Source organism: Pantoea sp. Cy-639 (genome assembly GCF_011752525.1).
Lineage (GTDB): Bacteria > Pseudomonadota > Gammaproteobacteria > Pseudomonadales > Pseudomonadaceae > Aquipseudomonas.
The window spans coordinates 1-115,343 of record NZ_VWXI01000007.1 but is presented as its reverse complement, the minus strand read 5'-3'; the positions used below and the strand labels follow the sequence as shown (position 1 = coordinate 115,343).

Sequence of the window (115,343 nt, the reverse complement as noted above, 5' to 3'; positions counted from 1 at the left end):
GCCCCGCCAGGAAAAGTCCAGCAGGCCACCGCCCAGCGTCCCAGGCATGCCGACCCGGCCTTGCACCACCGAGGCCGCGGGTCTGCTGCCCATGATGCTCGGCGCCTGAACTATCTGGGTGCCCGCCTCGGGCGAAGCATCTCGCCCCTTGGGCAAACGCGAGTGCAGCAGCGACATGCCGACATTGAGCACGATATCGACCACTGCCTGGGAACGCTCGAACTCACTCCCTTCGCGCAGGGCCTGGACATCATCCTTCATCGCCATGACCGCCTGCGCCAGCCATGCCACCAGGGCCACTGGCCCCCGGAGCAGTGGCGTGGCCGTCTGGAACAACAGCCAGGCCGCCTGTCCGAGCATCGTCCAGCGACTTTCGGCATTGGAGATGCTGTCCCGCTGGGCAATCTCTACCAGCCAGTCGCGATTGGCCGTATAGAGTTTCTCATCCACATCGATACGCCACAGACGGACAGCCAGCTGGGCAGGTTCAGGCAGCAGCCCGGGATCGATACCGACACTGACCAGACGTGTATCGGCACTCAGGTCACGATGGTAGAAGTCACGCGCCTGCGGACTCATCCATTGCAGGATGGCGTCACGCAATTCAGGGGAACCGTCAATATGAACCTTGAGTGCCTGCAGGCTCTCGAACTCCTTCAATGCCTCAAGCCCATACAAGGGCCGGTATAGCAAAACGGCCGAAGGCTCCGCGCAAAACAGCACGTACATGCCGTGCACCACATCGTATCGACTAGCGCGACCGGCAGTGGTGAACGCCAGAGGAATCAGCGCAGCAGCTGGCACCTGCGTGTTGTGCCCTCGGCAGTAGTCCGTCACCACAGTCAGCCCCTTCTCGCTCAGCCGACCATCGAGCCTGGCAGACAACGCGCGGAACAACAGGTCCTGTCGCCACTCACGGGCAAAACGCTCGACCCGACGCGGACGCTGCGCAGGATCATCCATCGAGCGCGCCACATAGTCCGGGTAATGGCGGCCGATATCGACGCGCCGAACCACGCCCTTCAGGTAGTCCGCCGTCATCCACGGCATGATCAATTGCCCGCTGCGGTGCCTGATAGACGCAATCTCTGCCCCGCTCAAGGCACTGAGATTGCCAATGGCGAACGCCGTGAGCGTTCGTTCACCGGCACTCACCCAAGGCTCGCCACCACCGGCACCGGCCGCCGCACCGCCCGGGATGCCACGGGCAAGCTTGAGCTCGAGTATCAGGTCGTCCGGCTGGTAATTGGCCTCGACCGGATAGTCTTGCAGTAGCGTCTCCCGCAACTTCGAACGCGTATAGGCATGCAGGTCGAGAATACCGTCCTGGGCGGTTTCGCCCTTGGCCTGCGCCTGCGCCAGAGCCAACTCGAAGAATGCCTGCTGGTAGGCGAAGCTGTCGCTCGCCGACGCCTTGCGCACACCGAGGGGTATGCCCTGCCCTCCTTCGGATTCGATCGAGTACCCCTCGATGAACCATTGCCCGGGCTCCCCCAATGCAACGAACAGTTGCTCCAGCTCGACGGTATCTGCCAACTGGGTGTAGCGGACCCGCTGCGCACGACTGAGCATGTCGTTCAGCAACAGCGCCGCTTGCTGGGCGAATACATCCCCTTCCAACTGCTGCCGGTGCCAGGTCAGCGCTGCGAAGTCATGATGCATCGCCAGGTCTTCGCGCAGGGCCATGGCGAAATCGTCAATGTCATCGAATGCCCTGACCACGCTGGAGGGCAGGCACCACAGGAACACCTGGCGCTCATCCCACTCACCGACGACCAGCAGCCCTGGCAACATCAGTTGCAGGTCGTCCAGCTGGACCTCCACGGCGAATACCGGCGTCTGCTGGCTGCCACCGGCGAGCAGCGCCTGGATACAGGCCCTCTGCGGATCATCCAGATGCTGCAAAGGCAGGTTCGCCAACAGGGCCATTTTCAGCAGCAGTTGCAGCCAGGCATCGCGACTGACACCCGCCTCGCCATTGCCCCTCCAGAAGTCGGCCTGGGCTTCGCACCAGAAGGCCGGCAACGCCTCGAGCAACTCCCCCAGCCCTGTAGCCTGCTCAGTCAGTGTCATGTACTCGAACGCATCTTCGGCGCCGGGAAAGCGATACGGCTCAGCCAGGGTGATGGCGAAAGAGCGACCGTTCACCGGCGCCATCTCCGGGCGCTCCCCTTCCAACAGGGCTTGCAACAGGAAGTCGAGCAATGGCTTCCTGTGCCAGAACGTGCCGCCCGGGTCAGGCACCAGCAGCACCAGCGCTTGTGCCGATGCCAACGGCGGCGAGACCTGCGCCAGCAACGGGTACTGCGTGACCAACAACGCGAGGACCTGTTCGCCCAGCACCTCGCGAAGCGTGGGGCGTGCGGCGAACTGGCGTTTGACGGCAGACTTGAAATCGAAGCCTGAATCGGAAGCGATGGACATGATGGTGCCTTTTCATGCAAGTGGCCCTGCACGATCGCCTGCCTGGCATGCCCAACGGTGCTACATAGTTAGTCCTGCCCGAGTCAGGCGATAGCCCCTCCCGACCAGCAGATGCTCCTGCCATACCCCTGTACCGCTTCTGCCCTGCTCATTGCGTGAAGACTGCGACCTCTCAACACAAGGAGGTTCACATGTCACTCATCCCGATCATCGGACTGGCCGGCATCCTCGCCTGGCAGTCCGCCAGCGCCAGCGAAGTACCCGCTCCCCAGGCGCAACCTGTCAGCCTCGAGCAAGGCCGACGCGAACACTGGACCGGCATCGGTCGCCTGACCATCGGGCGCGGCCAGTGCATCGCCTCGCTGATCGACAGCCGTACACCGGGCTCGGCATCGGATGGCCCCGCCTATGTCCTGACCGCGGGCCACTGCGTGGACCTGCGTAATGGCGTGATCAGCCATGACCAGCCACAAACCGGGCAGGTCACTTTCAATTACTTCCACGACCAGCACGAGCAACGTGTCGCCGTTGAGGTCAAGCGTCGAATCTGGAGCAGCATGCAAGGTGTCGACCTGGCATTGCTGGAACTCGACACTCGCCTGGAAACCCTGGTTGCCCTGGGTATCGAACCGCTGCGCCTGGCTGCCAGCCCACCCTCCGGGAGCGAAGTCCGCTATGTGGGTGAGCCGAGCGTGCCGGACCAGGGCCTGCGCACGGCTATCTGCAGGCAGCTCGACGCTTCGTTCGCCGTGGAACACCCGTGGGTCTGGCGCCATGTTCGCAGCAACGACTGTCCTGGCGTAGCGGCCGGCGCTTCTGGCAGCCCAGTGCTCGACCCGCGCACCAACCAGTTGCACGCCGTCATGAACAGCGTCTCGCCGGCTAGCTCCATGACGCGCTGCACACTGAACAACCCTTGCGAGATAAGGGAAAACCAGGTCGTCAAGACTGGCGCGATCAACTACGCCATTCCCGTTGAACGGCTGATGGGCTGCTTCAACGATGGCAAGGTCGAACTGGACAAGGAGGACTGCCATCTGCTGCCAGGTTTCCAACTGCAGGTGCAAGGCCCTCAGCCATTGCTGCGCAAGATCACCAGCGATGCCGACGGCAAGGAACAGTTGCCCTCCTGGAACCTCAGCTTCAGCCTCGACAAGCCGCGCTACCGCTTCAAAACCACCCAGGACCCGCTCGCCTGCGAAAACCCAGTAGGCTATAGCGGCACCATCTTGAAGGACGAGCAACCTCTCGACGTGGCAATTGGCCCGCAGCCGGGTTGGCATTTCCTGTGCTTGCTCGGTGTCGAGTCCGCCGATGACGGCCCATCCCGCGGCCAGATGGGCAACAGCCTGAGCCTGGCCACCCGGTTGTTTCCTGCCGCTCCTGTGCAGACGCCACAGCTGATCGTGGAAACGCAGACCAACGGGGATGTGAAAGTCACCTGGCCAACACTGGCGCCGGACCAGGCCAGGATGCGCGTCAAGCGAGGGCCACTGTCGGGTACCGACTGCAACGATCCCAAGGGCTTTCGCCTGCTGCGCCATCACAGCTTCGTATTCCCCGCAGCGAAGCTGCCCTTGCGTCTGTGCACCTACATCGAAGATATCGCCGGCCAGCGCTCCGCAGTGAGCAACAGTGACCTGCATGCGCCTGATGCGCCATGAAACAAAAAGGCCCTGCTCTCACGAGCAGGGCCTTGGCGTCACGATCCAGGTCGATCAGCTGTACACGCGCCCCAGCAACTGGCGGTGGCTTTCGAACTGATCCAGCACATCGCGCACGATCTGATCACGGGTGAAGCCCATCAGGTCGTACTCCTGGCTGCCATCGTGCAGATACACCTCGGCACGGTAGAAACGCTGGCGCACTTCCGGTTCGCCTTCGACCGGCGCTTCGCTCGGCGCGGCCAGGTAACCGTCCAGGCTCACTTCGTAGACGAAGGGGTTGCCCTCTTCCATCATCACCCGCAGGCCCATCATGTTGCGCGACTGGCCGACCCGGGTCTCGACTTCGAAGCCGAGGGTGCGCAGCTGCTCGGCGGCTTCCTTGAGCGCTGGGCTGACCTGCTTGTCCATGAAGCGCTGGACCACCGACTGAGTCGGTTGCAGCTCCAGCTGGCTGAGGCGCTCGCTGAAACCGCGGCGGCCACGGGCAGCCAGTTCGGCGCGCTCGTTCTCGACCGCGACGTCCTGCTTCATCGACTTGTACAAGCCGAACATGAACAGCACCAGTACCACCGAGAACGGCAGGCCGGCCAGCACCACCATGGTCTGCATGGCCTCGAAGTTACCGGCGAACAGCAGGCCGATGGTCACCAGGGTGATGATCGCCGACCAGAACACCACCATCCAGTGCGGGGCGTCTTCGTCGACATGACCGCCCTTGCACGACAGGTTGGCCATCATCACCGCGCCGGAGTCGGCCGGGGTGAGGAACAGCACGAAGCCGACGAACACTGCCACGCCGATGACGATCTTGGCGGCCGGGAAGAATTCCAATAGCTGGTAGATCGACATTGACGGTTGCTCCAACGCCGTCTTGCCAAGCTCCACGGCACCCTGGTTGATCACCAGGTCCAGCGCGGTGTTGCCGAAGATCGACAGCCAGGCCAGGGTGAAGCCCAGCGGGATCAGCAGCACGCCGCTGACCAGTTGGCGCACGGTACGGCCCTTGGAGATACGGGCGATGAACATGCCGACGAACGGACCCCAGGAGATCCACCAGGCCCAGTAGAACACGGTCCACAGGCCCAGCCAGCGCTCGGACTTGCCAGGCTCGCCTTCATACACGTAGAGATCGAAGGTCTTCAGCACGATGCCGTTGAGGTAGTCGCCGACGTTCTGCACGAAGCCGTTGAACAGGTGCAGGGTATTGCCGGCCAGCAGCACGAAGAGCAGCAGGCCGCTGAACAGGATGATGTTCAGGTTGGACAGCCGGCGAATGCCGTTTTCCACACCCGAGACCGCAGCCACGGTGGCCACGCCGGCCATGACCAGGATCACCACCAGCAGGTTGGTCTTGCTGTGGTCCATGCCGAACAGGTATTCCAGGCCCGAGGCCACCTGCATCGAGCCGATGCCGAGGTTGGTCACCAGGCCCAGCAGGGTAACGAACATGCCGAAGATGTCCACGGCATGGCCGGCGCCGCCCTTGACCCAGCGCTCGCCGACCAGCGGGTACAGCGCCGAGCGCAGCGCCAGCGGCTGGTTGTGGCGGTAGGCGAAGTAGCCCACGGCCAGGCCGACCAGGGCATAGATCGCCCAGCCGTGCAGGCCCCAGTGCAGGAAGGTCAGCTGCAGGCCCTGGCGCGCGGCCTCGAGGCTGGCAGGGGTGCCTTCCGGCGGGTTGAAGTAGTGGTCCAGCGGCTCAGAGGCGCCGAAGTACAGCAGCGAGATGCCGATACCGGAGGAGAACAGCATGCCGGCCCAGGCGCCGTAGCTGAAATCGGGCTGGTCGTCCTTGCCGCCAAGCTTGAGCTTGCCGTAGTCGGAGAAGGCCAGGTAGACGACGAACAGCAGGTAACCACAGATCACCAGCATGTAGTACCAGCCGAAGGTGCGGGTCAGCCATTTCTGGGCGACCCCGAGCACCTGGCCGGCGGTCTCAGGTACAGCGATCAGCAAGGCAGTCAGAACGAGGATCATCATCGCGGCGGTGAAGAACACCACGCGGTTGATCCGTACCCGCTCGGCGGGAGGCTTTGTCAGGGAAGCAGAACTCATTGCTCGAATGCTCCGGGCAGTGCGGCAGTGGAGGCTAAAACAGTTATTTCCCGTGCAATTGGTGCAATAGCCCTACTGCGACAGGTGTTATAAAAGCACCCTGGAAACCGTGATCCCGAATCGGAACGTTGCAAAAAAACCAGACCGGTCGCCTGTGGAATAACCACGCTCTCCGTAGGGAGGTGCGCGCATTCGCCACAGACACCTGGCCCGCTCCAAGGGCCGGCCGCGCAGCCTGTGACCGCTCGGCAGAATCTGTATTTCGCATCGTCCATGCCCGTCAACGCCTTGTATTCCGGGGGTTGCACGATTTCCTGGGGTGTCGATTCGTACCCGCTTGACCGCCTGAAAAACTGTCAATGGCACAAATTGTCGCAGAGCTTATTCTTTATTGATTGAACGTTCAATCAAAACAAAATAGACTGGCCTTCGCCGAGGCAGCCGCTCGTCGTCTGCCCGCAGGCCTGAGGAGATAGCAAGATGCCCAAGGTCGGTATGCAACCCATCCGCCGCCAGCAGTTGATCGAAGCCACGTTACAGGCCGTCGATCAGGTCGGCCTGGGAGATGCCAGCATTGCGCTGATTGCCCGTTTGGCCGGTGTGTCGAACGGCATCATCAGTCACTACTTTCAGGACAAGAACGGCCTGATCGCAGCGACGATGCGCTACATCATGAACATGCTCAACGAGGGCGTGATCGCGCGTCGCCAAGCCCTCACGGACGACAGCCCGCGTGCCCACCTGAAAGTGATCATCGAAGGCAACTTCGATGCGAGCCAGGTGAATGGCCCGGCAATGAAAACCTGGCTGGCCTTCTGGGCCTCCAGCATGCACCAGCCGTCTTTGCACAGGTTGCAGCGGATCAACGATCACCGCCTGTACTCCAACCTGTGCTGCCAGTTCCGCCGCGTCCTGCCGCTCTACCATGCGCGCAAGGCTGCTCGCGGGCTGGCAGCCCTGATCGACGGACTGTGGCTGCGTGGCGCCCTGTCGGGAGATGCATTCGACACCGACCAGGCAATACGCATCGCTTACGAATACATGGATCTACAACTGGCTAAACAGCAGTCCCTGGGCACAACCGACCAGGTCTCTGAACAGCCGCGCGCAGCAGCCAGCCAACCGGCAGGGGCGTGACGCGGCAGCCAACCACACACTGCACTTGCGAGGACACTATGGCCCGTTTCGGAACGCAAAAACTCTACATCGATGGCGCTTACGTCGACGCTGGCAGCGATGCCACCTTCGAAGCCATCAACCCGGCTACCGGCGAAGTCCTCGCCCACGTGCAGCGTGCGACCCAGGCTGACGTCGAGAAGGCCGTCGAAAGCGCCGAGCGTGGCCAGAAGGTCTGGGCCGCGATGACCGCCATGCAGCGTTCGCGCATCCTGCGCCGCGCCGTCGACATCCTGCGCGAGCGCAACGACGAGCTGGCCATGCTGGAAACCCTGGACACCGGCAAGTCGTACTCCGAAACCCGCTACGTCGACATCGTCACCGGCGCCGACGTGCTGGAATACTACGCAGGCCTGGTACCGGCCATCGAAGGCGAGCAGATCCCGCTGCGCGAATCGTCCTTCGTCTACACCCGCCGCGAGCCGCTGGGCGTGACCGTTGGTATCGGCGCCTGGAACTACCCGATCCAGATCGCCCTGTGGAAATCCGCCCCGGCCCTGGCCGCTGGCAACGCGATGATCTTCAAGCCGTCGGAAGTCACCTCGCTGACCACCCTGAAGCTGGCCGAGATCTTCACCGAAGCTGGCCTGCCGAACGGCGTGTTCAACGTCCTGACCGGCAGCGGCCGTGAAGTCGGCACCTGGCTGACCGAGCACCCGCGCATCGAGAAAGTCTCCTTCACCGGCGGCACCACCACCGGCAAGAAAGTCATGGCCAGCGCCTCGAGCTCCTCGCTCAAGGAAGTCACCATGGAACTGGGCGGCAAGTCGCCGCTGATCATCTGCGACGACGCCGACCTGGACAAGGCCGCCGACATCGCCATGATGGCCAACTTCTACAGCTCCGGTCAGGTCTGCACCAACGGCACCCGCGTGTTCATCCCGGCCTCGATGAAAGAAGCCTTCGAAGCCAAGATCGCCGAGCGCGTCGCCCGCATCCGTGTCGGCAACCCGGAAGACGAGAACACCAACTTCGGTCCGCTGGTCAGCTTCCCGCACATGGAAAGCGTGCTGTCCTACATTGCCAAGGGCAAGGAAGAAGGTGCCCGCGTCCTGTGCGGCGGTGAGCGCCTGCTGGACGGCGTCTTCGCCAAGGGCGCGTTCGTCGCGCCGACCGTGTTCACCGACTGCCGCGACGACATGACCATCGTCAAGGAAGAGATCTTCGGCCCAGTGATGAGCATCCTCACCTACGAGACCGAGGAAGAAGTCATCCGTCGTGCCAACGACACCGAATACGGCCTGGCCGCTGGCGTCTGCACCAACGACATCAGCCGCGCCCACCGCATCATCCACAAGCTCGAAGCCGGTATCTGCTGGATCAATGCCTGGGGTGAATCGCCGGCCGAAATGCCGGTCGGTGGCTACAAGCAGTCGGGCGTCGGCCGTGAGAACGGTGTCAGCTCGCTGGCCCAATACACCCGCATCAAGTCGGTCCAGGTCGAGCTGGGCGGCTACAACTCGGTTTTCTAAACCCGGTTCAGCCACGCCCGTGCCTTTGAGCACGGGCGTTTTCGCTCCCTGACAACTGCCAACGAGGGTACTTTCATGTCCCAAGAATTCGATTACATCATCGTCGGTGCCGGCTCGGCCGGTAACACCCTGGCCACCCGCCTGACCGAAGACGCCAGCGTCACCGTCCTGCTGCTGGAAGCCGGCGGCCCCGACTACCGCTTCGACTTCCGCACCCAGATGCCGGCCGCCCTGGCCTTCCCGCTGCAGGGTCGCCGCTACAACTGGGCCTACGAGACCGATCCGGAGCCGTTCATGGACGGCCGCCGCATGGAATGTGGCCGCGGCAAGGGCCTGGGTGGCTCCTCGCTGATCAACGGCATGTGCTACATCCGCGGCAACGCCATGGACTTCGACGGCTGGGCTGAACTGCCAGGCCTCGACGACTGGACCTACCTGGACTGCCTGCCGTACTTCCGCAAGGCCGAAACCCGCGACATCGGCCCGAACGACTACCACGGCGGCGAAGGCCCGGTCAGCGTGGCCACGCCAAAAGCCGGCAACAACCCGCTGTTCCACGCCATGGTCGAAGCCGGCGTGCAGGCAGGCTACCCGCGCACCGAAGACCTCAACGGCTACCAGCAGGAAGGCTTCGGCCCGATGGACCGCTCGGTCACCAAGAAAGGCCGCCGCTCGAGCACCGCTCGCGGCTACCTGGACCAGGCCAAGAAGCGTCCTAACCTGACCATCGTCACCCACGCCCTGAGCGATCGCGTACTGTTCGACGGCAAGCGCGCAGTCGGCGTGACCTACCTGGTCGGCGACAGCGAAGAGCGCGTCGAAGCACGTGCCCGCAAGGAAGTCATCGTCAGCTCCGGCGCCATCGCTTCGCCGCAGTTGCTGCAGCGCTCCGGCGTCGGCCCGCGCGCCCTGCTGGAAAGCCTCGACATCCCGGTGGTCCACGACCTGCCAGGCGTCGGCGAGAACCTGCAGGACCACCTCGAGCTGTACCTGCAATACGCCTGCACCCAGCCGGTGTCGCTGTACCCATCGCTGCTGTGGTGGAACCAGCCGGCCATCGGTGCCGAATGGCTGTTCAACGGTACCGGCATCGGCGCCAGCAACCAGTTCGAGGCCGGTGGTTTCATCCGTACCCGTCCTGAGTTCAAGTGGCCGAACATCCAGTACCACTTCCTGCCGGTAGCGATCAACTACAACGGTTCGAACGGTGTCAAAGAGCACGGTTTCCAGGCGCACATGGGCTCCATGCGCTCGCCGGCCCGTGGTCGCATCCAGGCCAAGTCGAAAGACCCGCGCCAGCACCCAAGCATCCTGTTCAACTACATGTCCACCGAGCAGGACTGGCAGGAATTCCGCGACGGCATCCGCCTGACCCGCGAAATCATGGCCCAGCCGGCGCTGGACCCGTACCGCGGTCGCGAGATCAGCCCGGGCGCCCACGTGCAGACCGACGAAGAGCTGGACAAGTTCATCCGCGAGCACGCCGAAACCGCCTTCCACCCGTCCTGCTCGTGCAAAATGGGCACCGACGACATGGCGGTGGTCGATGGCGAAGGCCGCGTGCACGGCATGCAGGGCCTGCGCGTGGTCGACGCCTCGATCATGCCGCTGATCATCACCGGCAACCTCAACGCCACCACGATCATGATCGCCGAGAAAATCTCGGACAAGATCCGTGGCCGCAAGCCGCTGCCACGCAGCACCGCCAAGTACTACGTGGCGGGCGATGCACCGGTGAAGGGCAAGCCGCTGCGTGAAGTGAAGCAGGCCTGAGCAACACCTGCAGGAGCGGGGCCTACCCCGCGATAGCGTAGGATCCGGCGACGCCGCTGTCCTGACGGGCGCCCTCGCGAAGCAGCCCCGCTCCTGCAGTTACGCAACACCGAAAAGGCACCTTCCCAGGTGCCTTTTCCACATCTGCAGAAACGCTTTACAGCCTGCCAATTCATCAGGTTAGAATCGATTGGCATGCGACCTGCCAGTTCCGTTGCAGGTCCCTTTTCCGCGATGTCCCGGAGTACCGCCTTTGGATGCGAGCACCATCAACAGTCTGTTCCTGATCGGCGCGCTGCTGGTCGGGGCCAGTATCCTGGTCAGCTCGCTGTCGTCGCGTCTCGGCATCCCCATTCTGGTCATCATCCTCGCGGTCGGCATGGTCGCCGGGGTCGATGGTGGCGGCATCATCTTCAACAACTACCCAACCGCCTACCTGGTGGGCAACCTGGCCCTGGCCGTGATCCTGCTCGACGGCGGCCTGCGCACGCGCGTGGCGAGCTTCCGCGTGGCCCTTTGGCCGGCCCTGTCGCTGGCTACCGTGGGCGTACTGATCACCACCGGGCTGACCGGCATGGTCGCCGCCTGGCTGTTCGACCTGAGCCTGATCCAGGGCCTGCTGATCGGCGCCATCGTCGGCTCCACCGACGCCGCCGCAGTATTCTCGCTGCTCGGCGGCAAGGGCCTGAACGAACGGGTCACGGCAACCCTGGAGATCGAGTCGGGCAGCAACGACCCGATGGCGGTATTCCTCACCGTCACCCTGATCGACATGATCGCCAGCGGTCAGACCGGCCTGCACTGGAGCCTGCTGACCCACCTGCTGCGCGAGTTCGGCATCGGCAGCCTGCTCGGCCTGGGTGGCGGCTGGCTGATGCTGCAACTGGTCAACCGCATCAACCTGGCTGGCGGCCTCTATCCGATCCTGGTGATCGCCGGTGGCCTGGTGGTGTTCTCGCTGACCAACGCCCTGCACGGCAGCGGCTTCCTCGCCGTCTACCTGTGCGGCCTGGTACTGGGCAACAGGCCGATCCGCAGCCGCCACGGCATCCTGCACATGCTCGACGGCATGGCCTGGCTGGCGCAGATCGGCATGTTCCTGGTACTGGGCCTGCTGGTCACGCCTCACGACCTGCTGCCCATCGCCCTTCCCGCGCTGGGCCTGGCGCTGTGGATGATCCTGTTCGCCCGGCCCTTGTCGGTCGCCGCCGCGCTGCTGCCGTTCAAGGCTTTCCATGGCCGCGAAAAAGGCTTTATCAGCTGGGTCGGCCTGCGCGGCGCGGTACCGATCATTCTCGCCGTGTTCCCGCTGATGGCCGGCCTGCCGGATGCCCAGCTGTTCTTCAACCTGGCGTTCTTCATCGTACTGGTATCGCTGCTGGTGCAAGGCACCAGCCTGCCGTGGATGGCCAAGCTGCTGAAGGTCACCGTACCACCGGACCCAGCACCGATTTCCCGCTCCGCGCTGGAGGTGCACATCACCAGCGAGTGGGAGCTGTTCGTCTACCGCCTAGGCGCCGAAAAATGGTGCATCGGCGCCGCCCTGCGCGAGCTGAAGATGCCCGAAGGCACGCGGATCGCCGCGCTGTTCCGTAGCGAGCAGTTGCTGCACCCGTCAGGCAGCACCGTGCTGGAAGTCGGCGACATGCTTTGCGTGATCGGCCACGAGCACAACCTGCCGGCCCTGGGCAAATTGTTCAGCCAGGCCCCGCAGCGCGGACTGGACCTGCGTTTCTTCGGCGATTTCGTCCTCGAGGGCGATGCCGAACTGGGTGCGGTGGCCGCCCTGTATGGCCTGAAGCTCGACGGCCTGGACGCGAACATGCCGCTGGCGCAGTTCATCCGACAGAAGGTCGGAGGCGCGCCAGTGGTAGGTGACCAGATCGAATGGCATGGCACTATCTGGACTGTCGCGGTCATGGACGGGAACAAGATCCAGAAAGTCGGCGTCAGATTCCCCGAAGGTACTCGACCCGGCCCCGGGTTGTTCCTCTAAACTGCGTGTTGCCTCGTCGCTCAAGAATGCTGCCTATGTCCCTGCGTGTGTATTGCCGCACAGCCCTGCTCGGGCTGTGCATGACCCTCTCGTTCGCCGCCGCCGCCGTGGAAGTGCCCAGCACCCCGGGTATCCAGGGCAGCCTGAACAAGATCACCGAGCGCAAGCCGGCCGAGCCCGAGCAGAAGGCCGGCCAACAGGTGCAGGAGCAGACCCTGGCCCTGCTCGCCGCCCGCGACGACAGCGAGAAGAAGCTCGCCACGCTCAAGCAGCAGTTGGCCAGCGCGCCCCAGGAGATCCGTGACAACCAGCGTGAACTGATCAAGCTCAAGGCCACCAGCAGCGTGCCGGTGGCCCAGCGCTTCGCCAACCTCGGCGTGCCGCAGCTCGAGCAGATGCTCGGCGAGCGCAGCACCCAGCAGGGCGAGCTGCAGAAGGCGCTGTCCGAGGCCAACAGCCTGATCATCAACTCGCAGACCCGCCCCGAGCGCGCCCAGGCCGAGATCAGCAACAACCAGACCCGCGCCCAGCAGATCAACAACAGCCTCAAGACCAGCAAGGACAACGGCAAGCCGCTCAACGCCGACCAGCGCAACCAGCTCAATGCCGAACTCGCCTCGCTCAACGCTCTGACCTTGCTGCGCCGCCAGGAGCTGGCCGGCAACAGCCTGCTGCAGGACCTGGGCAACGCCCGCCACGATCTGCTGATCGAGCGCGCCGCGCGCCTGGAGCAGGAGATCCAGGACCTGCAGACACTGATCAACGAAAAGCGCCTGGCACAGTCGCAGCAGACCGTCACCCAGCAATCGATCGAGGCGCAGAAGGCTGGCGGCAGCAACCTGCTGGCCACCGAGAGCGCCGACAACCTGCAGCTCTCCGACTACCTGCTGCGCAGCACCGACCGCCTCAACGTGGTCACCCAACAGAACCTGCGCACCAAGCAGCAGCTCGACAGTCTCACCCAGGCCGACCAGGCCCTCGACGAACAGATCAGCGTACTCAAGGGCAGCCTGCTGCTGTCGAAGATCCTCTACAAGCAGAAGCAGGCGCTGCCGCACCTGAAGGTCGACCGTGACCTGGCCGACCAGATCGCCGACATCCGCCTGTACCAGTTCGAGGTCAACCAGGAACGCGAGCAGATGAGCAGCCCGTCCAGCTATGTGGACAAGCTGCTGGCCAACCAGCCCCAGGAAGACGTCACCCCGCAGCTGCGCAAGGCCCTGCTGGAAGTGGCGATCTCCCGTGCCGACCTGCTCGAACGGCTCAACCGCGAGCTGTCGACGCTGCTCAACGAAAGCATCACCCTGCAGCTCAACCAGAAGCAGTTGCTCGGCACTGCCCAGAACCTGCGCACCACCCTGGAAGAGCAGATGTTCTGGATCCCCAGCAACAAGCCGCTGGACTGGCAATGGCTGCGCGAGGTCCCCGAGCGCCTCACCCTCCAGGTCGCCAGCCTGCCCTGGGGCGCAGGCATCAAGGAGCTGGGCGATGGCCTGGTGCAGCAACCGCTGCTGTTCCTGCCGCTGCTCCTGGTGATCGGCGCCCTGCTGTGGCGGCGCAAGGCGCTGTACCGGCGCCTGCGCAAGGTCCACCAGGACATCGGCCACTTCAAGCGCGACAGCCAGTGGCACACGCCCCAGGCCATCCTGATCAACATCCTGCTGGCGCTGCCGGTGGCCCTGGCGCTCACCCTCGGCAGCTACGCCCTGCAACTCGACGCCCGCGGACAGAACGCCAACCTCGGCGCGGCCTTGTGGCAGATCGCCCAGGCCTGGCTGGTGTTCTACACCGCCTATCGCATCCTCGCCCCTGGCGGCGTGGCCGAGATCCACTTCCGCTGGCACAAGCCCCAGGTCGAGTTCCTGCGCGGCTGGATCCGACGCCTCGGCACCGTGGTGCTGGCCCTGGTCGGCGTGGTGGCGATGGCCGAGCATCAACCCTCGGCGCTGGCCGACGACGTGCTGGGCATCGGCGTGGTGCTCACCTGCTACGCGCTGATGGCCCTGCTGCTCAGTCGCCTGCTGCTGAGCAGCCCGGCGCACCGCAACACCTCGCTGTTCCGCAAGGCCGTGGGAGTGGCGTTCACCGCCCTGCCCATCGCCCTGTTCGTGGCCGTGTGCTTCGGCTACTACTACACCGCCCTCAAGCTCACCGACCGCCTGATCTATACCCTCTACCTGCTGCTGTTCTGGCTGGTGATCGAGGCTGCCTTCGTCCGCGGCCTGTCGGTGGCGGCCCGGCGCCTGGCCTACCAGCGCGCCCTGAGCAAACGCCAGGCCGCCAAAGAGGGGTTGGACGGCGAGGTCGTGGTCGAGGAGCCGACCCTGGACATCGAGCAGGTCAACCAGCAGTCCCTGCGCCTGATCCGCCTGGCCCTGCTCGGCGGCTTCATCGGTGGCCTGTACTGGGTCTGGGCCGACCTGATCACGGTGTTCTCCTACCTCAACAATGTCACCCTCTACGAGTACGCCAGCGGCACTGGCGCCGCCGCCAGCATGGTGCCGATCAGCCTCGGCGACCTGCTCGGCGCGCTGGTGATCGCCGGCATCACCGTGGCCCTGGCCAGCAACCTGCCCGGCCTGCTCGAAGTGCTGGTGCTGTCGCGCCTGAACCTGGCGCAAGGCAGCGCGTACGCCATCACCACGCTGCTGTCGTACGTGATCGCCGGGGTCGGCATCGTCAGCACCCTGGCCACCCTCGGGGTCAGCTGGGACAAGCTGCAATGGCTGGTCGCGGCCCTGTCGCTGGGCCTGGGCTTCGGCATGCAGGAGATCTTCGCCAACTTCATCTCCGGCATCATGATCCTGTTCGAACGCCCGGTACGGATCGGCGACACCATCACCATCGGCAACCTGTCCGGCACGGTCAGCCGTATCCGCATCCGCGCCACCACCATCACCGACTTCGATCGCAAGGACATCATCGTCCCCAACAAGACCTTCATCACCGGCCAGTTGATCAACTGGTCGCTGACCGACACGGTCACCCGGGTGACACTGAAGCTGGGTATCGACTATGGCTCCGACCTGGACCTGGTGCGCGAGCTGCTGCTCAAGGGTGCCCACGACAACCCGCGGGTCCTCAAGGACCCGGAGCCGCTCGTGTACTTCCTCAACTTCGGTGAAAGCTCGCTGGACCACGAGCTGCGCATGCACGTGCGCGACCTGGGCGACCGCAACCCGACCCTCGACGAGATGAACCGCTACATCAACCGCGAGTTCAAGGCGCACAACATCAAGATCTCGGTGCGCCAGGTGGAGGTGTTCCTGATGGACCCGAAGAACGGCAAGCAGCAGCAGATCCCGATGGACCTCAAGCCCGACAGCACGCCGCCCAGTTGAGTGGACGCCCGAGACCGCGTCCACGACAATGTCCTACCGCATCGCGGGGCGAGCCCGCTCCCATGCCACACGCACGGGAGCGGGCTCGCCCCGCGATCATTCCTACCGCGGAGCCGGCCTGTGAAAAGCCTCGACCAGCTGACTTTCGACAACCGCTTCGCCCGCCTAGGCGACGCCTTCTCCACTCAGGTCCTGCCCGATCCGATCGCCGACCCACGCCTGGTCGTCGCCAGCGATTCGGCAATGACCCTGCTCGACCTCGACCCGGCCCAGGCCGAACTACCGTTGTTCGCCGAGCTGTTCAGCGGCCACAAGCTATGGGAAGAGGCCGATCCACGGGCAATGGTCTACTCCGGCCACCAGTTCGGCTCCTACAACCCGCGCCTGGGCGATGGGCGTGGCCTGCTGCTCGGTGAAGTGCGCAACGACGCCGGCCAGCACTGGGACCTGCACCTCAAGGGCGCCGGCCAGACCCCTTACTCGCGCATGGGCGACGGCCGCGCCGTGCTGCGCTCGTCGATCCGCGAATTCCTCGCCTCCGAGGCCCTGCATGCCCTGGGCATCCCCAGCAGCCGGGCACTGTGCGTGATTGGCTCGAGCACCCCGGTATGGCGCGAAACCCGCGAAAGCGCCGCCATGCTGCTGCGCCTGGCGCAGAGCCATGTGCGCTTCGGTCATTTCGAGTACTTCTATTACACCAAGCAGCCGGAACAGCAGCGCGTCCTGATCGACCATGTGCTGGAGCAGCACTACCCTGAATGCCGCGATGCCGAGCAGCCCTACCTGGCGATGTTCCGCACCATCGTCGAGCGCAACGCCGAACTGATCGCCCGCTGGCAGGCCTATGGCTTCTGCCACGGGGTGATGAACACCGACAACATGTCGATCCTGGGCATCACCTTCGACTTCGGCCCCTACGCCTTCCTCGACGACTTCGACGCCAACTTCATCTGCAACCATTCCGACGACCGTGGCCGCTACAGCTACGCCAACCAAGTGCCCATCGCCCACTGGAACCTCAGCGCGCTGGCCCAGGCACTGACCACGGTGATCGAGGTCGAGCAGCTGAAGGAAGCGCTGGGGCTGTTCCTGCCGCTGTACCAGGCCCACTACCTGGACCTGATGCGCCGCCGCCTGGGCCTGACCCGCGCCGAGGACAACGACATGGCGCTGGTCGAGCGGCTGCTGCAACGCATGCAGAGCGGCGGGGTGGACTACACCCTGTTCTTCCGCCGGCTCGGCGAACGACCAGTCGGCGAAGCCTTGCAGGTAGTGCGCAACGATTTCGTCGATCTGGCCGGCTTCGATGCCTGGGGCGCCGAGTACCTGGCGCGCTGCGAGCGTGAGACGGGCAATGCCGAGGGCCGCCGTGAGCGGATGCATGCGGTGAACCCGCTGTACGTGCTGCGCAACTACCTGGCGCAGAAGGCCATCGAAGCTGCCGAAGCAGGGGACTACAGTGAGGTGCGGCGGCTGCATCAAGTGCTGAGCCGGCCATTCGAAGAGCAGGCTGGCATGCAGGCCTATGCCGAACGCCCACCGGAATGGGGCAAGCACCTGGAGATCAGTTGCTCGTCATGAAACCCGGGGCCTGGTGTCGCGAAAGGGCGGCGCAGCAGCCCCCAAGAATCCCAAGGAGATGATATGTCCAATCCTGTGGTAATCCCCTGCCCCCACTGCAACGGCCTCAACCGCCTGCCCGCCGAGCGCCTGGGCGATGCCCCCAAATGCGGCCGCTGCAAGCAGGACGTGGTGTTGAGCACACCGTTCGAACTCACCGAAGCCAACTACGCCGCCCAGATCAAAGGCGACCTGCCGCTGCTGCTGGATGTCTGGGCCGACTGGTGCGGCCCATGCAAGTCCTTTGCCCCCACCTTCGAACAGGCTGCACAGCAGTTGGCGGGCCGCTGCCGCCTGGCCAAGCTCGACAGTGAGGCCAACCGCAACCTGGCCGGCCAACTGGGAATCCGCTCGATCCCCAGCCTGATCCTGTTCAGGAACGGCCGCGAAGTGGCGCGCCAGGCCGGCGCGTTCCCTCTCCAGTCGCTGCTGGAGTGGCTACGCGGCCAGGGGATCTAGGCGCTGCGCTCGAGCAGGTCGTGCAACTCGACGAACTGCTGGGTCAGCTTGTGCCGTGGTTCCAGGTGAATCAGCGGCAGGCTGGCATGGTGGGACTCACGCATCTTCACCGAGCTGCCGAGGTACACCGGCAGCACCGGCAGGCCTTCGGCCAGCAACTCGTCGAGCATCTGCTGCGGCAGGCTGGCCCGTGACTGGAACTGATTGACCACGATGCCTTCGACTTGCAGGTCTTCGTTGTGGTCGTCCTTGAGTTCGTCGATCTCAGCCAGCAGGCCGTACAGCGCCTGGCGCGAGAAGCTGTCGCAATCGAAGGGGATCAGCACGCGGTCGGCGGCGATCAATGCGGAGACTGCATAGAAGTTCAACGCCGGCGGGGTGTCGATGTAGATCCGGTCGTAGTCTTCGTCGAGCTCGTCGAGCAGTTTGCGCAGCTTGTTGATCTTGTGCTTGGCCTCGAGCTTGGGCTGCAGGTCGGCCAGCTCCGCTGTGGCGGTCACCACATGCAGGTTATCGAACGGGGTTTCGTAGATATCGACCTTGTTCTTCTTGGCGAAGGGGCCGCTGGACAGCGACTGCTTGAAGAAGTCGGCGATACCCATCGGGATGTCGTCGCCGGTCAGGCCGGTCAGATACTGGGTCGAGTTGGCCTGGGCATCCAGGTCGATCAGCAGGGTCCGATAGCCCTCGTTGGCGCTGACCGCCGCCAGGTTGCAAGCGATGCTCGACTTGCCCACGCCACCTTTCTGATTGAACACCACGCGCCGCATGTCAGACCTCCGTGTATCAACGAATGCCCGAGTATGTGGCCAGCGTGGCGGTTTAGCCAGCACCTTCGGGCTGCTCCAGCCCGGCCAGCAGGGCAACGAAGGCATTGGCCATCGCCGAGCCTGCCGCCGCACGGCGCACCAGCCAGACGGCGGTCATCGCCTCTTCGTCCAGCAGCGTGCGGTAGACCACCCCCTCGATACGCATGCGCTGGAACGACGCCGGCAGCACCGACACCCCCAGCCCCGCCGAGACCAGGCCGATGATGGTCATCGCCTCCCCTGCCTCCTGGGCGAAATGCGGGCTGAAGCCGGCGCTGCGTGCCAGGCTCAGCAACTGGGCATGCAAGCCACTGCCATAGCTGCGAGGGAAGAACACGAAAGGTTCATGGGCCAGGGCCTGCATGTACAGCCCCTGCTCGCTGCCAACAGCCAACGGATGGGAGGCATTGAGCACCACCACCAGCGGCTCGCGAAACAGCTCGGTGCAAACGATGCCCTCCGGCAGCGGTAGCGGACGCATCAGGCCAACCTCGATGGACTCGTCGAACACCGCCTCCACCACTTCGCGACTGCTCATTTCCTTCAGGTTCAGGTGGACCGAGGGGAAACGCTGGCGGAAGGCATGAATGGCCTGGGGAATCTGCGAAGTGAAGGGTGCCGAGGAGGTGAAGCCGATCTTCATCTCGCCCAACTCACCCAATTGCGCGCGACGCGCCACATCGGCGGCCTTTTCTACCTGCGCCAGCACCTGCCGGGCCTCCTCGAGGAACAGTCGACCGGCCTCGCTGAGCTCGACCCGACGATTGGTGCGCTCGAACAAGCGCGCCCCGAGCTCCTGCTCCAGGGCCTGGATCTGCTGGCTCAACGGAGGTTGCGAGATACCCAGTTGCTGGGCTGCACGCCCGAAGTGCAGCTCCTCGGCCACGGCAATGAAGTAACGCAGGTGGCGCAATTCCATGGACGACTCCAAACAGGTCGTGAAACGTCTCAAACAGGTCGAACAATATATTGGATATGAACATTAGCCAGCTATATGCTTTTTCCATCGCAGCACCTGGCCCCGCGCCCGAGGTACCCTTCCGTGAGATCCGCCGTCGCCCCCCTGCCCGTCGACCCCGAGCCCGTGCTCAACGATATCTGGATAGAAAAAGGCACCCCCGCCTTCATGAAGACCGTGCTGGCCCTGTTCAGCGGCGGCTTTGCGACCTTCGCACTGCTCTACTGCGTGCAACCGATGATGCCCCTGCTGTCGCAGGAGTTTTCCATCAATGCGGCACAGAGCAGCCTGGTGTTGTCGGTGTCCACCGCCATGCTGGCGTTCGGACTGCTGATCACCGGCCCGATCTCCGACCGCATCGGGCGCAAGCCTGTCATGGTCTTCGCCCTGCTCTGTGCGGCCCTGGCCACCCTGGCCAGCGCAGTGATGCCGAGCTGGCAGTGGGTACTGGCCAGCCGTGCACTGGTAGGCCTGTCACTGAGTGGCCTGGCAGCAGTGGCCATGACCTATCTGAGCGAAGAAATCCATCCACAGCACATCGGCCTGGCCATGGGCCTGTACATTGGCGGCAATGCCATCGGTGGGATGAGCGGGCGGTTGATCACCGGTGTGCTGATCGACTTCGTCAGCTGGCATACGGCGATGCTGGTGATCGGCGGCCTGGCCCTGCTGGCTGCACTGGTGTTCTGGAAAGTGCTGCCCGAGTCGCGCAACTTCCGCCCGCAATCGCTGAAACCACGCAGCTTGCTGGACGGCTTCGTCATGCATTTCAAGGATGCCGGCCTGCCCTGGCTGTTCCTTGAAGCGTTCCTGCTGATGGGTGCCTTCGTCACCCTGTTCAACTACATCGGCTACCGCCTGCTGGCCGGCCCCTATCATATGAACCAGGCCTTGGTCGGCCTGCTGTCGGTGGTGTACCTGTCGGGGATCTACAGCTCGGCACAAGTTGGCGCGCTGGCAGACAAGCTGGGCCGGCGCAAGGTGTTCTGGGCCAGTATCGTGGTCATGGCCGGTGGCCTGCTGATGACCTTGGCCAACCCGCTGGCGATGATCATCCTCGGCATGCTGGTGTTCACCTTCGGCTTCTTCGGCGCGCACTCGGTGGCCAGCAGCTGGATCGGCCGCCGGGCGCTCAAGGCCAAGGGGCAGGCCTCGTCGCTGTACCTGTTCAGCTATTACGCGGGGTCGAGCGTCGCCGGGACGGCAGGCGGGGTGTTCTGGCACCAGTGGGGCTGGAACGGTATCGGGCTGTTCATTGGCAGTTTGCTGGCGGTGGCCTTGCTGGTGGCGTTGCACCTGAGCAAGTTAGCGCCTAAATCAGGCTGAGCCCGGGACCACTCCTACAAGGAATCACGTCTCCCTACAGGAGCGGCCTCGTATCGCGAAAGGGCTGCAAAGCAGCCCTGAAGCCCAGGATCAGTTGATGATCTCGACGATATCCACGTCCACCTCACGGCTCATCAGGTGCTTCTCCACCTCGCCGGTCAGCTTGACCTTGGTCTTGTCGTCGAACGGTGTCGGCGGCAAGTCTTCGTCGTCGATCTCGACGGTGATGGTGCCGGTGGCGTCCTTGAATTCGTACTTGTCGTCGTTGTTGATCTTCTTGGTCACATAGCCCTGCAGCACCACCGGTGTGTCATCGGCAGCCTCCTTGGCAGCAGCGACCGTGGTCACGGCCTGGGCGCCGGGGCCGGTATAGCCAGCCGCCAGGGCTGCGGTGCTGAACAGTGGAGCGAGAATCAAGGCAAGGTAGCGAGATTTCATGGGGATCGTGTCCTGTTTGCGTTTAGATGCCCCCAGATTAACGACGATCGCTGAATTCAACCTTAACCTGAAAAACACGCGGGGCAAGCCCGCTCCCACAAGTCAGGCACAGGCCTTGTGGGAGCGGGCTTGCCCCGCATGAGAATGGCGCTTACTGGTGGTATTGCGCCGACAACTCGTGCACGGCGTTGATGAACACACCCGCATGCTCCGGATCGACTTCCGGGGTGATGCCATGCCCCAGGTTGAACACATGGCCAGTCCCCTTGCCGTAACTGGCCAGGATCCGCGCCACTTCCTTGCGGATGGCTTCGGGCTTGGCGTACAGCACGGTCGGGTCCATGTTGCCCTGCAGGGCAACCTTGTCACCCACGCGACGACGGGCATCGCCGATTTCGCAGGTCCAGTCCAGGCCCAGTGCGTCGGCACCGGCCTCGGCGATGCTCTCCAGCCACAGGCCGCCGTTCTTGGTGAACAGGATCACCGGCACCTTGCGCCCTTCGTGCTCGCGGATCAGGCCGCTGACGATCTTGCGCATGTAGGACAGGGAGAATTCCTGGTAGGCCGCCGCCGACAGGTTGCCGCCCCAGGTATCGAAGATCTGTACCGCCTGCGCACCGGCGAGAATCTGGCCGTTGAGGTAGCTGGTGACCGACTGGGCCAGCTTGTCCAGCAGCAGGTGCAGGGCCTCTGGGTTGTCGTAGGCCATGGCCTTGATCTTGCGAAAGTCCTTGGACGATCCGCCTTCGACCATGTAGGTGGCCAGGGTCCATGGGCTGCCGGAGAATCCGATCAGCGGCACGCGACCGTTGAGCTCGCGACGGATGGTGCTGACCGCGTCCATCACGTAGCCGAGATCCTTCTGTGGATCGGGGATCGGCAGCGCCTCGATGTCGGCCAGGGTGCTGATGACCTTCTTGAAACGCGGACCCTCGCCGGTCTCGAAGTACAGGCCCTGGCCCATGGCGTCGGGGATGGTGAGGATGTCCGAGAAGAGGATCGCCGCGTCCAGCGGATAGCGGTCCAGCGGCTGCAGGGTGACCTCGCAGGCGAACTGCGGGTTCATGCACAGGCTCATGAAGTCGCCGGCCTTGGCGCGGCTGGCGCGGTACTCCGGCAGGTAGCGGCCGGCCTGGCGCATCATCCACACCGGGGTGACGTCTACGGGTTGCTTGAGCAGTGCACGCAGGAAACGATCGTTCTTCAGGGCAGTCATGTCGGCATCCGGAAAAAAAGTGCGGGCATTTTCTCAGACACCGACACAAAAGGCACGGCCATGGCCATTCGTTTTGTCTATCGGCTGCCATGGATCAAGGCTTTTTGTATACAAAAAATGAAACCCGGGGCTGCTGCGCAGCCCCGGCAATGGATCAGACTTCGAGATAGTCCAGAATCCCCTCGGCAGCGGTACGCCCCTCGAAGATCGCCGTCACCACCAGGTCCGAGCCCCGCACCATGTCGCCACCGGCGAACACTTTCGGGTTGCTGGTCTGGTGCTTGAAGCGCCCCTTCTCCGGCGCCACCACGCGCCCCTGGCTGTCGAGCTGGATGTCATGCTGCTCGAACCACGGCGCCGGGCTCGGGCGGAAGCCAAAGGCGATCACCACGGCATCGGCCGGCAGGATCTCCTCGGAACCCGGAATCGGCTCAGGGCTGCGACGGCCACGGGCATCCGGCTCACCAAGACGGGTCTCGACCACCTTCACGCCTTCGACCTTGTCCTCGCCGACAATGGCGATGGGCTGGCGGTTGTAGAGGAATTTCACGCCCTCTTCCTTGGCGTTTTTCACCTCTTTGCGCGAACCCGGCATGTTGGCTTCGTCACGGCGATAGGCGCAGGTCACCGACTTGGCGCCCTGGCGGATCGAGGTCCGGTTGCAGTCCATCGCCGTATCACCACCGCCCAGCACCACGACCTTCTTGCCCTGCATGTCGACGAAGTCTTCCGGCGATTTTTCAAAGCCCAGGTTGCGGTTGACGTTGGCGATCAGGAAGTCCAGCGCATCGTGCACGCCCGGCAGGTCCTCACCCGGGAAGCCGCCCTTCATGTAGGTATAGGTACCCATGCCCATGAACACCGCATCGTACTCGGCCAGCAACTGCTCCATGCTGATGTCCTTGCCCACCTCGGTGTTCAGGCGGAACTCGATGCCCATGCCGGTGAAGACCTCGCGCCGGTTGCTCAGCACGGTCTTTTCCAGCTTGAACTCAGGGATGCCGAAGGTCAGCAGGCCGCCGATCTCGGGGTTCTTGTCGAACACCACCGGGGTCACGCCCGCACGCACCAGCACGTCGGCGCAACCAAGACCGGCCGGGCCGGCACCGATGATCGCGACGCGCTTGCCGGTCGGCTTGACCTTGGACATGTCCGGTCGCCAGCCCATGGCGAAGGCGGTGTCGGTGATGTATTTCTCCACCGAGCCGATGGTCACCGCGCCGAAGCCGTCGTTCAGGGTACAGGCGCCCTCGCACAGGCGATCTTGCGGGCACACGCGGCCACACACTTCCGGCAGGGTGTTGGTCTGGTGCGACAGCTCCGCCGCCGCCAGGATGTTGCCCTCGGAAACCAGCTTCAACCAGTTGGGGATGAAGTTGTGTACCGGACACTTCCATTCGCAGTACGGGTTGCCGCAACCCAGGCAGCGGTGCGCCTGCTCCACGGATTGCTGCGGCTTGAAGGGCTCGTAGATTTCGACGAACTCCTTCTTGCGCTGGCGCAGCAGCTTTTTCTTCGGGTCCTTGCGGCCCACTTCGATGAACTGGAAGTCGTTGCTCAGACGTTCAGCCATTTTTCAAAACCTCTTTACCGCAGTTGCCGGCATGCGCCGCAAGCTGCAAGACGATCACTTGAGCCGGGCAGACCCCGCGCGCGGGGCCCGCCACTTGCAGCTGTTGTTACTGCGGGTTGGCACGGGTGCTGGACAGCAATTGCTTGAGGTTGGCCGCCTTCGGCTTGACCAGCCAGAAGCGCCGCACGTAATCGTCCAGGTTCTCCGAGAGCTCACGCCCCCACTCGCTGCCGGTCTCGTCCACATACTCGCCCAGGACCCGCGCCAAGTGGCTGCGGTAGGCCTCCATCGCCTCACCACTGATGCGCTGGATTTCCACCAGCTCGTGGTTGAGTTTGTCGACGAAGCTGTTGTCCATGTCGAGCACGTAGGCGAAGCCGCCCGTCATGCCGGAACCGAAGTTGTAACCGGTCTTGCCCAGTACGCAGACAAAGCCACCGGTCATGTACTCACAGCAGTGATCGCCAGTGCCCTCGACAACAGCGTGGGCGCCGGAGTTGCGCACAGCGAAGCGCTCGCCCGCGGTACCGGCGGCGAACAGCCTGCCGCCGGTGGCACCGTACAGGCAGGTGTTGCCGACGATGGCGCTGTGCTGGGTTTCGAACGGGCTGCCGGCCGGTGGCACGATGGTCACCTTGCCACCGGTCATGCCCTTGCCGACGTAGTCGTTGGCGTCGCCTTCCAGGTGCAGGTTCAAGCCACCGGCGTTCCACACGCCGAAACTCTGACCCGCAGTGCCCTTGAAGCGGAAGGTGATCGGCTTGTCGGCCATGCCCTGGTTGCCGTGCAGCCTGGCGATTTCGCCAGAGATACGAGCGCCGATGGAGCGGTCGCAGTTGCAGATGTCGAGCTCGAACTCGCCACCGGCCTGATCGCGAATCGCCGGCAGCGCCAAGGCGACCATCTTCTCGGCCAGCTCGCCCTTGTCGAACGGCGGGTTCTTGTCGACTTCGCAGAACTGCGGCTTGTCGGCCGGAATGTGCGAACTGCCCAGCAACGGCGACAGGTCGAGGTGCTGCTGGCGCTCGGTGTCGCCTGGCAGCACCTCGAGCAGGTCGGTACGGCCGATCAGCTCGCCAAGGCTGCGCACGCCCAGCTTGGCCAGCCACTCGCGGGTCTCTTCGGCGACGAAGGTGAAGAAGTTGATCACCATGTCGACGGTGCCGATGTAGTGGTCCTTGCGCAGCTTGTCGTTCTGCGTGGCCACGCCCGTGGCGCAGTTGTTCAGGTGACAGATGCGCAGGTACTTGCAGCCCAGGGCGATCATCGGCGCGGTGCCGAAGCCGAAGCTCTCGGCGCCGAGGATGGCCGCCTTGATCACATCCAGGCCAGTCTTCAGGCCACCGTCGGTCTGCACCCGCACCTTGCCGCGCAGGTCGTTGCCGCGCAGGGTCTGGTGGGTTTCGGCCAGGCCCAGCTCCCAGGGCGCGCCGGCATACTTGATCGAGGTCAGCGGCGAGGCGCCGGTGCCGCCGTCATAGCCGGAGATGGTGATCAGGTCGGCATAGGCCTTGGCCACACCAGCAGCGATGGTGCCGACACCGGCCTCGGCAACCAGCTTGACCGACACCAGCGCCTGCGGGTTGACCTGCTTGAGGTCGTAGATCAGCTGGGCCAGGTCTTCGATCGAGTAGATGTCGTGGTGCGGCGGCGGCGAGATCAGGGTCACGCCCGGCACCGCGTAGCGCAGACGGGCGATCAGGCCATTGACCTTGCCGCCCGGCAACTGGCCGCCCTCGCCGGGCTTGGCGCCCTGGGCCACCTTGATCTGCAGCACTTCGGCGTTGACCAGGTATTCCGGGGTCACGCCAAAGCGACCCGTGGCCACCTGCTTGATCTTCGAGCTCTTGATCGTGCCGTAGCGGGCCGGGTCTTCGCCGCCTTCACCGGAGTTCGAGCGCGCACCCAGGCGGTTCATCGCCTCGGCCAGGGCCTCGTGAGCCTCCGGCGACAGCGCACCGAGGGAAATACCCGCGGAGTCGAAGCGCTTGAGGATGTCTTCCAGAGGCTCGACCTGCTCCAGCGCCAGCGGCTGTTCGGCCACCTTGACCTTCAGCAGGTCACGGATCATCGACACCGGGCGCTGGTCGACCAGCGCGGTGTATTCCTTGAACCTGGCGTAGTCGCCCTGCTGCACGGCGGCTTGCAAGGTGTTGACCACGTCTGGGTTGTAGGCGTGGTACTCGCCACCGTGGACGAACTTGAGCAGGCCACCTTGCTGGATCGGCTTGCGCGCGCTCCAGGCCTCGGCTGCCAGCAGCTTCTGGTCGCCTTCGAGGTCGACGAAGCGCGCGCCTTTGATGCGGCTGGATACGCCCTTGAAGCTCAGGCCGACCACTTCCTCGGCCAGGCCCACGGCCTCGAACAGCTGGGCGCCACGGTACGAGGCGATGGTGGAGATGCCCATCTTCGACAGGATCTTCAGCAGGCCCTTGGAGATGCCTTTGCGGTAGTACTTGAAGACTTCGTCCAGGTCACCCAGCACTTCGCCGGTACGGATCAGGTCGGCGAGCACTTCGTAGGCCAGGTAGGGGTAGACGGCCGAGGCACCGAAGCCCAGCAGCACGGCGAAGTGATGCGGGTCACGGGCGGTGGCGGTCTCGACCAGGATGTTGCTGTCGCAGCGCAGGCCCTGTTCGGTCAAGCGGTGGTGCACCGCGCCAACGGCCAGCGAGGCGTGCACCGGCAGCTTGCCTGGGGCAATGTAGCGGTCGCTCAGCACCAGTTGGGTCTTGCCGCTGCGCACGGCCTCTTCGGCCTGGTCGGCAATGTTGCGGATGGCCGCCTCCAGGCCGATGCCCTCTTCATAGTTGAGGTCGATTAGCTGGCGGTCGAAGCCCTCACGCTCGAGGTTCATCAGCGAGCGCCACTTGGCCGACGAGATGACCGGCGAGCTGAGGATCACCCGCGAGGCATGCTCGGGGGACTCCTGGAAGATGTTGCGCTCGGCACCCAGGCAGATTTCCAGGGACATGACGATCGCTTCGCGCAGCGGGTCGATCGGCGGGTTGGTCACCTGGGCGAACTGCTGGCGGAAGAAGTCATAGGGCGAACGCACGCGCTGCGACAGCACGGCCATCGGCGTGTCGTCACCCATCGAGCCGACCGCTTCCTGACCTTGCTCACCGAGAGGACGCAATACCTGGTCACGCTCCTCGAAGGTGACCTGGAACATCTTCATGTATTGCTTGAGCTGATCGGCGTCGTAGCTGGCCACGCCCTGGTCGTCGCTCAGGGTCGCCTGAATGCGGGTGGCATGCTGACGCAGCCAGCGCTTGTACGGGTGGCGCGACTTCAGACGGTTGTCGATGGCATCGGTGTCGAGGATCTGACCGGTCTCGGTGTCCACCGCCAGGATCTGACCCGGGCCGACACGGCCCTTGGCCAGGACATCTTCAGGCTGGTAGCCCCACACGCCGATCTCCGAGGCGATGGTGATATAGCCATTGGTGGTGGTCACCCAGCGCGCCGGGCGCAGGCCGTTGCGATCGAGCAGGCACACCGCGTGGCGGCCTTCGGTCATGACGATGCCGGCCGGGCCGTCCCACGGCTCCATGTGCATGGAGTTGTATTCATAGAAGGCGCGCAGGTCGGCGTCCATGGTCTCGACGTTCTGCCAGGCCGGCGGCACCAGCATGCGCACGCCACGGAACAGGTCGATGCCGCCGGTGACCATCAGCTCGAGCATGTTGTCCATGCTCGAGGAGTCGGAACCGACGCGGTTGACCAGCGGGCCGAGTTCTTCGAGGTCGGGGATCAGGTCGTTGGCGAACTTGGTGCGACGGGCCATGGCCCAGTTGCGGTTGCCGGTGATGGTGTTGATCTCGCCGTTGTGGGCAAGGAAGCGGAACGGCTGCGCCAGCGGCCATTTCGGCAGGGTATTGGTGGAGAAGCGCTGGTGGAACACGCAAATAGCGGTCTGCAGGCGCTCATCGCCAAGGTCCGGATAGAACGCCGCGAGATCGCGCGGCATCATCAGGCCTTTGTAGATGATGGTCTTGTGCGAAAAGCTGCAGATGTAGTGATCGGCATCGTGGGCATTGGCCACGGACGAGCGGCGACGAGCGCTGAACAGCTTGATGGCGAATTCCTGATCGCTCAGTCCTTCACCACCGATGAACACCTGCTCGATCTGCGGCAAGCGCTCCAGGGCCAGGCGGCCGAGGACGCTGGTGTCGATCGGCACCTTGCGCCAACCGACCAAGGTTAGCCCTGCGTTGACGATCTCGCGGTCCATGTTGGCGCGAGCGGCCTGAGCTTTGACCGGGTCCTGATTGAAGAACACCATGCCGACCGCGTACTGCTTCGGCAGTTCGGCGGCGAAATGCTCCCGGGCCACGGCCCGCAGGAATTGATCGGGCTTCTGCATGAGCAGGCCGCACCCGTCACCGGTCTTGCCGTCGGCGTTGATACCGCCGCGGTGAGTCATGCAGGTCAGTGCCTGCATGGCAGTTTGCAGAAGGTGGTGGCTGGGTTCGCCCGTCATATGGGCGATCAGGCCGAAACCACAGTTGTCCTTGAATTCTTCGGGATGGTACAGACCTGTTTTCATAGACACTTTCTCACCAGGTTCACCTCTCAACCGGAGGCAAATCTCTTTTTTAACAACCACTTACCATCCACGCCGATCAAACGCCAGCTTTTTGCGGTGGTCATGGAAAACCATTGTTGCACAGCGACAGTAGCGCTCACAAACTCTCATGTCTCACCATTGAAAATTTATGTCGCAATTTTGAATGTTTTTAGCTGGCAGTCGTGGTAGCGACTTAGCTTGAGTCTGAAGCGTTTCAGCCAGGACTGCAAGGGGGGCTTTTGGCCGGCAGTCTGGGACAGAAAAGCCTGCCGCGCTTGGGACGCAGCAGGCTAGTCGTGAATCAGGATTCGCTCAGCAACTGGGCGGCGGGGTGTTGCCGCCCGGAAGGTATCAGCGGGCCGTGGCCAGCTCTTGTTGGACGCTGCCGACGGTACGTGGCCAAGGTTTACCAGCCTGGACCTTGGCTGGCAAGTTCTTGATTGCCGCGGCGGCGGCGTCACGATTGGCGAAGTTGCCGTAGGTAACGACATACAGCGGTTTGCCCTGCAGGGTCTTCTTGAAGTAGCGATAGTCGCCACCCTGCGCCTTGACGAACGACTGAGCCGACGCCTCGGAACTGGTGCCGAAGATCTGCACCACGTAATTACCGGGTTTCTGGCCCGCATACCAGCTGCTATTGCCCGCGCCACCAACGGTGGGTTTCTCGACAGGCTTGGCTACTGGCTTGGCACTGGCGACCTGAGTCGGAGTCGGAGCCGGCTTGGCAGGTGCAACCACCTTGGCAGGATGGGTTACGACAGGTTTCGCCACAGGAGCAACCGCTTGTGCCGGAGCGGTTGTCACCGGCTGGGCAGGTGCCGGAGCGGGACTGGCGATGGCGCCTTGCGGCGGGGCAATCGTGGTGACCGTCGGCGGCACGGCGGCCGAAGGCGCGGAAGGTTGCAAGGCAGTATTGCCCGCCGGACCACCGTCCTCGCCGTCGCCCATGCCAGCGGCCTGAGCCAGCGGCTCACGCATCACCGGTTGCGACTGGCCGACCAATGGCAACGGCATCGGCTGCGAAGAACCGGAGAACTCGATGGCCGGCGCGCCATTGCCAGACTGACCCAACGGCAGTTGCGCCTGGGCGACCGGCGCGTCGCTCGGCGCCCTGTCGCCCTTCTTGGACATCAGGACCGCCGCGCCAACGGCGACCACGACCACAGCGGACAGCGCGAGCACGTGTTTCTTAGGCATTTTGAACCCCATGGATGGTCGCTTGGCCGTGGTGCGGCTGGCGATCATGGCTTCGATCAAGGTATCGCGGGCAACCTGGTTGATGTTCCCAGGCCAGCCGTCGGAGTTTTCGTGGATGTCGACGATCTGTTCGCGGGTGAACACCTCGATGCCCCGACCGGCGCCGTCCAGGCGCTGCTCCAGGTACTCGCGGGTTTCTTCCTCGCTATAAGGCGCCAGCTCGATGACATGGAAACGCTCGCCATCGGCATTGAGCTCTTCCAGCGCAGCAATCAGGGACGGCTCTGCGAACAGGAACACATGCGGGCGCCCTTCGGCGACCCCGGCAGCCAACTCCAGCAACGCTTGGAGTGCCGACTCGTCGAGTTGTTCCGCATCGTCCACCAGCAGATAGACTTCCTGGCCGGTCAGTGCCAACTGCACCACCTGCGAGAGGATAGCCTGCACTTCTGGCTGCGCCACGCCCAGCGATTGAGCGACCTGGGCAAGCACGCTGGCGGCATCGGAGGCGCCGCGTGCGGATACCACCACACTCTGCACCGACTGCTTGTTGGTGCTCGCCACCAGCGCCTGGCGCAGCAAGGTCTTGCCACTGCCCAGCGGGCCGGTGACCGCCAGCATCAGTTGGCTATAGCGCGCCAGGTGATGCAGTTGGCCAAGCACTGGTTTGCGCTGGGCAGGGAAGAACTTGAAGCCGGGCACCCGAGGGGCGAACGGATCATGGCTCAACTGGTAATGTTCGAGGAACGCCTCATCGGCATGCAGTGTGCTCATTGCGTTGTCACAACCTCAAAGCTGGGCCACGATCGCGCGGTAATCCGCCGCAAGCGTGGCCTGAAGAATCTCTTTCGGATAGTCGTCGGTGACGACGGCTTCGCCCAGCTGGCGCAACAGCACCAGGCGCAGACGCCCGTCGAGCACTTTCTTGTCGACCGCCATGTGCTCCATGAAATGCGCCGGGGTCATTTCCTGTGGTGGCACCACCGGCAATCCTGCGTCCTGCAGCAGGCGGACTGCACGATCTCGCGCCAGCTGGTCGATCCAGCCCAGGCGCATGGACATTTCCAGCGCCATCACCGTGCCCGCCGCCACGGCTTCGCCGTGCAACCAGACGCCATAGCCCATGTGGGTTTCGATGGCATGGCCAAAGGTGTGGCCCAGGTTGAGCGTGGCACGCACGCCTGACTCGCGCTCGTCGGCACCGACCACAGCCGCCTTGGCCGCGCAGGAGCGACGGATGGCTTCGGTCAGGACGGCAGGCTCCAGCGCACGCAGGGCCTGTATGTTGTCTTCGAGCCAGCCGAGGAACGGCGCGTCGCAGATCAAGCCGTACTTGATGACTTCAGCAAGTCCGGCGGACAGTTCACGCGCAGGCAGCGTCTTCAGGCTGGTGGTATCGATCAGCACGGCGTTGGGCTGGTAGAAAGCGCCGACCATGTTCTTGCCCAACGGGTGGTTGATGCCGGTCTTGCCGCCGACCGACGAGTCGACCTGCGACAGCAGCGTGGTCGGCACCTGGATGAAGTCGACACCGCGCTGGTAACAGGCCGCGGCGAAACCGGCCATGTCGCCGATCACGCCGCCACCAAGGGCGACCACGGTGGTGCGGCGGTCATGGCGGGCAGTCAGCAAGGCATCGAAGATGAGTTGCAGGGTTTCCCAGTTCTTGTGGGCCTCGCCATCAGGCAACACCACCGGCAGCACGGCATAGGCGCCCAGGGTCTTGCTGAGGCGCTCGAGATACAGAGGGGCGACGGTCTCGTTGGAAACGATGGCGACCTGCCGGCCGGCAATGTGCGGTGCCAGCAGTTCAGGCTGGTCCAGCAGGCCCTCGCCAATGTAGATCGGGTAGCTACGTTCGCCCAGGTCGACCTTTAGTGTCTGCATGTATCCCCACAATATACTTGGGCGCGGCGGCGTCGGAGCAGCCCCGCGCAGTGACGTTCAACCCCGTCTCGGCGTTGGTCGCCGAGAATAGACCCCGCTTACCGGGGCGGCAACTTCTGCAAGCGTTCGAGAATGTCCAGTACCACCATGCGTGGCGGCCGTTCGTCGGTTTCCACCACCAGGTCGGCGATCTCGCGATAAAGCGGGTCGCGGGTCTCCAGCAGAGTGCGTAGGGTCGCCTCCGGATTGGCGGTGCGCAGCAATGGACGATTGCGGTCGCGCGAAGTTCGCCCGACCTGCTGCTCCACCGAGGCGTGCAGGTAGATCACCCGTCCGCCGGCACGCAGCGCGGCACGGTTGGCATCGCGCATGACCGCGCCGCCGCCGGTCGCCAGGACCACGCCATCGAGGGCGCTGAGCTCGGCGATCATCGCCTGCTCGCGATCACGGAAACCCGGCTCGCCTTCCTTGTCGAAGATCCACGGGATGTTGGCGCCGGTTCGCAGTTCGATTTCCTTGTCGGAATCCTTGAACAGCAGGCGCAGCTCTTTGGCCAACAGGCGCCCGATGGTGCTCTTACCAGCGCCCATGGGCCCCACAAGTATCAAATTTCGCACAGAATCAACGACTCACAGCAATCGCCTGGTCACTCATGATACGCGGAGTCAGGAAGACCAGCAGCTCGGATTTTTTCTCTTGTAGTGCATCGCGTCGAAACAGCCGCCCAACATACGGCAGATCGCCAAAAAATGGCACCTTATCCACCACATTGTTGTGCGATGTCGAATACACACCACCGATCACGATCGTCTCGCCATCCGCCACCCGGACCTTGGCATTGACCTCGTTCTTGCGGATCGGCGGAACATTGTTCAGGGCATTGACGAAGTCTGGTTCGTCCTTGGTCACCCGTACGTCCATGACCACCTTGCCGTCCGGAGTGATCTGCGGCGTCACCTCCAGTGACAGCGAGGCCTCCCGGAAAGCGATCGAGGTGGCGCCGCTCTTGGTCGTTTCCTGATAGGGGATCTCGGTCCCCTTGATGATCCGCGCCGTCTCCTTGTCTGCGGTGACGACCCGGGGCTGGGAGATGATCTCGCCATTGCCGCTCTTTTCCATCGCACTGAGCTCCAGGTCGAGCAGCACGTCGCTGCGTAGCAGCCCGACACCCACTCCCGAGGTGGCCCGCTCGACCCCGAGATCAACGAACAACTCGCTGCCCAGGCGATTGTCCTGGCCATACAGCGGCCCACCCCAGCGCACGCCCAGGGCCTTTTCATAGTCGACGCCTGCCTCGACGATACGAGCCTCTATCATGACCTGACGCACTGGCACATCCAGCTGCGTCACCAGCTTGCGCAACTCAGCCAGCCTGGCAGCGGGCTGGGCGAGCACCAAGGTATTGGTCCGCTCATCCACGCCCAGGCTACCGCGCCGGGACGGGCCATCCTCATCGACGAGGCTTGCCAGCAGCAACTCCGCCAACTCGGAGGCCTTGGCATGATGGATCGCAATCAGCTCACGCTGAAGCGGCTCCGGCCTGGCATCCTGCACCTGCGGCAGGCGCTCTGCGAGCGACGACTCACCGAGCTCGGCCAACGGTGCCACGCGCAATACGTTACCTTCCTGGCGCCGTCCCAGCCCCCGACCGAGCAACACCAGATCCAATGCCTGGTCCCATGGCACGTCCTCGAGGCGCAAGGTGACGCGACCTTGCACGCTATCGCTGGCCACGAGATTGATGCCAGCGTAGTCGGCCATCACCTGCAACACCGCTCGTACTTCCACATCCTGGAAATTGAGCGAAATCGGCTCCCTGACCGGCTCAATTGCCTGAGCCGCCGGAATGCCGAACAGCATGCCCAGCCCCATCACCAGTGTTTTCATCCATGATTTCCTCACCCGCATGACCACCAAGGACCAGATATCGGGTCCGCTCCTGCCACTCGCCGGCGCTATGCAACCGCTCGCGCACCACCAAACGGCGCTCGTCGACACTCACCACCACACCGTCGTTGCGGCCCAGCCGTGCGCCGACCTCGACCCGGTACACATGTCCGGCCGAACGCAGCAAAGCCACGAACCGCTGCGCACGCGCCAAGGTGCCGACCATCTCGAGCTGCTCCAGCGCAATATCCTCGAGCCTTGGCAGGATCGGTAGCCCGACCCAGGACCGGAAAGGGTCGAACGCCACCAACCGACGGGGCTCCCGCGCCGGCTCATACGCCAGGATTCCGGGGGTCGGCAGCGCATCCGATGCCTGGTAGGCGTGCACCTGCAATTGGGCCCTGACCCAACCAGGCCGCTCGTCCACCAATGCCAGGCCCAGTTCCGCGACGCGCAGCAGACGCAACTGGTCCATCCATTGCTCCAGCCACAGCCGCAGTGCCGGATACCGCCCCATCACCCGCACATCCATGGGTATCTGGCGATAGCCTGCCCCTTGCTGCTCGCTCATCACATCAAGGCGCTCGAACAACAGGCCAAGCGCGTGCCCCGATAGCGCCATCTGGTCAAGCAGATCACTCATGCCCTCCCCGGCGGCCAGGCGCCAGCGCTGTTCGCGCATATCCTGCTCAAGGGTCTCCAGCGCCAAGCGCTCTTGCTCGAGCACGGCAGCATCCCGGGCACCGGCCTCAAGCGCCTGGCGCACCTCGCGGTGCTGGTGGCTGGCCTCATGCTGCGCCTCGACGGCATCCCGCAACCGCGCCAGATAGCCCATGACGCCCACCGTGGCCACGAGCACCAGCACCAGCATTGCCCTGAATGCAATGGAGCGGCTAGCCAACTCCTGCCAGTCAGGCATGCCCACGCCGATCACGACCAGCCCGCCGGGAGTCGGCCTGCCAGCTGGAATTCATCCATGCCCGACTGACGCCGCAGGTGGACCAACTCGAGGTCCATCACCACACCAGCCTGCTGCAAGGCACGCATCAACTGCGCCACGACCGAGGCTGAAGCCGCCAGGCCAGTCAGCGTCAATCGCCGGTCCTGCTCCAGGCTCAAGCCAATCAGTTGCACGCCTTCGGGCATTGCCTGCTGCAAGCCTGAAAACAGAGCTGGCAAGGCGGCCTGACCGGCACGCAACGCCTGCAGCGCCTGACGCTGGTTGTCCAGCACACGCCGCGCTTCGCGCAAGCCCTCCAGTTTCGCCGATGTGAGCTCGGCCTCTGCCAGCATCCGCTGCTGCTGAGCGATATCGGTCAACTGCCTGGCCAGGCGCGACCTGGCCAGTTGGTCGAGCAGCAGCACACCTGCCAGCGCCAGACCGCAAGCCAATGCCATCGACGCACCGAAATGGCCAGGAACCTCAGGACCTCCCGGGCAATCCGCCAGCGCCTCGGGACACCCCAACCGAGCATTCACCCCCACGCGCGCAGCCAACCGGCAGACCAGTTCGGCATCAGCCCCCGCGCCAGCCACAACCACCTCATCGAGCGAGGCCGACAACCTGCCGTTCACCCAGAACCGCTCGACAGCGTTCAGCCAATGCTCCCCGGGCACGTGCGGCACAGGCTGGCATCGAGGCAGCGGGCCGTCCTGCCAGGTATGCATCACCACCTCCTTGGCCTCCAACTTGAGCACGGCCGTCCGGGCTGATGCCTCCGGCGCCAGGGCTCGACGCAGGGCAAGACTATCGATCTCCACCGCCACCAACTGCAAACCTGCCGTGGCGAGCAACTGCTCGAAGGGCTCGAGCAGACTTTGCCGGCAGGCGGCAACCAGCATATCCACAGCCCCAGGCTCGGACGCCGAGGCACCGGCCACCTGAAAATCCAGGGCAAGATCATCCAGTGCAAAGGGAAACAACTGGTCGGCCTGGGCGAGCAACATCGTCTCGAGCGTCCTTTCACACAACCCATCGGGCATCCGGCAGACCTTGCAGAGCACCTGCGAGGCTGGAAGTGCCAGGGCAACCTGGCGCTGCCGCGTGGCACATCGGCCGTGCACCTGGCGCAGCGCTTGCGCCAATCGCGCATCGTTTTCGGCAGGCGGGCCCTGCAGCCTCGCCCACCCCCACCCAGCAGCCCGCCAGCCCCCGCGCTGACGGCGCAATTGCAGCATCCGTATGGAATCGGAGGTGATTTCCACCCCCAACAGTGAACCTGCGTCCCTGCCAAAGCGTCCAAGCATGGCTGTTCCTTCATGTTCGCCAGGCCCCCGCGCCATTGCGGCGCGAACGGTCGTCCTGGCGCCCTGGCCGGTCACCCGGCAGGGCGAAAAATGCTTATAATGCCCAGCGTTTTTTTCCTGTCCGCCGGCCCCTCGCGCCCTCCACTCCTCAACCAGGACACCCCAAAGCCTTGATACGCCTGCTGAAGTTTCTCTGGTGGTCTTTCGTCGCAGTCATCTGCGCGCTCGTACTCGGTGTGAGCGGTGCGTTTCTGTATCTTAGTCCCAGCCTGCCCTCGGTCGATTCGCTCAGAAGCGTCCAGTTGCAAATCCCCCTGAGGGTGTACAGCAGCGACGGCAAGCTGATCGCCGAGTTTGGCGAGATGCGCCGGTCTCCGATCAAGTTCCAGGAAATTCCCCCACAGTTCATCCAGGCGCTTCTGTCTGCCGAGGACGACAATTTCCTCAACCACTATGGGGTGGATCCCAGCAGCCTGATGCGCGCGGCCACGCAACTGCTCAAGTCCGGGCATATCCAGACGGGCGGCAGCACCATCACCATGCAGGTGGCGAAGAACTTCTTCCTGTCCAGCGAACGCAGCTTCTCGCGCAAGACCAACGAGATCCTCCTGGCCCTGCAGATCGAGCGCGAACTGACCAAGGACGAGATTCTCGAGCTCTACGTCAACAAGATCTACCTGGGCAACCGTGCCTACGGTATCGACGCTGCGGCGCAGGTTTACTACGGCAAGTCGATCCGCGACGTCAGCCTGGCGCAGATGGCCATGATCGCCGGCCTGCCCAAGGCACCGTCGCGCTTCAACCCGCTGGCCAACCCGGTACGCGCCAAAGAGCGCCGCGACTGGATCCTCGGGCGCATGTACAAGCTCGGCAAGATCGACCAGTCCAGCTACGAGGCTGCGCTGGCCGAACCGCTGAATGCCAGCTATCACGTGCCGACACCTGAGGTGAACGCGCCCTACGTCGCCGAAATGGCCCGCGCCGAGATGGTCGGCCGCTACGGCAGCGATGCCTACACCGAAGGCTTCCGTGTCACCACCACCGTGCCAAGCGACATGCAGCAGATGGCCAACAATGCGGTGCTCAACGGCCTCTCCGAGTACGACGAGCGCCACGGCTATCGCGGCCCTGAATCGCGCTTCCCGGGCAAGACGCGCGCCGCCTGGCTGCAAGAACTGGCCAAGCAGCGCACCCTTGGCGGCCTGGAGCCGGCGATTGTCACCCAGGTCGAGAAGAGCGGCCTGAAGGTGATGACCCGCGCAGGCCTGGAGGAGGAAGTGTCCTGGGACACCATGAAATGGGCACGCCCATACCTCAACAGCAACTCCCAGGGCCGCGCGCCGCAGTCGCCTGCCGACGTCGCCCAGATCGGCGACCTGGTACGCCTGCAGCGCCTGGAGAACGGCAAGCTCAAGTTCAGCCAGGTACCGGGGGCCCAGAGCGCGCTGGTCACGCTTGACCCTTACAGCGGCGCGATCCGTGGTCTGGTCGGCGGTTTCTCCTTCGAGCAGAGCAACTACAACCGTGCCATGCAGGCCAAGCGCCAGCCGGGCTCGAGCTTCAAGCCCTTCGTCTACAGCGCCGCGCTGGACAACGGCTATACCGCCGCCAGCCTGGTCAATGACGCACCGATCGTGTTCGTCGACGAATACCTCGACAAAGTCTGGCGGCCAAAGAACGACACCAACACCTTCCTCGGCCCGATCCGCATGCGCGAGGCGCTGTACAAGTCGCGTAACCTGGTGTCGATCCGCCTGCTGCAGGCCATGGGTGTCGATCGCACCATCGACTACATCGCCAAGTTCGGCTTCAACAAGCAGGACCTGCCACGCAACCTTTCGCTGGCCCTGGGCACCGCGACACTGACGCCGATGGAGATCGCCACCGGCTGGAGCACCTTCGCCAACGGTGGCTACAAGATCAACCCCTACCTGATCGAACGCATCGAGAGCCGTAACGGCGAAACCCTCTACACCGCCAACCCGGCACGCGTGCCCCAGGGCAACCTGGACCAGGCTGGCCTGGCCGCGCCCGAGCAGCCGATCAGCGTCGCACCGATGCCAGGCGAGGCGCCTTCGGCCTACGGCCAGGTAACGCCAGCCCCTGTGGTGCCGGCCGTGGCCGAGCAGATCATCGACAGTCGTACCGCCTATATTCTCACCAGCATGCTGCAGGATGTGATCAAACGAGGCACCGGCCGCCGCGCCCTGGCCCTGGGTCGTACCGATCTGGCAGGCAAGACCGGCACCACCAACGAGTCCAAGGACGCCTGGTTCACCGGCTACAACGCCGACTATGTGACCAGCGTCTGGGTCGGCTTCGACCAGCCGGAAACCCTGGGCCGACGCGAATACGGCGGCACCGTGGCGCTGCCGATCTGGATGAACTTCATGGGCCAGGCGCTCAAGGGCAAGCCCGAGCACGCCCCTGCCGAACCCGAGGGCATTCTCAGCCTGCGCGTCGACCCGGTCAGCGGACGCGCCGCCACGCCGAGCACGCCTAACGCCTACTTCGAGCTGTTCAAGGCCGAGGACACGCCACCGTCGGTGGACGAACTGGGCAATGGCGTCGTACCGGGCAGCCCGCTGCCGGCCGACGAAGCGGCGCCGATGGATCTGTTCTGATCCCATCGCAAGACAAGCCCGCTCCCACGAGATGACACGCTGTGGGAACGGGCTTGCCCCGCGATGATTTCACAAGCCAACAAAAAGCCCCGGCTCTCGCGAGCCGGGGCTTTTTCATGTCGCCTCGACGGGATCAGCCGTTGAACACGTCATCCACGCTTTTCAGCGGGTAGTGCTTCGGATACGGCAGGGTCGCCACACCGGACTCGATGGCGGCCTTGGCCACGGCATCGGACACCACGGTGATCAGGCGCGCGTCCAGCGGCTTCGGAATGATGTACTCACGGCCGAACTCCAGGCCCTGCACACCATAGGCATCGCAGACTTCCTTGGGCACCGGCTGCTTGGCCAGGTCCTTCAGGGCGATGGCGGCGGCGATCTTCATTTCTTCGTTGATGCGCTTGGCGCGAACGTCCAGGGCACCGCGGAAGATGAACGGGAAGCCCAGTACGTTGTTGACCTGGTTCGGGTAGTCGGAACGACCGGTGGCCATGATCACGTCGCTGCGGGTGGCGTGGGCCAGTTCCGGGGCGATTTCCGGGTCCGGGTTCGAGCAGGCGAACACGATCGGGTTGGCAGCCATCGACTTCAGGCCTTCCGGGCTCAGCAGGTTCGGGCCGGACAGGCCAACGAACACGTCGGCACCCTCAAGGGCATCGGCCAGGGTGCGCTTGTCGGTGGCGTGGGCGAACTGGGCCTTGTACTGGTTCAGGTCGTCGCGGCCAGCGTGGATCACGCCGCTACGATCGATCATGAAGATGTTCTCGACCTTGGCACCCATGCTCACCAGCAGCTTCATGCAGGAGATGGCCGCAGCGCCGGCGCCCAGGCAGACGATCTTCGCCTCCTCGAGCTTCTTGCCGGCGATTTCCAGGGCGTTGATCATGCCGGCCGCGGTGACGATGGCGGTGCCATGCTGGTCATCGTGGAAGACCGGGATGTCGCACTGTTCGATCAGGGTGCGCTCGATCTCGAAGCACTCGGGTGCCTTGATGTCTTCGAGGTTGATGCCACCGAAGGTGATGGAGATGCGGCGAACGGTGTCGATGAAAGCCTGCGGGCTTTCCGATTCGACTTCGATATCGAACACGTCGATACCGGCGAAACGCTTGAACAGAACGCCCTTGCCTTCCATGACCGGCTTCGAGGCCAGCGGGCCAAGGTCACCCAGACCGAGGATCGCGGTACCGTCGGAAATCACCGCGACCAGGTTGCCCTTGCCGGTGTATTTGTAGGCCAGCTCTGGGTCACGGCCGATCTCGCGCACGGGTTCGGCGACGCCTGGGCTGTAGGCCAGGGCGAGGTCGCGGGCGGTGGCGGTTGGCTTGGAGAGCTCGACGCTCAGTTTCCCCGGACGAGGCTGAGCGTGGTATTCGAGAGCGGCGGTTTTCAGGTCTGACATGATGGGCATTCCGCTGTTTACTGTTCTGACGGACCGCCGAGGATACGCAAAGTGCCGGGGGGCGACAAGACTGCCCGGTCACTATGTGTCAAGGCCTTTGGCCTACGACTTTACGCTATAACCCACGGGGCTTACGGAAGCCAGTGTGTACAATCCAATAGCAAACTGTCTACAACTATTTAGCCAGAAACAGGCGCCAACATACTCGGATCGGTCAATGGCAACACCCAGCGTCGCTGCCCAGGCTTGAGCCCTCCCTTGCGGGAACGATCCAGCACCCAGCCGCGCACTTCGACCTGGCGTCCCTTGAGGTTAGCGAAGAAGCGGGTGGGGAAGTTGCGCTGCAGACGAGCGGGGACCTGCAATACCAGGTTATCGTCGAGCTCCAGCCAGACCCCGCCGCGGTTGCGTTCGATGCCATTGATCCGACCGCGGATCAGCGCGAAGCCGGACTGCCGAACATCCCGCGCGCGCAACACTGGAGACTGTCGCCAGAGCCCCGCGCGGGCCTTGCGAGCGGCCTGCTCGGCCTGCTGCTGGCAACCTGCAAGCCGGACATTGGGGGCAATCGCGACCCGATAGCCAAGCCCTTCACTGAGCAGTTGTGCTTCGAGATTGTCGCCAGAACGGCTATACAGATGCGCCAACGTTCGCCCGTATTTGTCCTTTGGCTCGGCCCCGAGCACCAGCCCAATACGCCCGTCACTGGCTGCGACCAGTGCCTGCAGGCGCCGCTTGGCCGCCTCGGCGAACGGTTCGCTGCCGCGCCCCTTGCGCCCGATCTCAGGCGCATTGATGCCGATCAGGCGTACGCTGCGGCCATCGCGCAGGCGCAGCGTGTCGCCATCGACCACATTGCGCACCAGCACCTGCTGCGGCCGTTCCGGCAGCGGACAGAAGGCCTGGGCCGGGAGGTGCCAGATCGCGCCCACAAAAAAGGCGCCCACAAGGGGCGCCTTCTTCTGCAACAGCGCGAATCCCGAAGGCTTCGCCATGCGCATGATTACTTCTTGGTACCGAACATACCGAAGCGATCGGCGAACTTCTGTACGCGACCACCGGTGTCCAGAACTTTCTGCTTACCGGTGTAGAACGGGTGGCACAGGTTGCAAACGTCGATCGCCAGGGTGTTGCCCAGGGTCGAACGGGTTTCGAATTTGTTGCCGCAGCTGCAGGTGACTGCAACTACTTCGTAGTTCGGATGAATATCTGCTTTCATGGTCACTTCCTCGAGCTGCGTGCCGCCACCCAACACCTATTGTTGAATACCGCACGTAATTAGGCGGCGAATAATACCAGAGCACGGGGCCAGTGCAAGTTGTCGCTTGCACCGACCGTCGTCTGCTAGGCTCGCCTGATTTGTGAAACGCCCTCCAGAGACTTTCCGCGTGTCCGACGTCATCCTGCGCCTTGCCCTGCCCTCGCCCCTGCGTCGCCTGTTCGACTATCGGGCCCCAGCAAGCATGGCGCGCCAGACGCTGACGCCCGGCATGCGCCTGCGCGTGCCGTTCGGCCGCCGCGAGATGATCGGCGTCCTGGTGGAGGTGGCCGACAAGAGCGAAGTGCCCGCCGACAAGCTCAAGCCCGCCAGCGCCCTGCTCGACCCCGTCTCGCCGCTGCCCCCAGCGCTGTTCCGACTGTGCCTGTGGACCTCCCAGTACTACCAGCACAGCCTGGGCGACACCCTCAACTGGGCACTGCCCACCCTGCTGCGTCAGGGCGAGCCAGCCGAGGCGCGCCAGGAGCGCTTCTGGCACGTGGCCCCTGGCGCACGCCTGGAAGACCCGCGCATCGCCCGCGCGCCGCGCCAGCGCGATGCACTCAAGACCCTCTCCCAGCACCACCACGGCGTGGCGCACAGCCTGCTGGGCAAGCTCGGCCTGAACAAGGACAGCCTCGACCTGCTGCTGGCCAAGGAGCTGGTCGAGGTCGAGGTCCGCCGCCATTTGCCAGCGGCTCGCCACGAACACTGGCTGGCCCAGCCGGAGCTGCCCCTCAACGAAGAGCAGCGCGCCGCCTTCGAGGCCGTGCGTGCCGGCTTTGGCGCCTTCCACGCCTACCTGCTCGCAGGCGTCACCGGCAGCGGCAAGACCGAGGTCTACCTGCAACTGATCCGCGAGACGCTCGAGGCCGGCAAGCAGGCACTGATCCTCATTCCCGAGATCAACCTCGGCCCGCAGACCTTGCAGCGTTTCGAACAGCGCTTCAACGCCCGCATCGCCCTGCTGCACTCGGCGGTGAGCGACCGCGAGCGCCTGGATGCCTGGCTGGCCGCCCGTGACGGTGAGGCGGACATCATCATCGGTACCCGCTCGGCATTGTTCACGCCGATGAAACACCCCGGCCTGATCATCATCGACGAGGAACACGACGGCTCTTATAAACAGCAGGAAGGCCTGCGCTACCATGCCCGCGACCTGGCGGTGGTGCGCGCGCACCAGGAGAACATTCCAATCCTGCTGGGCTCGGCGACCCCATCGCTGGAGAGCCTGCACAACGCCCACAGCGGTCGCTACGGCCTGTTGCGCATGAACCAGCGCGCCGGCGGGGCCAAGGCGCCACGTTTCCTGCGCCTGGACGTGCGCAGCCTGCCACTGGACAGCGGGATCAGCGGTCCGTTGCAACAGGCCATCCGCCAGACCCTGGAGGCCGGCCAGCAGGTGCTGGTGTTCCTCAACCGCCGAGGTTTCGCGCCGACCCTGCTGTGCCACGACTGCGGCTGGCTGTCGGAATGCCCGCGCTGCGATGCACGCATGACCGTGCACCAGCGCTCGGGCGTGCTGCGCTGCCACCATTGCGGTTATGACGAACGCCTGCCATTGCAATGCCCGCAGTGCGCCCATGTCGACCTGCGCCCGGTGGGCGCTGGCACCGAACGCGCCGAAGAGCGCCTGAAGGTGCTGTTCCCCGACTACCCGATCCTGCGGGTCGACCGCGACAGCACCTCGCGCAAGGACGCCATGCACCAGTTGTTCAGCACCATCCAGCGTGGCCAGCCGAGCATCCTGGTCGGCACCCAGATGCTGGCCAAGGGTCACCATTTCCCACGGGTGACCCTGGTAGCCATCCTCGATGCCGACGGCGGGTTGTTCTCCGGCGACTTCCGCGCCAGCGAGCGCATGGCCCAGTTGATCGTGCAGGTCGCCGGTCGGGCCGGCCGGGCCGAGGAACCGGGCAAGGTGATCGTGCAGACCCATCTGGCCGACCACCCGCTGCTGGTACAGCTCACCGAGCAAGGCTACTTCGCCTTCGCCGAGCAGGCCCTGAGCGAACGCCGCGCCGCCGGCCTGCCGCCGTTCGCCCACCTGGCCCTGTTGCGCGCCGATGCGCACAAGCCGGGCCAGGCCGAGAGCTTCCTCGACGAAGCCTGCAGCGCCGCCGAGCGGCTGCTGGCCGAACAAGGGCTGCACGGTATCGAGTTGCTCGGCCCGGTCCCCGCCCCCATGGAACGACGGGCGGGGCGCTTTCGTGCGCAACTATTGCTCCAGGCCAATGCCCGCGCACCGCTGCATCGACTGATCAGCGCCTGGTTGCTAGTGTTGGAGCAGATGCCCGCGGGGCGCCAGGTGCGCTGGTCACTGGATGTCGACCCGGTCGACCTTTATTGATCCGTACCCCGCGATAGCGCCATCGCGGGGCAAGCCCGCTCCTGCGCCCGACCAGCGATACCAGGGCAAAAGGTTGGCAACCCGCCGCCAGCAACGGATAATACCCAGTTTTTCCACCTGCGCATCGAAGCGCTCCACCGCGCTTGCGGTCGAAAAGAGACCCCCATGAAAGACACCATTCGCCAGCTGATCCAGCAAGCCCTCACCCAACTCGTCGCCGACGGTGTGCTGCCTGAAGGGCTGACGCCGGCGATCCAGGTGGAAAACGCCCGCGACAAGACCCACGGTGACTTCGCCAGCAACATCGCCATGATGCTGGCCAAGCCGGCCGGCATGAAGCCGCGCGACCTGGCCGAGAAGCTGATCGCCGCCCTGCCCGCCAGCCCGGACATCACCAAGGCCGAAATCGCCGGCCCCGGTTTCCTGAACTTCTTCCAGAATACCGACGCCCTGGCCAACCGCCTCGACGCCGCCCTGGCCGACGCCCGCCTGGGCGTGCACAAGGCCGGTCCGGCCGAGAAGGTGGTGATCGACATGTCGGCACCGAACCTGGCCAAGGAGATGCACGTCGGCCACCTGCGCTCGACCATCATCGGCGACAGCGTCGCCCGGGTGCTGGAGTTCCTCGGCGATGATGTCATCCGCCAGAACCACGTCGGCGACTGGGGCACCCAGTTCGGCATGCTGATGGCCTACCTGCAGGAAAACCCGATCACCAGCGACGAGCTGTCGGACCTGGAGAATTTCTACCGCGCGGCGAAAAAACGCTTCGACGAATCCGAGGAGTTCGCCACCCGCGCCCGCGGCCTGGTGGTCAAGCTGCAAGCCGGCGACCCCGAGTGCCTGGCCCTGTGGACCCGCTTCAAGGACATTTCGCTGTCGCACTGCCAGAAGACCTACGAACTGCTCAACGTCAAGCTGACCATGGCCGACGTGATGGGCGAGAGCGCCTACAACGCCGACCTCGCCAACGTGGTCGCCGACCTCAAGGCCAAGGGCCTGCTGGTCGAGGACCAGGGCGCCCAGTGCGTGTTCCTCGAGGAGTTCAAGAACGCCGAAGGCGAGCCGCTGCCGGTGATCGTGCAGAAGGCCGACGGCGGCTACCTGTACGCCACCACCGACCTGGCCGCCGTGCGCTACCGCAGCAACACCCTGCACGCCGATCGCGCCCTGTACTTCGTCGACCAGCGCCAGGCCCTGCACTTCAACCAGGTGTTCGAGGTTGCCCGCCGCGCAGGCTTCGTCGGCCATCCGATGAAGATGGAGCACATGGGCTTCGGCACCATGAACGGCGCCGACGGCCGTCCGTTCAAGACCCGCGATGGCGGCACCGTCAAGCTGATCGACCTGCTCACCGAGGCCAAGGACCGCGCCTACGCGCTGGTCAAGGAGAAGAACCCAAGCCTGGCCGAGGACGAGTTGCGTCACATCGGTGAAGTGGTCGGCATCGGCGCGGTCAAGTACGCCGACCTGTCCAAGCACCGCACCAGCGACTACAGCTTCAACTTCGAGCTGATGCTCAACTTCGAGGGCAATACCGCGCCCTACCTGCTGTACGCCTACACCCGCGTGGCCGGCGTATTCCGCAAGCTGGGCAAGGGTTTCGACGAAGTCGATGGCAGCATCGTCCTGCAGGCCCCGCACGAGCAGGACCTGGCCGCGCGCCTCGCCCAGTTCGGCGAAATCCTGAACAACGTCGCCGAGAAAGGCACCCCGCACGTGCTGTGCAGCTACCTCTACGACCTGGCCGGCCTGTTCTCCAGCTTCTACGAGAACTGCCCGATCCTGGCCGCCGAGACCGCCGAGCAGCAGCAAAGCCGGCTGCGCCTGGCCGCCCTGACCGGCCGCACCCTCAAGCAAGGCCTGGAGCTGCTCGGCCTGGAAACCCTGGAGCGCATGTAACTTGGCCGCCAAGAAAAAGCCCGCACCCAAGCGCGGCGCCAGCCGCCACCAGCCGCCCGCCAAACAGCCGATGCCAGGCTGGGTGTGGCTGGCGGTCGGCCTGACCATCGGCGCCTTCATCGTCTTCCTGATGAAGCTGGAGCCAGGCGGTGGCGACATCAAGCGCACCAAGCCTGAGCAACAGAAACCGGAAAAGGTCGCCGAGGCGAGCAAGACCACCACGCCGACCGTGCAACAACCGGTGAAGCCGAAGTACGACTTCTACACCCTGCTGCCGGAGTCGGAGGTGATCGTGCCGCCCGAGGCCGTGCCGGAGAAGACGCCGCCCGTGCCGGCCCAACCACCGGTGCCGTCCACTCCCGTCACCCCGGCAGAGGCCGCGAAAATCGACACCGCCCGTGCCCAGGCGGCCTTGATGGGACAGACCCCACCGCCTGCGCCACCGGTGATCAAGCCCGCAGCCACCACCCAGTTCTTCCTGCAGGCCGGTTCGTTCCGCAAGCAGGCCGACGCCGACAAGGTCCGCGCGCAGATCATCCTGCTTGGCCAGGCGGTCAAGGTGGAGTCGGGCACGGTCAAGGAAGAGACCTGGTACCGAGTCATGGTCGGCCCGTTCAGCAACCGCGAGCAGCTGACCGTGGCGCAGAAGCAACTGGCTGGGGCCGGCTTCAGCAACCTGCTGTTGCAACAGCGCCGCCAGTAATGAAAAAGGCCTTGCCGCACACCGCGACAAGGCCTTTTTTCATACCCGCCGACGGGCGAGGTTGACCTCGGAAATCTGCCGGTTCAGCGTCCAGAAGTCGTACAGCACGCCCAGCAGGAACAACCCGCCGGTGAACAGGTAGATCAGCGCCGTGATCCACTTGCCCTGGTACAGGCGATGAATGCCGAAGATCCCGAGGAACGTCAGGAGGATCCAGGCCAGGTTGTAGTCGACGCCGCCGGACTCGAAGCGCGTGTCCGCCTCGCGATCCATCGACGGGATCAGGAACAGGTCGATCAGCCAACCGATACCCAGCAGCCCGAAGGTGAAGAACCAGATCGTCCCGGTAATCGGCTTGCCGTAGTAGAAACGGTGCGAGCCGGTGAAGCCGAAGATCCAGAGCAGGTAGCCGAGGACCTTGCTGTGGGTGTCATGCGCAGACGCACCCTGTTGATAACCATTCATTCGAAGCCCTCGTGGGTTAGCCGAAAATTTTCTAACGGGAAATGTGACTTTTCCGTTTTTACCCGACATATGGTACGCGCCGGGGCGACCAACGGATCAGATTTAGAACGAAAAGCTGTTATAAAGTTGCGCGCCAACACCTATAAGAGCTTCAACTATGCCGCCTTTCTTCAAGACATGGCTGACCCTCTGCCTACTTTTGCCCCTGGCCGCCCACGCCACCAACCGTGAGCAACGTCTTCCCAGCGGATTCACCGGTTACACGGCCAATGCCGACACCTCGGTGAAACGCACCCCGATCAAGTACCGTAGCACCACCACCCTCCAGGTCCGTCCCGGCAATGCTGCCCGGCATCAGGCGCAGCAAGCGGTGGCCATGTCACCGAAGCAGAGCAGCGAAGTGCTCAGCCGTGCCGTGAACATGCTCGGCACACCTTATCGTTGGGGAGGCAGCACGCCGAAAAAGGGCTTCGACTGCAGCGGCCTGGTCAAGTACGCCTTCAATGACGTGGCCAATGTCGACCTGCCACGCACCTCCAACGCCATGGCCCAGGGCCAGGGTGTCAAGGTGTCGCGTGGCGAGCTCAAGCCAGGCGACCTGATCTTCTTCAACATCAAGAGCCGTCGGGTCAACCACGTCGCCATCTACCTGGGCAACGACCGCTTCATCCATGCGCCGCGTACCGGCAAGCGGGTGAGCATCGACAGCCTCGACAAGCCTTACTGGCAAAAGCATTACGTGGTGGCCAAGCGCGTACTGCCCAAAGATCAGCAAGCGCTGAGACTGGCCAAGCGCTGAGCCCCCAGCAGGAGCCAGCCTTGCTGGCGAAGCACGCGTCGCGATGCCTGGCACCGGCGCGCCGATGCTCGCCGGCAAAGCCGGCTCCTACGGGTGTTCAGCCAGCAAGCCTTGCGTCTTCAGCGCCTGCAGTGCCCCTTCCATCGTCCGCATCCCCATTGCAGCGCCGGTCTGCATCAATGAATGGACCTGTGCCATCCGCCCCTCGCGGATCAGGTTGCGCACCGCAGGGGTCGCCACCAACACCTCCCGCGCAGCGATACGCCCCCCGCCCAGCCGCTTGACCAGCACCTGCGCAACCACAAGGCGCAGCGACTCGGCGAGCATTGCACGCACCAGCATCTTCTCTTCCGGGGCGAACACCTCCAGCAGTCGATCAATGCCGCTTACCGCCGAGCGCGCATGCACGGTGGCCAGCACCAGATGCCCGGTTTCCGCCGCCCGCAGCGCCAGCCGGATACTCTCCAGGTCACGCAGCTCGCCGATCATGATCACGTCCGGGTCCTGGCGCAGTGCACTGCGCAGGCCCTGGGCAAAGTCACGACAGTGCAGGCCGACCTCACGCTGATTGACCAGCCCGCGCTGGCCGTCGTGAAGGAACTCGATGGGGTCCTCGAGGGTGACGATATGCCATGCGTACCGCCGATTGAGCTGATCAACCAGCGCCGCCAGGGTGCTCGACTTGCCGCTGCCGGTTGCCCCACCCACCAGCACCAGGCCGTCCCGGTTCTGTGCAATAAGCCGAAACACTTCTTCCAGGTCGAGCGCAGCGAGATCCGGCACCTGCGCCGGAATCAGGCGCACGCTGATCGCCGGGCCGTTGCGTTGCCGGAACAGGTTCAGACGCAGGCGACCGATGCCGGCCAGTGTCAACGCCAGGTCCAACTCGTCACCCGTATGCCACTGACGCCGCTGCCCATCGTCAAGCAACTCGGACACCCCCATGTCCAGTGCCTGCGCCGTCAACGGCGCCTGCTCCAGGCGCCGCAACTCGCCCGCCACGCGTATCAGCGGCACCTCGCCCGCAGCCAGGTGCAGGTCGCTGGCCCCCGCCGCCACGGCATGGGCCAGCAGGTCGGTCACATCCATGAGACTCCCCAAGGGCGATCAAGCAGGTAGAATGCCGCAGACCACAACAGCGCCGGCGACGACCCATGTCCACCCTAGCAGACAACATTTGCGCCATTGCCTCCCGTATCGACAGTGCGGCCAGGGCCGCCGGACGCGATCCAGCCAGTGTCCAGCTGCTGGCCGTGAGCAAGACCAAACCCGCCAGCGCCATCCGCGAGGCCTACGCGGCCGGCCTGCGCGACGTAGGCGAGAATTACCTTCAGGAAGCCCTGACCAAACAACAGGCGCTTTCCGACCTGCCCTTGATCTGGCACTTCATCGGCCCCATTCAGTCGAACAAGACCAAGGCCATTGCCGAGCACTTCGACTGGGTACATTCCGTGGACCGCCTGAAGATCGCCCAACGCCTCTCCGAGCAGCGCCCGGCCAACATGGCGCCGCTGAACATCTGCCTGCAGGTGAACGTCAGTGGCGAAGCCAGCAAGTCCGGCTGCGCCCCCGCCGAACTGCCCGCGCTGGCCAAGGCGGTCAGCGCCCTGCCAGGCTTGCGCCTGCGCGGGCTGATGGCGATTCCCGAACCCACCGAGGAGCGCAGCGAACAGGAAGCGGCCTTCGCCACCCTGCATCAGCTCCAGCAGCAGCTGGAACTTGGCCTGGATACCTTGTCGATGGGCATGAGCCACGACCTGGAAGCCGCAGTCGCCCAAGGCGCGACCTGGGTCCGCATCGGCACCGCCCTGTTCGGCGCCCGCGACTACGGCCAGCCCTGAACCCATGCTTAACCCACTTTTCGCCTCAAGGACCTGACATGAGCAAGACTCGTATTGCCTTTATCGGCGCCGGCAACATGGCCGCCAGCCTGATCGGCGGCCTGCGCGCCCAGGGCCTGGACACCGCGCAGATCCGCGCCAGCGATCCGGGTGCCGAGACCCGCGCGCGCATCCAGGCCGAACACGGCATCGAAACCTTCGCCGACAACGCCCAGGCCATCGACGGCGTGGACGTCATCGTGCTGGCGGTCAAGCCGCAAGTCATGAAGGCCGTCTGCGAAACGCTCAAAGCCAACCTGAAACCCGGTCAGATGGTGGTGTCGATCGCCGCCGGCATCACCTGCGCCAGCCTGCAGGCCTGGCTGGGCGCCGTCCCTGTGGTGCGCTGCATGCCCAATACCCCGGCCCTGCTGCGCCAGGGGGTCAGCGGCCTGTACGCCACCCAGGAGGTTTCGGCCGAGCAACGCCAGCAGGCCGAACAGTTGCTGTCCGCCGTGGGCACCGCCTTGTGGCTGGAGCAGGAGCAGCAACTGGACGCCGTCACCGCTGTCTCCGGCAGCGGTCCTGCGTACTTCTTCCTGCTGATCGAAGCCATGACCGCCGCCGGCGAGAAGCTCGGCCTGCCACGGGAAACCGCCTCGCAACTCACCCTGCACACCGCCCTGGGTGCCGCCCGCATGGCGGTGGCCAGCGACGTCGATGCCGCCGAGCTACGTCGCCGCGTCACCTCGCCTGCCGGCACCACCGAGGCCGCAATCAAATCGTTCCAGGCCAATGGCTTCGAAGCCATCGTCGAACAGGCGCTGCAGGCGGCGGCAAGCCGTTCCGCTGAACTGGCCGAACAACTGGGCAAATAAGGAGCTCTCGATGAATGCACTGTCCGGCGCCGCGATCTTCGTGGTGCAAACCCTGGTCAGCCTGTACCTGGTGATCGTCCTGCTGCGCTTCGTGCTACAGCTGGTCAAGGCCGACTTCTACAACCCGCTCAGCCAGTTCGCCGTGCGCGCCACCCAGCCGCTGCTCAAGCCGCTGCGCCGGGTGATCCCCAGCATCGCCGGCCTGGATACCTCCTCGCTGCTGCTGTCGATCATCATCCAGGCCCTGCTGATGGCCTTCGTGCTGATGGTCACCTACGGCACCTTCGGCGATGTCCTGCACCTGCTGATGTGGGCGATTCTCGGCATTACCTCGCTGTTCCTGAAGATCTTCTGGGTGGCGATGATCGTCATGGTGATCGTTTCGTGGGTCGCGCCCAACAGCCACAACCCTGCCGCCGAGCTGGCCTACCAGATCAGCGAGCCGGTGCTGGCGCCCTTCCGCCGCCTGGTGCCCAACCTGGGCGGCATGGATATCTCGCCGATCTTCGCCTTCATTGCCATCCAGGTGATCCAGTCGTTCCTCATGCCGCAACTGGCGGCCTATGCCAGCATGCCGCAAGAGCTGTGGCGGATGATCTGAGCCCTGCCCGAGCCTGACGCTTCCAGCGGCAAGCCTTTGCTTGCCGCTGGGGGTAGCGCTCTTTAGACTTACGCCTCCGTCAAGCGTGAGCAGGGTCGATGTCCACTGTCTTTCCCGAAGATTCCGTTGGTCTGGTAACACCGCAGATCGCCCGGTTCGATGAACCGCTGGCCCTGGCCTGTGGCCGCTCCCTGGCCTCGTACGAACTCATCTACGAAACCTACGGCGAGCTCAACAGCAACGCCAGCAACGCCGTGCTGATCTGCCACGCGCTGTCCGGCCACCACCATGCCGCGGGCTACCACGCCGCCACCGACCGCAAACCGGGCTGGTGGGACAGCTGCATCGGCCCGGGCAAGCCGATCGACACCAACCGTTTCTTCGTGGTCAGCCTGAACAACCTCGGCGGCTGCAATGGCAGCACCGGCCCGAGCAGCGTCAACCCGGCCACCGGCAAGCCCTATGGCGCCGACTTCCCAGTGCTGACCGTGGAAGACTGGGTGCACAGCCAGGCGCGCCTGGCCGACCGCCTGGGCATCACGCAATGGGCTGCCATCGTCGGCGGCAGCCTCGGCGGCATGCAGGCGCTGCAGTGGACCATCACCTACCCGGACCGCGTGCGCCACTGCGTGGACATCGCCTCGGCGCCCAAGCTGTCGGCGCAGAACATCGCCTTCAACGAAGTGGCGCGCCAGGCCATCCTCACCGACCCCGAGTTCCACGGCGGCTCGTTCCAGGACCAGGGCGTGATCCCCAAGCGCGGCCTGATGCTGGCGCGCATGGTCGGGCATATCACCTACCTGTCCGATGACTCGATGGGCGAGAAATTCGGCCGTGAGCTCAAGAGCGACAAGCTCAACTACGACTTCCACAGCGTCGAGTTCCAGGTCGAGAGCTACCTGCGCTACCAGGGCGAGGAGTTTTCCGGCCGCTTCGACGCCAACACCTACCTGTTGATGACCAAGGCGCTGGACTACTACGATCCGGCCGCAGCCCACGGCGGCGACCTGGCCGCGACCCTGGCCCAGGTCAAGGCCGACTACTGCATCATGTCGTTCACTACCGACTGGCGCTTCTCGCCGGCCCGCTCGCGGGAGATCGTCGACGCCCTGATGGCGGCGCGCAAGAATGTCTGCTACCTGGACATCGACTCGCCCTACGGCCACGACGCCTTCCTCATCCCGACCCCTCGCTACATGCAGGGTTTCGCCAACTACATGAACCGCATCGCTGTCTGAGGACCCCATGAGAGCCGACCTGGAAATCATCCAAGACTGGATCCCCGCCGGCAGCCGGGTACTCGACCTCGGTTGCGGCAACGGCGAACTGCTGGCCTCGCTGCGCGAGCGCAAGAACGTCACCGGCTATGGCCTGGAGATCGACGCCGACAACATCGCCGCCTGCGTGGCCAAGGGCGTCAACGTCATCGAGCAGGATCTCGACAAGGGCCTGGGCAATTTCGCCAGCAACAGTTTCGACGTGGTGGTCATGACCCAGGCCCTGCAGGCCGTGGAGTACCCTGACCGAATCCTCGACGAGATGCTGCGGGTGGGCCGCCAGTGCATCATCACCTTCCCCAACTTCGGTCACTGGCGCTGCCGCTGGTACCTGGCGACCAAGGGCCGCATGCCGGTCTCGGACTTCATGCCGTACACCTGGTACAACACGCCGAACATCCATTTCTGCACCTTCGAGGACTTCGAGAACCTGTGCCACGAACGCAAGGCCAAGGTCCTCGACCGGCTGGCGGTCGACCGCCTGCACCGTAATGGGCTGGGCGGCAGGCTTTGGCCTAATCTTCTAGGAGAAATCGGTATTTATCGAGTCAGCAGCCCGGGCCTGCAGGAGCATCAGCTCGCGGTCTGACCAACGCGAACGGAGGAATGGAACCATGCGTCGACTAGCACTGTTTCTGATCAGCCTGTGCCTGGCCTTGCCGGTGCTGGCTGCCGATGCCGCCAAGCCCGAGCGCAAGCAGGACTTCGGCGACGTGACCGTGCACTACAGCGCCTTCACCTCGAGCATGCTGCAACCAGACATCGCCAGCGCCACCGGGCTGACCCGCAGCAAGAACCAGGGGGTGCTCAACATTGCCGTGCTCAAGGCCGGGCAACCGGCCATGGCCGTGCTCAAGGCCGGGCAACCGGCCATGGCCGTGGTCAGCGGCACCGTCAAGGACCTCACCGGGCGCAGCAACCCGCTGTCGTTCAAGCAGATCACCGACCAGGGCGCGATCTACTACATCGCCCAGTTCAAGATCGACCAGGCCGAGACCGTCACCTTCGACCTCAATATCGAATCCGGCGGCGTCAGCCATCCACTGAGCTTCAACCAGGAAGTGTTCCCAGGCGAATGATGAATTTCCAGCAACTCGTATTGGCCAGCCACAACGCCGGCAAACTCAAGGAACTGCAGGCCATGCTCGGCGAGTCCGTGCAACTGCGCTCGATCGGCGAATTCAGCGAGGTGGAGCCCGAAGAAACCGGCCTTTCGTTCGTCGAGAACGCCATCCTCAAGGCCCGCAACGCCTCGCGCATTTCCGGCTTGCCGGCGCTGGCCGACGACTCCGGCCTGGCCGTGGACTTCCTCGGCGGCGCACCGGGCATCTATTCGGCGCGCTATGCCGACGGCAAGGGGGACACGGCGAACAACGCCAAGCTGCTCGCTGCCCTGAAGGACGTACCGGCCCAGCAGCGTGGCGCCCAGTTCGTCTGCGTCCTGGCCCTGGTCCGGCATGCCGACGACCCGCTGCCGATCCTCTGCGAAGGCCTGTGGCACGGCAGCATCCTGTTCGAGGCCAGCGGCGAGCACGGTTTCGGCTACGACCCGCTGTTCTGGGTACCGGAGCGCAAGTGCTCCAGCGCCGACCTGGCCCCGCTCGAAAAGAACCAGCTCAGCCACCGCGCCCGCGCCATGGCCCTGCTGCGTCAACGTCTGGGCCTGGCATGACCGAAAAGCAGTCCCCCCAGCCGCTCCATCCGGGCGCGGCTGGCTTCAGCACGCAGGCGCCACGCCTGGCACTGCCAGAGCTGCCGCCACTGTCGCTGTACATCCATATCCCCTGGTGCGTGCGCAAGTGTCCTTATTGCGACTTCAACTCGCACCAGGCCGGCCCTGAACTGCCTGAAGACGACTACATCGACGCCCTGCTGGCCGACCTTGACCAGGAACTGCCCGCCGTCCAGGGACGCCCGATCAGCACCATCTTCTTTGGTGGCGGCACCCCAAGCCTGTTCAGCGCCAACGCGCTCGGCCGCCTGTTGCGCGGCGTGGAGCAGCGCATCCCGTTCGCCGCCGACATCGAGATCACCCTGGAAGCCAACCCCGGCACGTTCGAGCAGGACAAGTTCAAGGCCTACCGGCAGACCGGCATCAATCGCCTGTCGATCGGCGTGCAGAGCTTCCAGCCCGCCAAGCTCGAAAAGCTCGGCCGCATCCACAATGGCGCCGAAGCGGTGCGCGCCGCCGACATGGCCCGTGCGGCAGGCTTCGACAACTTCAACATGGACCTGATGCACGGCTTGCCGGACCAGTCGCTCGACGATGCCCTGGGCGACCTGCGCCAGGCCATCGCCCTGGCGCCAACGCACCTGTCGTGGTATCAGCTGACGGTCGAACCCAACACCGTGTTCTGGAACCAGCCACCGGAGCTGCCCGAGGACGACATCCTCTGGGACATCCAGGAAGCTGGCCAGGCGTTGATGGCCGAGCATGGCTACCGACAGTACGAAGTCTCGGCCTACGCCCAGTCCGGTCGTGCCGCACGGCACAACCTCAACTACTGGCGCTTCGGCGACTTCATCGGCATCGGCGCCGGTGCCCACGGCAAGCTGTCGTTCCCCGACGGACGCATCCTGCGCACCTGGAAGACCCGTCTGCCCAAGGATTACCTGAACCCGGCCAAGCCGTTCAAGGCCGGTGAAAAGCTGCTGCCCGTCGATGAACTACCCTTCGAGTTCCTGATGAATGCCCTGCGCCTCACCGATGGCGTGGAAGCCGAGCTGTTCAGTCGCCGCACCGGCCTGCCGCTGGCGCAGCTCGCCGAGGCACGCCGGGACGCCGAACGAAAGGGCCTTTTGCAGGTCGAACCGGATCGTCTGGCAGCCACGCCGCGCGGCCAGCTGTTCCTCAACGACCTGCTGCAGTACTTCTTGAATTAAGGATGACCCATGGACCTGGTACTTGACCTGCTCTCGACCGTTTCCCGCTGGAGCCGCAGCAACCTGTCGGAGATCTCGCTGGCCCTGGTGGGCTGCCTGCTGGTGCTGTTCGGCACCGATATCAAGGGCTGGGTGGAAGCGCGCCTGGGCGGCCTGGCCGGTGCCCTGCGCGTGCCATTCATGGCCTTGCTGGTGATGATCGGCAGCGGCGCGGCGCTGATCTATGCGACACCCTGGATCGTGAAGGGGCTGGGGCAGTTCAACAACTATGCACTGGCGCCGGTACTGCTGGTGGTGCTGGTATTGATCGGCGTGGTGGCTGATCGGCGGGGCTGATCCCTGGCTAGAAGCCGACACTGGAAGTGCTCACATGTGCGCAGCACGACTTTGCTCAAGACTGTCAGCAGCTCAGTGACGCGCTCCGCAGGCAGTTCGCGGGGGCTCTCCAGCGACATTTGAGCACTCAGACCGCATGAAAAAACCGCCTTTCACAAGGCGGTTTCTTATTGCTGCGCTGATGCAGACCTGGACTCAGTCGACTTTCTCGAACTTCAGGTCCCACACCCCATGCCCCAGTCGCTCGCCACGGCGCTCGAACTTGGTGATCGGGCGCTCTTCCGGACGCGGTACATAGGCGCCATCAGCCGCCTGGTTGCGATAACCCGGCGCCACCTTCATGACTTCCAGCATGTGCTCGGCATAGGGCTCCCAGTCAGTGGCCATGTGGAACACGCCGCCCACCTTCAGCTTGCTACGGACCAACTCGGCAAAAGCCGGCTGGACGATACGGCGCTTGTGATGACGGGCCTTGTGCCAAGGGTCGGGGAAGAACAGCATCAGCCGGTCGAGGCTATTGTCGGCCACACAGCGGTTAAGCACCTCGATGGCATCGCAGTCGTACACCCGCAGGTTCTTCAGGCCCTGGGTCAGCACGCCGTTGAGCAGTGCGCCGACACCCGGACGGTGCACTTCGACACCGATGAAGTCCAGTTCAGGCGAGGCCGCTGCCATTTCCAGCAGCGAGTGCCCCATGCCGAAGCCGATCTCCAGGGTGCGCGGCGCCGAACGGCCGAACACCTGGTCGTAGTCCACCGGGCTGTCGGCCAGCGGCAGGATGAACTGCGGGCCACCTTGGTCCAGACCACGTTGCTGGCCTTCGGTCATGCGCCCTGCACGCATCACGAAGCTCTTGATGCGGCGGTGTGGGCGGGCTTCGCCGTCTTCGGCGATCGGCGTTTCTTGCGATTCAGTCATCTGGGGCTCTTACTTGATCAGACCTTCCAGCGGCGAGGACGCGCTGGCATAGAGTTTCTTCGGCATACGCCCGGCGAGGTAGGCCATGCGCCCGGCGACGATGGCATGCTTCATGGCCTCGGCCATCAGCAGCGGCTGCTGGGCATGGGCGATGGCCGAGTTCATCAGCACGGCTTCACAGCCCATCTCCATGGCGATGGTGGCATCGGAGGCGGTGCCCACGCCGGCGTCGACCAGTACCGGTACCTTGGACTCCTCGAGGATGATCTGCAGGTTGTACGGGTTGCAGATGCCAAGGCCGGTGCCGATCAGGCCAGCCAGCGGCATCACGGCGATGCAGCCGGCTTCGGCCAGCTGGCGGGCGATGATCGGGTCGTCGCTGGTATAGACCATCACGTCGAAACCATCCTTGACCAGCACTTCGGCGGCCTTGAGGGTTTCGATCACGTTGGGGAACAGGGTCTTCTGGTCAGCCAGCACTTCCAGCTTGACCAGGTTGTGGCCATCGAGCAGTTCACGGGCCAGGCGACAGGTGCGCACGGCCTCGACCGCGTCATAGCAACCGGCGGTGTTGGGCAGGATGGTGTAGCGGTCCGGTGGCAGCACGTCGAGCAGGTTCGGCTCGCCCGGATTCTGGCCGATGTTGGTGCGACGCACGGCGACGGTGACGATCTCGGCGCCCGAGGCCTCGATGGCCAGACGGGTTTCTTCCATGTCACGGTACTTGCCGGTGCCGACCAGCAGGCGCGACTGGAAAGTACGCCCGGCCAGGGTGAAGGGCTTGTCGCTGCGAACGTTGCTCATCGTTGTTCCTCTGGAAAAGGTTGCGGGACTTGCAGGTGAATCGCCGAACCGAAGCTCAACCACCGCCGATGGCGTGGACCACTTCGACCTGGTCGCCTTCGCTCAGCAGCGTGCTCTCGTGCTGGCTACGCGGCACGATATCCAGATTCAGCTCCACCGCCACCCGGCGACCAGCCAGCTCCAGGCGACCCAGCAGGGCCGCGACGCTCTCGCCCGCGGGCAACTCGTAAGGTTCACCGTTCAATTGAATGCGCATGCGCACGGCCACCATTGTTCTTTGGGGGCACGCATTCTAGCCCCGATCAGCCTTGCAACCCAAGGGTGGCGCGCGCCATTAGTCGCGATTGTGGACCGATCGGTCAGCCCAACCGCCAGGCGGCCAGGCCCAGGCACAGCCAACCGGCGAGGAAGCACAACCCACCCAAAGGAGTGATCATGCCCAGCTTGCCCAGGCCAGTGAGGGTCAACACGTAGAGACTGCCGGAGAACAGCACGATACCCAGCGCGAACAGCCCTCCGGCCCAGCCGACCAGACGCCCGGGCAGGTGCACCGAGAGGATCGCGACCCCAAGGATCGCCAGGGCATGGACCAGCTGGTAGGTGACACCGGTATGGAAGATCGCCAGGTAATCGGCGCTCAGGCGGCTCTTCAGGCCATGGGCGGCGAAAGCGCCGAGCGCGACACCGGTAAAGCCGAAGAAGGCGGCGAGCATCAGGAAGCTGCGAAGCATGGGACGACTCCTCGAGAGGGGTCTGTATAATGGCCCGTTCCACCGGTCCGGCCAAGCCATCACCATGCTGTCATCCCTCCTCCGCCGCCTCTCCCGTGCCCTGCTCTGGTTCGCTGCCGGCAGCATCGCCGTGGTGCTGGTGCTGCGCTGGGTACCACCGCCCGGCACGGCGCTGATGGTCGAGCGCAAGGTGCAGTCGTGGACCCATGGCGAGCCGATCGACCTGCAGCGCGACTGGACACCCTGGGCGCAGATCTCCGATGAACTGAAGGTCGCGGTGATTGCCGGCGAAGACCAGAAGTTCGCCAGCCACTGGGGCTTCGACATCCCGGCGATCCAGGCGGCGCTGGCGTTCAACGAGCGCGGCGGCAAGATCCGCGGCGCCAGCACGCTGACCCAGCAGGTGGCCAAGAACCTGTTCCTGTGGTCGGGGCGCAGTTGGCTGCGCAAAGGTCTGGAGGCCTGGTTCACGGCCCTGATCGAGCTGTTCTGGTCGAAGGAGCGGATCCTCGAGGTCTACCTCAACAGCGCCGAATGGGGCCCTGGTGTATTCGGTGCCCAGGCCGCGGCACGCTATCACTTCGGCGTGGATGCCAGCCGGCTGACGCGACAACAGGCCGCGCAACTGGCAGCGGTGTTGCCCAGCCCGATCAAGTGGAGCGCCAGCCGCCCCAGTGCCTATGTCGCCAGCCGGGCAGGCTGGATCCGTCGGCAGATGAGCCAACTGGGCGGACCAAGCTATCTGATGCAGCTGGCTCCGGCACACAGGCGCTGAGTCCTGGAGCCCGCTCCTGCGCCTCAGTCATCTGAGGCACACAAAAAAGCCGCTGCCTCTTGCGAGGACAGCGGCTTTTTCAATCCAGCCAGGGCGCCGATCAGATCGTGATCAATGCCTTGACCTTGTTCATCGCGTTCTTTTCCAGCTGACGAATACGCTCGGCCGAAACGCTGTACTTCTCCGCCAGCTCATGCAGCGTAGCCTTCTCCTCGGCCAGCCAGCGCTGGTAGAGGATGTCACGGCTGCGATCATCCAGCCCCTGCAGGGCGACATGCAGGTTGTTGGTGGAGTTGTCGCTCCAGTCAGCATCCTCCAGTTGCACGGCCGGGTCGTAGCGATGGTCTTCCAGGTAATGCGCAGGCGACTGGAAGGCGCTATCGTCGTCGGCTTCCGCCGCCGGGTCGAAGGCCATGTCCTGGCCGCTCAGGCGGCTTTCCATCTCACGCACTTCACGAGGTTCGACACCGAGGCTTTCGGCCACACGGTGCACTTCGTCGTTGTTCAGCCAGGCCAGGCGTTTCTTCTGGCTACGCAGGTTGAAGAACAGCTTGCGCTGGGCCTTGGTGGTAGCCACCTTGACGATGCGCCAGTTGCGCAGGATGAACTCGTGGATCTCGGCCTTGATCCAATGCACCGCGAAGGACACCAGGCGCACGCCCATCTCCGGGTTGAAACGCTTGACCGCCTTCATCAGGCCAACGTTGCCTTCCTGGATCAGGTCGGCCTGGGCCAGCCCGTAGCCTGCATAGCTACGGGCGATATGGACAACGAAACGCAGGTGGGCCATCACCATTTGCCGAGCGGCTTCAAGATCCTGCTCGTAGTAGAGACGCTCGGCCAGTTCACGCTCCTGCTCCGGCGACAGCAGGGGAATGCTGTTGACCGTGTGCACGTAGGCTTCCAGGTTTGCACCGGGAACCAGGGCATAGGCAGGTTGCAACGAATTGGTCATTCAAGTACCTCCGGCTTACAGACTCATGCCTTTTGGGCACTGCCAGCATAGACAGGGAACCGTTGTACAAGTTCCCTAATGAAAAAATGTCAATACTGGCCACACACATTTATCGCGGTGCCAGCTCGTTCAAATGCCGAGCCACTGCGATCCATGCACCGATATACCCCAACAGCACCGCGCCGATCAAGAGCGAAAGACCATCCGAGGCGGGAACGCCTCCCAGGGCGAAATCGCTGCCATACAGCCCGGAAAGCCCGACTACCGCGTCATTGAGCCAGTTCAGGCCAAACGCCAGGATCCCCCAGGCCAGCACACCGGCGCCCAGGCCGTACAGCGCGCCCATGTAGAGGAAAGGCCGGCGCACGTAGCTGTCGGTGCCGCCCACCAGCTTGATCACCTCGATCTCGACACGGCGGTTCTCGATATGTAGACGAATTGTGTTACCAATTACTAACAGCAGTGCAGAAATCAGCATCACCGCCAGACCGAAGACAAAACGGTCACCCAGCTTGAGGATCGCCGCCAGACGCTCGACCCACAGCAGGTCAAGCTGCGCCGCCTCGACCCGCGGCAACTCCGACAGGCGCTGGCGCAGTGCCTCCAGGGCCGGCTTGTCGACTTCGGTCGGGGTCACCACGACCACGCCCGGCAGCGGGTTGTCCGGCAGCTCGCGCAGCGCCTCGCCCAGGCCGGACTGCTGCTGGAACTCTTCCAGCGCCTGCTCACGGCTGATGTACTGGGCCTCGGCGACGCCCGGCATGCCCTTGATTTCCTCACGCAAGGCCTCGCCATCACGGCTGCTGGCATCGAGCTTGAGGTACAACGAGATCTGCGCCGCGCGCTGCCACGAGCCGCCGAGCTTCTCGACATTCTTCAGCAACAGCGACAAGCCCATGGGCATGCTCAGCGCCACGGCCATCACCAGACAGGTGAAGAAGCTGCCGATCGGTTGCTTGCCCAGGCGCCGCAGGCTGTCGGCCAGGCTGGCGCGGTGGCTTTCCAGCCAGGCATGCAGCAGGCTGCGAAAATCCGGGCCATCGTCGTCGTGGTCGCCGCGCTTCTTGCTGGACGGCTGCGGATCGGCGGCCTTCGGCGCGACGCGCTCGGAAACCTTTGGTGTACGTGTGATGCTCATTGCCCGGCCTCCCCATCGCCGATCAAGCGGCCGCGTTGCAGCGTCAGCATGCGGTGGCGCATGCGCGCGATCAGCGCCAGGTCGTGGCTGGCGATCAATACCGTGGTGCCCAGGCGGTTGATGTCCTCGAACACCCCCATGATTTCCGCGGCCAGGCGTGGATCGAGGTTACCGGTGGGCTCGTCGGCCAGCAGCAATGCCGGCTGGTGGACGATGGCGCGGGCGATGCCGACGCGCTGCTGCTGCCCGGTCGACAGATCGGCCGGGAACAGCTCGCCCTTGTCGCTCAACGACACACGCTCCAGCGCCGAGTCGACTCGCTTGGCGATCTCGGCCTTGGACAAGCCGAGGATCTGCAGCGGCAAGGCGATGTTGTTGAACACCGTGCGGTCGAACAGCAACTGGTGATTCTGGAACACCACGCCGATCTGCCGGCGCAGGAACGGGATCTGCGCGTTGCTGATCTGGCCCAGGTCCTGCCCGGCCAGCATCAGCTTGCCGCTGGTCGGACGCTCCATGGCCAGCAGCAGGCGCAGCAAGGTGCTCTTGCCGGCACCGGAGTGGCCAGTGACGAACAGGAACTCGCCACGACGCGCCCGAAAGCTCAGTTCGTGCAGGCCGACGTGGCCGTTGGGGTAGCGCTTGGCTACCTGTTCGAATCGGATCATGAAGGTTCCCGCTCGGCGAACAGTGCCTTGACGAAAGGTTCGGCCTCGAACGTCCGTAGATCGTCGATGCCTTCGCCGACCCCGATGAAGCGGATCGGGATGTTGAACTGCTTGGCCAGGGCGAAGATCACCCCGCCCTTGGCGGTGCCGTCCAGCTTGGTCAGGGCCAGGCCGGTCAGTTCGACGCTCTGGTTGAAATACTTGGCCTGGCTGATGGCGTTCTGGCCGGTGCCGGCGTCGAGCACCAGCAGCACTTCGTGCGGCGCGTCGGCGTCGAGCTTGCCCATCACCCGACGGACTTTCTTCAGCTCCTCCATCAGGTTGTCCTTGGTGTGCAGGCGACCGGCGGTATCGGCGATCAGCACGTCGACGTTGCGGGCCTTGGCGGCCTGCACCGCATCGAAGATCACCGAAGCCGAGTCGGCGCCGGTGTGCTGGGCGATCACCGGGATCTGGTTGCGCTCGCCCCATACCTGCAACTGTTCCACCGCCGCGGCGCGGAAAGTGTCGCCAGCGGCGAGCATGACCTTCTTGCCTTCGAGCTGCAGCTTCTTGGCCAGCTTGCCGATGGTGGTGGTCTTGCCGGCGCCGTTCACGCCGACCACCAGGATCACATAGGGTTTGTTCTGCGCATCGATCTGCAGTGGCTGCTCCACCGGGCGCAGCAACGCGGCCAGTTCGTCCTGCAGCGACTTGTACAACGCGTCGGCGTCGGCCAACTGCTTGCGGGCAACCTTCTGCGTCAGGTTCTGGACAATGGTCGAGGTGGCTTCGACGCCGACATCGGCGGTCAGCAGGCGGGTCTCGATCTCGTCGAGCAGGTCGTCGTCGATGACCTTCTTGCCCAGGAACAGGCTGGCCATGCCCTCGCCAATGCTGGCGCTGGTCTTCGACAGGCCCTGCTTGAGGCGAGCGAAGAAGCCGACCTTGGCCGGCTCGGCGGCGACAGGGGCTGCGACCTGCTCGGGTTCTGGCTCGGGCTCAGGCTCGACTGCGGCCGACACCACGACCGGAGCGACCTCTACCACAGGCTCAGGAGCAGGCGCGGCTGGCGCTGGCGCAATGGCCTCGGGGGCTGGCGCGACGAACGGACGCTCGGGAATGACGGGCGGGGCCTTGGGCTCGAGATCGGCCACCAGTGCCACCGGTTCTTCGGCGACCGGCAGCACCAGGTTGCTCACTGGCGCGGCAGGCGCTTCGACCGGCTCTGGCGCGACGGGTACCGGCTGGGCCACCACCGGCTCGATCACCGGCGCCTGCAACGGCGCGGCGACCAGCGGCTCGACGATGGGCGTGGCGACCAGCGGTTCAGCCTGTACCAACGGCGCAGGCTCGACAATCTGCGGCGCGGGCGCCTCGACCACCGGTACATCAGCCTCTACCGGAGCGGCCTGCTCGACGGACGGCTGCGGGGCGACCGGCGCCACGGCCTGCGGTTCAGGGGTTTGCGGCTGTTCGGCGACAGGTTGCTGCGGTTTCTTGCGAAACCAGCTGAACAGGCCTTTCTTCTCGCCCGCCTCGGCAGGCGCTTTTTTGTCGTCGTTGGAACCAAACATGGAAGACGGCTATCTCAGGGTAGCGATGAGCCATCAGCGGCGCATCGGAAATTCTTGACTCACGCAGAACAGACTACTGTGAATCCAGCTGGTTCATGCGCAACGTTTTGTCGTAAGGGCCTGCGGGCCAGAACGGCGGCAGGCATGGTCGCCAGGCAACCGGATCAGTATCCTAGCACCTCCTGGCCCGCCGACGCTAAACCCAAGCGGGCCGCCGAACAGGTTAACCACCGTATGAATGCTCTAGCCCGCCGCGCCGCTGGCCTGTTGCTCGGCACATTGTGCCTGCCGCTGGCAGCTTTCGCCGCCGATGTGCAACCGACCCACGAATTCATCCTGGACAACGGCCTGAAGGTGGTCGTGCGCGAGGACCACCGTGCCCCGGTGGTGGTCTCGCAGATCTGGTACAAGGTCGGTTCCAGCTACGAAACGCCTGGCCAGACGGGCCTGTCCCACGCCCTGGAGCACATGATGTTCAAGGGCAGCGCCAAGGTCGGCCCCGGCGAGGCGTCACGCATCCTGCGCGACCTCGGCGCCGAGGAAAACGCCTTCACCAGCGATGACTACACCGCCTACTACCAGGTGCTGGCCCGTGACCGCCTGCCAGTGGCCTTCGAACTCGAAGCCGACCGCCTGGCCAGCCTGCGCCTGCCGGCCGACGAATTCAGCCGGGAAATCGAGGTGATCAAGGAAGAACGCCGCCTGCGCACCGACGACCAGCCCAACGCCAAGGCCTTCGAGCTGTTCCGCGCCATGGCCTACCCGGCCAGCGGCTACCACACCCCGACCATTGGCTGGATGGCCGACCTTGAACGCATGAAAGTCGAGGAACTGCGCCACTGGTACGAATCCTGGTACGCGCCGAACAATGCCACCCTGGTGGTGGTCGGCGACGTCGGCGTCGACGAGGTGAAAACACTGGCGCAGAAGTACTTCGGCGCCATCCCCAAGCGTGCGGTACCGCCCAGCAAGCTGCCGCTGGAACTGGCCGAGCCGGGCCTGCGCCAGCTCACCCTGCATGTGCAGACCCAACTGCCGAGCCTGATCTACGGTTTCAACGTCCCAGGCCTGGCCACCGCCAAGGACCCACGCACGGTCAATGCCCTGCGCCTGATCTCCGCGCTGCTCGACGGCGGCTACAGCGCCCGCATGCCCGCACGCCTGGAGCGCGGTCAGGAGCTGGTGGCCGGCGCCTCGTCCAGCTACAACCCGTTCACCCGCGGCGACAGCCTGTTCCTGATCTCGGCCACGCCCAATGTGCAGAAGCACAAGACCCTCGCCGACGTCGAGAAAGGCATCTGGCAGTTGCTCGACGAACTCAAGACCACGCCGCCCACCGCCGAGGAACTCGAGCGCGTGCGCGCCCAGGTGATCGCCGGCCTGGTCTACGACCGCGACTCCATCAGCAGCCAGGCCACCACCATCGGCCAGCTGGAAACCGTCGGCCTGTCCTGGAAGCTGATCGACAACGAGCTGGACGACCTCAAGCGCGTCACGCCACAGGATATCCAGGAAGCCGCCCGTACCTATTTCTCCCGCGAACGCCTGAGCGTTGCCCACGTACTGCCCGAGGAGTCCGCTCATGAGTGATCGCAGCGCACCCCGCTACACCCTGTTCGGCCTGGCGATCATCGTCGTGGTGGTGGCCATCGCCCTGCTGCTGGCGCGTCCGGCCCAGTCCGACAACGCCGCCAAGCCCGACACCGCGGCACGCCCGGCCAATGCCCTGCAGTCGCTGGCCGAGCTGGACGGCAAGGCCCCCAGCCGGCGGCAACTGAACATCCAGCACTGGACCACCGCCGAAGGCGCCCGGGTACTGTTCGTCGAGGCGCGCGAGCTGCCGATGTTCGACCTGCGCGTGACCTTCGCCGCTGGCAGCAGCCAGGACGGCGCCATCCCGGGCCTGGCCACGCTGACCAACGCCATGCTCAACGAGGGCGTGGCCGGCAAGGATGTCACCGCCATCGCCGAAGGCTTCGAGAACCTGGGCGCCGATTTCGGCAACGGCTCCTACCGCGACATGGCCGTGACCTCGCTGCGCAGCCTCAGCGCCGCGCAAAAGCGCGAGCCGGCGCTGAAGCTGTTCACCGAGGTGGTTGGCCAGCCTACCTTCCCCGAAGACGCGCTCAAGCGTATCAAGAACCAGCTGCTGGCCGGCTTCGAGTACGAAAAGCAGAACCCCGGCAAGATCGCCGGCAAGACCCTGTTCGCCAACCTCTACGGCGACCACCCGTATGCCCACCCCAGCGACGGCACCGCCCAGACCATCCCCGGGATCACCCTCGAGCAACTGCGCGCCTTCCACCGCAAGGCCTACACCGCCGGCAACGCGGTGATCGCCCTGGTCGGCGACCTCAGCCGCGGCGAGGCCGAGGCGATCGCCGCCCAGGTCTCCGCCGGGCTGCCCAAGGGGCCTGCCCTGGCCAAGCCTGAGCAGCCACACGAGCCGAAGGCCAGCGTGACCCACGTCGACTTCCCGTCCAAGCAGACCCACCTGATGCTGGCCGAACTGGGCATCGATCGCAACGACCCGGACTGGGCAGCCCTGTCGCTGGGCAACCAGATCCTCGGCGGCGGTGCCTTCGGCACCCGCCTGATGAGCGAAGTGCGCGAGAAGCGCGGCCTGACCTACGGCGTGTACTCGGTGTTCAGCCCGATGCAGGTGCGTGGCCCGTTCATGATCAACCTGCAGACCCGTGCCGAGCTCAGCGAGGGCACCCTCAAGCTGGTCCAGGACATCCTCGCCGACTACCTCAAGAACGGCCCGACCCAGCAGGAGCTGGACGATGCCAAGCGCGAGCTGGCCGGCAGCTTCCCGCTGTCCAACGCCAGCAACGCCAGCATCGTCGGCCAACTGGGCGCGATCGGCTTCTACGGCCTGCCGCTGAGCTGGCTGGAAGACTTCATGCAGCAGTCCCAGGCGCTGACGGTCGAGCAGGTGAAGAGCGCCATGAACAAACACCTCGCGGCAGACAAGCTGGTGATCGTCACCGTCGGCCCGAACGTGCCGCAGCAGCCGCTGCCGCCCCCCACTGACAAACCCGCCGAGCAGCCGCTCGGCGTACCGGAGCACTAATGGCAAGACCCAACACCCCCGCGCGCCCGGCCCCGGGCGCGAGCAAGGGCCCCGGCCAGCTGCGCATCATCGCCGGCGAATGGCGCAGCCGCCGCCTGGCGGTGCCGGAAGGCGAGGGCCTGCGCCCGACGCCCGACCGCGTGCGCGAAACCCTGTTCAATTGGCTGGCGCCATACATCGAAGGCGCCCAGGTACTCGACGCCTTCACCGGCAGTGGCGCGCTGGTGCTCGAAGCGCTGTCCCGTGGCGCTGAAGACGCCGTGGCGCTGGACAGCAACCCGGCAGCCATCGCCAACCTGAAGAACAACCTCGAGCTGCTGCGTTGCCCGCGCGGGCAGATCCTGCAGACCGACGCACTGCGCTACCTGCAGGGCCCGGCGAAGAAGCAGTTCGACGTGGTGTTCCTCGATCCGCCCTTCCACCAGGACCTGCTGGCCAACACCTGCAACCTCCTGGAGCAGGGCCAATGGCTGCGTGAGCAGGCATGGATCTACACCGAAAGCGAAGCCGTGCCCTCTTCGCTGCCGATGCCAGGCAACTGGCGCCTGCATCGCGAGAAGAAAACCGGCCAGGTGCATTACGCGCTCTGGCAACGAATCTGATACATGATCTTCAGCCTAATTAAGTAACACAGGCGCTCGGTCACTTTCGCTGAAGCTGCTCCGGTTAGTCGGAAATCGGAGCAGCCCATCCATGAGTTCTTCCCCCATCCCCAGTGTTGATGCCAAGGCGACTCAAGATGCCCTGGCCTCTATCACTGCTGCCATTCCTTCCAAGCTCTCCCACTTCACGCTTGAAAACGGCCTGTCGGTCTATCTGCGTGAAGACCGCAGCACGCCGATTGTCGCCGTGCAGCTCTGGTATCACGTCGGCACCAGCCATGAACCGCCAGGGCACACCAACCTCTCCCATCTGCTGGAACATCTGCTGTTCGAGGGCAGCAGCAAGCTGCCTGCCGGACAGTACTCGCGGGTGATCGCCCTGCTGGGGGGCAAAGCCAATGCCACTACCCATGATGATGCAACCGCGTTCGACATATTGCTGCCCGCCAATCGGCTCCCCATGGCATTGGAAATCATGGCCGATGCGATGAGCAGCGCCACGCTCGATCAAGCGCAGTTCGAACACGAGATCAAGAGCATCGAGGACGAACGCAGGCTGAAATACGAGAATTCGACGTATTTCCAGCATCTGGATCGGCACGAAGCGCTTGCCTACGCGGGCAGTCCCTATGGCGAACCTACTTTCGGTCACGCACTGGACCTGAGCGAAATGCAATGGGCATCCGTACATGCCTGGTATCGCACCTGGTACGTGCCAAACAACGCTACGTTGGTGGTCGTTGGCGCGACCGACCTTCCAGCACTTCGCCGTCAGGTGGAGGCTCACTTTGCCGCCATCCCTCGGGGGCCACTGCCTGAAAAGGCCACCCTGCGATTCTCAGGTGAAATGCGCGAGCGCAGCCAGGTCCTTGAAGATGAGAGCCCTCAAGAAGCGGTACACCTGTCATTCAATGTCCCCAGCCAGGCCAGTGCGTCCTCGGTGCACATCACGTTTGCCCTGCGACTGTTGATAGAGCTGCTCGGCGAGGGATTCAGCTCCCGGTTCTACAGCCGCCTGGTACGCGACCAACGCCTGCTCACGTACATCCAGATCAGTTACGAGCACCTGCATCGTGGCGATACGCTGCTGACAGTATCTGCACTTTGCAACAAGGACCTGGCCACCCCGCAACAGGCCGCGCAGGCGATCTGGGAGCAGATCGACGAACTGCGCGGCTCGCCACTGCCTGAACAGGAACTGGAGAGTGCCAAGCTACGCCTGCTCACCAAGCAGCTCTACAACAGCAGCAAGCACGAGCTACAGGCCGAAGGGATTGGCCAGACCGCGGCCGCCGGCCTTGACCCCATGTTGATCGACCTGGGAGCGAAGATCATCCGTGACCTCACGGTTACGACCGTACAACAAGTAGCCATCGAGTACCTGCGACGAGAGCGCCTGACGATTACCTGCATACAGCAAGGAGAAGCAGCATGAGCACTCCTTCCGAACAGGCCACGGCAACCGCACTCGCCAGCCTTACCTCAACCCGGACGGTCGATATTCGGCAGTACCAGACGCTCCAGCATCAGGTGCAACAATGGCAAACACCTGAAGGGACGCGAGCCAGGTTCGTCGCCTGTGCAGCACGGCCCATGTTCGACCTGGTCCTGCGTTTTCGCGCAGGCAGTTCACTGGACGGCGATACACCGGGCCTTGCAGCACTTGTGCTGTATAGCCTGGACCAAGGCACCGCGCTGCTTGATGCCGCTCAGTTCGTCGAGCAGTTGGAGGGGGTTGGGGCGATCCTGAGCAGGGAAATTGGCCTGGACCACTCGAGCATCACCCTGCGCGGCCTGTCGCTGCCCGCCCTGCGCAGCAAGGCCCTGCAACTGCTCACGGCCATGGTCACCCAGCCCGCATTCAGGGCCGCAGACACTGAAAAGATCAAGCTGCGCCTGCTTCGTCATCTACAAGACCGCACCAGGCACAGTACCTACCTGCTCAGCGACACGACCATGGCCCAACTCTTTGCCGGCCACCCCTACGCTACCGCTGAGGTCGGTACCCCAGCAGGCCTTGCCAGCATTGCAGACGAACAACTGCGCCATTTCCATCGCCGGGCCTACTCCGCCAACAACCTGGATATCGGCCTGGTAGGCGACCTGTCCCGCGAGGATGCCGAAGCACTTGTCGGCGCGATCTCGGCAGCATTGCCTCAGCAATGGGCCGCGATACCTCCTCCGCCAGCGCCAGCACGCATCGCAGAATCGTTACCGATCGCTCGCCCCAACATCACAACTCAGGCTGCACTGACTTACACCCTGCAACTACCCCCTGCGGACCCCGGATATCCGGCACTGCTCATGCTGGACCAGATCCTCGGGGCCGACTACGAGTCGCGATTGATGCAGGTATTGCGTGTCCAGCACAGCCTGACCTACAGCATCCACTCAAGGTTGAGGCCACTAGATGCCGCATGCCTGTTGCAGATTTTCTGGGACATCGAGCCGGCATACCGGGACGCCTCTCGGGCGCTAGTGACACAGGTCGTGCAAGACCTGTGCAACCATGGCCCGAGCCAGGCCGAGTGCGACCTGGCATTGAGCCAACTGACGGGAGGGCTGCTGATCGCCATGGCGGACAATGGTGAACTGGCCAAGAGCCTGGCGAGGTCCAGCCACCAACAGCAGCCGGTGGACCATCTCTCTCTGCTCCAGAAAGACCTTGCCAGCCTGACGCCCTTGGCACTGCGCAATACCGCCAGAACCTGTTTGCAATCACAGCAAACGACTTTCGTGACCATCGGTCCGGCTATCGATCAGCAGCCATTACCCGCAGACCAATTACGCAGTCAAAGCATGGCGTTTCATGGCACTCTAGGCAGGCACATCACGAGCACCCAGCATGCCTAGTCCCACCGCCAGCTTCCGCCCGGCCATCGGCCTGTCCAATCCCCACCTGCAGACCTTGTGGGGCCCGCTCTGGCGCAAGCTGCCTGCCCTGCAGCGCAATCGCGAACGCCTGTGGCTGACCGACGGCGACTTCCTCGACCTCGACTGGCACGGTCCGCATAGACCTGATGCACCGCTGGTACTGGTACTGCACGGGCTGACCGGGTCGTCCAACTCCCCCTATGTCAAAGGCTTGCAGCAAGCGCTGCAGGCGCGCGGCTGGGCGAGCGTGGCGCTGAACTGGCGTGGCTGCTCGGGCGAGCCCAACCTGCTGGCGCGCAGCTACCATTCCGGTGCCAGCGAGGACCTGGCCGAAACCATTCACCACCTGCGCGCCCAACGGCCACTGGCACCGCTGTACGCAGTCGGTTATTCGCTGGGTGGCAATGTGTTGCTCAAGTACCTGGGGGAAAGCGGCGAAAGCAGTCAGTTGGAGGCGGCGGTCGCGGTGTCGGTGCCGTTTCGCCTGGACCAGTGCGCCGACCGTATCGGCCTGGGTTTCTCGAAGGTCTACCAGGCGCACTTCATGCGCGAGATGCTGACCTATGTGCAGGACAAGCAACGGCACTTGCGCGAGCGCGGGCACCATGAGGCGCTGGCGGCTATCGAACGCCTCGGGCCGCTGCGCGGCCTGCGCACCTTCTGGGACTTCGACGGCAAGGTCACCGCGCCGCTCAACGGTTTCAGCGATGCCCACGACTACTACCGCAGGGCATCCAGCCGCTACTACCTGGGCGAGATCCGCACGCCGACACTGATCATCCACGCCAACGACGACCCGTTCGTGTTCGGCCACAGCCTGCCGAGCGCCAGCGAGCTGGCAGCCGGGACTCAATTCGAGCTGCACAGCCGGGGTGGCCATGTGGGGTTCGTGGACGGCAGCCTGCGCAATCCGGGGTATTACCTGGAGCGGCGGATCCCGCAGTGGCTGCTGGAAGGTCGCTAGCGATCACGTCGTAGGCGCCAGCCTTGCCGGTGAACCGGCGTTTCGGCAAGGCTGGCTCCGACAGATCAGTCGCCGGTCGCCACGGCATGCTGCGGATCGTTGATCCACTCGCTCCACGACCCGGCATACAAGCGCCCCAGCGGATAGCCGGCCAGCGCCAGGGCAAACAGGTTATGGCAGGCCGTTACGCCCGACCCGCAATAGGCCACCAGTTGCTCCGGCGGACGCCCGGCCAGTTTCTCGGCGAAACGCTGCCTGAGCTGCTCGGCAGACAGGAACCGGCCGTCCGCGCCAAGGTTGTCGGTGAACGCCGCGCACTGGGCGCCAGGAATATGCCCGGCCACCGGGTCGATCGGCTCCACTTCGCCGCGAAAACGTGGCAGTCCGCGGGCATCGATCAAGGTCATTGCCGGATCTTCCAGGCGCTTGGCCAGGTGCTCGGCGTCGATCAGCAGCTTCATGTCCGGCGCACCGCTGAAGCTACCTTCCCGATGCGGCGGCGGGTCCAGGCTCAGCGGCAGGTGCGCGGCGTGCCAGGCCTTCAGCCCACCATCGAGGATGAACACCGCGCTGCGCTTGCCCAGCCAGGCCAGCAGCCACCATGCGCGGGCGGCGAAAGCACCCGGACCGTCGTCGTAAAGCACCACCTGGCTGTCGCCGTCCACCCCCCACTCGCGCAGGCGTTCGAGCAGATGCTGCGGCTCGGGCAGCGGGTGACGCCCGGTGCGCCCCTTGATCACCGGACCACTCAGGTCACGCTCCAGGTCGGCGAAGTGAGCGCCGGCGATATGCCCCTCGGCATAGCTGCGTTGACCGTAATCGACATCTTCCAGGGCGAAGCGACAGTCGAGGACCACCAGACCGGGCGCGTCCAGGCGCTCGGCCAGCTGCTGCGGGGTGATCAGTTGCGCAAGGGGCATGACAATCTCCTGATGAAGGGCCCTGATTCAGTGCTCCAGGGCCTGGTTGAACGGTACGTGGAATTCGCCGCACAGGGCATCCACCGCGGCGCGCGAGCCGGCAGTGACGAAGCCCAGCTCCAGCACCAATACCTGGTAGACGCCGCGCTTGAAGGCTTCTTCGCCCAGGTGCGCGCTATGCTCGCGGGTGGTGCTGAGAAAACGCACCCAGGACGTCAGGACGATCCAGGCATTGATGGTCAGGGATTCGATCTGCGCCGCCTCCATGGCCAGGATCCCGGCGTCGACGAAGCCACGATAGATCGCCTGGCCCTGCTGCAGGCAACGGCGGGAAAAACGTCGGTAGCGGGCGGCCAGCTCCGAGTCGCTGTCGAGCAGGTGCTCGAGGTCGCGGTGCAGGAAACGGTAGTTCCACATCGCCGCCAGCAGCGCCTTGAGGTAGAAACGCTTGTCTTCTACCGTAGCGGCCCGGCCCTGGGGCGGGCGCAGGAAGCTGTCGACCAGTTCTTCGTACTGGCTGAACAGCACGGCGATGATCGCCTGCTTGTTGGGGAAGTGGTAGTAGAGGTTGCCGGGCGAGATTTCCATGTGCGCGGCGATATGGTTGGTGCTGACGCTACGCTCGCCCTGCTGGTTGAACAGCTCCAGGCTGCTCTGCACGATGCGCTCTCGGGTCTTCATGCGCGGGGCCATGCTTGCGCTCCAGTCTCCGGGCTCTTATCGGTTGATCGGCCATCTTACGATCTATTACGCCTGGGCGTCAGGCCGTGGCGGTACAAATGTCCGGCGTTCTGGCACAAAAAGCACTCACCGCCCGGCGAATTAGAGTATAGGCTCTAGTCATCCCGTCTTGCTGGTGACTGCGCCATGACCTCGACCCTTTCCTCGTCTCCTGTGTCTTCCGACCTCGCTCTCGAGGCGACGTTCGCCCTTCAGCGCCAGGCGTTCGCCGGCCACCCCATGCCACCGGCGGCGCAACGTCGGCAATGGCTGAAGAGCCTGCGCGAAGCCTTGCTGGCTGACCAGGAGGCCTTGGTTGCCGCCACCGACGAGGACTTCTCCGGGCGTAGCCGCGACGAGACCCTGATCGCCGAGCTGCTGCCATCGATCCAGGGCCTGCGCCACGCCGAACGCCACCTGCAACGCTGGATGCGACCCTCACGGCGACGCGTCGGCCTGGCCTTCCAGCCCGCCAGCGCCCAGGTGCTGTACCAGCCTCTGGGCGTGGTGGGCATCATCGTGCCGTGGAACTACCCGCTGTTCCTCGCCATCGGCCCGCTGACCGGCGCCCTGGCGGCAGGCAATCGGGTGATGCTCAAGCTCAGCGAGGCGACCCCGGCCACCAACAGGGTGCTCAAGGCCCTGCTGGAGCGGGTGTTCCCTGAAGACCTGGTCAGCGTGGTGCTCGGCGAGGTAGCCGTCGGCCAGGCCTTCTCCCGCCTGCCGTTCGACCACCTGCTGTTCACTGGCGCCACCGGCATCGGCCGCCAGGTGATGCTGGCCGCTGCACACAACCTGACTCCGGTGACGCTCGAGCTGGGTGGCAAGTCGCCCGCCATCGTCTCGGCCGATGTGCCGCTGGACACCGCCGCCGAGCGTATCGCCTTCGGCAAGACCCTCAACGCCGGCCAGACCTGCGTCGCCCCCGACTACGTGCTGGTGCCCCGGCCGCGCCTGGACGCCTTCGCCGATGCCTACCGGCGCGCGGTACGCCGCCTCTATCCGCGCATCACCGACAACCCTGACTACAGCGCGATCATCAACCCGCGCCAGCTGGAGCGGCTGGAACACCTGCTGGCCGATGCCCGCGAGCAGGGCGCCGAGGTGCTCGACCTGTACGACGACGAGCCACGCCAGGGCCGGCGCTTGCCACCCCACCTGCTGACGGCGGTGACCGACCACATGCAAGTGATGCAGCAGGAAATCTTCGGCCCGCTACTGCCGCTGGTGCCCTATGACCGGCTCGATGACGCGCTTGCCTACATCAACCAGCGGCCACGGCCACTGGCGCTCTACTACTTCGGCTACGACCGTGGCGAGCAGGCCCGCGTGCTGCGCGACACCCATTCGGGTGGGGTATGCCTGAACGACACCCTGCTGCACGTGGCCCAGGACGACCTGCCGTTCGGCGGCATCGGCCCGTCGGGCATGGGCCACTATCACGGCCAGGAAGGTTTCCAGACCTTCAGCAAGGCCAAGGCGGTACTGGCCAAGCAGCGCCTGAACGCCGCCCGACTGATCTACCCGCCCTATGGCAAAGCCTTGCAGCGCCTGGTCTACAAACTGTTCATCCGCTGAACCGGGGGCCTGACCATGCACCGTCGCGACCTGCTGCGCCTGAGCCTCGGCGCCAGCCTGTTCCTCGGCACGGCCAGCCTGGTCGCCTGCGCCAAGCAGACACCGGCCGGTGACTATCGCGCGCTGCGCGAAGACGACCTGCCCATGTTGCTGGCCCTGGTCCCGGTGGTGCTGGCCGGCACCCAGGCGCCGGCGGATCGGGTGTTGCACAGCCTCGACCAGAAGCTCGCCGCCTTGTCGCCGGCGATGCTCAAGCTCACCCGGCAGTTGTTCGACGTACTCGCCCTGCCCCTGACCCGTGGTCCCCTGACCGGAGTCTGGGGCGGCTGGAGCAGCGCCAGCGACGCTGACGTCGAGGCCTTCCTCGAACGCTGGCGCAACAGCTCGCTGGACCTGTTGCGCCAAGGCCACGCCTCGCTGCTGCAACTGCTGCTGATGGCCTGGTACGAATGCCCCGAAGCCTGGGCCGCCTGCGGCTATCCCGGGCCGCCGAAAATCTGAACCCTGTGCCTGCCGCCCCGCTCATGCCGGAGGGAACCCCATGCCCGTACCCGATCCGTTCCGCCAAGGCCTCGAACGAGGCTGGATCACCCACGATGGCTCACGCCTGGCCCAGGACCTGGCCCTGGAAGCCGACGTTGCCGTGATCGGCAGTGGCGCGGGCGGTGCCACCACGGCCGAAGCCCTCAGCAGCGCGGGCCTGAAAGTGCTGCTGATCGAAGAGGGACCGCTGAAGACCAGCAGCGACTTCCACCTGCTGGAGAACGAAGCCTACGCCAGCCTCTACCAGGAAGGCCTGGGCCGCTTGAGCAAGGACGGCGCCATCACCATTCTCCAGGGCCGCGCAGTGGGTGGCACCACCCTGGTCAACTGGACCTCGAGCTTTCGCACGCCGCCACAGACCCTGGCGCACTGGGCCAGCGAGCACGCGGTCAAGGGCCTCGACACCGCCTCGATGACGCCTTGGTTCGAACGCATGGAGCAGCGCCTGGGTATCAGCCCCTGGGCGCTGCCGCCCAATGCCAACAACGATGTGCTGCGCCGCGGCTGCGAAGCGCTCGGCCATCGCTGGGCGGTGATTCCGCGCAATGTGCGTGGCTGCTGGAACCTGGGCTATTGCGGCATGGGTTGCCCGGTCAACGCCAAGCAGTCGATGCTGGTGACCAGCATTCCGGCCACCCTGGAGCTGGGTGGCGAACTGCTCTACCTGGCCCGCGCCGAGCGTTTCGAGCACGACGGCCAGCGCATCGCCCAGTTGCGCTGCCAGGCCCTGGACGCCCAGGGCGTCCAGCCCACTGGCCGGCAAATCACGGTCCGCGCCCGCCACTATGTGCTGGCCGGTGGCGGCATCAACAGCCCGGCCCTGCTGCTGCGCTCTGCCGCGCCCGATCCCCACGACTGCCTGGGCAAGCGCACCTTCCTGCACCTGGTGAACTTCAGCGCCGCTCGCTTCGACGAGAAGATCGACCCCTACTACGGCGCGCCACAGTCGATCTACAGCGACCAGTTCCAGTGGCAGGACGGCGTCACCGGAGCGGTCGGCTACAAGCTGGAAGTCCCGCCCCTGCATCCGGCCCTGGCCAGCACCCTGCTCGGCGGCCACGGCGAAGAGAACGCCCGGCGCATGGCCGAACTGCCGCACACCCACGTGATGCTGGCGCTGCTGCGCGACGGCTTCCATCCCGACAGCCCCGGCGGCCAGGTGGAACTGCGCGGCGATGGCTCGCCAGTGCTCGACTACCCGCTCACCGACTACCTGCGCGACGGCTTGCGCCGGGCCTGGCACAGCATGGCGCAGATCCAGTTCGCCGCCGGCGCCCGCCAGGTGTTGCCGGTGCATGGCGACGCCCGCCAGAGCGACTCCCTTGAACAGGTGACCCGCGTCATCGATGACCTGGCCCTCGAGTTGTTCCGCATGCGCCTGGGCAGCGCCCATGTCATGGGTGGCTGCGCCATGGGCGAAGACTCGCGCCAGGCGGTGTGCGACAGCCTGGGCCGACACCACCAGTTGGAAAACCTGTCGATCCACGACGGTTCGCTGTTCCCCACCAGCATCGGCGCCAACCCGCAGTTGTCGGTGTACGCCCTGGCCGCGCGGCTCAGCGACGGGCTGGCCGGGCGCCTGGCACCCAGGGCATGACAGCCGATACACGTACTGTCTATAGTGCCATCGGCCGGTCGCGCGACTTGGCCGGGCGCAATCGCTGCGCTACCATCCGACTCCCCAACGCACTCCAAGCCAGGATGACGCGATGAACCGAGTGTTGTACCCGGGTACTTTCGACCCCATTACCAAAGGCCATGGCGACCTGGTCGAACGCGCCTCGCGGCTGTTCGACCACGTGATCATCGCCGTGGCAGCCAGCCCCAAGAAGAACCCTCTGTTCCCGCTGGAACAACGGGTGGAACTGGCCCGCGAGGTCACCAAGCACCTGCCCAATGTCGAAGTCATCGGCTTCTCCACGCTGCTGGCGCACTTCGCCAAGGAACAGGGCGCCAATGTCTTCCTGCGTGGCCTGCGCGCGGTCTCCGACTTCGAGTACGAGTTCCAGCTGGCCAACATGAACCGCCAGCTGGCCCCGGACGTGGAAAGCCTGTTCCTCACCCCGTCCGAGCGCTATTCGTTCATCTCCTCGACCCTGGTCCGGGAAATCGCCGCGCTGGGTGGCGACATCAGCAAGTTCGTCCACCCCGCGGTGGCCGACGCCCTGACCGAGCGCTTTCGCAAGTAAGCACCAGGGGCATGCTGTCGCGCCCGCGTGTACTGCGGGCGCGAATGCGGCATAATTGCGCCCAACGCTTTGAAACATGCCCGGGCCCGATGCCCCGGCCGGAGTCCCCATGTCCCTGATCATCACCGACGATTGCATCAACTGCGACGTCTGCGAACCCGAGTGCCCGAACGCCGCCATCTCGCAAGGCGAAGAGATCTACGTGATCGACCCCAACCTGTGCACCCAGTGCGTGGGCCACTACGACGAGCCACAGTGCCAGCAGGTCTGCCCGGTCGACTGCATCCCCCTGGATGAAGCCCACCCCGAGACCCCGGACGAGTTGATGGCCAAGTACCGCCGGATCACCGGCAAGGCCTGATGCCGTTGTTCGCCACGTTGCGCCACGTCATTCTTGCCACCGCCCTGGTGCTGCTGGCGGGCGTGGCCCTGGCCGATGGCCCGGTACGCGCGGCCATCGCCAGCCCCAACGCCGAAGCCACTGCCGCAGCGCGGCAGATCCTCGAGCAAGGTGGCAACGCCTTCGACGCCGCCGTGGCCATCAGCGCCGCGCTGGCGGTGGTCGAGCCCTATGGCTCCGGCCTGGGCGGTGGCGGTTTCTTCCTGCTGCGCGAACACGGCGACACCCCGCGCTACGCCTTCCTGGATGCCCGTGAGCGCGCCCCTGGCGCGGCCCGCCCCGACCTGTACCTGAAAGACGGCAAGGTCCAGCCTGGCCTGTCGATCAACGGCGCCCTCGCCACGGCCATTCCCGGCCTGCCCCAGGCCCTGGCCGACCTTGCCGCCAGCCACGGCAGGCTGCCGCTCAAGGACAGCCTCGCGCCGGCGATCCGCCTGGCCAACCAGGGGTTCGCCGTCGATCGCATCTACCGCGACCGCGCCACCATGCGCCTGGACGCTTTGCGCAACGATGCAGAAAGCGCCCGATTGTTCCTCGCGGCCAATGACGTGCCGGCCCTGGGCACGGTGATTCGCCAACCCGAACTGGCCGTCACCCTGCAGGCCCTGGCCGAGCATGGCCGCGACGGTTTCTACCGAGGCCCGACGGCCCGGCGCCTGGTCGACGGCGTGCGCGCCGCCGGCGGTATCTGGACCCTCGACGACCTGGCGGGTTACCACACGGCGTGGCGCGAGCCCTTGCGCTACCAACTGGCCGAACAGCGCGAGCTGATCAGCAGCCCGCCGCCCTCGGCCGGTGGCGTGGCCCTGGCCCAGAGCCTGGCCATGCTCCAGCGCCTGCCCTGGCAAAGCGCCGAACCGGTACAGCGCAGCCACTACGTGATCGAAGTGCTGCGCCGGGCCTATCGCGACCGCGGCCTGCTGGGCGACCCGGACTACGTGAGCAACCCGATCAACCGCCTGCTCGCACGCCAGTACCTCACAGGGCTGGCCGACAGCATCGACGTTCACCAGGCCACCCCCAGCAGCGCGCTGCCGCCGGCACCGGCCTGGCGCGAAGGCGACCACACCACCCACTTCACCGTGATCGACGCCGCAGGCAACGCCGTGTCCGCCACGCTGTCGGTCAACCTGCCGTTCGGCGCGGCATTCAGCGTGCCGGGCAGCGGCGTAGTGCTGAACAACGAGATGGACGATTTCGCCGCCGACCCGCAGGGCAGCAACAGCTACGGCCTGGCCGGCAGCCAGGCCAACGCCGTGGCGCCAGGCAAGCGCCCGCTGTCGAGCATGAGCCCGACCTTCATCGAGGGCCCACGCCAGTTCGCCAGTTTCGGCACCCCCGGCGGCAGCCGGATTCCGAGCATGGTGCTGCTGTCGGTGCTGGGTTTCCTGGAAGGCAAGCCGGTGGCCGAGTGGCCGGCGACACCGCGCTACCACCAGCAGTACCTGCCGGACGTGGTCGAGCATGAACCGGGCGCGTTCAGCCAGGCGCAGATGGCCGAACTGGAGGCGCGTGGGTATCGGTTGAAGGATGTCGGGCGCCAGTACGGAAATCAGCAGGTACTGTACTGGGACAAGGCCGGCAAGACCGTCGAGGCCGCCAGTGATCCGCGCGGTGTAGGGCAGGCGGCGCTCGTCGACTGATTCAGCTGCGGCATCGCGGGGCCAACCCGCTCCCCCGCTCGAAACGTGAGGGCGGGCAGGCCCCGCGACAAGGCCTGTGCCTCAGCGCTGGCACTTCGGGCAGAACACGCTCGCCCGCTGCCCCAGCTTCACTTCGCGCAATTCGCTGCCGCACACCTTGCACGGCTGCCCGCCGCGCCCATAGACGAACAGTTCCTGCTGGAAGTACCCCGGCTGGCCATCGCCGCCGATGAAATCGCGCAAGGTCGTGCCGCCTTGTTCGATCGCCGCCGCCAGCACGCGCTTGATCTCGACCGCCAGCTTCAGGTAGCGCGCCCGGGAGATCCCGCCCGCCTCGCGGCGCGGGTCGATGCCGGCGGCGAACAGCGCCTCGGTGGCGTAGATGTTGCCCACCCCCACCACCACCGCGTTGTCCATGATGAACGGCTTGACCGCCATCGACCGCCCACGGGACAGCTGGAACAGGCGCTCGCCGTCGAACAGCTCGGTCAGTGGCTCCGGCCCCAGGCGCACCAGCAGTTCGTGGTTGAGCGGATCGAGGCTCCAGAGCATGGCCCCGAAGCGGCGCGGATCGGTGTAGCGCAGCATCAGCCCGGATTCCAGCTCGATGTCCACATGCTCGTGCTTGGCGGCCGGCAGGCCAAGCTCGACCAGGCGCAGGTTGCCGGACATCCCCAGATGACTGATCAGCGTGCCGACCTCGGCGTTGATCAGCAGGTACTTGGCCCGCCGCTCGACGCTGACGATACGCTGCCCCGACAGGCGCACGTCGAGGTCTTCCGGAACAGGCCAGCGCAAACGCCGGTCGCGCACCACCACACGGCTGACCCGCTGCCCGACCAGGTGGGGCGCGATGCCGCGCCGCGTCGTCTCGACCTCTGGAAGCTCTGGCATGGCTCAGTGCCCGCCCATTTCGCGGATGTTCTGCTTGAGCTGCTCGAAGTCGTAGTCGGTCAGGCCGATATAGTCCAGCACCAGCGGGCCGACCATGTTCCACTCGTGGTCAACGCTCTGGTTGCCCAGGACACGGTACGACGCGCAGATGTGCTCGGACATCTTCAGCACTGCCAGCAGGTTCTTCAGCTGGGTCTGGGTATTGCGCGAGGATTCGTCGCGGAACACCGCCAGGGCGTTGTGGTGGTTGGCAATGGCCGCGCTGATGTGCTCCGGCAGGCGCCAGGACTTGGCGGTGAAGTAACCGACCACCGAATGGTTGGTGTTGAACACGCGGTTCTCGGTGTCCACCACGCGGACTTCGTCACTGGCCTTGGCGTAGGACTCCTCCAGCACGTCCATGTAGTTGGGGAAGCGCTTGTGCATCAGCGGCACGCCGCAATCGTGGAACAGCCCCAGGGTGTAGGCCTCGTCCACCGCCTGGATGCCGGTACGCTTGGCCAGGGTCAGGCAGGTCATGGCCACGTCCTGGGCGGTGTCCCAGAACGGGTTGAGGGTGACGATGGTCTCGTCGCTCATTTCGCCCTTGATCGACTGGGCGTTGATCAGGTTGATGATCGAGCGGCTGCCCAGCAGGTTCACCGCGCGCTGGATCGAACCGATCTTGTTGGCCAGGCCGAACTGCGCCGAATTGACCAGCTTGAGCAACGCACCGGACAGGCCCGGGTCCTGCGCGATCAGCTTGGCGATAGTCTCCAGGTCCGGGTCGGGCATGTACTGCTCGAACTGCAGGTCGACCATGATCTGCGGCTGCGGCGGAATGGTGATGCCCTGCAGGGCTTGCTGGATCTGTTCGGCGGTTAGTTCCTGGGACATGACTACGCTCTCGCTGGGGACGGGGGATTCTAACCCTGTACTCCGGCAGGGCAACTACCAGTGGATCGTTGGATCCAGGATTTTCTTTAGCTTCGTGGCGCCGGTACTCGCCGGCAAGGCCGACACCTGCAGGTCAGGGGGTTACGCCAGGCCCAACGCTTGGTCGTGCCCCACAGCGCATCCCGGGCCGACGCGGTATACTCCCGCTCTTTTTTCCCGGAGCGACGTCATGTCCCTGCCCAGCCTTCGCCTCAAAGCCAATGCCGATCGCCGCCTGCGCGCCGGCCACCTGTGGGTCTACAGCAATGAAGTCGACGTCGCCGCGACCCCGCTGCAAGGCCTGAAGGCCGGCCAGCAGGCCATCCTCGAGGCCGCCAACGGCAAGCCCCTGGGCGTGGTCGCCGTGAGCCCGAACAACCTGATCTGCGCCCGCCTGCTGTCGCGCGACGCCAAGCTGCCGCTGGACAAGTCGCTGCTGGTGCACCGCCTGAACGTGGCCCTGTCGCTGCGCGAGCGCCTGTTCGACAAACCTTGCTACCGCCTGGTCTACGGCGACTCCGACCTGCTCCCGGGCCTGGTGGTCGACCGCTTCTTCGACATCCTCGTGGTGCAACTGGCCTCGGCCACCATGGAGGCGCACAAGGATGACGTGATCGCCGCGCTGGTACAGGTGCTCAAGCCCAGCGGCATCCTGTTCAAGAACGACTCCGCCGCCCGCGATGCCGAAGGCCTGGCGCGCTATGTCGACACCGTCTACGGCGAAGTGCCGGACTGGGTCCCGCTGGAAGAGAACGGCGTCAAGTTCGAAGCCCCGGTCCGCGAAGGCCAGAAGACCGGCTGGTTCTACGACCACCGCATGAACCGCGCGCGCCTGGCGCCGTACGTCAAGGGCAAGCGTGTGCTCGACCTGTTCAGCTACATCGGTGGCTGGGGCGTGCAGGCCGGCGCGTTCGGTGCCAGTGAAGTGTTCTGCGTCGATGCTTCGGGCTTCGCCCTGGATGGTGTCGAGCGCAACGCCGCGCTGAACGGCATCAGCGAGAAGCTGACCTGCATCGAAGGTGACGTGTTCGAGGCCCTGCGCGAGCTCAAGGCCGCCGAAGAGCGCTTCGACGTGATCATTGCCGACCCGCCCGCCTTCATCAAGCGCAAGAAGGACCTGAAGAACGGCGAGGCCGCCTACCGCCGCCTCAACGAACAGGCCATGCGCATGCTGAGCAAGGACGGCATCCTGGTCAGCGCCTCATGCTCGATGCACCTGCCCGAGGACGACCTGCACAACATCCTGCTGACCAGCGCCCGTCACCTGGACCGCAACCTGCAACTGCTCGAGCGCGGCGGCCAGGGCCCGGACCACCCGGTGCACCCGGCGATCGCCGAAACCCGCTACATCAAGAGCATCACCTGCCGACTGCTGCCCAACAGCTGAGTCACCGCCCGGGGAGGGCCGCCACGCGCGCCCTCCCCGCCGCCTCAACGTTCCAGGCGCATGTCCAGCGCCTTGCCGTCCACCTGCAAGGTCTTGTAGCGCGGCGCGACCAGCTTGACCTTCCCCGCCCGCAACTGTTCGGCCAGCGAGCGCTTGTCGTCGTCAAGGCCGAAGAAACTGCCGGCCTCATGCCAGTCATCAGCCGCGTCCCGGACATAGAAGGTGGCATAGCCCGCCTGACGCCGGAGGCTGGCCACCACCACCTCGTTACGGCCATCGCCATCCAGGTCGACCGGCCAGACCACGCACCCCGAATCACGGCAGGCCATCCGGATCATGTCGTTCGCCTCGAGCTTGTCCTCGCCCGGTTCCACCGGCCCCAGCCATTCCAAGCGCGGGCGCTGATCGGCCGCATCCGCCAGGGTCTCGTCCAGGCGCTCGAGCAAGGCCGCGCGGCCAGCCTCGTCGAACAGCTCGTCACGGGTGAGCTGCTCGCGCAGCGCATCCAACTGTCGCGTGCCCTCGTCGCCCAGCCGGTAACGCAAGGCGCCGACATCGAAATCGGCGATGGCGGTGCGCCCGCTCACCAGCCGCCGCACCTGGTCATGCACGCTGCGGCCCACCGGGTCGACGACCGGCGTGAAGAACACCACGATGAGCAGCGCACAGAACAGCGCCAGCACCACGTTGCTGCCACGCAGGGCACCCAGCCACACGCCACGCCGGGCGAACACCGCCCACAGCGCCGCCAGGCTGTACAGCATCGCCACCAGCACCAGCAGCAGGGCGAGGATCCGCGACGGCATCAGCCCGTACTGCTCGATCCGCAGCCAGGTCGACCAGCCGGCCAGCGCGGCCAGCCCCGGCAAGCACAGCAGGCTCGCCTCGACCAGACGCCGCAGGGGCTGCGGGTAGGCATGCTGCTCGCCGTCCTGGAACACACCATTGACCAGGAACAGCACCACCCCCACCAGGCTCAGCAGGATCGTGCTGGAGTGGCCGGTATCCCACACCGGCTGCACCCCGGTGAATGGCAGGGTGATGGCGAACAGCACGGTAATCAGCGCCGCCAGTGGCAGCAGGAAGCGGCACAGGCTCAGCATCAGGCCGCGCAGCAGACCGATGACCCGGTCGTTCTGGCAGCCCATGCGCATGCCCACGCTGAACACCACCGGCAGCACGATCATCAGGAACGCCGGTTCGCTGAACAGCGCCGCCGGTTGCGGGATATGCAACATCTCGAACAGCGCCCCGCACAGCCACAGCAACAGTGCGAACAGCCCGCACAGCAGCCAGGCCAGGGCGATGATGAACACCGTGTTCCAGGCATGCTGGAACAGGTCGAGGTAGCGCGGGCGCAGCCCCTCGCGGGTCGGCCAACTGAGGATGAAGGCCGTGCAGATGTAGCCCAGCACCGGCGCCGCCGTCAGCCAGCACAGCCACAGCCACTCTCCCGCCTGGCGCTGCTGCAGCCAGAAGCTGACCGCCACCATCAGCAGGGTGTGGACAGCCAGCAGGTACCCGGTGCCACGCCGCAATCCTGCGCTGCCCAGCAGTTGCAGGTTCAGCCCCGCCACCAGCAGGGCGGTGCCGAGGGTGGCCGCCAGCCACGACGACTCGAGGCGATAGAGCGTGTACAGGGCCAGGCCCTGGACAAGGCCCAGCACCAGGTAGAAAGCCAGGGAGCGATTATGTGCAGACATCGGTGTTCGTCCGTGAAGGGGAGGCTACGTTACCGCGAAGCCGGCATGCCAGGCGACACCAACTGTCTACTGCGCCATTCCCACCGGCGCCCAGCGGTGTAGAATCGAGCCATTCATCGCCAGTCATCCCCGGCGGGTTTATGAGCTCTGGTCGAGCCTGCGGCGATCCCGCGTGGTCTGCGACCCCCATCCGAGCCAGCGGCAACCGGCCCAGGCGTTCAGGACAAGAGAAGCTCACTCCCTTTTTTCGTGACCTGATCAAGCCGCCAGGAGCGCTCCATGCCAGATTATCGTTCCAAGACTTCCACCCAGGGCCGCAACATGGCCGGCGCCCGCGCCCTGTGGCGCGCCACCGGGATGAAGGACGAAGACTTCAAGAAACCGATCATCGCCATCGCCAACTCGTTCACCCAGTTCGTCCCGGGCCACGTGCACCTGAAGGACCTGGGCCAGCTGGTCGCCCGCGAGATCGAACGCGCCGGTGGCGTGGCCAAGGAGTTCAACACCATCGCGGTGGATGACGGCATCGCCATGGGCCACGACGGCATGCTCTATTCGTTGCCCAGCCGCGAGATCATCGCCGACGCCGTCGAGTACATGGTCAATGCCCACTGCGCCGACGCCATCGTCTGCATCTCCAACTGCGACAAGATCACCCCCGGCATGCTGATGGCCGCCCTGCGCCTGAACATCCCGGTGATCTTCGTCTCCGGCGGCCCGATGGAAGCCGGCAAGACCAAGCTGGCCAGCCACGGCCTGGACCTGGTCGACGCCATGGTCATCGCCGCCGACACCTCGGCCAGCGACGAGAAAGTCGCCGAGTACGAGCGCAGCGCCTGCCCGACCTGCGGCTCGTGCTCCGGCATGTTCACCGCCAACTCGATGAACTGCCTGACCGAGGCCCTGGGCCTGGCCCTGCCGGGCAACGGCTCGACCCTGGCCACCCACGCCGACCGCGAGCAGCTGTTCCTCACCGCCGGACGCACCATCGTCGAGCTGTGCAAGCGCTATTACGGCGAGAACGACGAATCGGTGCTGCCGCGCAGCATCGCCAACTTCAAGGCGTTCGAGAACGCCATGATGCTCGACATCGCCATGGGCGGTTCGACCAACACCATCCTGCACCTGCTGGCCGCAGCCCAGGAAGGCGAGGTGGCCTTCGACCTGCGCGACATCGACCGCCTGTCGCGCAAGGTGCCACAGCTGTGCAAGGTGGCGCCGAACATCCAGAAGTACCACATGGAAGACGTGCACCGCGCCGGCGGCATCTTCAGCATTCTCGGATCGCTCGCCCGTGGCGGCCTGCTGCACACCGACCTGCCGACCGTGCACAGCCGCAGCATGGAAGAGGCCATCGCCAAGTGGGACATCACCCAGACCGATGACGAAGCCGTGCACACCTTCTTCAAGGCAGGCCCGGCCGGCATCCCGACCCAGACCGCATTCAGCCAGTCGACCCGCTGGCCAACCCTCGACGACGACCGCGAGCACGGCTGCATCCGCAGCGTCGAGCACGCCTACTCGCAGGAAGGCGGCCTGGCCGTGCTGTACGGCAACATCGCCCTGGACGGCTGCGTGGTGAAAACGGCCGGCGTGGACGAGTCGATCCATGTGTTCGAAGGCACCGCGAAGATCTTCGAAAGCCAGGACAGCGCGGTGCGCGGCATCCTCGCCGACGAAGTGAAGGCCGGCGATATCGTCATCATCCGCTACGAGGGCCCGAAAGGCGGTCCGGGCATGCAGGAGATGCTGTACCCGACCTCGTACCTGAAGTCCAAGGGCCTGGGCAAGGCCTGTGCCCTGCTCACCGACGGTCGCTTCTCCGGCGGCACCTCGGGCCTGTCGATCGGCCACGCCTCGCCGGAAGCCGCCGCGGGCGGCGCCATCGGCCTGGTGCGCGACGGCGACAAGGTACTGATCGACATCCCCAACCGCTCGATCAACCTGCTGGTCAGCGATGACGAGCTGGCCGCGCGTCGTGTCGAGCAGGACAAGAAAGGCTGGAAACCGGCCGAGGCCCGTCCACGCAAGGTGACCACCGCGCTGAAAGCCTATGCCCTGCTGGCCACCAGCGCCGACAAGGGCGCGGTGCGCAACAAGGCGATGCTCGAAGGCCTGTGAGGTATTGAGCGCATGAAAAAACCGGCGCCTGGTGCGCCGGTTTTTTATTCCCCTGCAGGAGGCGACACAAGGCCACTCCTGCAGATGAACGCGTCGTCGGCTACTGTATCTGCTCCGGCGTGACGATCACCCAGTTCTTGTCCGCCGTCACCGGCAAGCCTTCCTTGGCCTGCGCCGCCGCGTTCTTCGCGATCATGCCGTTCAACTGGTCCATGTACTTGGCCTTGCGGTTTATCCACAGGTGGATGCCGCCCTTGTTCACATCGACGCCGTGAAACTGCATGTAGCCATCGCTGGTCGGCGTGTCGCCGCCCACCAACACCGGTTTCTTCCACTCGTCGATATAGGTGAGGATGGCGGCCTGCTTGCCAGCCATCCAGGTCGCCGGGGTCCACAGGTAAGGGGTCAGTTCCAGGCTTTCGTTGGCCTTGGGGTCGTAGTGCCCGGCACTGATCTGCTTGCGCGCGGTGGTCAACTCGCCGCTATTGCGGTCCTTGAGCAGCAGGCTGACGCCGATGACGTTCTGCGGCTTGACGTTATAGCCATACTTCGGATCGGCGGCGACCATGCGCACCAGCTCTTCGGACGCCGCCGAGATCACATAGACCTCGATGCCGTTCTCCATCAGTTTGTTGTACAGCTCGGCCTGGCCGGTAAAGACCTTGGGCGGCTGCACCTCGGTGGCCTTGAGCTGGTCACCTTCGAAATAAGTCGCCGGCACCGGCTTGCCCGAGGCCATCAGCTCGTCCACCTGTTGCTTCAGCTCCTTGAGGGTGAAGCCGGCGAACACCTGCGCTACCCAGGGGTAGCAGACCATGTCGTCGATCTCGCACAGGCGATAGTAGTAGCTGAACAGGCTCTCCTTGTGCTCGGCGGTGTCCTTGAACGGGATCAGCTTGAGCGAGGGGTCGAGCTTGTCGCGGGTCAGCAGGCCCTTGTTCTCCATGTAGGGCAGCAGCGCTTCTTCCAGGTCGAAGCGGTAGCTGGTGTTGTCCATGTCGAACACGGCGTAGTTACCCTTGTTGGCATTGGCAGCGATCATGGCATCGAGTTTCTGGGCCGCCTCGGCGGGCCAGTGCTTGAGCTCGGTGGCGGCCCAGCTGCTGGCGCTCAGCAACAGGGCCAGGCCGCCGGCGAAGACGCGTGGAGCAGACATCATGTGCATTTCCCCCAAAGACGTGGCCGCTCAACCCTAGACCCGTTTTGTGACAGCCAGACGCTCGGTACCGACACCGACACACCCGCAAACGCCATGTTGATTGCCAATCACGACACGTCGTTATTCCATAAACGACTATGCAAATTACTTTTGGGTATAAATTCGTTCGTTTTCAGCCTGTTAGCATTTCCGTTCGCAATCGCTCACAAGAGGCGATGCCTCTTCTGCTTTTTCTGGAGCTTCAATGAACCTGCCGTTGTCACTCAACCTGCTGGCGTTCCTGGCCTTGTTGCTGGGCCTGGCGCAAACCCGCCGCACCGACTGGAGCCTGGCCAAGAAAGTCCTGCTCGGCCTGGTGCTCGGCGTGCTCTTCGGCCTGGTCCTGCACACCCTCTACGGCGCCGGCCACCCGGTGCTCAAGGCGACCATCGCCTGGCTCGACCTGGTCGGCAACGGCTACGTCGGCCTGCTGCAGATGATCGTCATGCCACTGATCTTCGCCTCGATCCTCAGTGCCGTGGCCCGCTTGCACAACGCCTCCTCGCTGGGCCGCATCAGCGTGCTGAGCATTGGTACCTTGCTGCTGACCACCGCCATCGCCGCGCTGATCGGCATCGTCCTGACCAACCTGTTCGGCCTCAGCGCCGAGGGCCTGGTCGCCGGCGCCCAGGAAAGCGCCCGGATGCAGGCGATCCACAGCGACTACGCAGGCAAGGTCGCCGACCTCAACATCCCGCAACTGCTGCTGTCGTTCATCCCCAGCAACCCGGTGGGCGACCTGGCCCGGGCCAAGCCGACCTCGATCATCAGCGTGGTGATCTTCGCCGTGTTCCTGGGCCTTGCCGCGCTGCAACTGATCAAGGACGACAAGGACAAGGGCGAGCGCGCCCTGTCGGCCATCGACGTGCTGCAAGCCTGGGTGATGCGCCTGGTGCGCCTGGTGATGAAGCTCACCCCCTATGGCGTGCTGGCACTGATGACCAAGGTGGTGGCCAGCTCCAACCTCGAGGACATCCTCAAGCTGGGCAGCTTCGTGGTGGTCTCGTACATCGGCCTGGGCCTGATGTTCGTGGTGCACGGGGTGATCCTGGCGCTGACCGGCGTCAGCCCGCTGCGCTTCTTCCGCAAGGTCTGGCCGGTGCTGACCTTCGCCTTCACCAGCCGCTCCAGCGCCGCCAGCATTCCGCTGAGCATCGAGGCGCAGACCCGGCGCCTGGGCGTGCCGCAGTCGATCGCCAGCTTCAGTGCCTCGTTCGGCGCCACCATCGGCCAGAACGGCTGCGCCGGCCTGTACCCGGCGATGCTGGCAGTGATGGTCGCCCCGGCGGTGGGCATCGACACCTTCGACCCGCTGTGGATCGCCACCCTGGTGGCCATCGTCACCCTGAGCTCGGCGGGTGTCGCCGGGGTCGGCGGCGGCGCCACCTTCGCCGCGCTGATCGTGCTACCGGCCATGGGCCTGCCGGTGGAGCTGGTGGCGTTGCTGATCTCGGTGGAACCGCTGATCGACATGGGCCGCACGGCGCTGAACGTGAACGGGTCGATGACGGCCGGCGTGGTCACCAGCCAGTTGCTCAAGCAGACCGACCAGCAGGTGCTGGGCGAGGATGAGCATACGCATCTGAGTCATTCCTGAGACCTTGCCGGGGCTGCTTTGCAGCCCCGGGCCATCTCAAGCCTTGTCCCACACCTCGAAGTGATACCCAGGCTTGCCTTCCTCGGCCTGGGCAACGCTCGAAGCCAGCGTCCACTGCCCCTTGTCGAACGCGGGGAACCAGGCATCGCCCTCGGGCGACAGCTCCACCCGGGTCAGGTACATCCGGCTCACCAGCCCCTTCTCCAGCGCCTGCCCGTAAAGCTGCGCGCCACCGATCAGCATCAGTTCATCGACGCCTTGCTCCCGCGCCCACTGCTCGGCGCGCACCAGCGCCTGCTCCAGCGAGGCGAACACCTCGGCGCCTTCGAGCTGCAGGCCCGGCTGGCGGCTGACCACGATGTTCAGGCGCCCCGGCAGCGGCCGGCCCAGCGAATCCCAGGTCTTGCGCCCCATGATGATCGGCTTGCCGAGGGTGGTGGCCTTGAAGTACTTGAAGTCCCCCGGCAGGTGCCAGGGCATGGTGTTGTCGATGCCGATCACACGGTTCTCGGCGAGCGCCGCGATCAGGCTGAGGGGGAGTGATGTATTCATGCCGGCGAGGATAGCACCGGGTACGTGGGTTATGCTTGCGCCCTGACCTGTGCAATGGAAGAGCTTGTGACCGCACTGACGCCACTCGACAAGCGCTGGCTCACCGAAGCGGTGCGCCTGCGCGAGGAACACGCCGGGCCCCTGGAAGACCAGGAGGCCAACCGCCGTGCCCGCCAACTGGGCGGCGACCTGGCGACGCGTATCGAAAACCGCGCCCTGTGGCTGGCCGAGCGCGACGGCATGACCACGGCGCTGCGCCACTGGAAGCAGGGCGCGCGCCTGGCGCTGCTGGCCCTGCTGCTGTTCGCCGGACTCAGCGGCGCCGGCCTCGGCATCGCTGCCCTGGGTGACGGCCAGCGCCCGGTCAACGTGTTCTGGGCCCTGGGCAGCCTGCTCGGGGTCAACCTGCTGCTGCTGATCGGCTGGGCACTGGGCTTCTGCTTCGCCGGCGACCAGGGGGCGGCGCTGGGGCGCTTGTGGCTATGGCTGAGCGAACGCTTCGCCCGCGATGCCAAGGCTGCGCAACTGGCCCCGGCGCTGCTGGTGCTGCTGCAGCGCCAGCGCCTCGGCCGCTGGCTGCTCGGCCTGCTGGTGCACGGTTTGTGGCTGCTGGCGATGCTGAGCGCACTGGGCATGCTCCTGGCCCTGCTGGCGACCCGACGCTACGGCTTCGTCTGGGAAACCACCCTGCTCGCCGCCGAACCCTTCATCACCCTCACCCAGACCCTCGGCGCCCTGCCCTCGCTGCTGGGTTTCAGTGTGCCGGACGAGGCGATGATCCGTGCCAGCGGCGACACCTTGCCGGCCCTGGACCTGGCCCGCCAGGCCTGGGCCAACTGGCTGCTGGGCGTGGTGCTGGCATACGGACTGCTGCCACGCCTGGGCCTGGCGGCAGTGTGCCTGTGGCGCTGGCGCCTGGGACGCGGCCGCCTGGCGCTGGACCTCAACCTGCCTGGCTATGCCCAACTGCGCGAGGCCCTGATGCCACGCAGCGAGCGGATCGGCGTGCAGGACGCCGCGCCCGAGGCACTGCCACGCTTCGCGGCCGGCCAGCTGGAAAGCGGCAGCAGCGGTGCCCTGCTGGTCGGCCTGGAGCTGGACGACCAGCGCCCCTGGCCACCCGCACTGCCGAAGGGCGTGACCGATGCCGGCGTGCTCGACAGCCGCGAATCGCGCAACAAGTTGCTGGAACAACTCAGCCGCTTTCCCCCGGCACGCCTGACCATCGCCTGCGACCCACGCCGTTCGCCGGACCGCGGCAGCCTGGCGCTGCTCGCCGAACTGGCGCGCAACGCCGGCGCAACGCGGATCTGGCTGCTCCAGGCACAACCCGGCGAGGCGCTGGACGCCGCGCGCCTGGGCGACTGGCACGATGCGCTGGAACGCCTGGGCCTGCCCTACGCCGACACCTTCCCCCTGACCTGGCTGGAGCAAGGCCATGACTGAGCCACTGAAACTGGCGGTGGTCGGCCACACCAACGTCGGCAAGACCTCGCTGCTGCGGACCCTGACCCGCGATGTCGGCTTCGGCGAAGTCTCGCACCGCCCCAGCACCACCCGCCATGTCGAAGGCGCGCGCCTGTCGGTGGACGGCGAGCCGTTGCTGGAGCTGTACGACACACCCGGCCTGGAAGACGCCATCGCCCTGCTCGACTATCTCGAACGCCTGGAGCGACCGGGCGAGCGCCTGGACGGCCCGGCCCGCCTGGAGCGCTTTCTCCAGGGCAGCGAAGCGCGCCAGCGTTTCGAGCAGGAGGCCAAGGTGTTGCGCCAGCTGCTGGCGAGCAACGCCGGCCTCTATGTGATCGACGCCCGCGAGCCGGTGCTGGCCAAGTACCGCGACGAACTGGAGATCCTGGCCGGCTGCGGCAAGCCCCTGCTGCCGGTGCTCAACTTCGTCGCCAGCCCGCAACACCGCGAGCCGGAGTGGCGCGAGGCCCTGGCTCGCCTGGGCCTGCACGCACTGGTGCGCTTCGACAGCGTGGCGCCGCCCGAGGATGGCGAACGCCGCCTCTATGAAAGCCTGGCGCTGCTGCTGGAGGATGCCGGCCCGGCGCTGCGCCGGCTGATCGACGACCAGCAGGCCCAGCGCCTGGCTCGCCGGCGCAGCGGCAAGCGCCTGATCGCCGAACTGCTGCTCGACTGCGCGGCCTGCCGACGCGGGGTCGAAGCCGAACCTGCGGCCGAGGCCCACGCCATCGAGGCCCTGCGCCACGATGTGCGCCAGCGCGAGCAACGCTGCGTCGAGGCACTGCTCAAGCTCTATGCCTTCCGCCGCGAGGATGCCAACGCCGGTGAACTGCCCTTGCTCGATGGACGCTGGGGCGATGACCTGTTCAACCCCGAGACCTTGAAGCTGCTGGGCGTGCGCCTGGGCGGCGGCGTCGCGGCGGGGGCTGCGGCGGGTGCGGGCGTCGATCTGCTGGTGGGTGGCCTGACCCTGGGCGCCGCCGCCCTGGCCGGGGCGATTGCCGGCGGCGCGCTACAGACCGCGCGCAATTATGGATCGCGCCTGATGGGCAAGCTCAAGGGTCAGCGCGAGCTGACCGTGGACGACACGGTTCTGCGCCTGTTGGCGCTGCGTCAGCAACAGTTGATGGTGGCGTTGGAAGGCCGCGGGCACGCGGCGCAGGACAGCATCCGCCTGCAAGCACCTGACGAGAAGGCCTGGCGCGAGGGCAAGCTGCCGGAGGCCCTGCGCAAGGCACGCGCGCATCCACAGTGGTCGACGCTCAATCCCGGGGCCAAGGTGAACCAGGCAGAGCGCCAGGAACAGCTGGAAACACTGGTGAACGATCTTTGAGGCCTGACGCAGGACAATGATCCGGCGTGGGAGCGGGCTTGCCCCGCGAGGAGGCCATCACAGCAACGCCAGCGCTTTGCGCTTCAATACCCCGAGATCGACCAGCGCCACCCCGACCTCCTTGGCCTGCTCATCCCACTCACGCATGCGCAGGCTGATGGCGAACAATGGATCGCGCTCGAACGCATCGGCCTCGGTGTCATCCATCAGCCCGCCCTGATAGCCCAGGGTCCGCCGGCTCGCCTCGCTCAACCGCTGGTAATACCCCGGCTGGCGCAGGGTGAGGTAGCGCTTGGCCTCGACGTGGTACTGCACCAGCCGCGCCATGCGCTCGCCAAAGCCACAACGGCGCAGGTAGTCGGCGCCGATGCGTTCATGGCTGACCACGCCATAGCCGCCCATGTCCTCGCCCTCGCACAAGTGGCCGATGTCGTGGAAGAACGCCGCGAGGATCACTTCGTCGTCAAAGCCTTCGGCCATGGCCAGTTGGGCGGCCTGGGACATGTGCTCGCGCTGGGTGATGGCTTCGCCGATGTAGTCGGCGCTGCCGTGGCGTTCGTAGAGAGCGAAGATCTGCTCGATGCGCTGCTCGCGGGTCGTCATTGAAAATCTCCACAGGTTCGATGGCCAAGGGAGCCGCTTTTCGGCCCATCGCGACACAAGGCTGCTCCTACAGGTACAGCGCAATCCTTGTGCCGCGAGTGAGGCCAAAGGCCTCGCCGCTGTTACTGCTGCGCGACTTTCTCCGACTTGCCGTCATAGCGCTTGCGCCACTCGCTCAGGATCTGGTCGCGGTTCTTCGAGGCCCAGGCGAAGTCGTTCTTGATCAGGCGCTGCTCGTAGTCGGCCGGCAGTTCGGTCTGCGGCTTGGCGATCCCCGGCGCGGCGAGCACGGCGAAGTTCTCCTTGTACAACTCCATCGCCGCCGGGCTGGCCGAGAAGTCGGCCAGGCGCTTGGCCGCATCGGCCTTCGGCGAGCCTTTGATCACGGCGGTGGCCTCGATCTCCCAACCCAGGCCTTCCTTGGGCAGGACGATGTCCAGCGGCGCACCCTGGCGCTTGAGTTGCACCGCCGGGTACTCGAACGAGATACCGATCGGGAACTCGCCGGCTGCCGCCAGCTTGCACGGCTTGGAGCCGGAGTGGACGTACTGGCCGATGTTCTGGTGCAACGCGTCCATGTAGGCCCAGCCCTGAGGTTCGCCGAAAGTCTGCAGCCAGGCGCTCACGTCGAGGAAACCGGTACCGGACGAGGCCGGGTTGGGCATGACGATCTTGCCTTTGTATTCAGGCTTGGTCAGGTCCTGCCAGCTCACCGGCTTGCTCAGGCCCTGTTTCTCGGCCTCCACGGTGTTGAAGCAGATGGTCGCGGCCCACACGTCCATGCCCACCCAGGCTGGCGGGTTGGCCGCGTCGCGGTAGTTCGCCGAGATCTTGCCCAGGTCCTTCGGTGCATAGGCTTCAAGCATGCCGTTCTGGTCGAGGATGGCCAGGCTGGAAGCCGCCAGGCCCCACACCGCGTCAGCCTGCGGGCGCTCTTTCTCGGCCAGCAGCTTGGCGGTGATGATGCCGGTGGAGTCGCGCACCCACTTGATCTCGATGTCCGGGTTGGCCTTCTCGAAGGCTTGCTTGTAGCTCTTGAGCTGCTCGGCCTCCAGCGCGGTGTAGACGGTCAGCTGGGTGGCGGCCGAAGCCTGCAGGGTGAATACGGCGGATACGGCAGCGGCAAGAGCGAGAGGCTTGAACATGGTGCGTTTCCTATGGGTATGGGCAGTCGGTCAGTGGCCAGGCGCGCGCTGGCGCCAGGCCTGGGAACGGCGCAGCAGGCCGCGGGAGGCGCCGGCCAACAGCAGGGAGGCGGCAGCGCTGGTCAAAAGGATCAGGGTGGACATGGCGGCGGCGCCGCCGACGTTGCCGGCGTCGTCCATGTTCAGCACGGCGACGGCGGCAAGGATGGTGTCGGGGCTGTACAGGAAGATCGCCGCCGACACCGTGGTCATCGCCGAGACGAACAGGTAGCGGATGATGTCCAGCAGCGCCGGCAGGCAGATCGGCACGGTGACGCGCATGAAGTGCTTGTACAGCTGCGCCTTGAGCGACAGCGCGGCGGCTTCGAACTCGCCGTCGAGCTGGCGCAGGGCGGTGGTGGCGGTCATCTGCGCGGTGGTCAGGTAGTGGGCGATGGTGCACACCACCAGCAGCGCCATGCTGCCGTAGAACACGTGCAGCGGGTTGCCGGCCAGGTTGAAGAAGAACACGTAGCCCAGGCCCAGCACCAGGCCAGGCACCGCCATGGGGATGAAGCTGAGCAGGCGCAGCAGTTGGTTGAGCAGGCGCTGGCCTTGGGTCTTCTCCATCAGGTAGGCGCCGGTGAAGATCACCACGCTGCCGATCAAGGCGGTGCACAGGGCCATGGTCACGCTGTTGCGATAGGCCAGCCAGCCGCCGCCGGCGGTGTCGTCGAACATGTAGTGCTTGAGCGACAGCGACAGGTTGTAGGGCCAGAACTTGACCAGCGACGAGTACACCGCCATGCCGATCACCACCAGCAGCGCCGCGCATACCAGCAGCACGATGGCCAGGAAGCAAGCGTCGCGCAGCTTCGACGGCTTTGGCTCGAACACCTGGGCACGGCCACTCATGGCCTCGCCCTGGCGCCGGCGCAGCCAGGCGTCGACGCCGAAGCTGAGCAGCGCCGGCAGCAGCAGCACCATGCCGATCAGCGCGCCACGGCCGAACTGTTGCTGGCCGACCACAGCCTTGTAGGCTTCCAGCGCCAGCACCTGGTAATCGCCACCCACCACCACCGGCACGCCGAAGTCGGTGATGGTCAGGGTGAACACCAGGCAGAAGGCGGCGAACACCGCCTGGCGCGTGGCCGGCCAGGTGATGCTGAAGAACGCCCGGGCCGGACCTGCACCCATGCTCGACGCGGCGTCGAACAGCCGCGCATCGGCCAGCGACAGGGCGGACAGCAGGATCATCAGGGCATGGGGAAAGGTGTAGATGGCTTCGCCAAGGACAATGCCCCAGAAACCGTAGATGTTGTCGCTGAACAGCCCGCGCAGCAGGCCCTGGTTGCCAAACAGATAGACCAGGGCGATGGCCGGCAGCATCGACGGCGCCAGCAGCGGCAGCAGCGAGATGCCACGCCACACGCCCTTGGCCGGAATCAGCGTGCGTTGCAGCGCGTAGGCGAATAGATAGGCCAGCGGCACGACGATGGCCGCGACGGTGAAGGCCACCGACAGGCTGTTGCCCAGCAGCCAGTGAAAGTTCGCGCTGGCGAACAGTTCACGGGCAGCCAGCAGCCCGCCACCCTGGCCCGCCTCGCCACTGAAGCCCTTCCAGAAGATCGCCAGCAGCGGCATCAGCACCGCCAGCACCAGCAGGGCCAACAGCAATCCCTTGCCGCCGACGACGAACAGGCGGTCACCCAGGGCGACGCCGGTGCGTGGCGCCGCCTTGGCATGGATGAGCGGCTGGGTCATGGACGCGGCCATCTCAGGCAAACACCTGCAGGCTCTGCGGCGGCAGGGCCACCCAGATGTCCTGCGAGCCCAGCCGCGGCATGGCTTCCGGCGCCAGTTCGGCGAGCAGCGCATGGCCCGGCAAGGCCTGGAACTCGAAGCTCATGCGGCAACGATTGCCGAGGAAGGTGATCTCGCGGACCTTGGCCGGGAACAGGTTTTCCTCGTGTACCACCGGGTTGACGGTGATCGCCTCCGGGCGACAGAACAGCCGGCCACTGCGGGCCTGCCCGGCGTTGGCGGCCAGGCGCATGTTCATGCCGCCGACCTGGGCATGGCTGTCGCCGCTGCGCTGGAACGGCAGCCAGTTGCCCTGGCCGACGAATTCGGCGACGAACGGCGTGGCCGGTTGGTCGTAGATTTCCTGGGGCGTGGCGTACTGCTCGACCTGGCCGTTGTTCATCACGGCGATGCGGTCGGCCATCAGCATGGCTTCGTCCTGGTTGTGGGTGACCATCAGCGTGGTGATGCCCAGCTGGCGTTGCAGTTGGCGCAGCTCGGTGCACAGGTGCTCGCGCACGCGGGCGTCGAGCGCCGACATCGGCTCGTCGAGCAGCAGCAACGAGGGCGATGGCGCCAGGGCGCGTGCCAGGGCCACACGCTGCTGCTGACCGCCGGAGAGCTGGCCGGGATACTTCTTCTCGCTGCCCGACAGGCCCACCAGCTCGAGCATTTCGCCCACCCGCTGACGAGCGGCCTCACGGTTGCCACCGGTCAGGCCATAGGCGATGTTGGCTTCGACGGTAAGGTTGGGGAACAGCGCGTAGGACTGGAACAGGATGCCGTAGTCACGGGCCTGGGGTGGCAGATCGGAGATGTCGCGGTCGCCGATGTACAGGGTGCCGCGGTCCTGGCGCTCGAGGCCGGCGATGCAACGCAGCAAGGTGGTCTTGCCGCAACCGGAGGGGCCGAGCAGGCACACCAGCTCGCCGGCGGCGATGTCCAGGGACACGTCGTTGAGCGCGGTGAAGGCGCCGAAGCGTTTGTGGATGCCGCGCACTTTCATCTGTGCGCCCGGGGTGACGTGGTTCATGGCGAGTCCTCATCGAAGCGATGGGGGCCATGCTAGGAAGGCAGTGCGAAGGTTCTGTGGCGTTTGGGCAAAAGCGGTCGATAGTGCTATTGGAAATTTTTGTAGTAGTCCCGAGGGACTTGTCGCAGGCTATCGCCAGCGCCCACAGTGTACGGCGACAGCCTGCGATGGGCTGCAACGCAGTCCCTTGCGATATCAGAACTGCGAACCCACCACCTCCTGCGCCACCCCCAGGAACGCCGCCGGCAACCGCGCCTGACGGCGCTCCTTCAGGCAATACAGGTACTCGTGCATCACCGGCGCATCGTCCAGCGCCAGCACCCGCAGTTCCGGGTTATGCGGCACTTCGTGACGGGCGATGATGCTGATGCCGATATTGCGCAGCACCGCCTCGCGAATCGACTCGCGGCTGCCGATCTCCAGCAGCGCCCCGGCCCTCACCCCAGCCTCCTGCATCATCTGCTCGGTAAGCTTGCGCGTGGTCGAACCCTGTTCGCGCATCAACAGGCAGTGCCCGGCGACTGCCTCGATCGACACGGCCTGGCGCTGGGCCAGCGGATGGTTGCGATGCACCGCCACCACCAACGGGTCGGTGCCCAGTACCCGGCGCACCAGGCGCGCGTCTTCGAGCAACTGCGACGAGGCGGCAATGTCCACCCGGTAGTCCTCGAGCATCTCCAGCACCTGCTGCGAGTTGCCGATTTCCACCGCCACCTCCACCTGAGGCAGACGCTCGCGGAAGATCTTCACCAGGTCGAGGATGTAGTACGGCGCCGTGGCGGCGATGCGCAGACTGCCCTGGGCCTGGCCGCTGTTGCGCAGTTCGAACTCGATGTCGGCCTCCTGCTGCAACAGCGCCTTGACCATCGGCAGCAGGCGCACGCCCTCCTCGCTCAACACCAGACGCCGACCACCGCGATAGAACAGCTCGACGTTGTACTGGCTTTCCAGGTTGCGGACCTGCGTGGTCACCGTCGGCTGGCTGAGCCCGAGCTTCTTCGCCGCCAAGGTGACGCTGCCCAGACGGGCCACCATGTAGAAGGCTTTGAGCTCGGCACTCAGCATTGTGGATAACCTCTTGTTGAGCAAACCTGCCCGTTGATTCAGCCCCGCCCGTGTCCTACTTGCGCAACAGGCGCAGGCCGTTGAAGACCACCAGCAGGCTCACGCCCATGTCGGCGAACACCGCCATCCACATGGTGGCCATGCCGGCGAAGGTGATCGCCAGGAAGATCGCCTTGATCCCCAGGGCCAGCACGATGTTCTGGGTGAGGACCGCCCCACATTGGCGCGACAGCCTGACGAACGCCGGGATTTTGCGCAAGTCGTCGTCCATCAGCGCCACATCGGCGGTCTCGATGGCGGTGTCGGTGCCGGCGGCGGCCATGGCAAAGCCGATCTCGGCACGGGCCAGGGCCGGGGCGTCGTTGATCCCATCACCCACCATCCCCACACGGTGGTTCTGGGCGTAGAGGCTTTCGATGCTGGCAAGCTTGTCGGCCGGCAGCAGGTTGCCCTCGGCGCGGTCGATCCCTACCTGGGCGGCAATCGCCTCTGCCGTGTGCGGATTGTCGCCGGTCAGCATGACAGTCTTGATGCCCAGCGCATGCAGTTCGGCAATGGCCTGGCGGCTGCTGTCCTTGACCGTGTCGGCCACGGCGAACAGCGCCAGCGGGCCGCTGCGGTCGAGCAGCAGCACCACGGTCTTGCCCTGGCGCTCCAGTTGGTCCAGCTCGGCCTCCAACTGCGCCGAGCACAGCCCCAGCTCCTCGACCAGGCGATGGTTGCCCAGGTGATAGAGCTCGCCGCCAATCTCGCCGCGCACGCCACGACCGGCCAGGGCGGCGAACTCGGTGACCTCGCTCAAGGCCAGGTTCTGCTCCTTGGCGAACAGGGCGATGGCGCCGGAGACCGGATGGTCGGAGCGGGCGGCAAGGCTGGCGGCCAACGCCTGGGCGCGGTCTTCGAACAGCGGGTCGAGGACCTTGCTGTCGGTCTGCACCGGCTTGCCGTGGGTGATGGTGCCGGTCTTGTCCAGGGCCAGGAAGTCCAGCTTGCGGCCACCCTCCAGGTACACGCCGCCCTTGATCAGGATGCCTTTGCGCGCCGCAGCGGCCAGGCCGCTGACGATGGTCACCGGGGTGGAGATCACCAGGGCGCACGGGCAGGCCACCACCAGCAGTACCAGGGCGCGGTAGATCCAGTCGAACCAGGCGCCGGCCATGAACAGCGGCGGGATGATCGCCATGGCCAGGGCGATGACGAACACCACCGGGGTGTAGATGCGCGAGAACTGGTCGACGAAGCGCTGGGTCGGAGCGCGTGCGCCCTGGGCTTCTTCGACGGCCTTGATGATGCGCGACAGGGTCGACTGGCCCGCGGCGGCGCTGACGCGGTATTCCAGGGCTCCGGCCTGGTTGATGGTGCCGGCGAACAGCTTGTCGCCCACGGCCTTCTCCACCGGCAGGCTCTCGCCGGTGATCGGTGCCTGGTCAACGCTGGACTGCCCGCTGACCACCTCGCCGTCCAGGCCGATGCGCTCGCCTGGGCGCACCCGTACCAAGGCGCCGATGGCCACTTCACGCACATCGACCTCGCGCCACTGGCCGTCGGCCTGCTGCACGGTGGCCATGTCCGGTGCCAGTTGCATCAGCCCGCCGATGGCATTGCGCGCGCGGTCCAGCGAGCGCGCCTCGATCAGTTCAGCGACGGTGAACAGCACCATGACCATGGCCGCTTCCGGCCACTGGCCGATCAGCACGGCGCCGGTCACGGCAATGCTCATCAGCGCATTGATGTTGAGATTACGGTTCTTCAGGGCGATCCAGCCCTTCTTGTAGGTGCCAAGGCCACAGCCGAGGATCGCCGCCAGGGCCAGGGCGGCCACCAGCCACTCCGGCGCCTTGCCGGAGAAGTGCGCGAGTTCGGCGGCAATCGCGGCGACGCCGGAAAACGCCAACGGCCACCAGCGGGTCTTGCCGGCATGCGGCACGGCGGCGGTGCCATCGTCCTCGGCCGCCAACGGTTCGGCCTTCATGCCCAGGCTGTCGATGGCCTGCTCGATTTTCGCGGTGCTCTCGTGGGTGTGGCGCACACCCAGCACGCGGTTGATCAGGTTGAACTCCAACTGCTCGATACCGGCCAGCTTGCCCAGCTTGTCCTGGATCAGGGTCTGCTCGGTCGGGCAGTCCATCGCCTCGATGCGAAAACGGCTCAGGCGCGCCTGGTCGCTGGCCTTCTCGGTCAATTGCACCAATGCCGGAGTGGCGGTGGATCCGCAGCAGCCATGGGAGGCGTGATCGTGGCTTTTGGCATCATGCTCATGGCCTTTGCCGCCATGTGCGTGGTCATGGCTATGGTCATGCTTGTGTTCGGGGCTGACAGGCTGGTTCATGGGATCGTCCTTAGCAGGGCCGCAAAGTGCGTTGTTGCCAAGTGAACACCCTGTAGCCACTATAGGGTCAAGCCCTCTGCTGGAGATTTGCCTCATGAAGATCGGAGAACTGGCCAAAACCACCGACTGCGCCGTCGAGACCATCCGCTACTACGAGCGTGAACAGCTGCTGCCAGAGCCCGCCCGCAGCGAGGGCAACTACCGGCTCTATACCCAGGCCCATGTCGAGCGGCTGACCTTCATCCGCAACTGTCGCACCCTGGACATGACCCTGGACGAGATCCGCAGCCTGTTGAACCTGCGCGACAGCCCCGACGGTTCGTGCGGCAGCGTCAATGCGCTGATCGACGAACATATCGAGCATGTGCAGGCGCGGATAGATGGCTTGATGGCGCTGCAGGCGCAGTTGGTGGAATTGCGCCAGCAGTGCAATGCAAAGGGCGCGGATTGCGCGATCCTGCAGCAATTGGAGACGAATGGGGCGGTAACGGTGCCGGACATCGAGCATTCCCATGTAGGGCGCAGTCACGGGCACTGAAGAAAAGCATCGCGGGGATTGCCCCGCGATTGCGTTGGTTCAGTCGACGAAGAACTGTCAGACCGCCATCGGCGCCGTCATCGGCGCATGGTGCTCGTAGCCTTCCAGCCAGAAGTCGCTCGGCTCGATCTGCTCCAGCCACTGCGGCTCGTACTTGCCGGTCTCGGCAAACGCCGGCACGCGGTCGCTGATCACCAGCTTCGGCGCCGCCAGCGGCTCGCGTTTCATCTGCTCGCCCAGCATCTCCAGGTGATTTTCATACACATGGGCATCGCCGATGAAATAGGTGAACCAGCGCGGGGTATAGCCGGTCAGGCGGCCGAACAGCGACAGCAGCGCCGCGCCTTCGGTGAGGTTGAACGGTGTGCCCAGGCCAAGGTCGTTGGAGCGGATGTAGAGGGTCAGGGAGATTTCCTTCGTCTCGACATTCGGATGGAACTGGTACAGCAGGTGGCACGGTGGCAGCGCCATCTCGTCGAGCTGGGCGCAGTTCCAGCCGTGGAACAGGATGCGCCGGCTGCCTGGGTCATTGGCGATGGTGTCCAGGCACTGACGCACCTGGTCGATGGCCTTGTACAGGATGACGAACGCCTGGCCGTCCTCCTGGTCCTTGGCGATCTGGCGGAAGCCCGCCTTCTCGGCCATCTCGATGGCCGCCGGATTGTTCGCCGGGATGCGCTTGTAGCCCGGCCACTGGCGCCACTGCACGCCGTAGATCTCGCCGAGGTCGTCATGTCCCTGGCGGAACGGGTTGGCCAGCCACTGGGCGTTCTCGTTGGCGTTCTGGTCCCAGACCTTGCAGCCCAGCTCGCGGAATTCGCCGGCGTTTCTCACGCCACGCAGGAAGCCGACCATCTCGCCGATCGCCGACTTGAACGCCAGCTTGCGCGTGGTAATGGCCGGGAAGCCCTTCTGCAGGTCGAAACGCAGCATCGCGCCCGGCAGGCTGATGGTGCGGATACCGGTGCGGTTTTCCTGCAGCGTGCCGTTGTCGATGACGTCACGGACCAGGTCCAGATACTGTTTCATGGCTTACCTGTAGCAAAAACGACAGGGGGAGCGCCCCTGTCGTGGGATTAATCAGGCGGGTTTCGCCGTCGGTTTGCGATTATAAGCCCACCAGATCAGGCCAAGGCCAGCCAGGATCATCGGCACGCAGAGAATCTGACCCATGGTCAGCCAGCCCCAGGCGATATAGCCGAGCTGGGCGTCCGGCACCCGGACGAACTCGACGACGAAGCGGAAGATGCCGTAGAACAGCGCGAACATGCCGGAGACCGCCATGGTCGGGCGCGGCTTGCGCGAGTACAGCCACAGGATCACGAACAGCGCCACGCCTTCCAGGGCGAACTGGTACAGCTGCGACGGGTGACGCGGCAACTGGGCCGGGTCGCTGAACGGCGGGAACACCATGGCCCACGGCAGGTCGGTGGCCTTGCCCCACAGCTCGGCGTTGATGAAGTTGCCGATGCGCCCGGCGCCCAGGCCGATCGGCACCAGCGGCGCGACGAAGTCCATCAGTTCGAAGAACGACTTGTTGTTGCGCTTGCCGAACCACAATGCCGCCAGCATCACGCCGATGAAGCCGCCGTGGAACGACATGCCGCCTTTCCACACTTCGAAGATCAATGTCGGATTGGCCAGGTACTGGTGCAGGTCGTAGAACAGCACGTAGCCCAGGCGGCCCCCAACGATCACCCCCATCGACAACCAGAACACCAGGTCGGAGAGTTTCTCGCGGGTCCAGGTCGGGTCGAAGCGGTTGAGCCGGCGCGAGGCCAGCAACCAGGCACCGCCGATGCCGATCAGGTACATCAGGCCGTACCAGTGGATTTTCAGCGGCCCGAGGGCCACGGCCACGGGGTCGATCTGCGGGTAAGGCAGCATGGATTTTCCTCTTGATTCAAATAAGGAAGCTGAGGCCGACGCAGAACAGCAGCGCGGCGAACAGGCGCTTGAGCACGCGTGGCGACAGCTTGTGCGCCAGGCGCGCGCCGAAGCGGGCGAAGAACATGCTGGTCACGGCGATGCCGACCAGCGCCGGCAGGTACACGTAACCGATGCTGTGGGCCGGCAGGCGCTCCTCGTGCCAGCCCAGCCACATGAAGCTCAGGGCGCTGGCCAGGGCGATCGGCAGGCCACAGGCCGACGAGGTGGCCACGGCCTGCTGCATCGGCAGGCTGCGCCAGGTCAGGAATGGCACGGTCAGCGAACCACCGCCGATGCCGAAGATCGCCGAAGCCCAGCCGATCACGCCGCCGGCGGCGGTCAGGCCAGGTTTGCCGGGAATCCCGCGACTGGCCTTGGGCTTGAAGTCCAGCGCCATCTGCGTGGCGATCACCAGGGCGAACACGCCGATGATCTTCTGCAGCATCGGGCCCTGGATCAGCGAGGCGGTCTTGGCCCCGACCAGTGCGCCGAGGAGAATCCCGGCGGTCATCCAGGCGAAGATCGGCCACTGCACCGCGCCCTTGCGCTGGTGCTCGAGCACGGCGTTGATCGACGTGAAGACAATGGTCGCCAGCGAGGTGCCGACGGCCAGGTGGGTCAGCACCGAAGGATCGAAACCCTGCAGGGTGAAACTGAACACCAGCACCGGCACGATGATGATGCCGCCGCCCACGCCGAACAGCCCGGCCAGCACGCCAGCGCAGGCACCCAACAGCAGGTAGAGTACGAATTCCATTCGCGGCCCCAGTGGAAAGACAATCCGGCATGGTAACGGAAGCCAAGCCCGTGGCTCTAGTGAACTCTGCGTCAGGTGATGGATCGCGGCCGGGCACGCGGGTAGAGTGGCCGAAAACACAGGGGACAACCTATGTGCCTGATCGTATTCGCCTGGCGGCCGGGGCACGCCCTGCCGCTGATCGTCGCGGCCAACCGCGACGAATTCTATGCCCGCCCGGCCCAGGCCCTGGCAGCCTGGGAAGATGCGCCGCAGGTGCATGCCGGGCGCGATCTGGAGGCAGGTGGAACCTGGCTGGGCGTCGGGCCGGATGGGCGCTTCGCGGCGCTGACCAACATCCGCGATCCAGGCAGGCCCCAGGGGCCGCGCTCGCGGGGCGAACTGGTGGCCGCATTCCTGCAGGGCCGGCTGGGGGTGGAGGCCTACCTGGACCAGGTGGCCAGCCGCGGCGGGCAATACTCGGGGTTCAACCTGCTGGTCGGCGATAGCCAACGCCTGGGTTACCTGAACGCCCGGGAAGCAGCGCCGCGCTTGTTGACGGAGGGTGTCTACGGGCTGTCGAACGCCGGGCTGGACACACCGTGGCCGAAGCTGCTCAAGGCGCGTCGTGGCCTGCAAGCCTTGCTCGCGAACGCCGACCCACAGCAATTGCTGGCAATGCTGGCCGACGCCGAGCCGGCGCCGGACGGCGAACTGCCGGAGACCGGGGTGGGGTTGGCGACCGAGAAACTGCTGTCGAGCGTGTTCATCGCCAGCCAGAACTATGGGACGCGGGCAAGCACGGTACTGATCGTCGATGCCCAGGGGCGCCGGCGTATGGTCGAACGCAGTTTCGGGCCATTTGGCGGGCACTTGGGCGAAGTCAGCCTGGAGATCTGAACGCGGGACAAGCCCGCTACAGGCCTCAGAGGGTCTTGTTGGCCCCAGGCCCGATCATCCGCGCCAGGCCGAGGTTCTTCAGGGCCAACTGCAACGAACTGTGGATAACCTGCGGGTTGTCATGGCTCATGGCATCGGCCAGCAGCTCCTTTGCCTTGCTCAGGTTGACCTGGCGCAGCATCCACTTGACCTTCGGCAGGTTGGTGGCGTTCATCGACAGGCTGTCGAAGCCCATTGCCATCAACAGCAGCGCCGCCGCCGGGTCACCGGCCATCTCGCCGCAGATGCTCACCGGCTTGCCTTCTTCGTGGGCGACGCTGACCACCGTCTGCAACGCTTGCAGCACGGCCGGGTGCAGGTAGTCGTAGAGGTCGGCGACGCGCGGATTGTTGCGATCCACGGCCAGCAGGTACTGGGTGAGGTCGTTGGAGCCGACCGAAAGGAAGTCCACCTGACGCGCCAGCTCACGGGTCTGGTAGACCGCGGCTGGGATCTCCACCATCACGCCCACGGGCGGCATCGGCACGTCGGTACCTTCGTCGCGCACTTCGCCCCAGGCACGGTGGATCAGGTGCAGGGCCTCTTCGAGCTCGTGGATGCCGGAAATCATCGGCAGCAGGATGCGCAGGTTGTTCAGGCCCTCGCTGGCCTTGAGCATGGCACGGGCCTGCACCAGGAAGATTTCCGGGTGGTCGAGGGTGACGCGGATGCCACGCCAGCCGAGGAACGGGTTCTCTTCCTTGATCGGGAAGTACGACAGCGACTTGTCGCCGCCGATGTCGAGGCTGCGCATGGTCACCGGGCGCGGGTGGAAGGCCTGCAACTGCTCGCGGTAGATCGCCAGCTGTTCCTTCTCGCTGGGGAAGCGCTGGTTGATCATGAACGGCACTTCGGTGCGGTACAGGCCAACGCCTTCGGCGCCACGTTGCTGGGCACGGGCCACGTCGGCGAGCAGGCCGGTGTTGACCCACAGCGGCATGCGGTGGCCGTCCGGGGTGATGCACGGCAGCTCGCGCAGGGCGTCGAGCCCCTGGGCCAGCTGGCGTTCTTCCTCGACCACGTCGCCGTACTGCTTGCGCAGCACCTCGCCGGGGTTGGTGTAGACCTCGCCCTTGTAGCCGTCGACGATCAGCTCGATACCGTCGACTTTCGAATACGGCAGGTCGACCAGGCCCATGACCGTGGGAATGCCCATGGCCCGGGCGAGGATCGCCACATGGGAGTTGCCCGAGCCGAGTACCGAGACCAGACCGACCAGCTTGCCTTCGGGCACCTCGCCAAGCATGGCGGGCGTCAGCTCCTCGCTGACCAGGATGGTGTTGTCCTGGTAGACCAGCGACTGCGAACGGGCCTCCTGCAGGTAGGCGAGCAGGCGTCGACCAAGGTCCTTGACGTCGGAGGCGCGCTCGCGCAGGTAGTCGTCGTCCATCAGCTCGAAGCGGCTGACGTGCTCGCCGACCACCTGACGCAGGGCGCCCTGGGCCCACTGGCCGGTCTTGATGACCTCGATCACCTCGCCACCGAGGGCGGCATCCTCGAGCATCATCAGGTACACGTCGAACAGCGCACGCTCCTCGGGGCGCAGCTGGGCGGCGAGCTTGGCCGACAGCTTGCGCATGTCCTCGCGCACGCCTTCGAGGGCGTTGTTGAACAGGTTCAGTTCGTTGTCGATGTCCTCGACGGTCTTGTCCGGCACCACTTCAAGGTCGGCAGGCGGCAGCATCACCACGGCGCGGCCGACCGCCGCGCCGGGCGAACCCGGCACGCCGACGAAACGGGCCTCCTGGATGCCCTTGCCCTGGCGCCCCAGGCCACGGATCGAACCGGTGGCCTCGGCATGGGCGATGACCCCGGCGAGCTGAGCGCTCATGGTGACCAGGAAGGCTTCCTCGCCCTCGTCGAACTGGCGGCGCTCCTTCTGCTGGATGACCAGCACCCCGACTACCCGCCGGTGGTGGATGATCGGCGCGCCGAGGAAGGAGGCGAAGCGCTCTTCGCCAGTCTCGGCGAAATAGCGGTAGCGGGGGTGGTCGGCAGCGTTCTCGAGGTTCAGCGGTTCCTCGCGGGTACCGACCAGGCCGACCAGGCCCTCGTTGGGGGCCATGCTGACCTTGCCGATGGAACGCTTGTTCAGGCCCTCGGTGGCCATCAGCACGAAACGGTTGGTGTCCGGGTCGAGCAGGTAGACCGAGCAGACCTGGCTGCCCATGGCTTCCTTGACGCGCAAGACAATGATCCCCAACGCCGTCTTGAGATCTTTGGCGGAGTTCACTTCCTGGACGATCTTGCGCAGCGTATTGAGCATGGCTCGGGGTCGGACTCCGTCGTCAGTCGCGCGTCAGCAGGCGCGGGGCTAGCTCTTTCAGGGCGCGGCGGTACACCTCGCGCTTGAATGTCACCACCTGGCCCAGCGGATACCAGTAGCTGACCCAACGCCAGCCGTCGAATTCCGGTTTGCCAGTCAGGTCCATGCGCACGCGTTGCTCATTGCTCAGCAGGCGCAGCAGGAACCACTTCTGTTTCTGACCGATGCACAGCGGCTGGCTGTGGGTGCGCACCAGGCGCTGGGGTAAACGATAACGCAACCAGCCACGGGTACAGGCAAGAATTTCCACATCATCGCGTTCAAGGCCAACTTCTTCGTTCAGCTCGCGGTACAGGGCGTCTTCCGGCGTCTCGTCAGGGTTGATGCCACCCTGGGGGAACTGCCAGGCATCCTGGTTGATCCGTCGAGCCCATAGCACCTGCCCGGCATCATTCGTGAGAATGATCCCGACATTGGGGCGAAAACCATCCGGGTCGATCACGGCAGCAACCTCGCAAACGCATGTCGCCGCATTGTTCCACAAAGCCCGAGCGTGCAGCAACGCGCCCGCCAAGCTTATGTGCGGCGAGATGAAATCTGTGTATGAGGCTGGCCTTTGTTTGCTCGATCGGGACACTGGCTGCCCGTCTCATTGCCAAGGGATCGCCAGCAGGCGCCTGCCTGGCTGACGATGACCTTCGAGCGTGCCGGCAAGACTGGCTCTGCCGGCTGGATGCAGGGCCTTAGACCGGCTTGGCGCCCATCAGCCCGGCGATGGACAGGAAGCACACGCCACTGAACAGGGCCAGCGCCAAAGTGAACTTCAATCCTGTCACCTCGGCCTTGCGCAGGCGGTTCAGGCGTACCAGCAACCACCACACGGCGAACGCGCCGACGGTATAGATGACACTGGAAGCCAGTATCCAGGTCTGCCCCAGGGGCCAGCCGACCAAGTGCACCAGCCACCAGCCGGTGAACGGCATGCTTATCAGGCACAGCCCCATCAGCAGCCAGACGAACACCAACGGCCGCCGCAGCAGCTTGCCGTAGGCATCGGCATCGCCCTTGCGCCGGGCCAGCCAGGTCCAGATCGCCAGGCCCAGGCCGCCTAGCAGCAACAGGGCGGTGGCCAGGATGTGCAAGGTCTTGAGGGTGGTCAGGTGTTCCATGTGCAAGTTGTCCTTCAACAGGCTGTTTCGCTAGCGCCTCATCGCGGGGCAAGCCCGCTCCCACGGCCAGAATCGAGGCGCGATCAGCCCAAGAATAGCCGGTACGCCGGGTTCTCGGTCTCGTCCCAGTACGGATAGCCGATCTTGGCCAACGCCGCCGGCACTTGCTGGCGCTCATCCTCCGGCACCTGCAGGCCCGCGACCACACGCCCGTCGGCGGCGCCGTGGTTGCGGTAGTGGAACATCGAGATGTTCCAGCGCCCACCCAGCTTGTTGAGGAAATTGAACAGTGCCCCCGGGCGCTCGGGGAACTCGAAGCGCAGCACCATCTCGTCGCTGGCCCCCGCCGAGTGGCCGCCGACCATATGGCGGATGTGCAGCTTGGCCAGTTCGTTGTCGGTCAGGTCGATGACCGGGAAGCCTTGTTCGCTCAGTTGCTGCACCAGCGCCGCGCGAGGGTCGGTCTCCGGATGGGTCTGCACCCCGACGAAGATGTGCGCCTCGTCCGAGGTGTGCTTGCGGTAGTTGAACTCGGTGATCTGGCGCTTGCCGATGGCCTCGCAGAAGGCCTTGAAGCTGCCCGGACGCTCGGGGATGGTCACGGCGATGATCGCCTCGCGTTTCTCGCCCAGTTCGGCACGCTCGGCAACATGGCGCAGGCGGTCGAAGTTGACGTTGGCGCCCGAATCGATGGCCACCAGGGTCTGCCCGGACACGCCCTTGAGCTCGACGTACTTCTTGATCCCAGCCACGCCCAGTGCACCGGCAGGTTCGGTGATCGAGCGGGTATCGTCGTAGATATCCTTGATTGCCGCGCAGATCTCGTCGGTGCTGACGGTGATCACCTCGTCGACATGGTGACGGCAGATGTCGAAGGTGTGCTGGCCGATCTGCGCCACTGCCACGCCATCGGCGAACAGCCCGACCTGCGGCAGCACCACGCGCTCGCCCGCCGCCATCGCGGCCTGGAGACAGTTGGAGTCGTCCGGCTCGACGCCGATCACCTTGATTTCCGGGCGCAGGTATTTCACATAGGCCGCGATGCCGGCAATCAGGCCGCCGCCGCCTACCGGCACGAAGATCGCGTCCAGCTGGCCCGGGTGCTGGCGGAGAATCTCCATGGCCACGGTGCCCTGGCCGGCGATGGTGTGCGGATCGTCATAGGGGTGGATATAGACGAAGCCCTTCTCCTCGACCAGCTTCAGCGAATAGGCCAGGGCCTCGGGGAACGAGTCGCCATGCAGCACCACTTTTCCGCCGCGCGAGCGCACACCCTCGACCTTGATTTCCGGGGTGGTCTTGGGCATCACGATGGTGGCCTTGATCCCCAGCTCGCGGGCCGCCAGGGCCACGCCCTGGGCGTGGTTGCCGGCCGAGGCGGTGACCACGCCACGGGCCAGTTCCTGCGCGCTCAGTTGCGCCAGCTTGTTGTAGGCCCCGCGGATCTTGAACGAGAACACCGGCTGCAGGTCCTCGCGCTTGAGCAGGACCGTGTTGCCCAGGCGCTTGCTCAACTGGCCGGCACTGTGCAGCGGGGTTTCGACGGCAACGTCGTAGACGCGCGAGGTGAGGATCTTCTTGACGTACTGTTCGAGCATCGGAAAGCATCACTGGGCCGCGGGACAAGGCCTGGGAGTCTACCGCAGCGCTACGTCGGGCGACCACAGCAAAGCCGCGGGAGCCGCTATACTAGGCAACTTTGCAACCCGCCCTGCCCCACCCGGAGCCCGCATGACCCAGGACCAACTCAAACAGGCCGTCGCCCAGGCCGCTGTCGACCTCATCCTCCCCAAGCTGGATGAGAAGAGCGTGATCGGCGTCGGTACCGGTTCGACCGCCAACTTCTTCATCGACGCCCTGGCCCAGCACAAGACCGCCTTCGACGGCGCCGTCGCCAGCTCCGAGGCCACCGCGCAGCGCCTGAAGGGCCATGGCATCCCGGTGTACGAGCTGAACAGCGTCAGCGAGCTGGAGTTCTACGTCGACGGCGCCGACGAGAGCGACGCCCATCTCAACCTGATCAAGGGCGGCGGCGCGGCCCTGACCCGCGAGAAGATCGTCGCGGCAGTGGCCCGTACCTTCATCTGCATTGCCGATGCCAGCAAGCTGGTGCCAGTGCTGGGCGCTTTCCCGCTGCCGGTCGAGGTCATTCCCATGGCCCGCAGCCACGTGGCGCGCCAGCTGGTCAAGCTGGGTGGCGATCCGGTCTACCGCGAAGGCGTGGTGACCGACAACGGCAACGTCATCCTGGACGTGCACAACCTGCAGATCACCAACCCGGTGGAGCTGGAAAGCCAGATCAACGCCATCGTCGGCGTGGTCACCAACGGCCTGTTCGCTGCTCGCCCGGCCGACGTGCTGCTGCTGGGCACCGGTGAAGGCGTGAAGACCCTCAAGGCCGAGTAAACAGGCCAGAGCGTATCGCGGGGCAAGCCCGCTCCCACGCAGCTCTCTAAGGACTGGCGTGGGAGCGGGCTTGCCCCGCGATGGCATCAGGGTTGGCGAAACACGTAGAACAGGTTCGGCTCGCTGACCAGGTACAGGGTCCCCGCCTCGTCCATCGCCATGCCCTCCGCTTGTGGCACCGTCCGCCGCAAACCATGAGCGCCCTTGCTCAACGACAGGGTACTCAGCGGCCTGCCGTGCACATCCAGCTCCAGCACCAGGCGCGACTCATCCGACAACACCAGCAGGTGCCCACTGCGCTCGTCGAACTGCAGGCTCGACAAGTCGCGCACGAATAGCCGCCGGTCACGCTTGGGGTCCTGCGCCACATGCACCGCGTAGGGCTTTTCAGGGTCGCCATGCGGGAAGCCGTGCACCTCGTAGATCACCATCGGATCACGCTCCTTGGCCACGAACAGACGCTTGCCGGTCGAGTCGTAGGCCAGCCCCTCGAAACCTTTGTTGCCGTTCAGGCCAATGCCCAGTGAAAGCTGCTCGGCAGTGCCAGCGTCGAGGACCTGCGTAGCGTCATCCAGGCGCACCCGGATCAGCCGTTGCTCGCGCTCGTCGGTGATCACGTAGCTGTTGGGCGCCACATACTCCACCGCTTCAGGGTCGCCGAAAGCGGTCAGCGGCACGCGCCGCAGGATGCGTCCGTCCAGCGACAGCTCGATCAGCTCGGATCGGGCATTGGTGACGGTGAACAGGGTCTTGCGGTCCGGGTCGTAGGTCAGCGCCGAGAGGTCGTCGTCCAGCCCGTCGATCGGTTGCGCCTGGATCACGGCCTGGTAGCGCTCCAGGCCAATGCCTTGCTCGGCTGGCTGCCACCAGGTCCGCAGGTTGAACCAGCCGCGCTCGAACAAGCGCAGGTGTTGTCCTGTCACGCCCACGACGAACAGCGCGACACAGGCGAGGTAGACAAGGATCAGGCGATGGGAAAGATGACGGCGCATGAGGGCAAGCTTGGCGAAAGGAGCCGGCATCTAACCATCGCCAACTGAAGCGAAGCTTAATGCCTCATGCGCAACCCGGGTTTCAGGGCTTGCGGAAACGGTAGAACAGGTTGGGTTCGCTGACGAAATACAGGGTGCCCTGGTCATCCATGGCCACGCCTTCGGCACGCGGGATAGTGTTCTTCAAGCCATTGAAACCACCGAGCAAGGTCATGAAGCTGACCTGGTCGCCTTTCTCGTCCAGTTCCAGCAGCAGGTTGGAATCCGCCGACAGGACCAGCAGGTGGCCGGTGCGCGAATCGACGCTCAGGGCGGACAGGTTGCGCAGGTCGAGCTCATCGTTCGGCAATGGCTGCTTGTCGCCCTGCAGCGGGCTACGCCCATCGGTATTCCAGGTGTACAGCTTCGGCGGCCGCTCCTCGCCAATGATCAGGCGCTGGCGCATGGCATCCCAGGCAATGCCCTCGAATCCCTTGTTGCCCTTGTCGCCATCACCCAGGTCGTGGCTTGGATAGTCGGCGCGGTTCAGCGAAGTGGTGCTGGCATCCACCTTGACGATGACCAGGTCATGGTTGCGTTCATCGACGATTGCGATATGCCCGTCCTCGAGCACGGCCACGCCTTCCGGATTGGACCAACCGACCAGGGGAATCTTGCGCAGCACGTCGCCATCGAGCGTGAGCTCGGCCAGGAACGGGTGCTTGCCCATGACGGTGAACAGCGTGCGGGTGTGCGGGCTGAACGCAAGGTCCGACGCCTCGTCGCGCTCCATGCCCGGCAACGGCTTGGCGTCGATGTCCACGACATAGTCCGGCAACCAGATGCTTTCCTGGCGCTCGGCCTGGGTCTCGAAGCCTTCCTTTATCCATAGCAGCCCGCGGTCGTCCCAGTGCATGGCTGCCACGAGGACATAGGCGATGATCGCCACGGCGACCAGCCAGGTCGACCAGCGACGCAGCAAGCGCCGCTTGGGAACTGGCGGATGGGAGGTATTGGAAGGGGTGGCCATTGATACGGATCCTGGAAATGCGGGGAAGGTTAGCCCATCGCCGGCAAAGATACGGGAATTTCTGGATTATCCGGATCGTTTGTGAAAAAAACGGCAATACCGGCGACGGCAGGTGCGTACCGTCGCCGCTACCGGGTCAGAGCACCCGGCCTTCGAACCGGCTCACGCCCGTCAGTTCCAGCACCAGTTCATCGCCGACCGTGAACGGCCCCACGCCGGCCGGGGTGCCGGTGAGGATCACGTCGCCAGCCTGCAGCGAGAACTGCGCCGCCATGTACTGGATCATCGGCACGATCGGGTTGAGCATCAGCGCGCTGTTGCCGTCCTGGCGCACATCGCCATTGACGGTCAGGCGGATACCGATATCGGCGAGGTCCTCGTAGGTACCGGCCGACACGAACGGCGGCAGCACGCAGGCACCGTCGAAGCTCTTGGCCAGTTCCCAGGGCAGGCCCTTCTCCTTGAGCCTGGCCTGTACATCGCGCAGGGTCAGGTCGAGCGCCGGCGCATAGCCGGAGATGGCATCGAGCACTTCTTCCTCGGACGGATGCGTGGACAGCGGCTTGCCCAGCAGCACGGCGATTTCCGCCTCGTAGTGTACCGAGCCACGCTCGGTAGGGATCTTGAAGCCTCCCTCAAGCGGCACCACGCAACTGCCTGGCTTGATGAACAGCAATGGCTCGCTGGGGATAGGGTTGTCCAGCTCCTTGGCATGCTCGGCATAGTTGCGGCCGATGCACACCACCTTGCCCAGAGGGAAGTGAATACGGGTGCCGTCTACGTACTGGTGCTGGTAACTCATGGCCGACTCCTGTGGATACTGCTTTTTATTCGGGAGCGAAGATCTTACCCGGATTCATGATGCCGTTCGGGTCGAACACCGCCTTGATCGCCTTCATGCAGGCGATTTCATCCGCCGAGCGGCTGTAGCCCAGGTAGTCGCGCTTGGTCAGGCCCACGCCATGTTCGGCGGAGATCGAGCCGTTGTAGCGCTGGACCGTCTCGAACACCCACTTGTTGACCTTGGTGCAGGAGGCGAAGAAAGCATCCTTGGTCATGTGTTCGGGCTTGAGGATGTTCAGGTGCAGGTTGCCATCGCCGATATGGCCATACCAGACCACTTCGTAGTCGGGATAATGCTCGCCGACGATGGCGTCGATATCGCGCAGGAACGCCGGCACTTTCGACACGGTGACCGAGATGTCGTTCTTGTACGGTGTCCAGTGGGAGATGGTCTCGGACAGGTACTCGCGCAGCTTCCACAGGTTCTTCAACTGCGTCTCGCTCTGGCTCATCACGCCGTCCAGCACCCAGCCTTGCTCGACGCAGTGCTCGAAGGTAGCCAGCGCCTGGCTGGCCACCGCCTCGTTGCTGGCCTCGAACTCCAGCAGGGCATAGAACGGGCAGTCGCTGGCGAACGGGGCCGGCACGTCGCCGCGGGCCATGATCTTGGCCAGGCCCTTGTCGGAAAAGAACTCGAACGCCGTCAGGTCGAGCGCGCCCTGGAACGCGTGCAGCACCGGCATGATCGCGTCGAAGTCGGGCGTGCCCAGCACCATCGCGGTGAGGTTGCGTGGCGCGCGGTCCAGGCGCATGGTCGCCTCGACCACGAAGCCCAGCGTCCCCTCGGCACCGATGAACAGCTGGCGCAGGTCGTAGCCTGTGGCGTTCTTGACCAGGTCCTTGTTCAGCTCCAGCAGCTCGCCCTTGCCGGTGACCACCTTCAGGCCTGCCACCCAGTTGCGGGTCATGCCGTAGCGAATCACCTTGATCCCGCCGGCGTTGGTGCCGATGTTGCCGCCTATCTGGCTTGAGCCCGAGGAGGCGAAGTCCACGGGGTAATAGAGCCCGTGGTCCTCGGCGAACTGCTGCAACTGGTGGGTGATCACCCCCGGCTGGCAGGTCACGGTGCGGTCGAACTCGTCGAAGGCAAGGATCTGGTTCATGGCGTCGAAGGCCACCACCACTTCGCCGTGGGCGGCCACCGCCGCGCCCGACAACCCGGTGCGCCCACCAGAGGGCACCAGGCCGATCTTGTGCCGGTTGGCCCAATGCACGATGGCTTGAACCTGCTCGATGGATCGGGGGAAGACGATGGCGCTCGGCGCGGGCGGGTAATGCTTGGTCCAATCCTTGCCGTAAGCCTCGAGCGAGGCGGGATCGACAAGGACCTTGCCAGGGTCGACCAGGGTCATCAGCTCATCAATTACCGCACGTTGGGTCATCGCTGGAACTCTCGACTTATTCATAGTCACCCTGAGCACGCTTCACCTGTCGGGATAAGCTCAGACCGGGTCGCGTATGCTAGCATAGCCCTCCCGCCGTTCGTGCTAAGGCCCGACGCCGCGCCGCTTCACCCCCTCTCGCCATTTTTCTCCGGGATACAGGTTTAAGCAGATGAGCAAGACTTCTCTCGACAAGAGCAAGATCAGGTTCCTTCTTCTCGAAGGCGTCCACCAGAATGCAGTGGACACCCTCAAGGCTGCCGGCTACAGCAACATCGAATACCTCACCGGCTCGCTGCCGGACGCCGAGCTGAAGGAAAAGATCGCCGATGCCCACTTCATCGGTATCCGCTCTCGTACCCAGCTGACCGAAGAGGTCTTCGACTGTGCGAAGAAACTGGTCGCGGTAGGCTGCTTCTGCATCGGCACCAACCAGGTCGACCTGAACGCGGCCCGCGAACGCGGCATCGCGGTGTTCAACGCACCGTACTCCAACACCCGTTCGGTCGCCGAGCTGGTGCTGGCCGAAGCCATCCTGCTGCTGCGCGGCATCCCCGAGAAGAACGCTTCCTGCCACCGTGGCGGCTGGATCAAGAGCGCGGCCAACTCCTTCGAGATCCGTGGCAAGAAACTGGGCATCGTCGGCTACGGCTCGATCGGTACCCAGCTGTCGGTCCTGGCCGAGAGCCTGGGCATGCAGGTGTACTTCTACGACCCGCTGACCAAGCTGCCGCTGGGCAACGCCACCCAGGTCACCAGCCTGACCGAACTGCTGGGTCTGGCCGACATCGTCTCGCTGCACGTCCCTGAGCTGCCATCCACCCAGTGGATGATCGGCGAGAAGGAAATCCGCGCGATGAAGAAAGGCGCGATCCTGATCAACGCTGCCCGTGGCACCGTGGTCGAGCTGGACCACCTGGCCGCCGCGATCAAGGACAAGCACCTGATCGGCGCCGCCATCGACGTGTTCCCGGTCGAGCCGCGCTCCAACGACGAAGAGTTCGAAAGCCCGCTGCGCGGCCTGGACAACGTGATCCTGACCCCGCACATCGGTGGTTCCACCGCCGAGGCCCAGGCCAACATCGGCCTGGAAGTAGCCGAGAAGCTGGTCAAGTACAGCGACAACGGTACCTCGGTGTCGTCGGTCAACTTCCCGGAAGTAGCCCTGCCGGCGCACCCGGGCAAGCACCGCCTGCTGCACATCCACGAGAACATCCCGGGCGTGCTCAGCGAGATCAACAAGGTGTTCGCCGAAAACGGCATCAACATCTCCGGCCAGTTCCTGCAGACCGACGAGAAGGTCGGTTACGTGGTGATCGACGTGGATGCCGAATACTCGGACCTTGCACAAGAGAAGCTGCAGCACGTCAAGGGCACCATCCGCTCTCGCGTCCTGTTCTGAGCCTGACCGCTGCATGAAAAAGGGAGGCCCTGGTGGCTAATGCCAGTCAGTTAAGACTGACGCTTTGAGCTTTAGCCCGTAGGCCGCAAAATCCGATGCTTGGAAACGAGCATCGGATTTTTTATGCGCCTAGCAAAAGCACTGTCCCTCACTCACGAA

94 protein-coding genes and 2 pseudogenes (1 of these 96 running past the window's edge) are annotated in these 115,343 nt (G+C 65.0%); 45 read left to right on the top strand and 51 right to left on the bottom strand.

The window, feature by feature from the left end; genetic code table 11:
- Positions 1-2,424 carry the 5' portion of a dermonecrotic toxin domain-containing protein gene (locus F3J43_RS11150; RefSeq protein ID WP_166885780.1) on the bottom strand. It extends 2,190 nt beyond the left edge of the window, so 2,424 of the gene's 4,614 nt are visible here — the first part of the coding sequence; its start codon is at positions 2,422-2,424; the stop codon falls past the left edge of the window.
- Between the two features lie 191 nt (positions 2,425-2,615).
- Here F3J43_RS11150 and F3J43_RS11145 point away from each other — a divergent pair, with 191 nt between their 5' ends.
- Positions 2,616-4,088, top strand: a complete 1,473-nt coding sequence (locus F3J43_RS11145) for a trypsin-like serine peptidase (RefSeq protein ID WP_166885777.1) — start codon at positions 2,616-2,618, stop codon at positions 4,086-4,088.
- Between the two features lie 54 nt (positions 4,089-4,142).
- On the opposite strand, the gene F3J43_RS11140 is transcribed toward F3J43_RS11145, so the two are convergent.
- A complete protein-coding gene (locus F3J43_RS11140; RefSeq protein ID WP_166885775.1) occupies positions 4,143-6,146 on the bottom strand; it encodes a BCCT family transporter in 2,004 nt (667 codons plus the stop codon).
- A gap of 480 nt (positions 6,147-6,626) precedes the next feature.
- Between F3J43_RS11140 and betI the strand changes: the two genes are divergently transcribed.
- From betI to trxC, 7 genes are all read left to right on the top strand, one after another.
- Positions 6,627-7,283, top strand: coding sequence for a transcriptional regulator BetI (betI, locus tag F3J43_RS11135; protein WP_166885772.1), 657 nt, complete (start codon positions 6,627-6,629; stop codon positions 7,281-7,283).
- A gap of 38 nt (positions 7,284-7,321) precedes the next feature.
- Positions 7,322-8,794, top strand: a complete 1,473-nt coding sequence (gene betB / locus F3J43_RS11130) for a betaine-aldehyde dehydrogenase (protein WP_166885769.1) — start codon at positions 7,322-7,324, stop codon at positions 8,792-8,794.
- 75 nt (positions 8,795-8,869) lie between these two features.
- Positions 8,870-10,567 carry a choline dehydrogenase gene (gene betA, locus F3J43_RS11125; RefSeq protein ID WP_166885766.1) on the top strand — a complete coding sequence of 566 codons (1,698 nt, stop codon included), beginning with the start codon at positions 8,870-8,872 and terminating at the stop codon, positions 10,565-10,567.
- Between the two features lie 253 nt (positions 10,568-10,820).
- Positions 10,821-12,563: a potassium/proton antiporter gene (locus F3J43_RS11120; RefSeq protein ID WP_166885764.1), complete on the top strand. Its 1,743-nt coding sequence runs from the start codon at positions 10,821-10,823 to the stop codon at positions 12,561-12,563.
- A gap of 35 nt (positions 12,564-12,598) precedes the next feature.
- Complete coding sequence (gene mscK, locus F3J43_RS11115) at positions 12,599-15,904, top strand: mechanosensitive channel MscK (RefSeq protein ID WP_166885762.1); 3,306 nt, start codon at positions 12,599-12,601, stop codon at positions 15,902-15,904.
- 120 nt (positions 15,905-16,024) lie between these two features.
- The gene (gene selO, locus F3J43_RS11110; protein WP_166885759.1) at positions 16,025-17,485 is read left to right on the top strand and encodes a protein adenylyltransferase SelO; all 1,461 of its coding nucleotides are present in this window, start codon (positions 16,025-16,027) and stop codon (positions 17,483-17,485) included.
- A gap of 63 nt (positions 17,486-17,548) precedes the next feature.
- Complete coding sequence (gene trxC / locus F3J43_RS11105; protein ID WP_166885757.1) at positions 17,549-17,983, top strand: thioredoxin TrxC; 435 nt, start codon at positions 17,549-17,551, stop codon at positions 17,981-17,983.
- On the opposite strand, the gene F3J43_RS11100 is transcribed toward trxC, so the two are convergent.
- Positions 17,980-18,753, bottom strand: a complete 774-nt coding sequence (locus F3J43_RS11100) for a ParA family protein (RefSeq protein ID WP_166885756.1) — start codon at positions 18,751-18,753, stop codon at positions 17,980-17,982. The two genes, trxC and F3J43_RS11100, sit on opposite strands and share 4 nt — an antisense overlap.
- Positions 18,754-18,805: 52 nt before the next feature.
- The gene (locus tag F3J43_RS11095; protein WP_166885754.1) at positions 18,806-19,711 is read right to left on the bottom strand and encodes a LysR family transcriptional regulator; all 906 of its coding nucleotides are present in this window, start codon (positions 19,709-19,711) and stop codon (positions 18,806-18,808) included.
- A gap of 75 nt (positions 19,712-19,786) precedes the next feature.
- Between F3J43_RS11095 and F3J43_RS11090 the strand changes: the two genes are divergently transcribed.
- Complete coding sequence (locus tag F3J43_RS11090) at positions 19,787-21,076, top strand: MFS transporter (protein ID WP_205297788.1); 1,290 nt, start codon at positions 19,787-19,789, stop codon at positions 21,074-21,076.
- A gap of 90 nt (positions 21,077-21,166) precedes the next feature.
- Here the strand turns inward: F3J43_RS11090 and F3J43_RS11085 are convergent, their stop codons facing one another.
- The 10 genes from F3J43_RS11085 to pilM all read right to left on the bottom strand — a co-directional run bounded on the left by F3J43_RS11085 (position 21,167) and on the right by pilM (position 36,094).
- The gene (locus F3J43_RS11085; RefSeq protein WP_166885750.1) at positions 21,167-21,514 is read right to left on the bottom strand and encodes a YgiW/YdeI family stress tolerance OB fold protein; all 348 of its coding nucleotides are present in this window, start codon (positions 21,512-21,514) and stop codon (positions 21,167-21,169) included.
- Positions 21,515-21,665: 151 nt separating this feature from the next.
- Positions 21,666-22,730: a uroporphyrinogen decarboxylase gene (gene hemE / locus F3J43_RS11080; protein WP_166885748.1), complete on the bottom strand. Its 1,065-nt coding sequence runs from the start codon at positions 22,728-22,730 to the stop codon at positions 21,666-21,668.
- A 154-nt stretch (positions 22,731-22,884) separates the two neighbouring features.
- Entirely contained in the window at positions 22,885-24,303 is a 1,419-nt protein-coding gene (locus tag F3J43_RS11075) for a glutamate synthase small subunit GltD family protein (protein ID WP_166885746.1), read from the bottom strand.
- A gap of 106 nt (positions 24,304-24,409) precedes the next feature.
- Complete coding sequence (gltB, locus tag F3J43_RS11070; RefSeq protein WP_166885744.1) at positions 24,410-28,855, bottom strand: glutamate synthase large subunit; 4,446 nt, start codon at positions 28,853-28,855, stop codon at positions 24,410-24,412.
- Positions 28,856-29,227: 372 nt separating this feature from the next.
- Positions 29,228-30,847 (bottom strand): SPOR domain-containing protein, encoded by a 1,620-nt coding sequence (locus F3J43_RS11065; RefSeq protein WP_166885742.1) that lies wholly within the window; start codon positions 30,845-30,847, stop codon positions 29,228-29,230.
- Between the two features lie 15 nt (positions 30,848-30,862).
- Entirely contained in the window at positions 30,863-31,960 is a 1,098-nt protein-coding gene (gene aroB, locus F3J43_RS11060) for a 3-dehydroquinate synthase (RefSeq protein ID WP_166885740.1), read from the bottom strand.
- 98 nt (positions 31,961-32,058) lie between these two features.
- Entirely contained in the window at positions 32,059-32,577 is a 519-nt protein-coding gene (aroK, locus tag F3J43_RS11055; RefSeq protein WP_166885737.1) for a shikimate kinase AroK, read from the bottom strand.
- A 4-nt stretch (positions 32,578-32,581) separates the two neighbouring features.
- Positions 32,582-33,847, bottom strand: coding sequence for a type IV pilus secretin PilQ (locus F3J43_RS11050; protein WP_166885735.1), 1,266 nt, complete (start codon positions 33,845-33,847; stop codon positions 32,582-32,584).
- Positions 33,786-34,766, bottom strand: a complete 981-nt coding sequence (locus F3J43_RS11045) for a pilus assembly protein PilP (RefSeq protein ID WP_166885733.1) — start codon at positions 34,764-34,766, stop codon at positions 33,786-33,788. The genes F3J43_RS11050 and F3J43_RS11045 overlap by 62 nt, the downstream gene beginning before the upstream one ends.
- A gap of 11 nt (positions 34,767-34,777) precedes the next feature.
- The gene (gene pilM / locus F3J43_RS11040) at positions 34,778-36,094 is read right to left on the bottom strand and encodes a pilus assembly protein PilM (protein ID WP_166885731.1); all 1,317 of its coding nucleotides are present in this window, start codon (positions 36,092-36,094) and stop codon (positions 34,778-34,780) included.
- Between the two features lie 302 nt (positions 36,095-36,396).
- Between pilM and F3J43_RS11035 the strand changes: the two genes are divergently transcribed.
- Positions 36,397-38,718 carry a penicillin-binding protein 1A gene (locus tag F3J43_RS11035; RefSeq protein ID WP_205297785.1) on the top strand — a complete coding sequence of 774 codons (2,322 nt, stop codon included), beginning with the start codon at positions 36,397-36,399 and terminating at the stop codon, positions 38,716-38,718.
- Positions 38,719-38,902: 184 nt separating this feature from the next.
- On the opposite strand, the pseudogene F3J43_RS11030 reads toward F3J43_RS11035, so the two are convergent.
- The 3 genes and pseudogenes from F3J43_RS11030 to rpmE all read right to left on the bottom strand — a co-directional run.
- A pseudogene (locus F3J43_RS11030) lies at positions 38,903-40,123 on the bottom strand (malic enzyme-like NAD(P)-binding protein); the annotation flags it as partial.
- Positions 40,124-40,299: 176 nt separating this feature from the next.
- Positions 40,300-41,121: a thermonuclease family protein gene (locus F3J43_RS11025; protein ID WP_166885725.1), complete on the bottom strand. Its 822-nt coding sequence runs from the start codon at positions 41,119-41,121 to the stop codon at positions 40,300-40,302.
- A 2-nt stretch (positions 41,122-41,123) separates the two neighbouring features.
- Positions 41,124-41,339 (bottom strand): 50S ribosomal protein L31, encoded by a 216-nt coding sequence (rpmE, locus tag F3J43_RS11020; protein ID WP_008092997.1) that lies wholly within the window; start codon positions 41,337-41,339, stop codon positions 41,124-41,126.
- Between the two features lie 169 nt (positions 41,340-41,508).
- Here rpmE and F3J43_RS11015 point away from each other — a divergent pair, with 169 nt between their 5' ends.
- The 3 genes from F3J43_RS11015 to F3J43_RS11005 all read left to right on the top strand — a co-directional run bounded on the left by F3J43_RS11015 (position 41,509) and on the right by F3J43_RS11005 (position 46,333).
- Positions 41,509-43,728 (top strand): primosomal protein N', encoded by a 2,220-nt coding sequence (locus F3J43_RS11015; RefSeq protein ID WP_166885723.1) that lies wholly within the window; start codon positions 41,509-41,511, stop codon positions 43,726-43,728.
- A 165-nt stretch (positions 43,729-43,893) separates the two neighbouring features.
- The gene (gene argS, locus F3J43_RS11010; RefSeq protein ID WP_166885721.1) at positions 43,894-45,630 is read left to right on the top strand and encodes an arginine--tRNA ligase; all 1,737 of its coding nucleotides are present in this window, start codon (positions 43,894-43,896) and stop codon (positions 45,628-45,630) included.
- Position 45,631: 1 nt separating this feature from the next.
- Complete coding sequence (locus F3J43_RS11005; RefSeq protein ID WP_166885719.1) at positions 45,632-46,333, top strand: SPOR domain-containing protein; 702 nt, start codon at positions 45,632-45,634, stop codon at positions 46,331-46,333.
- A gap of 39 nt (positions 46,334-46,372) precedes the next feature.
- Here the strand turns inward: F3J43_RS11005 and F3J43_RS11000 are convergent, their stop codons facing one another.
- Positions 46,373-46,798, bottom strand: a complete 426-nt coding sequence (locus F3J43_RS11000; protein ID WP_166885717.1) for an NINE protein — start codon at positions 46,796-46,798, stop codon at positions 46,373-46,375.
- A 157-nt stretch (positions 46,799-46,955) separates the two neighbouring features.
- Here F3J43_RS11000 and F3J43_RS10995 point away from each other — a divergent pair, with 157 nt between their 5' ends.
- Complete coding sequence (locus tag F3J43_RS10995) at positions 46,956-47,597, top strand: C40 family peptidase (RefSeq protein WP_166885714.1); 642 nt, start codon at positions 46,956-46,958, stop codon at positions 47,595-47,597.
- A gap of 87 nt (positions 47,598-47,684) precedes the next feature.
- Here the strand turns inward: F3J43_RS10995 and F3J43_RS10990 are convergent, their stop codons facing one another.
- Positions 47,685-48,686 carry a type IV pilus twitching motility protein PilT gene (locus tag F3J43_RS10990; protein WP_166885712.1) on the bottom strand — a complete coding sequence of 334 codons (1,002 nt, stop codon included), beginning with the start codon at positions 48,684-48,686 and terminating at the stop codon, positions 47,685-47,687.
- Between the two features lie 65 nt (positions 48,687-48,751).
- On the opposite strand from F3J43_RS10990, the gene F3J43_RS10985 reads away from it, so the two are divergent.
- The 9 genes from F3J43_RS10985 to F3J43_RS10945 all read left to right on the top strand — a co-directional run bounded on the left by F3J43_RS10985 (position 48,752) and on the right by F3J43_RS10945 (position 55,392).
- Positions 48,752-49,438 (top strand): YggS family pyridoxal phosphate-dependent enzyme, encoded by a 687-nt coding sequence (locus tag F3J43_RS10985; RefSeq protein WP_166885710.1) that lies wholly within the window; start codon positions 48,752-48,754, stop codon positions 49,436-49,438.
- A 38-nt stretch (positions 49,439-49,476) separates the two neighbouring features.
- Positions 49,477-50,295, top strand: coding sequence for a pyrroline-5-carboxylate reductase (gene proC, locus F3J43_RS10980; RefSeq protein WP_166885707.1), 819 nt, complete (start codon positions 49,477-49,479; stop codon positions 50,293-50,295).
- 10 nt (positions 50,296-50,305) lie between these two features.
- On the top strand, positions 50,306-50,896 hold the full coding sequence (locus F3J43_RS10975; RefSeq protein ID WP_166885705.1) for a YggT family protein: 591 nt from the start codon (positions 50,306-50,308) through the stop codon (positions 50,894-50,896).
- Positions 50,897-50,994: 98 nt separating this feature from the next.
- Positions 50,995-52,134: a homoserine O-succinyltransferase MetX gene (gene metX, locus F3J43_RS10970; RefSeq protein WP_166885703.1), complete on the top strand. Its 1,140-nt coding sequence runs from the start codon at positions 50,995-50,997 to the stop codon at positions 52,132-52,134.
- 7 nt (positions 52,135-52,141) lie between these two features.
- Positions 52,142-52,762 carry a methionine biosynthesis protein MetW gene (gene metW / locus F3J43_RS10965; protein ID WP_166885701.1) on the top strand — a complete coding sequence of 207 codons (621 nt, stop codon included), beginning with the start codon at positions 52,142-52,144 and terminating at the stop codon, positions 52,760-52,762.
- 25 nt (positions 52,763-52,787) lie between these two features.
- A complete protein-coding gene (locus F3J43_RS10960) occupies positions 52,788-53,252 on the top strand; it encodes a DUF4426 domain-containing protein (protein ID WP_166885699.1) in 465 nt (154 codons plus the stop codon).
- On the top strand, positions 53,252-53,845 hold the full coding sequence (gene rdgB / locus F3J43_RS10955; protein WP_205297784.1) for an RdgB/HAM1 family non-canonical purine NTP pyrophosphatase: 594 nt from the start codon (positions 53,252-53,254) through the stop codon (positions 53,843-53,845). Before F3J43_RS10960 ends, rdgB begins: the two co-directional genes overlap by 1 nt.
- 71 nt (positions 53,846-53,916) lie before the next feature.
- The gene (hemW, locus tag F3J43_RS10950; protein ID WP_286184500.1) at positions 53,917-55,056 is read left to right on the top strand and encodes a radical SAM family heme chaperone HemW; all 1,140 of its coding nucleotides are present in this window, start codon (positions 53,917-53,919) and stop codon (positions 55,054-55,056) included.
- A 9-nt stretch (positions 55,057-55,065) separates the two neighbouring features.
- Positions 55,066-55,392, top strand: coding sequence for a DUF3392 family protein (locus F3J43_RS10945; protein ID WP_166885693.1), 327 nt, complete (start codon positions 55,066-55,068; stop codon positions 55,390-55,392).
- A gap of 195 nt (positions 55,393-55,587) precedes the next feature.
- Here F3J43_RS10945 and trmB read toward each other — a convergent pair whose 3' ends face one another.
- From trmB to F3J43_RS10925, 4 genes are all read right to left on the bottom strand, one after another.
- On the bottom strand, positions 55,588-56,310 hold the full coding sequence (gene trmB / locus F3J43_RS10940; protein WP_166885691.1) for a tRNA (guanosine(46)-N7)-methyltransferase TrmB: 723 nt from the start codon (positions 56,308-56,310) through the stop codon (positions 55,588-55,590).
- Between the two features lie 9 nt (positions 56,311-56,319).
- On the bottom strand, positions 56,320-57,114 hold the full coding sequence (locus F3J43_RS10935; RefSeq protein WP_166885689.1) for a thiazole synthase: 795 nt from the start codon (positions 57,112-57,114) through the stop codon (positions 56,320-56,322).
- 55 nt (positions 57,115-57,169) lie between these two features.
- Entirely contained in the window at positions 57,170-57,370 is a 201-nt protein-coding gene (gene thiS / locus F3J43_RS10930; protein WP_166885687.1) for a sulfur carrier protein ThiS, read from the bottom strand.
- Between the two features lie 103 nt (positions 57,371-57,473).
- Positions 57,474-57,845, bottom strand: coding sequence for a DUF423 domain-containing protein (locus F3J43_RS10925; protein ID WP_166885685.1), 372 nt, complete (start codon positions 57,843-57,845; stop codon positions 57,474-57,476).
- A 64-nt stretch (positions 57,846-57,909) separates the two neighbouring features.
- Here F3J43_RS10925 and mtgA point away from each other — a divergent pair, with 64 nt between their 5' ends.
- Positions 57,910-58,620: a monofunctional biosynthetic peptidoglycan transglycosylase gene (gene mtgA / locus F3J43_RS10920; protein WP_166885683.1), complete on the top strand. Its 711-nt coding sequence runs from the start codon at positions 57,910-57,912 to the stop codon at positions 58,618-58,620.
- A 100-nt stretch (positions 58,621-58,720) separates the two neighbouring features.
- Here mtgA and rpoH read toward each other — a convergent pair whose 3' ends face one another.
- From rpoH to ftsY, 4 genes are all read right to left on the bottom strand, one after another.
- A complete protein-coding gene (gene rpoH, locus F3J43_RS10915; RefSeq protein WP_166885681.1) occupies positions 58,721-59,575 on the bottom strand; it encodes an RNA polymerase sigma factor RpoH in 855 nt (284 codons plus the stop codon).
- Between the two features lie 109 nt (positions 59,576-59,684).
- The gene (gene ftsX, locus F3J43_RS10910; protein WP_166885679.1) at positions 59,685-60,713 is read right to left on the bottom strand and encodes a permease-like cell division protein FtsX; all 1,029 of its coding nucleotides are present in this window, start codon (positions 60,711-60,713) and stop codon (positions 59,685-59,687) included.
- Positions 60,710-61,381, bottom strand: coding sequence for a cell division ATP-binding protein FtsE (gene ftsE, locus F3J43_RS10905; RefSeq protein ID WP_012274659.1), 672 nt, complete (start codon positions 61,379-61,381; stop codon positions 60,710-60,712). Before ftsE ends, ftsX begins: the two co-directional genes overlap by 4 nt.
- Positions 61,378-62,937, bottom strand: a complete 1,560-nt coding sequence (ftsY, locus tag F3J43_RS10900; RefSeq protein WP_166885677.1) for a signal recognition particle-docking protein FtsY — start codon at positions 62,935-62,937, stop codon at positions 61,378-61,380. Before ftsY ends, ftsE begins: the two co-directional genes overlap by 4 nt.
- 234 nt (positions 62,938-63,171) lie before the next feature.
- Here ftsY and F3J43_RS10895 point away from each other — a divergent pair, with 234 nt between their 5' ends.
- The 6 genes from F3J43_RS10895 to F3J43_RS10870 all read left to right on the top strand — a co-directional run bounded on the left by F3J43_RS10895 (position 63,172) and on the right by F3J43_RS10870 (position 70,453).
- A complete protein-coding gene (locus tag F3J43_RS10895; protein WP_166885675.1) occupies positions 63,172-64,527 on the top strand; it encodes a M16 family metallopeptidase in 1,356 nt (451 codons plus the stop codon).
- A complete protein-coding gene (locus F3J43_RS10890; RefSeq protein WP_166885672.1) occupies positions 64,520-66,013 on the top strand; it encodes a M16 family metallopeptidase in 1,494 nt (497 codons plus the stop codon). Before F3J43_RS10895 ends, F3J43_RS10890 begins: the two co-directional genes overlap by 8 nt.
- A complete protein-coding gene (rsmD, locus tag F3J43_RS10885; RefSeq protein WP_166885670.1) occupies positions 66,013-66,615 on the top strand; it encodes a 16S rRNA (guanine(966)-N(2))-methyltransferase RsmD in 603 nt (200 codons plus the stop codon). Before F3J43_RS10890 ends, rsmD begins: the two co-directional genes overlap by 1 nt.
- Positions 66,616-66,706: 91 nt before the next feature.
- A complete protein-coding gene (locus F3J43_RS10880; RefSeq protein WP_166885668.1) occupies positions 66,707-68,050 on the top strand; it encodes a M16 family metallopeptidase in 1,344 nt (447 codons plus the stop codon).
- A complete protein-coding gene (locus F3J43_RS10875) occupies positions 68,047-69,468 on the top strand; it encodes a M16 family metallopeptidase (RefSeq protein ID WP_166885666.1) in 1,422 nt (473 codons plus the stop codon). The genes F3J43_RS10880 and F3J43_RS10875 overlap by 4 nt, the downstream gene beginning before the upstream one ends.
- Positions 69,461-70,453: a hydrolase gene (locus tag F3J43_RS10870; RefSeq protein WP_166885664.1), complete on the top strand. Its 993-nt coding sequence runs from the start codon at positions 69,461-69,463 to the stop codon at positions 70,451-70,453. The genes F3J43_RS10875 and F3J43_RS10870 overlap by 8 nt, the downstream gene beginning before the upstream one ends.
- Positions 70,454-70,518: 65 nt before the next feature.
- Here F3J43_RS10870 and F3J43_RS10865 read toward each other — a convergent pair whose 3' ends face one another.
- A complete protein-coding gene (locus F3J43_RS10865; RefSeq protein WP_166885662.1) occupies positions 70,519-71,373 on the bottom strand; it encodes a sulfurtransferase in 855 nt (284 codons plus the stop codon).
- A gap of 27 nt (positions 71,374-71,400) precedes the next feature.
- Positions 71,401-72,066: a TetR/AcrR family transcriptional regulator gene (locus F3J43_RS10860; protein WP_166885660.1), complete on the bottom strand. Its 666-nt coding sequence runs from the start codon at positions 72,064-72,066 to the stop codon at positions 71,401-71,403.
- Between the two features lie 174 nt (positions 72,067-72,240).
- Between F3J43_RS10860 and F3J43_RS10855 the strand changes: the two genes are divergently transcribed.
- The 6 genes from F3J43_RS10855 to ggt all read left to right on the top strand — a co-directional run bounded on the left by F3J43_RS10855 (position 72,241) and on the right by ggt (position 78,446).
- Positions 72,241-73,671: a coniferyl aldehyde dehydrogenase gene (locus F3J43_RS10855; RefSeq protein WP_166885657.1), complete on the top strand. Its 1,431-nt coding sequence runs from the start codon at positions 72,241-72,243 to the stop codon at positions 73,669-73,671.
- A 15-nt stretch (positions 73,672-73,686) separates the two neighbouring features.
- On the top strand, positions 73,687-74,172 hold the full coding sequence (locus F3J43_RS10850) for a twin-arginine translocation pathway signal protein (protein ID WP_166885655.1): 486 nt from the start codon (positions 73,687-73,689) through the stop codon (positions 74,170-74,172).
- Positions 74,173-74,212: 40 nt separating this feature from the next.
- Complete coding sequence (locus F3J43_RS10845) at positions 74,213-75,811, top strand: GMC family oxidoreductase (RefSeq protein WP_166885653.1); 1,599 nt, start codon at positions 74,213-74,215, stop codon at positions 75,809-75,811.
- A gap of 112 nt (positions 75,812-75,923) precedes the next feature.
- On the top strand, positions 75,924-76,403 hold the full coding sequence (gene coaD, locus F3J43_RS10840) for a pantetheine-phosphate adenylyltransferase (RefSeq protein WP_166885651.1): 480 nt from the start codon (positions 75,924-75,926) through the stop codon (positions 76,401-76,403).
- 109 nt (positions 76,404-76,512) lie between these two features.
- Complete coding sequence (locus tag F3J43_RS10835; RefSeq protein ID WP_166885649.1) at positions 76,513-76,764, top strand: YfhL family 4Fe-4S dicluster ferredoxin; 252 nt, start codon at positions 76,513-76,515, stop codon at positions 76,762-76,764.
- The gene (gene ggt / locus F3J43_RS10830; protein WP_166885647.1) at positions 76,764-78,446 is read left to right on the top strand and encodes a gamma-glutamyltransferase; all 1,683 of its coding nucleotides are present in this window, start codon (positions 76,764-76,766) and stop codon (positions 78,444-78,446) included. The genes F3J43_RS10835 and ggt overlap by 1 nt, the downstream gene beginning before the upstream one ends.
- A gap of 81 nt (positions 78,447-78,527) precedes the next feature.
- Here the strand turns inward: ggt and mutM are convergent, their stop codons facing one another.
- Positions 78,528-79,340, bottom strand: coding sequence for a bifunctional DNA-formamidopyrimidine glycosylase/DNA-(apurinic or apyrimidinic site) lyase (mutM, locus tag F3J43_RS10825; protein WP_166885645.1), 813 nt, complete (start codon positions 79,338-79,340; stop codon positions 78,528-78,530).
- A gap of 3 nt (positions 79,341-79,343) precedes the next feature.
- On the bottom strand, positions 79,344-80,216 hold the full coding sequence (locus F3J43_RS10820; protein WP_166885643.1) for an HDOD domain-containing protein: 873 nt from the start codon (positions 80,214-80,216) through the stop codon (positions 79,344-79,346).
- Positions 80,217-80,445: 229 nt separating this feature from the next.
- Here F3J43_RS10820 and F3J43_RS10815 point away from each other — a divergent pair, with 229 nt between their 5' ends.
- Complete coding sequence (locus F3J43_RS10815; protein WP_166885641.1) at positions 80,446-81,642, top strand: class I SAM-dependent rRNA methyltransferase; 1,197 nt, start codon at positions 80,446-80,448, stop codon at positions 81,640-81,642.
- Positions 81,643-81,686: 44 nt separating this feature from the next.
- On the opposite strand, the gene F3J43_RS10810 is transcribed toward F3J43_RS10815, so the two are convergent.
- Positions 81,687-83,345: a DUF4153 domain-containing protein gene (locus tag F3J43_RS10810; protein WP_166885638.1), complete on the bottom strand. Its 1,659-nt coding sequence runs from the start codon at positions 83,343-83,345 to the stop codon at positions 81,687-81,689.
- 279 nt (positions 83,346-83,624) lie between these two features.
- On the opposite strand from F3J43_RS10810, the gene ilvD reads away from it, so the two are divergent.
- Positions 83,625-85,466: a dihydroxy-acid dehydratase gene (gene ilvD / locus F3J43_RS10805; protein WP_166885636.1), complete on the top strand. Its 1,842-nt coding sequence runs from the start codon at positions 83,625-83,627 to the stop codon at positions 85,464-85,466.
- Between the two features lie 100 nt (positions 85,467-85,566).
- On the opposite strand, the gene F3J43_RS10800 is transcribed toward ilvD, so the two are convergent.
- Positions 85,567-86,622: an HAD family hydrolase gene (locus F3J43_RS10800; protein ID WP_205297782.1), complete on the bottom strand. Its 1,056-nt coding sequence runs from the start codon at positions 86,620-86,622 to the stop codon at positions 85,567-85,569.
- Between the two features lie 247 nt (positions 86,623-86,869).
- Here F3J43_RS10800 and F3J43_RS10795 point away from each other — a divergent pair, with 247 nt between their 5' ends.
- Positions 86,870-88,261, top strand: a complete 1,392-nt coding sequence (locus F3J43_RS10795) for an L-cystine transporter (RefSeq protein ID WP_166885632.1) — start codon at positions 86,870-86,872, stop codon at positions 88,259-88,261.
- A 36-nt stretch (positions 88,262-88,297) separates the two neighbouring features.
- Here the strand turns inward: F3J43_RS10795 and F3J43_RS10790 are convergent, their stop codons facing one another.
- Positions 88,298-88,813 carry a dihydrofolate reductase gene (locus F3J43_RS10790; protein WP_166885630.1) on the bottom strand — a complete coding sequence of 172 codons (516 nt, stop codon included), beginning with the start codon at positions 88,811-88,813 and terminating at the stop codon, positions 88,298-88,300.
- Positions 88,814-88,879: 66 nt separating this feature from the next.
- Between F3J43_RS10790 and F3J43_RS10785 the strand changes: the two genes are divergently transcribed.
- Positions 88,880-90,259 carry a DUF2868 domain-containing protein gene (locus F3J43_RS10785; RefSeq protein WP_205297781.1) on the top strand — a complete coding sequence of 460 codons (1,380 nt, stop codon included), beginning with the start codon at positions 88,880-88,882 and terminating at the stop codon, positions 90,257-90,259.
- Positions 90,252-91,616 carry a GTPase/DUF3482 domain-containing protein gene (locus F3J43_RS10780; protein ID WP_166885625.1) on the top strand — a complete coding sequence of 455 codons (1,365 nt, stop codon included), beginning with the start codon at positions 90,252-90,254 and terminating at the stop codon, positions 91,614-91,616. Before F3J43_RS10785 ends, F3J43_RS10780 begins: the two co-directional genes overlap by 8 nt.
- Before the next feature lie 57 nt (positions 91,617-91,673).
- Here the strand turns inward: F3J43_RS10780 and F3J43_RS10775 are convergent, their stop codons facing one another.
- The 6 genes from F3J43_RS10775 to F3J43_RS10750 form a co-directional block, all read right to left on the bottom strand.
- A complete protein-coding gene (locus F3J43_RS10775) occupies positions 91,674-92,219 on the bottom strand; it encodes a phosphonate degradation HD-domain oxygenase (RefSeq protein WP_166885623.1) in 546 nt (181 codons plus the stop codon).
- Positions 92,220-92,341: 122 nt separating this feature from the next.
- The gene (locus F3J43_RS10770; protein WP_166885621.1) at positions 92,342-93,364 is read right to left on the bottom strand and encodes a putative 2-aminoethylphosphonate ABC transporter substrate-binding protein; all 1,023 of its coding nucleotides are present in this window, start codon (positions 93,362-93,364) and stop codon (positions 92,342-92,344) included.
- A 30-nt stretch (positions 93,365-93,394) separates the two neighbouring features.
- On the bottom strand, positions 93,395-95,107 hold the full coding sequence (locus F3J43_RS10765) for a putative 2-aminoethylphosphonate ABC transporter permease subunit (RefSeq protein WP_205297780.1): 1,713 nt from the start codon (positions 95,105-95,107) through the stop codon (positions 93,395-93,397).
- A 13-nt stretch (positions 95,108-95,120) separates the two neighbouring features.
- A complete protein-coding gene (locus F3J43_RS10760) occupies positions 95,121-96,179 on the bottom strand; it encodes a putative 2-aminoethylphosphonate ABC transporter ATP-binding protein (protein ID WP_166885617.1) in 1,059 nt (352 codons plus the stop codon).
- Positions 96,180-96,374: 195 nt separating this feature from the next.
- Complete coding sequence (locus F3J43_RS10755) at positions 96,375-97,244, bottom strand: LysR family transcriptional regulator (RefSeq protein ID WP_166885616.1); 870 nt, start codon at positions 97,242-97,244, stop codon at positions 96,375-96,377.
- Positions 97,245-97,299: 55 nt separating this feature from the next.
- Entirely contained in the window at positions 97,300-99,573 is a 2,274-nt protein-coding gene (locus F3J43_RS10750; RefSeq protein WP_166885614.1) for a heavy metal translocating P-type ATPase, read from the bottom strand.
- Between the two features lie 94 nt (positions 99,574-99,667).
- Here F3J43_RS10750 and cadR point away from each other — a divergent pair, with 94 nt between their 5' ends.
- Positions 99,668-100,111, top strand: coding sequence for a Cd(II)/Pb(II)-responsive transcriptional regulator (cadR, locus tag F3J43_RS10745; protein ID WP_166885612.1), 444 nt, complete (start codon positions 99,668-99,670; stop codon positions 100,109-100,111).
- Positions 100,112-100,168: 57 nt separating this feature from the next.
- On the opposite strand, the gene F3J43_RS10740 is transcribed toward cadR, so the two are convergent.
- The 3 genes from F3J43_RS10740 to F3J43_RS10730 are packed head-to-tail and all read right to left on the bottom strand — an operon-like array spanning position 100,169 to position 102,797.
- Positions 100,169-101,140, bottom strand: coding sequence for a thymidylate synthase (locus F3J43_RS10740; RefSeq protein ID WP_166885609.1), 972 nt, complete (start codon positions 101,138-101,140; stop codon positions 100,169-100,171).
- Positions 101,141-101,191: 51 nt separating this feature from the next.
- Entirely contained in the window at positions 101,192-101,998 is an 807-nt protein-coding gene (gene lgt / locus F3J43_RS10735) for a prolipoprotein diacylglyceryl transferase (RefSeq protein WP_166885607.1), read from the bottom strand.
- A gap of 16 nt (positions 101,999-102,014) precedes the next feature.
- Entirely contained in the window at positions 102,015-102,797 is a 783-nt protein-coding gene (locus F3J43_RS10730; protein ID WP_166885605.1) for a sulfite exporter TauE/SafE family protein, read from the bottom strand.
- Between the two features lie 132 nt (positions 102,798-102,929).
- Here F3J43_RS10730 and F3J43_RS10725 point away from each other — a divergent pair, with 132 nt between their 5' ends.
- Positions 102,930-103,676: an NRDE family protein gene (locus tag F3J43_RS10725; RefSeq protein WP_166885603.1), complete on the top strand. Its 747-nt coding sequence runs from the start codon at positions 102,930-102,932 to the stop codon at positions 103,674-103,676.
- A gap of 25 nt (positions 103,677-103,701) precedes the next feature.
- Here the strand turns inward: F3J43_RS10725 and ptsP are convergent, their stop codons facing one another.
- The 4 genes and pseudogenes from ptsP to ilvA all read right to left on the bottom strand — a co-directional run bounded on the left by ptsP (position 103,702) and on the right by ilvA (position 108,748).
- A complete protein-coding gene (gene ptsP / locus F3J43_RS10720) occupies positions 103,702-105,981 on the bottom strand; it encodes a phosphoenolpyruvate--protein phosphotransferase (RefSeq protein ID WP_166885601.1) in 2,280 nt (759 codons plus the stop codon).
- 46 nt (positions 105,982-106,027) lie between these two features.
- Positions 106,028-106,483, bottom strand: a pseudogene (locus F3J43_RS10715) (RNA pyrophosphohydrolase); the annotation flags it as partial.
- Positions 106,484-106,724: 241 nt separating this feature from the next.
- Complete coding sequence (locus F3J43_RS10710; RefSeq protein WP_166885599.1) at positions 106,725-107,150, bottom strand: DUF2269 domain-containing protein; 426 nt, start codon at positions 107,148-107,150, stop codon at positions 106,725-106,727.
- Positions 107,151-107,233: 83 nt separating this feature from the next.
- Positions 107,234-108,748: a threonine ammonia-lyase, biosynthetic gene (gene ilvA, locus F3J43_RS10705; protein WP_166885597.1), complete on the bottom strand. Its 1,515-nt coding sequence runs from the start codon at positions 108,746-108,748 to the stop codon at positions 107,234-107,236.
- 133 nt (positions 108,749-108,881) lie between these two features.
- On the opposite strand from ilvA, the gene rpiA reads away from it, so the two are divergent.
- Complete coding sequence (gene rpiA / locus F3J43_RS10700) at positions 108,882-109,556, top strand: ribose-5-phosphate isomerase RpiA (protein ID WP_166885594.1); 675 nt, start codon at positions 108,882-108,884, stop codon at positions 109,554-109,556.
- An 86-nt stretch (positions 109,557-109,642) separates the two neighbouring features.
- Here the strand turns inward: rpiA and F3J43_RS10695 are convergent, their stop codons facing one another.
- The 4 genes from F3J43_RS10695 to F3J43_RS10680 all read right to left on the bottom strand — a co-directional run bounded on the left by F3J43_RS10695 (position 109,643) and on the right by F3J43_RS10680 (position 113,782).
- A complete protein-coding gene (locus F3J43_RS10695; RefSeq protein ID WP_166885592.1) occupies positions 109,643-110,548 on the bottom strand; it encodes an SdiA-regulated domain-containing protein in 906 nt (301 codons plus the stop codon).
- A gap of 82 nt (positions 110,549-110,630) precedes the next feature.
- Complete coding sequence (locus F3J43_RS10690) at positions 110,631-111,557, bottom strand: SdiA-regulated domain-containing protein (protein ID WP_166885590.1); 927 nt, start codon at positions 111,555-111,557, stop codon at positions 110,631-110,633.
- 136 nt (positions 111,558-111,693) lie between these two features.
- Positions 111,694-112,359, bottom strand: a complete 666-nt coding sequence (locus F3J43_RS10685) for a fumarylacetoacetate hydrolase family protein (RefSeq protein ID WP_166885588.1) — start codon at positions 112,357-112,359, stop codon at positions 111,694-111,696.
- A gap of 25 nt (positions 112,360-112,384) precedes the next feature.
- Positions 112,385-113,782 (bottom strand): D-2-hydroxyglutarate dehydrogenase, encoded by a 1,398-nt coding sequence (locus F3J43_RS10680; RefSeq protein ID WP_166885586.1) that lies wholly within the window; start codon positions 113,780-113,782, stop codon positions 112,385-112,387.
- A gap of 172 nt (positions 113,783-113,954) precedes the next feature.
- Between F3J43_RS10680 and serA the strand changes: the two genes are divergently transcribed.
- The gene (gene serA, locus F3J43_RS10675) at positions 113,955-115,184 is read left to right on the top strand and encodes a phosphoglycerate dehydrogenase (protein WP_166885585.1); all 1,230 of its coding nucleotides are present in this window, start codon (positions 113,955-113,957) and stop codon (positions 115,182-115,184) included.
- Positions 115,185-115,343 lie beyond the last annotated feature (159 nt).

Coding starts and splice junctions, on each gene's coding strand:
- ggt (WP_166885647.1), top strand. CDS start 76,764: ATGCCGTTGTTCGCCACGTTGCGCCACGTCATTCTTGCCACCGCCCTG.
- pilM (WP_166885731.1), bottom strand. CDS start 36,094: ATGCTTGGACGCTTTGGCAGGGACGCAGGTTCACTGTTGGGGGTGGAA.
- F3J43_RS10890 (WP_166885672.1), top strand. CDS start 64,520: ATGAGTGATCGCAGCGCACCCCGCTACACCCTGTTCGGCCTGGCGATC.
- F3J43_RS10815 (WP_166885641.1), top strand. CDS start 80,446: ATGTCCCTGCCCAGCCTTCGCCTCAAAGCCAATGCCGATCGCCGCCTG.
- F3J43_RS10855 (WP_166885657.1), top strand. CDS start 72,241: ATGACCTCGACCCTTTCCTCGTCTCCTGTGTCTTCCGACCTCGCTCTC.
- serA (WP_166885585.1), top strand. CDS start 113,955: ATGAGCAAGACTTCTCTCGACAAGAGCAAGATCAGGTTCCTTCTTCTC.
- F3J43_RS10695 (WP_166885592.1), bottom strand. CDS start 110,548: ATGCGCCGTCATCTTTCCCATCGCCTGATCCTTGTCTACCTCGCCTGT.
- F3J43_RS10765 (WP_205297780.1), bottom strand. CDS start 95,107: ATGACCCAGCCGCTCATCCATGCCAAGGCGGCGCCACGCACCGGCGTC.
- betI (WP_166885772.1), top strand. CDS start 6,627: ATGCCCAAGGTCGGTATGCAACCCATCCGCCGCCAGCAGTTGATCGAA.
- F3J43_RS11025 (WP_166885725.1), bottom strand. CDS start 41,121: ATGCGCATGGCGAAGCCTTCGGGATTCGCGCTGTTGCAGAAGAAGGCG.
- F3J43_RS10780 (WP_166885625.1), top strand. CDS start 90,252: ATGACTGAGCCACTGAAACTGGCGGTGGTCGGCCACACCAACGTCGGC.
- F3J43_RS10990 (WP_166885712.1), bottom strand. CDS start 48,686: ATGGATGTGACCGACCTGCTGGCCCATGCCGTGGCGGCGGGGGCCAGC.
- F3J43_RS10880 (WP_166885668.1), top strand. CDS start 66,707: ATGAGTTCTTCCCCCATCCCCAGTGTTGATGCCAAGGCGACTCAAGAT.
- F3J43_RS11140 (WP_166885775.1), bottom strand. CDS start 6,146: ATGAGTTCTGCTTCCCTGACAAAGCCTCCCGCCGAGCGGGTACGGATC.
- trxC (WP_166885757.1), top strand. CDS start 17,549: ATGTCCAATCCTGTGGTAATCCCCTGCCCCCACTGCAACGGCCTCAAC.
- F3J43_RS10820 (WP_166885643.1), bottom strand. CDS start 80,216: ATGTCCCAGGAACTAACCGCCGAACAGATCCAGCAAGCCCTGCAGGGC.
- F3J43_RS10685 (WP_166885588.1), bottom strand. CDS start 112,359: ATGAGTTACCAGCACCAGTACGTAGACGGCACCCGTATTCACTTCCCT.
- F3J43_RS11075 (WP_166885746.1), bottom strand. CDS start 24,303: ATGGCTGAACGTCTGAGCAACGACTTCCAGTTCATCGAAGTGGGCCGC.
- betA (WP_166885766.1), top strand. CDS start 8,870: ATGTCCCAAGAATTCGATTACATCATCGTCGGTGCCGGCTCGGCCGGT.
- F3J43_RS11100 (WP_166885756.1), bottom strand. CDS start 18,753: ATGCGGCGCGTGGTGTTCAATCAGAAAGGTGGCGTGGGCAAGTCGAGC.
- F3J43_RS11090 (WP_205297788.1), top strand. CDS start 19,787: ATGCTTTTTCCATCGCAGCACCTGGCCCCGCGCCCGAGGTACCCTTCC.
- rpmE (WP_008092997.1), bottom strand. CDS start 41,339: ATGAAAGCAGATATTCATCCGAACTACGAAGTAGTTGCAGTCACCTGC.
- F3J43_RS10755 (WP_166885616.1), bottom strand. CDS start 97,244: ATGCTGAGTGCCGAGCTCAAAGCCTTCTACATGGTGGCCCGTCTGGGC.
- F3J43_RS10865 (WP_166885662.1), bottom strand. CDS start 71,373: ATGCCCCTTGCGCAACTGATCACCCCGCAGCAGCTGGCCGAGCGCCTG.
- ftsX (WP_166885679.1), bottom strand. CDS start 60,713: ATGAGCATCACACGTACACCAAAGGTTTCCGAGCGCGTCGCGCCGAAG.
- cadR (WP_166885612.1), top strand. CDS start 99,668: ATGAAGATCGGAGAACTGGCCAAAACCACCGACTGCGCCGTCGAGACC.
- F3J43_RS10895 (WP_166885675.1), top strand. CDS start 63,172: ATGAATGCTCTAGCCCGCCGCGCCGCTGGCCTGTTGCTCGGCACATTG.
- F3J43_RS10945 (WP_166885693.1), top strand. CDS start 55,066: ATGGACCTGGTACTTGACCTGCTCTCGACCGTTTCCCGCTGGAGCCGC.
- F3J43_RS10680 (WP_166885586.1), bottom strand. CDS start 113,782: ATGACCCAACGTGCGGTAATTGATGAGCTGATGACCCTGGTCGACCCT.
- F3J43_RS10750 (WP_166885614.1), bottom strand. CDS start 99,573: ATGAACCAGCCTGTCAGCCCCGAACACAAGCATGACCATAGCCATGAC.
- F3J43_RS10850 (WP_166885655.1), top strand. CDS start 73,687: ATGCACCGTCGCGACCTGCTGCGCCTGAGCCTCGGCGCCAGCCTGTTC.
- F3J43_RS10870 (WP_166885664.1), top strand. CDS start 69,461: ATGCCTAGTCCCACCGCCAGCTTCCGCCCGGCCATCGGCCTGTCCAAT.
- rpoH (WP_166885681.1), bottom strand. CDS start 59,575: ATGACCAATTCGTTGCAACCTGCCTATGCCCTGGTTCCCGGTGCAAAC.
- F3J43_RS10935 (WP_166885689.1), bottom strand. CDS start 57,114: ATGAGCAACGTTCGCAGCGACAAGCCCTTCACCCTGGCCGGGCGTACT.
- proC (WP_166885707.1), top strand. CDS start 49,477: ATGAGCAAGACTCGTATTGCCTTTATCGGCGCCGGCAACATGGCCGCC.
- F3J43_RS10730 (WP_166885605.1), bottom strand. CDS start 102,797: ATGGAATTCGTACTCTACCTGCTGTTGGGTGCCTGCGCTGGCGTGCTG.
- F3J43_RS10740 (WP_166885609.1), bottom strand. CDS start 101,140: ATGAAACAGTATCTGGACCTGGTCCGTGACGTCATCGACAACGGCACG.
- mtgA (WP_166885683.1), top strand. CDS start 57,910: ATGCTGTCATCCCTCCTCCGCCGCCTCTCCCGTGCCCTGCTCTGGTTC.
- trmB (WP_166885691.1), bottom strand. CDS start 56,310: ATGACTGAATCGCAAGAAACGCCGATCGCCGAAGACGGCGAAGCCCGC.
- rsmD (WP_166885670.1), top strand. CDS start 66,013: ATGGCAAGACCCAACACCCCCGCGCGCCCGGCCCCGGGCGCGAGCAAG.
- F3J43_RS10800 (WP_205297782.1), bottom strand. CDS start 86,622: ATGTCTGCTCCACGCGTCTTCGCCGGCGGCCTGGCCCTGTTGCTGAGC.
- mutM (WP_166885645.1), bottom strand. CDS start 79,340: ATGCCAGAGCTTCCAGAGGTCGAGACGACGCGGCGCGGCATCGCGCCC.
- ptsP (WP_166885601.1), bottom strand. CDS start 105,981: ATGCTCAATACGCTGCGCAAGATCGTCCAGGAAGTGAACTCCGCCAAA.
- ftsY (WP_166885677.1), bottom strand. CDS start 62,937: ATGTTTGGTTCCAACGACGACAAAAAAGCGCCTGCCGAGGCGGGCGAG.
- F3J43_RS10790 (WP_166885630.1), bottom strand. CDS start 88,813: ATGAATACATCACTCCCCCTCAGCCTGATCGCGGCGCTCGCCGAGAAC.
- F3J43_RS10770 (WP_166885621.1), bottom strand. CDS start 93,364: ATGTTCAAGCCTCTCGCTCTTGCCGCTGCCGTATCCGCCGTATTCACC.
- F3J43_RS11085 (WP_166885750.1), bottom strand. CDS start 21,514: ATGAAATCTCGCTACCTTGCCTTGATTCTCGCTCCACTGTTCAGCACC.
- ilvA (WP_166885597.1), bottom strand. CDS start 108,748: ATGCTCGAACAGTACGTCAAGAAGATCCTCACCTCGCGCGTCTACGAC.
- ftsE (WP_012274659.1), bottom strand. CDS start 61,381: ATGATCCGATTCGAACAGGTAGCCAAGCGCTACCCCAACGGCCACGTC.
- ilvD (WP_166885636.1), top strand. CDS start 83,625: ATGCCAGATTATCGTTCCAAGACTTCCACCCAGGGCCGCAACATGGCC.
- argS (WP_166885721.1), top strand. CDS start 43,894: ATGAAAGACACCATTCGCCAGCTGATCCAGCAAGCCCTCACCCAACTC.
- F3J43_RS10995 (WP_166885714.1), top strand. CDS start 46,956: ATGCCGCCTTTCTTCAAGACATGGCTGACCCTCTGCCTACTTTTGCCC.
- F3J43_RS11000 (WP_166885717.1), bottom strand. CDS start 46,798: ATGAATGGTTATCAACAGGGTGCGTCTGCGCATGACACCCACAGCAAG.
- betB (WP_166885769.1), top strand. CDS start 7,322: ATGGCCCGTTTCGGAACGCAAAAACTCTACATCGATGGCGCTTACGTC.
- F3J43_RS10875 (WP_166885666.1), top strand. CDS start 68,047: ATGAGCACTCCTTCCGAACAGGCCACGGCAACCGCACTCGCCAGCCTT.
- F3J43_RS10985 (WP_166885710.1), top strand. CDS start 48,752: ATGTCCACCCTAGCAGACAACATTTGCGCCATTGCCTCCCGTATCGAC.
- metX (WP_166885703.1), top strand. CDS start 50,995: ATGTCCACTGTCTTTCCCGAAGATTCCGTTGGTCTGGTAACACCGCAG.
- hemE (WP_166885748.1), bottom strand. CDS start 22,730: ATGACTGCCCTGAAGAACGATCGTTTCCTGCGTGCACTGCTCAAGCAA.
- F3J43_RS10775 (WP_166885623.1), bottom strand. CDS start 92,219: ATGACGACCCGCGAGCAGCGCATCGAGCAGATCTTCGCTCTCTACGAA.
- F3J43_RS10810 (WP_166885638.1), bottom strand. CDS start 83,345: ATGTCTGCACATAATCGCTCCCTGGCTTTCTACCTGGTGCTGGGCCTT.
- coaD (WP_166885651.1), top strand. CDS start 75,924: ATGAACCGAGTGTTGTACCCGGGTACTTTCGACCCCATTACCAAAGGC.
- F3J43_RS10795 (WP_166885632.1), top strand. CDS start 86,870: ATGAACCTGCCGTTGTCACTCAACCTGCTGGCGTTCCTGGCCTTGTTG.
- F3J43_RS10925 (WP_166885685.1), bottom strand. CDS start 57,845: ATGCTTCGCAGCTTCCTGATGCTCGCCGCCTTCTTCGGCTTTACCGGT.
- F3J43_RS10960 (WP_166885699.1), top strand. CDS start 52,788: ATGCGTCGACTAGCACTGTTTCTGATCAGCCTGTGCCTGGCCTTGCCG.
- F3J43_RS10760 (WP_166885617.1), bottom strand. CDS start 96,179: ATGAACCACGTCACCCCGGGCGCACAGATGAAAGTGCGCGGCATCCAC.
- mscK (WP_166885762.1), top strand. CDS start 12,599: ATGTCCCTGCGTGTGTATTGCCGCACAGCCCTGCTCGGGCTGTGCATG.
- F3J43_RS10835 (WP_166885649.1), top strand. CDS start 76,513: ATGTCCCTGATCATCACCGACGATTGCATCAACTGCGACGTCTGCGAA.
- metW (WP_166885701.1), top strand. CDS start 52,142: ATGAGAGCCGACCTGGAAATCATCCAAGACTGGATCCCCGCCGGCAGC.
- lgt (WP_166885607.1), bottom strand. CDS start 101,998: ATGCTGCCTTACCCGCAGATCGACCCCGTGGCCGTGGCCCTCGGGCCG.
- F3J43_RS11045 (WP_166885733.1), bottom strand. CDS start 34,766: ATGCCTGACTGGCAGGAGTTGGCTAGCCGCTCCATTGCATTCAGGGCA.
- F3J43_RS11065 (WP_166885742.1), bottom strand. CDS start 30,847: ATGAGCACACTGCATGCCGATGAGGCGTTCCTCGAACATTACCAGTTG.
- gltB (WP_166885744.1), bottom strand. CDS start 28,855: ATGAAAACAGGTCTGTACCATCCCGAAGAATTCAAGGACAACTGTGGT.
- F3J43_RS10690 (WP_166885590.1), bottom strand. CDS start 111,557: ATGGCCACCCCTTCCAATACCTCCCATCCGCCAGTTCCCAAGCGGCGC.
- F3J43_RS10710 (WP_166885599.1), bottom strand. CDS start 107,150: ATGGAACACCTGACCACCCTCAAGACCTTGCACATCCTGGCCACCGCC.
- F3J43_RS11050 (WP_166885735.1), bottom strand. CDS start 33,847: ATGAAAACACTGGTGATGGGGCTGGGCATGCTGTTCGGCATTCCGGCG.
- F3J43_RS11095 (WP_166885754.1), bottom strand. CDS start 19,711: ATGGAATTGCGCCACCTGCGTTACTTCATTGCCGTGGCCGAGGAGCTG.
- F3J43_RS10975 (WP_166885705.1), top strand. CDS start 50,306: ATGAATGCACTGTCCGGCGCCGCGATCTTCGTGGTGCAAACCCTGGTC.
- rpiA (WP_166885594.1), top strand. CDS start 108,882: ATGACCCAGGACCAACTCAAACAGGCCGTCGCCCAGGCCGCTGTCGAC.
- F3J43_RS10725 (WP_166885603.1), top strand. CDS start 102,930: ATGTGCCTGATCGTATTCGCCTGGCGGCCGGGGCACGCCCTGCCGCTG.
- F3J43_RS11145 (WP_166885777.1), top strand. CDS start 2,616: ATGTCACTCATCCCGATCATCGGACTGGCCGGCATCCTCGCCTGGCAG.
- F3J43_RS10860 (WP_166885660.1), bottom strand. CDS start 72,066: ATGGCCCCGCGCATGAAGACCCGAGAGCGCATCGTGCAGAGCAGCCTG.
- F3J43_RS10845 (WP_166885653.1), top strand. CDS start 74,213: ATGCCCGTACCCGATCCGTTCCGCCAAGGCCTCGAACGAGGCTGGATC.
- thiS (WP_166885687.1), bottom strand. CDS start 57,370: ATGCGCATTCAATTGAACGGTGAACCTTACGAGTTGCCCGCGGGCGAG.
- rdgB (WP_205297784.1), top strand. CDS start 53,252: ATGAATTTCCAGCAACTCGTATTGGCCAGCCACAACGCCGGCAAACTC.
- aroB (WP_166885740.1), bottom strand. CDS start 31,960: ATGCAGACACTAAAGGTCGACCTGGGCGAACGTAGCTACCCGATCTAC.